This window comes from Murinocardiopsis flavida (assembly GCF_003014485.1).
Lineage (GTDB): Bacteria > Actinomycetota > Actinomycetes > Streptosporangiales > Streptosporangiaceae > Murinocardiopsis > Murinocardiopsis flavida.
In genome coordinates, this window is the sequence record NZ_PYGA01000001.1 from 511,294 (window position 1) to 625,442 (window position 114,149).

At 72.2% G+C, this 114,149-nt stretch carries 97 protein-coding genes and 2 pseudogenes (1 of these 99 running past the window's edge); 41 read left to right on the plus strand and 58 right to left on the minus strand.

Annotated elements, in window-relative coordinates; genetic code table 11:
• A protein-coding gene (hflX, locus tag CLV63_RS02245) for a GTPase HflX (RefSeq protein WP_106581132.1) crosses the window boundary here: on the minus strand, window positions 1–842 show its 5' portion. The gene continues 676 nt to the left of window position 1, outside the view; the window shows 842 of its 1,518 coding nt (coding positions 1–842); the start codon lies at window positions 840–842; the stop codon falls past the left edge of the window.
• Window positions 843–1,125: 283 nt separating this feature from the next.
• On the opposite strand from hflX, the gene aceB reads away from it, so the two are divergent.
• The 4 genes from aceB (at window position 1,126) to CLV63_RS02265 (ending at window position 7,076) form a co-directional block, all read left to right on the plus strand.
• Window positions 1,126–2,730, plus strand: coding sequence for a malate synthase A (gene aceB / locus CLV63_RS02250; protein WP_106581133.1), 1,605 nt, complete (start codon window positions 1,126–1,128; stop codon window positions 2,728–2,730).
• 140 nt (window positions 2,731–2,870) lie between these two features.
• Window positions 2,871–4,340, plus strand: a complete 1,470-nt coding sequence (locus CLV63_RS02255; protein ID WP_106581134.1) for an FAD-linked oxidase C-terminal domain-containing protein — start codon at window positions 2,871–2,873, stop codon at window positions 4,338–4,340.
• Entirely contained in the window at window positions 4,341–5,585 is a 1,245-nt protein-coding gene (locus CLV63_RS02260) for an FAD-binding oxidoreductase (protein ID WP_106581135.1), read from the plus strand.
• 84 nt (window positions 5,586–5,669) lie between these two features.
• Window positions 5,670–7,076, plus strand: coding sequence for a (Fe-S)-binding protein (locus tag CLV63_RS02265; protein WP_106581136.1), 1,407 nt, complete (start codon window positions 5,670–5,672; stop codon window positions 7,074–7,076).
• A 20-nt stretch (window positions 7,077–7,096) separates the two neighbouring features.
• On the opposite strand, the gene CLV63_RS02270 is transcribed toward CLV63_RS02265, so the two are convergent.
• The 3 genes from CLV63_RS02270 to dapF form a co-directional block, all read right to left on the minus strand.
• Entirely contained in the window at window positions 7,097–8,878 is a 1,782-nt protein-coding gene (locus CLV63_RS02270; RefSeq protein ID WP_106581137.1) for an ABC transporter family substrate-binding protein, read from the minus strand.
• 80 nt (window positions 8,879–8,958) lie between these two features.
• Window positions 8,959–9,939: an ABC transporter permease gene (locus CLV63_RS02275; protein WP_106581138.1), complete on the minus strand. Its 981-nt coding sequence runs from the start codon at window positions 9,937–9,939 to the stop codon at window positions 8,959–8,961.
• Between the two features lie 176 nt (window positions 9,940–10,115).
• Window positions 10,116–10,931 (minus strand): diaminopimelate epimerase, encoded by an 816-nt coding sequence (dapF, locus tag CLV63_RS02280; RefSeq protein ID WP_106581263.1) that lies wholly within the window; start codon window positions 10,929–10,931, stop codon window positions 10,116–10,118.
• Between the two features lie 80 nt (window positions 10,932–11,011).
• On the opposite strand from dapF, the gene miaA reads away from it, so the two are divergent.
• The gene (gene miaA / locus CLV63_RS02285; protein WP_106581139.1) at window positions 11,012–11,944 is read left to right on the plus strand and encodes a tRNA (adenosine(37)-N6)-dimethylallyltransferase MiaA; all 933 of its coding nucleotides are present in this window, start codon (window positions 11,012–11,014) and stop codon (window positions 11,942–11,944) included.
• Here miaA and CLV63_RS02290 read toward each other — a convergent pair.
• A complete protein-coding gene (locus CLV63_RS02290) occupies window positions 11,884–12,600 on the minus strand; it encodes a class III extradiol dioxygenase subunit B-like domain-containing protein (protein WP_106581140.1) in 717 nt (238 codons plus the stop codon). The genes miaA and CLV63_RS02290 overlap by 61 nt on opposite strands.
• Window positions 12,601–12,787: 187 nt before the next feature.
• On the opposite strand from CLV63_RS02290, the gene CLV63_RS34935 reads away from it, so the two are divergent.
• Window positions 12,788–13,558: a TetR/AcrR family transcriptional regulator gene (locus tag CLV63_RS34935; protein WP_211301100.1), complete on the plus strand. Its 771-nt coding sequence runs from the start codon at window positions 12,788–12,790 to the stop codon at window positions 13,556–13,558.
• Window positions 13,559–13,589: 31 nt separating this feature from the next.
• On the plus strand, window positions 13,590–14,870 hold the full coding sequence (locus tag CLV63_RS02300; RefSeq protein ID WP_106581141.1) for a cytochrome P450 family protein: 1,281 nt from the start codon (window positions 13,590–13,592) through the stop codon (window positions 14,868–14,870).
• Between the two features lie 33 nt (window positions 14,871–14,903).
• On the opposite strand, the gene miaB is transcribed toward CLV63_RS02300, so the two are convergent.
• The gene (gene miaB / locus CLV63_RS02305) at window positions 14,904–16,364 is read right to left on the minus strand and encodes a tRNA (N6-isopentenyl adenosine(37)-C2)-methylthiotransferase MiaB (protein ID WP_106581142.1); all 1,461 of its coding nucleotides are present in this window, start codon (window positions 16,362–16,364) and stop codon (window positions 14,904–14,906) included.
• Between the two features lie 257 nt (window positions 16,365–16,621).
• Here miaB and CLV63_RS02310 point away from each other — a divergent pair, with 257 nt between their 5' ends.
• From CLV63_RS02310 to CLV63_RS02330, 5 genes are all read left to right on the plus strand, one after another.
• Window positions 16,622–17,365 carry an amino acid ABC transporter ATP-binding protein gene (locus CLV63_RS02310; RefSeq protein ID WP_106581143.1) on the plus strand — a complete coding sequence of 248 codons (744 nt, stop codon included), beginning with the start codon at window positions 16,622–16,624 and terminating at the stop codon, window positions 17,363–17,365.
• Window positions 17,366–17,428: 63 nt separating this feature from the next.
• Window positions 17,429–18,268 carry a glutamate ABC transporter substrate-binding protein gene (locus CLV63_RS02315; protein WP_106581144.1) on the plus strand — a complete coding sequence of 280 codons (840 nt, stop codon included), beginning with the start codon at window positions 17,429–17,431 and terminating at the stop codon, window positions 18,266–18,268.
• A 173-nt stretch (window positions 18,269–18,441) separates the two neighbouring features.
• On the plus strand, window positions 18,442–19,116 hold the full coding sequence (locus tag CLV63_RS02320; RefSeq protein WP_106581145.1) for an amino acid ABC transporter permease: 675 nt from the start codon (window positions 18,442–18,444) through the stop codon (window positions 19,114–19,116).
• Window positions 19,113–20,228: an amino acid ABC transporter permease gene (locus CLV63_RS02325; RefSeq protein WP_106581146.1), complete on the plus strand. Its 1,116-nt coding sequence runs from the start codon at window positions 19,113–19,115 to the stop codon at window positions 20,226–20,228. Before CLV63_RS02320 ends, CLV63_RS02325 begins: the two co-directional genes overlap by 4 nt.
• 160 nt (window positions 20,229–20,388) lie before the next feature.
• On the plus strand, window positions 20,389–22,362 hold the full coding sequence (locus tag CLV63_RS02330; protein ID WP_106581147.1) for a S9 family peptidase: 1,974 nt from the start codon (window positions 20,389–20,391) through the stop codon (window positions 22,360–22,362).
• On the opposite strand, the gene CLV63_RS02335 is transcribed toward CLV63_RS02330, so the two are convergent.
• From CLV63_RS02335 to CLV63_RS02360, 7 genes and pseudogenes are all read right to left on the minus strand, one after another.
• Window positions 22,349–22,780 (minus strand): type II toxin-antitoxin system VapC family toxin, encoded by a 432-nt coding sequence (locus CLV63_RS02335; protein ID WP_106581148.1) that lies wholly within the window; start codon window positions 22,778–22,780, stop codon window positions 22,349–22,351. The genes CLV63_RS02330 and CLV63_RS02335 overlap by 14 nt on opposite strands.
• Complete coding sequence (locus tag CLV63_RS02340; RefSeq protein ID WP_106581149.1) at window positions 22,777–23,022, minus strand: hypothetical protein; 246 nt, start codon at window positions 23,020–23,022, stop codon at window positions 22,777–22,779. Before CLV63_RS02340 ends, CLV63_RS02335 begins: the two co-directional genes overlap by 4 nt.
• A 64-nt stretch (window positions 23,023–23,086) precedes the next feature.
• Entirely contained in the window at window positions 23,087–24,601 is a 1,515-nt protein-coding gene (gene rny / locus CLV63_RS02345) for a ribonuclease Y (RefSeq protein WP_106581150.1), read from the minus strand.
• A gap of 443 nt (window positions 24,602–25,044) precedes the next feature.
• Window positions 25,045–25,602 carry a regulatory protein RecX gene (locus tag CLV63_RS02350; RefSeq protein WP_211301101.1) on the minus strand — a complete coding sequence of 186 codons (558 nt, stop codon included), beginning with the start codon at window positions 25,600–25,602 and terminating at the stop codon, window positions 25,045–25,047.
• Between the two features lie 49 nt (window positions 25,603–25,651).
• Window positions 25,652–26,620: pseudogene (gene recA, locus CLV63_RS35205) on the minus strand (recombinase RecA); the annotation flags it as partial.
• Between the two features lie 51 nt (window positions 26,621–26,671).
• Window positions 26,672–28,126 (minus strand): annotated as a pseudogene (locus tag CLV63_RS35210) (LAGLIDADG family homing endonuclease); the annotation flags it as partial.
• Between the two features lie 225 nt (window positions 28,127–28,351).
• Entirely contained in the window at window positions 28,352–28,546 is a 195-nt protein-coding gene (locus tag CLV63_RS02360; RefSeq protein WP_106581152.1) for a DUF3046 domain-containing protein, read from the minus strand.
• An 84-nt stretch (window positions 28,547–28,630) separates the two neighbouring features.
• Here CLV63_RS02360 and CLV63_RS02365 point away from each other — a divergent pair, with 84 nt between their 5' ends.
• A complete protein-coding gene (locus tag CLV63_RS02365; RefSeq protein WP_106581266.1) occupies window positions 28,631–33,253 on the plus strand; it encodes an ATP-dependent helicase in 4,623 nt (1,540 codons plus the stop codon).
• 17 nt (window positions 33,254–33,270) lie between these two features.
• On the opposite strand, the gene CLV63_RS02370 is transcribed toward CLV63_RS02365, so the two are convergent.
• Window positions 33,271–36,360 carry a serine/threonine-protein kinase gene (locus CLV63_RS02370; RefSeq protein ID WP_106581153.1) on the minus strand — a complete coding sequence of 1,030 codons (3,090 nt, stop codon included), beginning with the start codon at window positions 36,358–36,360 and terminating at the stop codon, window positions 33,271–33,273.
• A gap of 135 nt (window positions 36,361–36,495) precedes the next feature.
• Window positions 36,496–37,740, minus strand: a complete 1,245-nt coding sequence (locus CLV63_RS02375; protein WP_106581154.1) for an ROK family transcriptional regulator — start codon at window positions 37,738–37,740, stop codon at window positions 36,496–36,498.
• Window positions 37,741–38,001: 261 nt separating this feature from the next.
• On the opposite strand from CLV63_RS02375, the gene CLV63_RS02380 reads away from it, so the two are divergent.
• The 5 genes from CLV63_RS02380 to CLV63_RS02400 all read left to right on the plus strand — a co-directional run bounded on the left by CLV63_RS02380 (window position 38,002) and on the right by CLV63_RS02400 (window position 43,492).
• Complete coding sequence (locus tag CLV63_RS02380; RefSeq protein WP_106581155.1) at window positions 38,002–39,291, plus strand: extracellular solute-binding protein; 1,290 nt, start codon at window positions 38,002–38,004, stop codon at window positions 39,289–39,291.
• 96 nt (window positions 39,292–39,387) lie between these two features.
• Entirely contained in the window at window positions 39,388–40,404 is a 1,017-nt protein-coding gene (locus tag CLV63_RS02385) for a carbohydrate ABC transporter permease (protein ID WP_106581156.1), read from the plus strand.
• Complete coding sequence (locus tag CLV63_RS02390) at window positions 40,401–41,327, plus strand: carbohydrate ABC transporter permease (protein ID WP_106581157.1); 927 nt, start codon at window positions 40,401–40,403, stop codon at window positions 41,325–41,327. Before CLV63_RS02385 ends, CLV63_RS02390 begins: the two co-directional genes overlap by 4 nt.
• Window positions 41,328–41,421: 94 nt before the next feature.
• The gene (locus CLV63_RS02395; protein ID WP_106581158.1) at window positions 41,422–42,873 is read left to right on the plus strand and encodes a glycoside hydrolase family 3 protein; all 1,452 of its coding nucleotides are present in this window, start codon (window positions 41,422–41,424) and stop codon (window positions 42,871–42,873) included.
• Window positions 42,874–43,039: 166 nt separating this feature from the next.
• Window positions 43,040–43,492, plus strand: coding sequence for an RrF2 family transcriptional regulator (locus CLV63_RS02400; RefSeq protein WP_106581159.1), 453 nt, complete (start codon window positions 43,040–43,042; stop codon window positions 43,490–43,492).
• A 92-nt stretch (window positions 43,493–43,584) separates the two neighbouring features.
• Here CLV63_RS02400 and CLV63_RS02405 read toward each other — a convergent pair whose 3' ends face one another.
• The 9 genes from CLV63_RS02405 to CLV63_RS02445 form a co-directional block, all read right to left on the minus strand.
• On the minus strand, window positions 43,585–44,052 hold the full coding sequence (locus tag CLV63_RS02405; RefSeq protein ID WP_106581160.1) for a Dps family protein: 468 nt from the start codon (window positions 44,050–44,052) through the stop codon (window positions 43,585–43,587).
• Between the two features lie 130 nt (window positions 44,053–44,182).
• Window positions 44,183–44,542, minus strand: a complete 360-nt coding sequence (locus CLV63_RS02410) for a helix-turn-helix domain-containing protein (protein ID WP_106581161.1) — start codon at window positions 44,540–44,542, stop codon at window positions 44,183–44,185.
• A gap of 158 nt (window positions 44,543–44,700) precedes the next feature.
• Window positions 44,701–45,234, minus strand: a complete 534-nt coding sequence (locus tag CLV63_RS02415; RefSeq protein ID WP_394339731.1) for a CinA family protein — start codon at window positions 45,232–45,234, stop codon at window positions 44,701–44,703.
• Window positions 45,218–45,814, minus strand: coding sequence for a CDP-diacylglycerol--glycerol-3-phosphate 3-phosphatidyltransferase (gene pgsA, locus CLV63_RS02420; protein ID WP_106581162.1), 597 nt, complete (start codon window positions 45,812–45,814; stop codon window positions 45,218–45,220). Before pgsA ends, CLV63_RS02415 begins: the two co-directional genes overlap by 17 nt.
• The gene (gene rimO / locus CLV63_RS02425) at window positions 45,811–47,241 is read right to left on the minus strand and encodes a 30S ribosomal protein S12 methylthiotransferase RimO (protein ID WP_106581163.1); all 1,431 of its coding nucleotides are present in this window, start codon (window positions 47,239–47,241) and stop codon (window positions 45,811–45,813) included. Before rimO ends, pgsA begins: the two co-directional genes overlap by 4 nt.
• Window positions 47,242–47,367: 126 nt before the next feature.
• Entirely contained in the window at window positions 47,368–48,186 is an 819-nt protein-coding gene (locus CLV63_RS02430; RefSeq protein WP_170134122.1) for a helix-turn-helix domain-containing protein, read from the minus strand.
• A 221-nt stretch (window positions 48,187–48,407) separates the two neighbouring features.
• Window positions 48,408–50,888 (minus strand): FtsK/SpoIIIE family DNA translocase, encoded by a 2,481-nt coding sequence (locus CLV63_RS02435; protein ID WP_106581165.1) that lies wholly within the window; start codon window positions 50,886–50,888, stop codon window positions 48,408–48,410.
• A gap of 154 nt (window positions 50,889–51,042) precedes the next feature.
• Window positions 51,043–51,828, minus strand: coding sequence for a phosphodiesterase (locus CLV63_RS02440; RefSeq protein ID WP_106581166.1), 786 nt, complete (start codon window positions 51,826–51,828; stop codon window positions 51,043–51,045).
• 156 nt (window positions 51,829–51,984) lie between these two features.
• Window positions 51,985–52,563, minus strand: coding sequence for a Uma2 family endonuclease (locus CLV63_RS02445; protein ID WP_106581167.1), 579 nt, complete (start codon window positions 52,561–52,563; stop codon window positions 51,985–51,987).
• Between the two features lie 201 nt (window positions 52,564–52,764).
• Here CLV63_RS02445 and CLV63_RS02450 point away from each other — a divergent pair, with 201 nt between their 5' ends.
• Window positions 52,765–53,166 (plus strand): TetR/AcrR family transcriptional regulator C-terminal domain-containing protein, encoded by a 402-nt coding sequence (locus CLV63_RS02450; protein ID WP_106581168.1) that lies wholly within the window; start codon window positions 52,765–52,767, stop codon window positions 53,164–53,166.
• A gap of 106 nt (window positions 53,167–53,272) precedes the next feature.
• Here the strand turns inward: CLV63_RS02450 and CLV63_RS02455 are convergent, their stop codons facing one another.
• The 4 genes from CLV63_RS02455 to CLV63_RS02465 all read right to left on the minus strand — a co-directional run bounded on the left by CLV63_RS02455 (window position 53,273) and on the right by CLV63_RS02465 (window position 55,722).
• Window positions 53,273–53,638 carry a hypothetical protein gene (locus CLV63_RS02455; RefSeq protein ID WP_106581169.1) on the minus strand — a complete coding sequence of 122 codons (366 nt, stop codon included), beginning with the start codon at window positions 53,636–53,638 and terminating at the stop codon, window positions 53,273–53,275.
• Window positions 53,639–53,835: 197 nt separating this feature from the next.
• Window positions 53,836–54,822 (minus strand): peptidoglycan-binding protein, encoded by a 987-nt coding sequence (locus CLV63_RS02460; protein ID WP_106581170.1) that lies wholly within the window; start codon window positions 54,820–54,822, stop codon window positions 53,836–53,838.
• Window positions 54,822–54,998: a hypothetical protein gene (locus tag CLV63_RS33415; protein WP_170134123.1), complete on the minus strand. Its 177-nt coding sequence runs from the start codon at window positions 54,996–54,998 to the stop codon at window positions 54,822–54,824. The genes CLV63_RS02460 and CLV63_RS33415 overlap by 1 nt, the downstream gene beginning before the upstream one ends.
• Window positions 54,999–55,341: 343 nt before the next feature.
• A complete protein-coding gene (locus CLV63_RS02465) occupies window positions 55,342–55,722 on the minus strand; it encodes a winged helix-turn-helix transcriptional regulator (RefSeq protein ID WP_106581171.1) in 381 nt (126 codons plus the stop codon).
• A 126-nt stretch (window positions 55,723–55,848) separates the two neighbouring features.
• On the opposite strand from CLV63_RS02465, the gene CLV63_RS02470 reads away from it, so the two are divergent.
• Complete coding sequence (locus CLV63_RS02470; RefSeq protein WP_106581172.1) at window positions 55,849–56,745, plus strand: NAD(P)-dependent oxidoreductase; 897 nt, start codon at window positions 55,849–55,851, stop codon at window positions 56,743–56,745.
• A 75-nt stretch (window positions 56,746–56,820) separates the two neighbouring features.
• On the opposite strand, the gene cas6e is transcribed toward CLV63_RS02470, so the two are convergent.
• Together cas6e and cas3 are read right to left on the minus strand one after the other, a co-directional pair.
• Window positions 56,821–57,507 carry a type I-E CRISPR-associated protein Cas6/Cse3/CasE gene (cas6e, locus tag CLV63_RS02475; RefSeq protein WP_106581173.1) on the minus strand — a complete coding sequence of 229 codons (687 nt, stop codon included), beginning with the start codon at window positions 57,505–57,507 and terminating at the stop codon, window positions 56,821–56,823.
• Window positions 57,508–57,534: 27 nt separating this feature from the next.
• Entirely contained in the window at window positions 57,535–60,441 is a 2,907-nt protein-coding gene (gene cas3, locus CLV63_RS02480; protein ID WP_170134124.1) for a CRISPR-associated helicase Cas3', read from the minus strand.
• A gap of 330 nt (window positions 60,442–60,771) precedes the next feature.
• Between cas3 and CLV63_RS02485 the strand changes: the two genes are divergently transcribed.
• Entirely contained in the window at window positions 60,772–62,133 is a 1,362-nt protein-coding gene (locus tag CLV63_RS02485; protein WP_106581174.1) for an AAA family ATPase, read from the plus strand.
• Window positions 62,134–62,192: 59 nt separating this feature from the next.
• Window positions 62,193–62,618 (plus strand): RloB family protein, encoded by a 426-nt coding sequence (locus tag CLV63_RS02490; protein ID WP_170134125.1) that lies wholly within the window; start codon window positions 62,193–62,195, stop codon window positions 62,616–62,618.
• A 697-nt stretch (window positions 62,619–63,315) separates the two neighbouring features.
• Here CLV63_RS02490 and CLV63_RS02495 read toward each other — a convergent pair.
• A complete protein-coding gene (locus tag CLV63_RS02495; protein WP_342751351.1) occupies window positions 63,316–64,353 on the minus strand; it encodes a hypothetical protein in 1,038 nt (345 codons plus the stop codon).
• Between the two features lie 538 nt (window positions 64,354–64,891).
• Here CLV63_RS02495 and CLV63_RS02500 point away from each other — a divergent pair.
• The gene (locus CLV63_RS02500; RefSeq protein WP_245928527.1) at window positions 64,892–65,491 is read left to right on the plus strand and encodes a class I SAM-dependent methyltransferase; all 600 of its coding nucleotides are present in this window, start codon (window positions 64,892–64,894) and stop codon (window positions 65,489–65,491) included.
• Window positions 65,492–65,551: 60 nt separating this feature from the next.
• Here CLV63_RS02500 and CLV63_RS02505 read toward each other — a convergent pair whose 3' ends face one another.
• A complete protein-coding gene (locus CLV63_RS02505; protein WP_245928528.1) occupies window positions 65,552–65,989 on the minus strand; it encodes a DUF6463 family protein in 438 nt (145 codons plus the stop codon).
• A 141-nt stretch (window positions 65,990–66,130) separates the two neighbouring features.
• Between CLV63_RS02505 and CLV63_RS02510 the strand changes: the two genes are divergently transcribed.
• Entirely contained in the window at window positions 66,131–67,039 is a 909-nt protein-coding gene (locus CLV63_RS02510; protein ID WP_106581178.1) for a DUF2797 domain-containing protein, read from the plus strand.
• Window positions 67,040–67,055: 16 nt separating this feature from the next.
• On the opposite strand, the gene CLV63_RS02515 is transcribed toward CLV63_RS02510, so the two are convergent.
• Window positions 67,056–67,571 (minus strand): GNAT family N-acetyltransferase, encoded by a 516-nt coding sequence (locus CLV63_RS02515; RefSeq protein ID WP_106581179.1) that lies wholly within the window; start codon window positions 67,569–67,571, stop codon window positions 67,056–67,058.
• 219 nt (window positions 67,572–67,790) lie between these two features.
• Window positions 67,791–68,330 carry a MarR family winged helix-turn-helix transcriptional regulator gene (locus tag CLV63_RS02520; protein WP_211301102.1) on the minus strand — a complete coding sequence of 180 codons (540 nt, stop codon included), beginning with the start codon at window positions 68,328–68,330 and terminating at the stop codon, window positions 67,791–67,793.
• Window positions 68,331–68,601: 271 nt separating this feature from the next.
• Here CLV63_RS02520 and CLV63_RS02525 point away from each other — a divergent pair, with 271 nt between their 5' ends.
• On the plus strand, window positions 68,602–69,231 hold the full coding sequence (locus tag CLV63_RS02525; protein ID WP_106581180.1) for a DUF4352 domain-containing protein: 630 nt from the start codon (window positions 68,602–68,604) through the stop codon (window positions 69,229–69,231).
• Between the two features lie 109 nt (window positions 69,232–69,340).
• Here CLV63_RS02525 and CLV63_RS02530 read toward each other — a convergent pair whose 3' ends face one another.
• Entirely contained in the window at window positions 69,341–70,516 is a 1,176-nt protein-coding gene (locus CLV63_RS02530) for a hypothetical protein (protein ID WP_106581181.1), read from the minus strand.
• A gap of 418 nt (window positions 70,517–70,934) precedes the next feature.
• On the opposite strand from CLV63_RS02530, the gene CLV63_RS33980 reads away from it, so the two are divergent.
• Entirely contained in the window at window positions 70,935–72,281 is a 1,347-nt protein-coding gene (locus CLV63_RS33980; RefSeq protein WP_211301103.1) for a serine/threonine-protein kinase, read from the plus strand.
• Between the two features lie 71 nt (window positions 72,282–72,352).
• On the opposite strand, the gene CLV63_RS02540 is transcribed toward CLV63_RS33980, so the two are convergent.
• A complete protein-coding gene (locus CLV63_RS02540) occupies window positions 72,353–72,787 on the minus strand; it encodes a hypothetical protein (protein WP_106581182.1) in 435 nt (144 codons plus the stop codon).
• 419 nt (window positions 72,788–73,206) lie between these two features.
• Complete coding sequence (locus CLV63_RS02545; protein ID WP_106581271.1) at window positions 73,207–73,863, minus strand: response regulator; 657 nt, start codon at window positions 73,861–73,863, stop codon at window positions 73,207–73,209.
• Between the two features lie 139 nt (window positions 73,864–74,002).
• Between CLV63_RS02545 and CLV63_RS02550 the strand changes: the two genes are divergently transcribed.
• Window positions 74,003–75,532 (plus strand): serine hydrolase domain-containing protein, encoded by a 1,530-nt coding sequence (locus CLV63_RS02550; protein WP_170134126.1) that lies wholly within the window; start codon window positions 74,003–74,005, stop codon window positions 75,530–75,532.
• A 68-nt stretch (window positions 75,533–75,600) separates the two neighbouring features.
• On the opposite strand, the gene CLV63_RS02555 is transcribed toward CLV63_RS02550, so the two are convergent.
• From CLV63_RS02555 to CLV63_RS33985, 6 genes are all read right to left on the minus strand, one after another.
• The gene (locus CLV63_RS02555) at window positions 75,601–76,854 is read right to left on the minus strand and encodes a sensor histidine kinase (RefSeq protein WP_170134127.1); all 1,254 of its coding nucleotides are present in this window, start codon (window positions 76,852–76,854) and stop codon (window positions 75,601–75,603) included.
• A gap of 202 nt (window positions 76,855–77,056) precedes the next feature.
• Window positions 77,057–78,211: an epoxide hydrolase family protein gene (locus tag CLV63_RS02560; protein WP_106581185.1), complete on the minus strand. Its 1,155-nt coding sequence runs from the start codon at window positions 78,209–78,211 to the stop codon at window positions 77,057–77,059.
• Between the two features lie 74 nt (window positions 78,212–78,285).
• Window positions 78,286–79,998, minus strand: coding sequence for an ABC-F family ATP-binding cassette domain-containing protein (locus CLV63_RS02565; protein ID WP_106581186.1), 1,713 nt, complete (start codon window positions 79,996–79,998; stop codon window positions 78,286–78,288).
• 339 nt (window positions 79,999–80,337) lie between these two features.
• A complete protein-coding gene (locus CLV63_RS02570) occupies window positions 80,338–82,023 on the minus strand; it encodes a ribonuclease J (RefSeq protein WP_106581187.1) in 1,686 nt (561 codons plus the stop codon).
• The gene (gene dapA / locus CLV63_RS02575; protein ID WP_106581188.1) at window positions 82,020–82,997 is read right to left on the minus strand and encodes a 4-hydroxy-tetrahydrodipicolinate synthase; all 978 of its coding nucleotides are present in this window, start codon (window positions 82,995–82,997) and stop codon (window positions 82,020–82,022) included. The genes CLV63_RS02570 and dapA overlap by 4 nt, the downstream gene beginning before the upstream one ends.
• Window positions 82,998–83,144: 147 nt before the next feature.
• The gene (locus tag CLV63_RS33985; RefSeq protein ID WP_211301104.1) at window positions 83,145–83,525 is read right to left on the minus strand and encodes a phage holin family protein; all 381 of its coding nucleotides are present in this window, start codon (window positions 83,523–83,525) and stop codon (window positions 83,145–83,147) included.
• A gap of 275 nt (window positions 83,526–83,800) precedes the next feature.
• Between CLV63_RS33985 and CLV63_RS02585 the strand changes: the two genes are divergently transcribed.
• From CLV63_RS02585 to CLV63_RS02600, 4 genes are all read left to right on the plus strand, one after another.
• A complete protein-coding gene (locus CLV63_RS02585; RefSeq protein ID WP_106581272.1) occupies window positions 83,801–84,343 on the plus strand; it encodes a GNAT family N-acetyltransferase in 543 nt (180 codons plus the stop codon).
• Between the two features lie 93 nt (window positions 84,344–84,436).
• Window positions 84,437–85,306 (plus strand): 1,4-dihydroxy-2-naphthoate polyprenyltransferase, encoded by an 870-nt coding sequence (locus tag CLV63_RS02590; RefSeq protein WP_106581273.1) that lies wholly within the window; start codon window positions 84,437–84,439, stop codon window positions 85,304–85,306.
• A 68-nt stretch (window positions 85,307–85,374) separates the two neighbouring features.
• Entirely contained in the window at window positions 85,375–85,944 is a 570-nt protein-coding gene (locus CLV63_RS02595) for a hypothetical protein (RefSeq protein ID WP_245928529.1), read from the plus strand.
• Window positions 85,928–86,515 (plus strand): OmpA family protein, encoded by a 588-nt coding sequence (locus CLV63_RS02600; protein ID WP_106581191.1) that lies wholly within the window; start codon window positions 85,928–85,930, stop codon window positions 86,513–86,515. Before CLV63_RS02595 ends, CLV63_RS02600 begins: the two co-directional genes overlap by 17 nt.
• Before the next feature lie 66 nt (window positions 86,516–86,581).
• Here the strand turns inward: CLV63_RS02600 and dapB are convergent, their stop codons facing one another.
• Window positions 86,582–87,325, minus strand: a complete 744-nt coding sequence (dapB, locus tag CLV63_RS02605) for a 4-hydroxy-tetrahydrodipicolinate reductase (RefSeq protein WP_211301105.1) — start codon at window positions 87,323–87,325, stop codon at window positions 86,582–86,584.
• 117 nt (window positions 87,326–87,442) lie between these two features.
• Here dapB and CLV63_RS33120 point away from each other — a divergent pair, with 117 nt between their 5' ends.
• A complete protein-coding gene (locus CLV63_RS33120; RefSeq protein WP_146165504.1) occupies window positions 87,443–88,099 on the plus strand; it encodes a Clp protease N-terminal domain-containing protein in 657 nt (218 codons plus the stop codon).
• A gap of 98 nt (window positions 88,100–88,197) precedes the next feature.
• Here CLV63_RS33120 and murQ read toward each other — a convergent pair whose 3' ends face one another.
• The 12 genes from murQ to rimP form a co-directional block, all read right to left on the minus strand.
• Window positions 88,198–89,133 carry an N-acetylmuramic acid 6-phosphate etherase gene (murQ, locus tag CLV63_RS02615; RefSeq protein WP_106581193.1) on the minus strand — a complete coding sequence of 312 codons (936 nt, stop codon included), beginning with the start codon at window positions 89,131–89,133 and terminating at the stop codon, window positions 88,198–88,200.
• Between the two features lie 230 nt (window positions 89,134–89,363).
• Window positions 89,364–90,698, minus strand: a complete 1,335-nt coding sequence (locus tag CLV63_RS02620; protein ID WP_106581194.1) for a M16 family metallopeptidase — start codon at window positions 90,696–90,698, stop codon at window positions 89,364–89,366.
• 88 nt (window positions 90,699–90,786) lie between these two features.
• Window positions 90,787–93,093, minus strand: a complete 2,307-nt coding sequence (locus tag CLV63_RS02625) for a polyribonucleotide nucleotidyltransferase (protein WP_106581195.1) — start codon at window positions 93,091–93,093, stop codon at window positions 90,787–90,789.
• Between the two features lie 388 nt (window positions 93,094–93,481).
• Complete coding sequence (gene rpsO, locus CLV63_RS02630) at window positions 93,482–93,751, minus strand: 30S ribosomal protein S15 (protein WP_106581196.1); 270 nt, start codon at window positions 93,749–93,751, stop codon at window positions 93,482–93,484.
• A gap of 252 nt (window positions 93,752–94,003) precedes the next feature.
• Window positions 94,004–94,969: a bifunctional riboflavin kinase/FAD synthetase gene (locus CLV63_RS02635; protein WP_106581197.1), complete on the minus strand. Its 966-nt coding sequence runs from the start codon at window positions 94,967–94,969 to the stop codon at window positions 94,004–94,006.
• Window positions 94,970–94,996: 27 nt separating this feature from the next.
• Complete coding sequence (gene truB / locus CLV63_RS02640; RefSeq protein WP_106581198.1) at window positions 94,997–95,872, minus strand: tRNA pseudouridine(55) synthase TruB; 876 nt, start codon at window positions 95,870–95,872, stop codon at window positions 94,997–94,999.
• 8 nt (window positions 95,873–95,880) lie between these two features.
• Window positions 95,881–96,318, minus strand: coding sequence for a 30S ribosome-binding factor RbfA (gene rbfA, locus CLV63_RS02645; RefSeq protein ID WP_106581199.1), 438 nt, complete (start codon window positions 96,316–96,318; stop codon window positions 95,881–95,883).
• Between the two features lie 9 nt (window positions 96,319–96,327).
• Entirely contained in the window at window positions 96,328–96,624 is a 297-nt protein-coding gene (locus CLV63_RS02650) for a DUF503 domain-containing protein (protein ID WP_106581200.1), read from the minus strand.
• Window positions 96,625–96,723: 99 nt separating this feature from the next.
• Window positions 96,724–99,894, minus strand: a complete 3,171-nt coding sequence (gene infB, locus CLV63_RS02655; protein WP_106581201.1) for a translation initiation factor IF-2 — start codon at window positions 99,892–99,894, stop codon at window positions 96,724–96,726.
• Window positions 99,895–100,114: 220 nt separating this feature from the next.
• Window positions 100,115–100,429 carry a DUF448 domain-containing protein gene (locus tag CLV63_RS02660; protein WP_106581202.1) on the minus strand — a complete coding sequence of 105 codons (315 nt, stop codon included), beginning with the start codon at window positions 100,427–100,429 and terminating at the stop codon, window positions 100,115–100,117.
• Window positions 100,413–101,432, minus strand: a complete 1,020-nt coding sequence (gene nusA, locus CLV63_RS02665; protein WP_106581203.1) for a transcription termination factor NusA — start codon at window positions 101,430–101,432, stop codon at window positions 100,413–100,415. Before nusA ends, CLV63_RS02660 begins: the two co-directional genes overlap by 17 nt.
• Before the next feature lie 23 nt (window positions 101,433–101,455).
• The gene (rimP, locus tag CLV63_RS02670; protein WP_106581204.1) at window positions 101,456–101,947 is read right to left on the minus strand and encodes a ribosome maturation factor RimP; all 492 of its coding nucleotides are present in this window, start codon (window positions 101,945–101,947) and stop codon (window positions 101,456–101,458) included.
• A gap of 373 nt (window positions 101,948–102,320) precedes the next feature.
• Here rimP and CLV63_RS02675 point away from each other — a divergent pair, with 373 nt between their 5' ends.
• Complete coding sequence (locus tag CLV63_RS02675; RefSeq protein WP_211301106.1) at window positions 102,321–102,830, plus strand: hypothetical protein; 510 nt, start codon at window positions 102,321–102,323, stop codon at window positions 102,828–102,830.
• A gap of 49 nt (window positions 102,831–102,879) precedes the next feature.
• On the plus strand, window positions 102,880–103,335 hold the full coding sequence (locus tag CLV63_RS02680; RefSeq protein WP_106581205.1) for a ferritin-like domain-containing protein: 456 nt from the start codon (window positions 102,880–102,882) through the stop codon (window positions 103,333–103,335).
• A gap of 111 nt (window positions 103,336–103,446) precedes the next feature.
• Here the strand turns inward: CLV63_RS02680 and CLV63_RS02685 are convergent, their stop codons facing one another.
• Complete coding sequence (locus CLV63_RS02685) at window positions 103,447–105,198, minus strand: proline--tRNA ligase (RefSeq protein ID WP_211301107.1); 1,752 nt, start codon at window positions 105,196–105,198, stop codon at window positions 103,447–103,449.
• 240 nt (window positions 105,199–105,438) lie between these two features.
• Here CLV63_RS02685 and CLV63_RS02690 point away from each other — a divergent pair, with 240 nt between their 5' ends.
• Window positions 105,439–106,281, plus strand: coding sequence for a spermidine synthase (locus tag CLV63_RS02690; RefSeq protein WP_106581206.1), 843 nt, complete (start codon window positions 105,439–105,441; stop codon window positions 106,279–106,281).
• A gap of 248 nt (window positions 106,282–106,529) precedes the next feature.
• On the opposite strand, the gene CLV63_RS02695 is transcribed toward CLV63_RS02690, so the two are convergent.
• Window positions 106,530–107,216 carry a hypothetical protein gene (locus CLV63_RS02695; RefSeq protein ID WP_106581207.1) on the minus strand — a complete coding sequence of 229 codons (687 nt, stop codon included), beginning with the start codon at window positions 107,214–107,216 and terminating at the stop codon, window positions 106,530–106,532.
• A gap of 718 nt (window positions 107,217–107,934) precedes the next feature.
• On the opposite strand from CLV63_RS02695, the gene CLV63_RS02700 reads away from it, so the two are divergent.
• From CLV63_RS02700 to CLV63_RS02725, 6 genes are all read left to right on the plus strand, one after another.
• Window positions 107,935–108,825, plus strand: a complete 891-nt coding sequence (locus CLV63_RS02700) for a DMT family transporter (RefSeq protein WP_106581208.1) — start codon at window positions 107,935–107,937, stop codon at window positions 108,823–108,825.
• Between the two features lie 155 nt (window positions 108,826–108,980).
• Window positions 108,981–110,183: a sensor histidine kinase gene (locus CLV63_RS02705; RefSeq protein WP_106581209.1), complete on the plus strand. Its 1,203-nt coding sequence runs from the start codon at window positions 108,981–108,983 to the stop codon at window positions 110,181–110,183.
• Window positions 110,180–110,845, plus strand: coding sequence for a response regulator (locus tag CLV63_RS02710; protein ID WP_106581210.1), 666 nt, complete (start codon window positions 110,180–110,182; stop codon window positions 110,843–110,845). The genes CLV63_RS02705 and CLV63_RS02710 overlap by 4 nt, the downstream gene beginning before the upstream one ends.
• A gap of 220 nt (window positions 110,846–111,065) precedes the next feature.
• Window positions 111,066–112,307, plus strand: a complete 1,242-nt coding sequence (locus CLV63_RS02715) for a cytochrome ubiquinol oxidase subunit I (protein WP_106581211.1) — start codon at window positions 111,066–111,068, stop codon at window positions 112,305–112,307.
• 43 nt (window positions 112,308–112,350) lie between these two features.
• Window positions 112,351–113,361 carry a cytochrome d ubiquinol oxidase subunit II gene (locus CLV63_RS02720; protein WP_106581212.1) on the plus strand — a complete coding sequence of 337 codons (1,011 nt, stop codon included), beginning with the start codon at window positions 112,351–112,353 and terminating at the stop codon, window positions 113,359–113,361.
• A 334-nt stretch (window positions 113,362–113,695) separates the two neighbouring features.
• Window positions 113,696–114,058, plus strand: coding sequence for a hypothetical protein (locus CLV63_RS02725; RefSeq protein ID WP_106581213.1), 363 nt, complete (start codon window positions 113,696–113,698; stop codon window positions 114,056–114,058).
• Window positions 114,059–114,149: the final 91 nt, after the last annotated feature.

Consider the following 114,149-nt stretch of genomic DNA (forward strand, 5'->3'; position numbering starts at 1 on the left):
ACCTGGCGGGTGCGGCGGCGGTCGCGCTTGACGTCGCGCGCCGTCTCCATCTGGGCGAGGTGCCGGCGCAGTTTCGCCATGCGGCTGTTGATGCGGCGGCGGTCGGTCTCGATCTTGGTCTCACCGGGGCCGCGCAGGCCCACGCCGCCGTTGCCGCCGCCCCCGGCGCCGCCGCCCTGGCGGGACAGCGAGGCGCCCCAGCCGCGCAGCCGCGGCAGCAGGTAGGTGAGCTGGGCGAGTTCGACCTGCGCCTTGCCCTCCCTGCTGCGGGCGTGCTGGGCGAAGATGTCGAGGATGAGCGCCGTGCGGTCGATGACCTTGACCTTGACGACGTCTTCGAGCTGGCGGAGCTGGCCGGGGGTGAGTTCGCCGTCGCAGATAACGGTGTCGGCGCCGGTGCCGTCGACGATGTCGCGGAGTTCGGCCGCCTTGCCGCTGCCGACGTAGGTGGCGGGGTCGGGCTTGGAGCGGCGCTGGGTGGCGCCTTCGAGGACGACGGCCCCCGCGGTCTCGGCGAGCTGTTTGAGCTCGATCAGCGAGTTGTCGGCGTCGTCCTGGGTGCCCTTGGTCCAGACGCCGATGAGGACGACGCGTTCGAGCCGGAGCCGTCGGTACTCGACTTCGGTGACGTCGTCGAGTTCAGTGGAGAGCCCGGCGACGCGGCGCAGTGCGTGGCGTTCGGCGAGTTCGAGGTCGCCCTGATCGGGAAGGTCATCACCGAACCCGTCCTGCGAGGCGAGGTCGGGGTCGAGGCCGGAGTCGTCGACGACGATGGCGTCCTCTGACACCGCGGTGGCAGGAGCCGACTCGTCGGTGTACGGGTGATTGAAGGCTGTAGTCATATCCGTCCAGGGTCAACGCGGGATCCCCGCTGTTTGTTCCCTTCAGAGCCTGTCACGTGTCATCGCCGCGGTCACCCCATTTTGCCCCGGGGCCGCCGGGCCCGTGCGGGACTCAGGCCGCCGCGGCGGCGGTCCCGCCGCGAAACAACCGTACTTCTTCACACACGCGGAAGCTGGTCGGTGCTGTGCGACGTACACCGCGTTGACCAGGGCGCAGAGGACCGAGTAGCGTCTAATTCCGCATAACAGAAGCAATTATCGCATTGCGGAAGATTGGGATTCCATGGGCGCCACATCAGGGGTCGAGATCACCGGCCCCCTCCACGACCGGTACGACGAGATCCTGAGCGAGGAGGCCCTCACCCTCCTCGCCGATCTGCACCGACGATTCGAACCCCGCCGCAGGGAGCTGCTGGCCCTCCGCGAACGGCGCCAAGAGCAGATCTCCGCGGGAGCCGACCTCGACTTCCTCCCCGAGACCCGTGCGATCCGCGAGGACCCGTCGTGGACGGTCGCCCCGCCGGCCCCCGGCATCACCGACCGCCGGGTGGAGATCACCGGGCCGACCGACCGCAAGATGACCCTCAACGCGCTCAACTCCGGCGCGAAGGTGTGGCTCGCCGACTTCGAGGACGCCAACACCCCGCTGTGGGAGAACATGATCGGCGGCCAGCTCAACCTGCGCGACGCCCTCGACCGCACCATCGACTTCACCTCCCCCGAGGGCAAGGACTACGTCCTCAAGGACGACGCCGAACTCGCCACCATCGTGGTCCGCCCGCGCGGCTGGCACCTGGACGAGAAGCACATCCTCGTCGACGGCGAGCGCGTCTCCGGCGGCATCGTGGACTTCGCGCTGTACCTGTTCCACTGCGCCCGGCGCCAGCTCGACAAGGGCAAGGGCCCCTACTTCTACCTGCCGAAGGTGCAGGGCCACCTCGAGGCCCGCCTGTGGAACGACGTCTTCGTGCACGCCCAGGAGGCGGTGGGGATCCCGCGCGGCACCGTCCGCGCCACCGTGCTGATCGAGACGATCCCCGCGGCGTTCGAGATGGAGGAGATCCTCTACGAGCTGCGCGAGCACTCCGCCGGGCTGAACGCCGGCCGCTGGGACTACCTGTTCAGCATCATCAAGACGCACCGCACCCGCGGCCGCGGCTTCCTGCTGCCCGAGCGCAACGCCATCACCATGACCGCCCCGTTCATGCGCGCCTACACCGAACTGCTGGTCGCGACCTGCCACCGGCGCGGCGCCCACGCCATCGGCGGCATGGCGGCGTTCATCCCCAGCCGGCGCGACCCCGAGGTCAACACGACCGCGTTCGCCAAGGTGCGCGACGACAAGTCGCGCGAGTCCGGCGACGGCTTCGACGGGTCCTGGGTGGCGCACCCCGGCCTGGTCCCGGTCGCCATGGAGATCTTCGACGGGGTCCTCGGCGACCGGCCCAACCAGATCGACAAGCGGCGCGACGACGTCGACGTCACGGCGGCCGACCTGCTCGCCGTCGGCACCGCCCAGGGCGGCATCACCGAGACCGGCCTGCGCGCCAACGTCAACGTCGCCCTCCAGTACCTCGCCGCGTGGATCGGCGGCAACGGCGCCGTCGCCATCCACAACCTGATGGAGGACGCCGCAACGGCGGAGATCTCCCGCTCGCAGGTCTGGCAGTGGCTGCACAACGACGTCGTCCTCGACGACGGCCCGAAGGTCACCGCCGACCTGGTCGACCGCATCATCGAGGAGGAGCTGGCGAAGATCCGCGCCGCCGCGGGGGACGCGTTCGACACCGAGCTGTACACGCGGGCCGTCGAACTGTTCCGGGCCGTCGCCCTCGCCGACGACTACGCCGAGTTCCTGACCATCCCCGCCTACGAGCAGATGCCCTGACCCCGCCGCCCCTGTGCCGGACCGCCACCGGTCCGGCACAGGGGCCGCCGCGCGGCCGTTAGCACCGGCCGCGCCCGGGGAAGAACGCTCCCACACCCGAGCGTCGGCCGTGCACCAGCAACGGGGAAGGCGAAGCCCCAATGTCGCAGTCGGACACCCTCCACGCGCTGGTCCCCGACCTGCGCGCCATCTGCGGCGACGACGGCGTCCTCACCGACACCGCGCAGCGCCGCACCTACGAGAGCGACGGCATCACCTACCACGCCGAACTGCCCGGCGTCGTGGTGCTGCCCACCACGCCCGAGCAGGTGGCCGGCGTGGTCCGGCTGTGCGCGGAGCACGGTGTGCCGTTCGTACCCCGCGGCTCCGGCACCGGCCTGTCGGCGGGCGCGCTGCCGCGCGCCGACGGCGTCCTCATCGTCACCTCGCGCATGCGCCGCATCATCGAGATCGACATCCCCAACGAACGGGCCGTCGTCGAACCCGGCGTCTTCAACCTGGACGTCACCCGCGCCGCTGCGCCCCACGGCTACTACTACGCGCCCGACCCCTCAAGCCAGCAGGTGTGCTCGGTGGGCGGGAACATCGCCGAGAACTCCGGCGGCGCCCACTGCCTCAAGTACGGGTTCACCGTCAACCACGTCACCGGCTTGCAGATCGTCACCCCCCAGGGCGAGCTCGTGGAGCTCGGCGGCAAGGCCGCCGACGCGCCCGGCTACGACCTCATCGGCGCGTTCATCGGCTCCGAGGGCACCCTGGGGATCGCCACCCGCATCACGGTGCGGCTGCTGCGCTCCCCCCAGAAGGTGCGGACCCTGCTCGCCGCGTTCGACGGCATGGACGCGGGGGGCCGGGCGGTGTCGGCGGTCATCGGCGCGGGGGTGCTGCCCGCCGCCATCGAGATGATGGACGCCCTCGCCATCGAGGCCGCCGAGGCAGCGGTCGCCTGCCGCTACCCCGAGGGCGCCGGGGCGGTGCTCATCGTGGAGCTCGACGGCCCGGCGGCCGAGGTCGACTCCCAGTTCGAGCAGGTCACCCGGTTGTGCCGGGACGAAGGGGCGTTCGAGCTGCGTTCGGCCGACGACCCCGCCGAACGCACCACCATCTGGAAGGGCCGCAAGTCGGCGTTCGCCGCCGTCGGCCGGATCAGCCCGGCCTACATCGTCCAGGACGGCGTCGTGCCGCGCACCGCACTCGGCGAGGTCCTCGGGCGCATCGCCGCGCTGTCCGCCGAGTCGGGCATCCGCGTCGCCAACGTCTTCCACGCCGGCGACGGCAACCTGCACCCGCTGGTGCTGTTCGACGACGCCGAGCCCGGCGCGGGCGACCGCGCCGAGGCGGTGTCCGCGGCAATCCTCGACCTGTGCATCGAGGCCGGGGGGTCCATCACCGGCGAGCACGGGGTCGGTGTCGACAAGGTGTGCCACATGCCCGACATGTTCGGGCCCGACGACCTCGCGGCGATGGACCGGTTCCGCCGCGCGTTCGACCCGCAGGGCATCGCCAACCCGGAGAAGCTGCTGCCGACGCCCCGGCTCTGCGGCGAACGCCCGGGCGCGCGCAAGGGCGTCCACCCACTGGTGGCATCGGGAGAAGCGGAGCTGTTCTAGATGGCGTACCCGTCCGAGTCGACCGAGCAGGCCGCCCTGGCGGCCCACGCCCCCGTGCGCGCGGCGACCGCGGCCGACACCGCGGCCGGCACCGCCGCCCGCCTCGTCGCGGCCCCGGCCGACGCCGCGGCGGCGTCGGCGCTGCTGGGCGAGGCCGCCCGGCTGCGACTGTCGGTGCTGCCGCGCGGCAACGGCACCAAGATCGACTGGGGTGCGCCGCCGCGGAGCTGCGACCTCATCATCGACACCGCCGCGTTGTCGGGCATCGACCACGCGGCCGGCGACCTGGTGGTGCGCGCCGGGGCCGGCACGCCGTTCGCCGAGCTGCGCCGGGTGCTGGCCGACGCCGGGCAGCGGCTGTCCGTCGACGAGGTGGTGCCCGGGTCGACGGTCGGCGGCGTGGTCGCCACGGGCGTGTCCGGTCCGCGCCGCATGCAGCACGGCCCGGTCCGCGACCTGGTCATCGGCATGACGGTGCTCGGCCACGACGGGGTGGCGGCGTCCTCGGGCGGCAGGGTCGTGAAGAACGTCGCGGGCTACGACCTCGCGAAGGTGCAGGCCGGGGCGCTGGGCACGCTGGGCCTCATCGCGTCGGTGACGTTCCGGCTGCACCCGGTCCCGCCCGCGCTGCGCGTGGTGCGCGCCGAGTCCGACGATCCGGGCGCCGTCGGCGCGTGGGCGGCGGCCCTCCGGCGGTCCCAGGTCATGCCGACGGCGGTCGAGCTCGACTGGCCCGGCGGCGGCCCGCTGTCGCTGCGGGTCCTCCTCGAAGGCACCGGTCAGGGCGTCGCCGAGCGCGCCGACGCCGTCGCCGCGGTCCTGGACGGCGCGAAGACCGAGGACGCCGTCCCCGCCGACTGGGCGCGGCCCCCCGGTGGCCCCGACGACACCCTGCTGGAGTTCGCGGTCCCCCTCGCCGAGGTGCTGCCGACCGCGGCGCGGCTGCACGATGCCGGTGCCGCAGCGGGGGCGTCCGTCGCGGTCAAGGGCTCCGCGGGCTGCGGCGTGCTGTACGCAGCCGTGCCGGCCGGCACGGCGCCCGACGCCGTGCAGCGCCTGCTCCTGCTGCTCCGCGACGGCATGGCGGCCGGGTCGGCGACGGTCCGCAGGGCACACCCCGACCTGCACGCCGCCGGCCTGGAGGTGTGGGGCGAGGTCCCCGGCCTTGCGCTCATGCGCGCGGTGAAGTCCGGCTGCGACCCCGACCACCGGTTGTCCCCCGGCCGCTTCGCGGGCGGGCTGTGAGCGGGCGCGGCCCGGCGGGCCCAGGGCCGGCCGGGCGCGGCAGCAGTGTCACCACGACCCCGACGCGTGAGGCGGAGTGAACCCATGGACCACCGGACCGACGCAACCGGGCGGCCCCACGACGGCGGCCTGGCCCATGTCGCCTCCGGGGAGGTCGGCACGCCGCTGCCTGCCCCGGGCGAGGGGGACGCCGAGGGCACCGCGCACCGCTCCTTCGACGACCTGCTGAACGACTGCGTGCACTGCGGCTTCTGCCTGCCCTCCTGCCCGACGTACGTGCTGTGGGGCGAGGAGATGGACTCCCCCCGCGGCCGGATCCACCTCATGGCGCAGCACGCCGACGAGGACGTGCTCAGCGCCGCGGCCGTCCAGCACTTCGACGCCTGCCTGGGCTGCCTGGCCTGCGTCACGTCGTGCCCGTCCGGCGTGCGCTACGACTCCCTCATCGAGACCACGCGCGCGCGGGTCGAACGGGAGAAGCCGCGCGGCCGCGGCGAGCGCGCGCTGCGCGCCGCGATCTTCGCGCTGTTCCCCTACCGGCGCCGCCTGGACCTGATGCGCGGCCCGCTGCGCGCCTACCAGCGCAGCGGCCTGTCGTCGCTGGTCCGCCGCTCGGGGGTGCTCGACCGGGTCGCGCCGTCGCTGGCGACGATGGAGCGCGTCGCTCCCCCGCTGCGCACGGCCGCCCCGCTCCCCGAGCGGGTCCCGGCCCGCGGCAGGCGGCGGGCCGTCGTCGGCATGCTCACCGGCTGCGTCCAAGGGGCGTTCTTCCCGCAGGTCAACAACGCCACCGCGCGAGTGCTGGCGAGCGAGGGGGCCGACGTCGTCATCCCCCCGTCCCAGGGCTGCTGCGGGGCGCTCTCCGCGCACGCCGGGCGCGCCCCCGAGGCGGCGCGCTTCGCCCGCGCGACCATCGAGACCTTCGAGCGCGCCGGGGTCGACGCCGTCGTCGTGAACTCCGCCGGGTGCGGCAGCACGATGAAGCAGTACGCGCAGGTCCTCGCCGAGGACGGTGCGGGGGCCGGGTGGCGGGCGCGCGCCGATGCGCTCGCCGCGGCGACGGTCGACCTCACGGAGTTCCTCACCGGGATCGGGCCGCGCGCCGAGCGCCACCCGCTGCCGCTGCGGGCCGCCTACCACGACGCCTGCCACCTGTCCCACGGCCAGGGGATCACCGCGCAGCCGCGAGACCTCCTCAAGGCCATCCCCGAACTGGACCTCGCCGACCTGCCCAACGCCGACATCTGCTGCGGGTCGGCGGGGGTCTACAACATCCTCCAGCCGCAGGCGGCACGGGAGTTGGGCGGCAGGAAGGCCGCCGACGTCGCGTCGACGGACGCCCGGCTGCTGGTCGCGGGCAACCCCGGGTGCTCATTGCAGATCGCCGCGGCCCTCGAACGCGAGGGCGGCTCCATCGCGGTCGCGCACACCGCGCAGGTCCTCGACGCGTCCATCCGCGGCCTGGGCCCGGCGGCGCTCCTGGAGGCGTAGCGGGGCAGGTGGCGGGGCGCTCAGCCGCCGCGCGGGTAGCCGATGGCGGCGTAGTCGATGTCGGCGAAGCCGGGCGCGCCGACGTTGGCGAGGCCGGTGCGGGTCGCGACGAGCTCGGGGCGCTGGTACAGCGGGAGCGTGTGCCCGGTGTCCCACAGCAGGCGGTCGGCGTCGTTGATGCTGGCGAGGGCGGCCTCGGGGTCGAGGCTGCCCAGCGCCTCGTCCATGGCCGCGTCGATCGCCGGCGAGCCGATGCGGCCGACGTTGGCGCGCCACTGCTCGTCGCCGTTCTCCGCCTTGAGAGGGGTCGACCACTGCTGGAGGAACTGCGAGACGGGGAACCCGGACCCGTTGCTGACCAGCGCCACCATGTCGTAGTCGCCGGGGAGGATGTGGTCGGCGAACAGGGCGTCGCGCGGCACGCTGTCGATCCGCACCGCCACCCCGATCTCGGCGAGCATCGACTGCACGAGCTCCGCCTCGGACTGCGCGGGCGCGAACCCCTGGGGGATCGTGAACCGCAGCCGCAGCTCCTTGCCGCCCTTGCGGCGCGGCTCGCCGTCGCCGGCGGCCCGCCACCCGGCGCCCTCCAGCACCTCGCGGGCCTTCTCGGGGTCGTAGGCGCCCCATTTCCCGCTGTTGTCGGTGTAGCCGTCCTGGCCGGGCAGCAGGAAGTGGTGGTCGGTGGGTTCGGGCCGCCAGTCGAGGCCGCTGAACGCCGACTCGGCGACGGCCCGGCGGTTCACCCCGAGGAACACCGCGTGCCGGACGTCGACGTCGGAGAGCAGGGGGCTCTCACCGTTCAGGGTGAGGTGCCGGAAGTCGGGGGCCCGGGCGGCGCGGACCTCGCCGTCGGCGGCCTTGTCGACGCGCTTCGCCGCCGCGGAGTCGACCGGCAGCGGGGCGAGGTCGACCCCGCCGTCGAGGAACGCGGCCTCCAGCGCTTCGGGCGCCATGGCGCGGAACACGATGCGGTCGAGGCGGGCCCGGTCGCCCCACCAGTCGGCGGAGCGCGCGACCGCGATGGACTTCGCGGTGCGGTCGAACTTCGCCGAGCCGAAGGGCCCGGCGGTCACGGGGATCCGGTCGAGGTAGCCGGAGTTGAAGCGCTCCGCGTCCTCGGTGTAGGCGGCGGGCAGCAGCAGCCGGAACAGCGACGCGTAGTCGGCGAAGGGCTTGGAGAAGGCGACGACGACCTCGAACCGGTCGCGGCCGGCGCGCACCGACGAGATCCGGTCGTAGCCGGTCTGGCCCGCGACCTGGAACTCGGGGTCGCGGCCGGACAGGGCCTCGGCCATGGCGGCGTAGTCGCGCCAGGTGATGGGGTCGCCGTTGGACCACCGGGCCTTGGGGTTGAGCCGGAGGGTGACGACCTGGCGGGGGTCGGTGCGGACGTCGACGTCCTCGACGTAGTCGGGGTCGGGTGCGCTGTCGGCGTCGCTGCCGGTGCGCCACGGGCTGGGCAGCAGCGCCCCCATGACCGTCTGCACAGTGGCGAGGTTGCCGTTGGCGTGGTGCGGGTTCCACTGGGCCGGCAGCTCGTTGATGCCCCAGCGCAGGGTGCCGCCGTCGGCGAGGGTGGCGGGGTCGACCTGGTTGACCGAGGCGGCCGGCAGCTTCTTGTCCTGCGCATTGCCGCTGGAGGACTGGCAGGCGGTGAGGACGACCGCGAGCAGCAGCGCCACCGCCGCGGTGCAGCGGAGACCCTGCCCTCCCGCGCGGCCGGCGCGGCGGCGGGAGCGGTGCTCCCTGCTTCGGCGCACCACCCGCCCTGTCACGGGTCGTCCCCCGAGTGTCGGCATGGCCCCAAGAGTAACGGGATCCTCCCTTTTCGACAGAAGAAAGGCAATGGGACATTTGGTGGCCATTTCCACCGCGCGGGTCAGGTCCGGACACGCGGGTCCAGCAGGCCGCGCGCCGTGTCCGCGAGGAGCCCCGCCACCGACACGCACAGCGCGCCGAAGGTGCACACGGCCGCCACGACGTTGACGTCCCCTTCCGCGATCGCGTCGATGAGCAGGCCGCCGACCCCGTGCCAGCCGAACACCTGCTCCACGAACACCGTCCCGGTGAACAGGGCGGCGAACGAGTAGCCGAACAGGGTGACCGACGGCCCCAGTGTGGTGCGCAGCGCGTGGCGGCGCAGCGCGGCGCGCAGCGTCAGCCCTTTGGCGCGGGCGGTCCGGACGAAGTCGGCGCCCGCCGCCTCGGCGATCAGCTCCCGCTGGTAGCGGCTGTGCACGGCGATCTGCGGCAGCGCCAGCGCCAGCGACGGCAGCAGCAGGTGCCGGGCGCGGTCGGCGGCGGAACCCCACATGCCCGCGTCGAGCCCCGGGGTGTACTCGCCGGTGGCGCGCAGCAGGTCGGCCCCTGCCGCGCTGTTCAGCCACAGCGCGCACGCCTGGAGGGCGGCGGCGAGCACGACGGTCGGCACCGAGATCACCGTGTACGACCACAGCGTCAGCAGCCGGTCGGCCCCCCGGCCGCGGCGCAGCCCCGCCCAGGCGCCCAGCGCGACGCCCGCCACGCTGCCCGCGACCAGGCCGATGGACATCAGCCGCAGGTTCACCCCCACACGCCGGGCCATCTCCGCGCCGACCTCCCGCCCGTCCCAGGTCCGGCCGAGGTCGCCGCACAGGACACCGGAGGCCCACACCGCGTAGCGCTGCGCCAGGGGGGCGTCGTCGTTCAGGTTGGACTCGGTGAGGACGGCGTCCACGACCTCCGGCGGCGGGGGCGGCTGCCGCCCCTCGTAGTTGCCTCGGGGGTCGAGCACCGCCGCGGCGAGCAGGTAGGCGAGGCTCGACGCGACCAGTACCAGGACGGCGTGCCCCGCCAGCCTGCGTACCAGGAACCGCGCCACCCGGAGCCCCCTCGCCCGTCCGTCGTCGTGGCCCGCCCGGCGACCGCGGATCGCGCGCCGGACGGGGCCGTCCGGAATCCCATCACCGAAGGGGGCCTTCGCGCGGCGATTCGCCGGATCCGGCCACACGAGCGCCGGGCCGTGTTCGGTGGATCATTCCGGACCCGCGTCCCCTCCTAGCGGGTCTCGCCTTCGGCGACGATCACCGCCGGGCCGCGCAGCAGCGCGCCGCCGCCGGGGTCGAGGGTGACCGCGCACGTGCCGCCGGGGACCCGCACCGTCCAGGCCGACCCTCCTCCCCCGGCGGCCGCCGCGGCCGCGGCCGCGGCGACGATGCCGGTGCCGCATGAGCGGGTCTCGCCGGACCCCCGCTCGTACACGCGCATCTCCAGCACGCCCGGTTCGACCTCGCGGAACAGCTCCAGGTTCGCGCCCTCGGGGTACTGCGCGGGGTCGAGCAGCGGGGCGTCTCGGAGGTCGAACTCCGCCACCGGGCGGTCCACCGCCACGGCGAGGTGCGGGTTGCCCACCGAGATGCGCGCGCCGCGGAGGTCCTCCCCTGCGAGTACGGCGCCGCCCTTGCCGAGGGTGCGGACCTCGCCCATGGCGACCGCGACGTCGCCGTCGGCCCCGACGGTGGCCCGGCGCGCCCCGGCGCGGGTGCCGATGTCGATCACGGGACCTTCGGCGAGCCCGGAGTCGATCAGGTAGCGGGCGAACACCCGCACGCCGTTGCCGCACATCTCGGCGACGCTGCCGTCGGCGTTGCGGTAGTCCATGAACCAGGCGCAGGCCGCCGCCGAGCGCGCGGACTCGGGGAGGGGCGCGCCGAGCGCCTCGGTGCGCACCACCCGCAGGACGCCGTCGCCGCCGATGCCCGCCCGGCGGTCGCACAACCACCGGACCAGCGCGGGGGTGAGGTCGAGCGCCCCATCGGGGTCGGGCAGGATCACGAAGTCGTTCTCGGTTCCGTGGCCCTTGGCGAATCGCATGACGCTCATCCTAGGACGTGTTCCGCCGGCGCGGTGGCCTGCACGGACCAGGTCCCCGCCGGCGCTGACACACTGGTGGGGTGAGTGGTGTCATCGCGGTCGTCGGAGCGACCGCCTCGGGAAAGTCCGACCTCGGCGTGGAACTCGCGCTGCGCCTCGGCGGCGAGGTCGTCAACGCCGACTCCATGCAGCTGTACCGGGGCATGGACATCGGAACGGCCAAGATCACCGCCGCGGAGCGGCGGGGGGTGCCGCACCACCTGCTCGACGTCCTCGACGTCACCGAGCCCGCCAACGCCGCCGGCTACCAGCGCGACGCGCGTGCGCACATCGACCGCCTGCTGGCGGCGGGACGCGCGCCGATCCTGGTCGGCGGGTCGGGGCTATACATCCGGGCGGCGATCGACCATCTGGAGTTCCCCGGCACCGACCCCGAGGTGCGCGCCCGACTGGAGGCCGAACTGCCCGTGGTGGGCGCCGCCGGGCTGCACGCCCGGCTGGCCCGGTCCGACCCCGCCGCGGCGGCGGCGATCCTGCCGGGCAACGCGCGGCGGGTCGTGCGCGCCCTGGAGGTCATCGAGATCACCGGGCGCCCGTTCACCGCAACCCTACCGGGCCACGAGTCCCACTACCCGGGCGTGCAGATCGGGCTCGGCGTACCCCGCCCCGAACTCGACGACCGCATCGCCGCGCGGGTCGACCGCATGTGGCGCGACGGGTTCGTCGCCGAGGTGCGCGCGCTGGCGGAGCGGGGGCTGCGCGAGGGCCGCACCGCCTCGCGCGCGCTCGGCTACGCCCAGGTGCTGCGGTTCCTCGCCGGGGAGTACGACGAGGACACCGCGAAGGACGAGACCGTGCGGGCCACCCGCCGCTTCGCCCGCCGCCAGGAGTCGTGGTTCCGCCGCGACCCCCGCGTGCACTGGCTCGCCTACGACGCGCCCGACCTCGCCGGTCAGGCCGAGCGGCTCGCCCGTTCCGGCGCGGAGTCAGCGGACCACAGCGCGACGAAGTAGCCCACGCCGTAGGGCGCCTCGGCGGCGAGCAGCCGCCCGGTCGGCGCGGCGTCCTTCGCCGCTCCGGCGAGGACCTGCCACGCGGCGCGCCCGCCGACCAGCAGGGCGTCGGCGAGGTCGGGGCGCAGCGCAGCCAGCGCCGACACGTCGGCCGTACCGAGCGCGTCGGCGACCGCGGCGTCGTAGCCCGCGGCGCGCTCGTCGAAGCGCCCCGGTGACGACTCGTCGCGCCGGGCGCTGCCGTCGCCCATGACCAGCGCGGCGACCCTGGGGGCCGAGGCGGCGAGCGCGGCGCCGCTGCGCAGGCACTCCTCGGGTGCGGCGTCGGCGGCGATCTCGGTGAACCCGGCCGGGGCGGCGCCGGACCGCTCGGCCAGCCACCGCCCCAGGGTCAAGGAGAGCGGGAGGACGGCGGGGCCCGGGCCGACGGAGAGGTCGACGCCGTAGGCGGCGAGGCTGCCGGCCGCCGCGGCCGGGTGGTCCGCGGTGCGCGGACCCGCGCCGATGACGACGACGATGTCGGGCCGCGCCGCGACCAGGCGGCCGACCGCCTCGTCGCAGGCGGCGCGCAGCGGGTCGAGTTCGGCGGCCGCGGCCCCGGCGACCTGCGGGACGAGGATCGGCGGTTGCGGGCACACGGCAGCGGCGATCAGCACACGCCGATGCTACCGGCCGGTCATGACGCCTTATTGACGCGCGATCCCCTTGTCCGGCGCGCCGCACTGGCCTAAGCTTGACCTCGTGACCAGATTTGAAATTCGGTCACACAGTCAGACCGCAGTCGAGCCGGGCGGCCGCACGATCCGGCGGCCGCGCCCCCGGCGAACCGGACGAGGAGCACCCGTGACCCTGCCCACGACCACCCCCGAGGAGACCGCCGACACCGAGCGCGCCGAACGCGCCCGGCGCATCCTCGACGCCGCGGCGGAGCTCCTGGTGGCCTGGGGCTACCGCAGGGTCACCATCGACGAGGTGGCGCGCCGCGCCGGTGTCGGCAAGGGCACCGTCTACCTGCACTGGAAGACCAAGGAGGCGCTGTTCCTCGTCGTCCTGCTGCGCGCGAAGTCCTCCTCGTTCGCGACCTACGTGCGGCGCATGCGCGCCGACCCGCGCGAGGTCCTGCCCAGCCGGATGCTGCGCTCCATGTACCTCGAACTCGGCGCCGACCCCGTCGCACGGGCCATGTACCTGGGCGACAGCGAGACCCTGGGCCGCCTCGGCGAGGTCAGCGCCCGCGAACTCCGCTCCTTCAGCGAGGAGGGCGCGCGCGGGCTGGAGGAGCACTTCCGGCTCCTGCGCGACGCCGGCGCCCTGCGCACCGACCTGCCGCTGCGCACGCAGACCTACAGCTACCTCGCCACCGCGCTCGGCTTCGTGACCATGCACACGCTGGACACCCCCCTCGCCCCCGAACCCGGCGCCGGCGACCCCTCCCCGCTCGACCCCCCGGCGGCCCCCGGCGTCCTCGCCGGCGCCGACGCGCTCGCCCACACCGTGCGCGCCGCGCTGGAGACCGGCTCCGGTGCCGAGTCGACCGCGCCCGCCGTCATCGCCGTGTACGAGCGCCTTGAGGCGCTGTGCCAAGAGGAGATCACCCGCCAGCTCCGCCGGTAGCGCCCGGCGTCCCACCAAAGGAAGGCCAGCGATGACCCAGTCCGCCACCCCGCTCCAGCAGCACGTCGGCGAGCACCCCGACGAGCCCAACATCGCCGACCCCGCACTGGCCGCCGACCCGTTCACCGGCTACGGGCGCATCCGCGAACAGGGGCGCGCCGTCCGCGGCCGGTACCTCGACGGCAGCCCGCTGTGGATCGTCACCCGCTTCGACGACGTCCGCGCCGTGCTCGGCGACACCCGGTTCGTCAACCACGCCGCGTCTGTCCCCGGTATCGACACCGACAACTCCCGCGACAGGCTGTTCGAGATGCTGGGCGTCGCGCCCGAGCTCGCCGCGTACTTCGCGGGCACCATCCTCGACACCGACCCGCCCGACCACACCCGACTGCGCAAGCTCGTCTCGCGCACGTTCACCGTCCGCCGAATCGCCGAGCTGCGGCCGCGGGTCGAGCAGATCACCGCGGACCTCCTCGACGCGCTGCCCGACCACGCCGAGGACGGCGCGGTGGACCTCATCGAGCACTTCACCTACCCGCTGCCCATCGCCGTCATCTGCGAACTCGTCGGCATCCCCGAGGCCGACCGCCCGCAGTGGCGCGAATGGGGCCGGGAGCTGGTGGCGCTGCACCCCGGGCGGTTCGGCACGACACTGCGGGACATGGTCGACCACATCCACGACCTCATCCGGCGCCGGCGCGCCGATCCCACCGACGACCTGCTGTCGGGGCTCATCCGCACCCATGACGACGACGGCGACCGGCTCACCGACACCGAACTGGTGTCCATGATCCTCACCCTGGTCGTCGCCGGACACGAGACCACCGCGCACCTCATCGGCAACGGCACCGAGGCACTGCTCACGCACCCCGACCAGCGCGCGCTGCTGCGCGGCGACCCCGGGCTGCTGCCCCAGGCGGTCCACGAGCTGATGCGCTGGTGCGGGCCGGTGCAGATCACCCGGGTGCGCTACGCGGCCGAGGACCTCGACCTCGACGGAATGCCCTTCGCCAAGGGCGACGCGGTGCAGACCGTGCTCGTCGCCGCCAACCGCGACCCCCGGCAGTTCCCCGACCCCGACCGGCTCGACCTCACCCGCACCCCCGCCGGGCGCGGCGAACCCCACGTCGGGTTCAGCCACGGCGCCCACTACTGCCTCGGCGCCGCGCTAGCGCGCCAGGAGGCCGAGGTGGCGTTCGGCGCGCTGCTGCGGCGCTTCCCCGACCTGCGCCTCGCGGTCGCGCCGGAGGAGCTGCGGCGCGCCGCGCTCCCGGGATCATGGCGGCTCGAAGCGCTGCCCGTGAGGCTCTGACAGCGGACGGCGGCGGGCCCGCGCACGTTCGGGTCAGGCGCCGCAGCCGCCGGCCGCGCCCGCGGGCTGCGGCGCGGGGGCGCCTACCGTGGGCATGCCCAGCAGTACGCCCGGCGGCTCGGGGGCGGCGCCGTTGCGGGCCGCCCACGCGTCGCCCGCGCGGGTGCGGCGGACACCGAGCACACCGGAGTCGGCGACCAGGTGGTGCGGTGCGGCGTAGGTGATCCCGACCCGGGCGAGGTCGCCCGGGCGCAGCCCTTCGGCGCCCTCGACGTCGAAGTGCACGAGCCGGTTGTCGGGTGCGCGGCCCGAGAGGCGGCGCCGCGCTTCGTCCTTGCGGCCCTCGCCCTCGGCGACCAGCACCTCGACCTCGGTGCCGACGAGCGCGGTGTTCTCGGCCCACGACACGGAGTCCTGTAGTTCCACGAGGCGCTCGTAGCGCTCCTGGACCACCTCCTTGGGAAGCTGGCCGTCCATGTCGGCGGCCGGTGTGCCGGGGCGCTTGGAGTACTGGAAGGTGAACGCCTGGGCGAACCGCGCCTCGCGCACCACCTTCAGGGTCTCCTCGAAGTCCGCCTCGGACTCGCCGGGGAAGCCGACGATGATGTCGGTCGTGATGGCGGCGTCGGGCATCGCCGCGCGCACCTTCTCGACGATGCCGAGGAACCGCTCCTGGCGGTAGGAGCGGCGCATGGCCTTGAGGACCCGGCTCGACCCCGATTGCAGCGGCATGTGCAGCTGCGGCATGACGTTGGGGGTCTCGGCCATGGCGGCGATGACGTCGTCGGTGAAGTCGCGCGGATGCGGCGACGTGAACCGCACCCGCTCCAGGCCCTCGACCTCGCCGCAGGCGCGCAGCAGCTTGGAGAACGCCCGGCGGTCGCCGAACTCGCTGCCGTAGGCGTTGACGTTCTGCCCGAGCAGGGTGACCTCGATGGCGCCCTCGGCGACCAGCGCGCGCACCTCGCCGAGGATGTCGCCCGGCCTGCGGTCCTTCTCCTTGCCGCGCAGCGCGGGGACGATGCAGAACGTGCAGGTGTTGTTGCAGCCGACCGAGATCGCGACCCACGCCGCGTAGGCGGACTCGCGCCGCGTGGGCAGGGTCGAGGGGAAGGTCGCCAGCGACTCCTCGATCTCGACCTGCGCCTCGTCGTGCACCCTGGCGCGCTCCAGCAGGGCGGGCAGCGTGTGGATGTTGTGGGTGCCGAACACGACGTCGACCCACGGTGCGCGGCGCACGATCTCGCCGCGGTCCTTCTGCGCCAGGCAGCCGCCCACGGCGATCCGCATGCCGGGGTTGGCGTCCTTCACCGGGCGCAGGCGGCCGAGGTTGCCGTAGAGGCGGTTGTCGGCGTTCTCGCGCACGGCGCAGGTGTTGAAGACGACGACGTCGGGCGTTGCGTCCTCGGCTGCCCGGTGGTACCCCGCGTCCTCCAGCAGGCCCGACAGGCGCTCGGAGTCGTGGACGTTCATCTGGCAGCCGTAGGTCCGCACTTCGTAGCTGGGACTGTGGCTCACCGCTCCATGCTAGGGGCTGGCCGCGCCCCACCCGAACGGGAGCCGCGCCGACCGCCCGGAGCTGGCAAAAGGTCCCACATTAGGGCCTGCGCACATCACTGCGCAAAACAGCGCCCTAATCTTCGCATTCCATAACGTTTGTACCGATTCAGCCGTAACAAGTCAGCCACTCCCTGGCCGGACACCGCCAACTGTGGTGACAAGCACGCACCGTTAAGGCTAGTTTCCGGCACATGACCGCAACTCCTCTTGTCGTACTTGAGGACGTGAACAAGCACTTTGGCCAGCTTCACGTGCTCAAGGACATCCAACTCTCCGTGCAGAGCGGCGAGGTCGTCGTCGTGATCGGCCCGTCGGGGTCCGGCAAGTCGACGCTGTGCCGCACGATCAACCGGCTGGAGACCATCGACAACGGCCGCATCATGCTGGACGGCAAGGAGCTGCCCGCCGAGGGGCGCGGTCTCGCCAAGCTGCGCAGCGACGTCGGCATGGTGTTCCAGTCCTTCAACCTCTTCTCGCACAAGACCGTGCTCCAGAACGTCACCCTCGGCCCCATCAAGGTCCTCAAGAAGGGCAGGGCCGAGGCCGAGAAGCGCGGCATGGAACTGCTCGACCGCGTTCAAATCGCCGACCAGGCGAACAAGTACCCCGCCCAACTGTCCGGCGGGCAGCAGCAGCGGGTCGCCATCGCCCGCGCACTGGCGATGAACCCCAAAGTGCTCATGTTCGACGAGCCCACCTCCGCCCTCGACCCCGAGATGGTGCAAGAGGTCCTCGACGTCATGATCGACCTCGCCACCGAGGGCATGACCATGGTCGTGGTCACCCACGAAATGGGGTTCGCGCGGCGCGCGGCGCACCGCGTCGTGTTCATGGCCGACGGCGAGATCGTCGAGGAGGCCACCCCCGACGAGTTCTTCACCAACCCGCAGAAGCAGCGCGCAAAGGACTTCCTCTCGAAGATCCTGAGCCACTGACCCACCCCGCAGCACTCTCTTGACCCCCGGCACCCGACGCAACAAGAAGAAGAGGTAACCGACATGCGAGCTCATCGCATTGGATCCGCCCTCGCCGGAGCAGCCGCGTTGGCGCTTGCGGTGACCGCCTGCGGCGCACCCGCCGGGAGCGGAGGCGACTCAGGCGGCGGTGGCGGCGACGGAGACAAGCTCGTCATCGGCACCAAGTACGACCAGCCCGGCCTCGGCCTCGAAAAAGAGGGCAAGCCCGAGGGCTTCGACGTCGACGTCGCCAAATACGTCGCCAAGGAGCTCGGCTACGAGGAGAACCAGATCGAGTGGAAGGAGACCATCTCGGACAACCGCGAGGGCTTCCTCCAGCAGAAGACCGTCGACATGGTCCTCGCCACCTACTCGATCACCGACGAGCGCAAGCAGGTCGTCTCCTTCGCCGGGCCCTACTACGTCGCCCAGCAGGACATCCTCGTCCCCGCCGAGGACAAGGACAGCAAGAAGCCCGAGGACATGAAGGGCAAGACCCTCTGCGCCGCGGCCGGGTCCCGCTCCGCCGACACCATCACCGAGACCCTCAAGATCGACGCGCAGACCCGCAAGGCCGGCAACTACTCCGAGTGCATGCAGCTCCTCGACGACGGCACCATCGACGCCGTCACCACCGACAACACCATCCTCGCCGGGTTCTCCGCCCAGCAGGAGGGCAAGTTCCGGCTGCTGAACAACCCGTTCCAGGAGGAGCGCTACGGCGTCGGCCTGCCGAAGAACAGCGACAAGTGCGAGAAGATCGACGAGGCCATCACCAAGATGTGGGAGAGCGGCGAAGCCGAGAAGATGCTGGAGAAGCACTTCGGCCCGGCCGGTCTGGAGTACGACAAGAAGCAGCCCGAACTCGACGGCTGCGAGTAAGCGGTAGTCGCGTCGCCGGCGGCGGGCCGCCCGCCCGCCGCCGGCGGGCTCGGCCGCGCCGCCAGGACCCCGACGGCCCGGCGTCCCCGCCGCGCGCCCCGCGGCGCAGGCACCCCGACGCCGCCCGCTGACCCCGACGCAGCCGAGAAACACTCCCCGACCGGCTAGGTGCCATGGAAGCCTTCTTCGCCAACTTCGATCTCGTCATCAACGGTTTCTCCTGGACCGTGCGCCTCACCCTGCTCAGCGCCCTGGGCTCGTTCCTGCTCGGCCTGGTCCTCACCGCGATGCGGGTCTCCCCCGTACCGCTGATGCGGGGGATCGCGACCACCTACGTCGAGACCGTCCGCAACACTCCCCTCACCCTCGTCCTGCTGTTCTGCGGCCTCGGCCTCAGCAGCGCGCTGGGCTTCACGTTCACCGAGAACGTCGAGTGGGACGTCTTCTGGTTCGCGGTCATCGGACTGTCGGCCTACACCGCGTGCTTCGTGTCCGAGTCGCTGCGCTCCGGCATCAACACCATCCCGCTCGGCCAGATCGAGGCGGCACGCTCCATCGGCCTGACGTTCGGCCAGAACCTCCAGCTCATCCTGCTGCCGCAGGCGCTGCGCGCCGTCATCGGCCCGCTCGGCAGCGTCCTCATCGCCCTCACCAAGAACACGACCATCGCATCCGCGGCCGGTCTCGGCGTCATCGAGGCGTCCGCCCAGATGAAGCAGATGTTCGACAAGGGCATCGCACCGGTCATCCCGACGTTCATCGGATTCGCCATCGGATTCCTCGTCCTCACCCTGCCCATGGGCTTCTTCTTCAGTTGGCTGGCCCGGCGAATGGCGGTGGCACGATGAGCGCAGGTCAGGCGCAGATGCTCCTGTTCGACGTGCCCGGGCCCCGCGCCCGCGCGCGGCACCGCGTCTACACCGTGGTGACCCTGCTGGTCCTGGTGGCGCTACTCGGCTACGTCGGCTACGTCCTCAACGGCTCCACCATGCGGCCGTTCAACCCCGAGGGCGAGTGGACCGCGCAGAAGTGGACCCCGCTGTTCACCGCCGCCTCATGGCAGCACTACATCATCCCCGGCCTGATCAACACCCTCATGGCCGCCGGGCAGGCCGCGGTCGCCGCCGTCGTGTTCGGCATGCTGTTCGGTGTCGGCCGGATGTCGGACCACAAGTGGATCAGCTGGCCGTGCGCCGTCGTGGTGGAGTTCTTCCGCGGCATCCCGCTCCTCATGCTGATCTTCTTCACCGTGGCGTTCCCCCTGGTCCTCGCCCAGCTCGCCGAGGCGGTCCCCGCCCTGGCGGCCATCGGCCTCGCCGACGTCGACATCACCGTCGACACGCTGACCGCCGTCGTGGTCGGACTCACCCTCTACAACGGCTCCGTACTCGCCGAGGTGTTCCGCGCCGGGATCCAGGCCGTACCGAAGGGGCAGTCGGAGGCCGCCTACTCCCTGGGCATGGGAAAAACGCAGGTCATGACGTTGATCCTGCTCCCGCAGGCGGTCGCCAGCATGATGCCGGCCATCGTCGCCCAGCTCGTGGTGCTGCTGAAGGACACCGCGCTCGGCTACATCGTGGCCTACCCGGAGCTGCTGCGGAACTTCCGGTTCATCAGCACCGAACACAACAACATCATCCCGGCGGCGATCGTCTGCGCCGCCATCTACATCGCCATCAACATGGCGCTGAGCCGGTTCGCCATCTGGCTCGAACGCCGCAACGCGCGGCGCGGCAAGGCGTCGGCCACGGTCGTCGGCGCCCCCGGGATGGACCCCGCCTCCGTCGGCGCCCTGGGCGCCGCCGGCGAGCCCGGCGCGGCCCCCGCCGCGACCGCTGCTCCGGCAGGGACCACACCGGAACCCACGCTGCGCGGCGAACCGGACGACGGACCCGGCGAACCCGGCGACGGAGCCGAGGGCCCGGACGAGCCGGGCACCGGCCCCGCCGACCGCGGCTGAGGCCCGCGCACCGGGCCGGTCTCGCGCACGTACGCGCGAGACCGGCCCGGCGTGTTGTCACAACATCGCCACGGCCGCCTCCCACCCTCGTAACAAGGGCGCGAATCCTACTAAGGTCGACCGTGCCCCCTCGACGCCCACACCCGCCAAGGCTCCCCTCATGACCGATTCCCGCACCGCACCCCACGGCGCCTGGCCGTCGCCGATCCGGGCGGCCGAGGTCGCAGGCGGCGAACGCCGGCTCGGCTTCCCCGCCGCCATCGGGGGCGAGGTGTGGTGGCAGGAGGCCCGCCCCGGTGAGGACGGCCGCACCACGGTCATGCGCCGCGACCCCGACGGCACCACCGCCGAACTCCTCCCCGCCCCGTGGGACGCCCGCACCCGCGTCCACGAATACGGCGGGCGCTCCTACCTGCCCGTCCCCCGGCGCGACGACAAGGCCATCGCCCGCAACGGCATCGTCTTCACCGACTTCGCCGATCAACGGCTCTACCTGCTCGAACGCTCATCCGCGGAGCCGCGGCCCCTCACACCGGAACCCGCGGCCCCCGGCGCGCTTCGCTACGCCGACCCCGTGCTCTCCCCCGACACCAAGCACGTCATCTGCGTCCGCGAAAGCCACGACGGCGACGGCGGCGTCGGCCGCGCCATCGTCTCCGTCCCCCTCTCGGGGCGCGCCGCCGAGAACCCCGAGGCGGTACGCGAACTCGTCACCGGCGCCGACTTCTACGCGTCCCCCGCCCCCTCGCCCGACGGCGGCCGCCTCGCCTGGGTCTCCTGGAACCACCCGCGCATGCCCTGGGACGGCACCGAACTCCGCGTCGGCACCCTTACCGACGCCGGGCCCGTCGAGTCGGCCTACACCCTCAAGGGCGGCGCCACCGAGTCCGTCCTCACCCCCGCCTGGCGCGACACCGACGCCCTCTACTTCGTCTCCGACTGGCCCGGCTGGTGGAACCTGTACGAGATCGGGCTCACCGGCCCCGCCATGGCGCTCTACCCCGCCGAAGAGGAGTTCAGCGACGGCGGCGGCACCCTCGGCAGCCGCTCCTACTGCGTCCTCGCCGACGGCGCCGTCGCCGCGCTGCACGGCCACGCCGACCGCGCGCTGTCCCGCTACGACCCGCGCACCGCGGAACTCACCCCCCTCGGCCCCGCCGCCGCCACCTGGGAGACCATCACCACCGACGGCGAGCACGTCATCGGCGTCGCCGCCGCGGCCGACACCCCGCAGCGCCTGCTCCGCGTCCACCCCGGCACCGGCCGCACCGAGATCCTCCGCGAGGCGGCCGACACCCCGCCGCCGCCCGGCTACCTGCCCGAACCGCGTACCGTCACACTGCCCGGGCGGTTCGGCGGCACCGTCCCCGCGATCGTCCACCCGCCGACCCACCCCGACGCCGACCCCGGCGGCCCGGCGCCCTACGTGGTGTGGGTCCACGGCGGCCCCGTCAGCCGCGCGACGACAGCGCTGCACCTCGAACGCGCCTACTTCACCAGCCGCGGAATCGGCGTCCTCGACGTCAACTACGGCGGGTCCACCGGCTACGGGCGCTCCCACCGCGAACGCCTCCACCGGCAGTGGGGCGTCATCGACGTCGAGGACGTCACGGCCGCCGCCCGCGCCCTCATCGACGACGGCACCGCCGACCCCCGCCGCATCGCCGTCCGCGGCGGCAGCGCCGGCGGCCTGACCACCCTCCTCGCCCTCACCGGCGACACCTTCGCCTGCGGCGTGTCCCTGTGCGGGGTCACCGACCTGCTCGCGCTCGCCGAGGCCAGCCACGACTACGAGTCGCACGTCCTCGACACGCTCATCGGCACCCTGCCGGGGTACCGCGCCGCCTACCGCGAACGCTCCCCCGTCGTGCGCGCCGCCGACATCACGGCCCCCGTCCTGGTGCTCCAGGGCGCCGACGACCCCGTCGTCCCCCCGAGCCAGGCCACCGCCCTGGTCGACGAACTCAAACAGCGCGGCACCCCGCACGCCTACATCGAGTTCCCCGGCGAAGGCCACGGCCTCCGCTCGGCCGAGGCCCGCCGCCGCGCCCTCGAAGCCGAACTCGCGTTCTACGCCGAGACCTTCGGCTTCACCCCCGCCGACGACCTCGGCGAGACCGTCACGCTCCGATGAGCCCCTTAACCCCGGCGTCATCAGGGAACACGTGGGCGACATCGGTGCAGGTGGAGAACGCCCGGTCAGCGGAGACCAGTGCCGCTGCGCCGTTCGAGCGCGCGGCAGCGGCGAGCACCGAGTCGAACGAGCCCAAGCGTTCATGCCCGGCGAAAACACTCAGCCCGGCGCGGAGCACACCCTCCTCCACCATGAGGAGCGGTGAGAGCATGTCGAGATAGTTGGCGGCATGTACCGCAGCATCTGCGCGAGATCGGCGCTTCGACCGGATGTGCGCGAACTCCTGGATGACCTCGACCGTCGTGGTCGCTTCGATGCGGTCGTTCATGACGGCTTCGATCAGTCGGCGGCACGGCGAGCGCAGAGGATGCTCGGTCCCTACAGCGAAGACGAGCACGGTGGTGTCGAGGACGATCACGCCCAGCGCCCCCTCGACCGGTCCAACTCTTCGAGCAGCTCATCGACGCTACCTACCGGCATCGGCTCAGCCGCGAGAATGGCCTCGGCCGCTGCCCTCCGCCGGGACGCCGAGGCGGGCAGACCGCGGTCGATCGCCTCGCGAACAATGTCGTCAACGGTGACGTGACGCTCGTTCGCGAGAGTGACCACACGCTCGTAGCGCTCAGCTCCGAGCACATCCTCAAGATGGTCTTGTTGCATGGAAACACGCTAGCGCGGCGTCACCGTCGTCGCCGTGAAAAACCGGAAGAATCAGCAGGGTCCCCTACCTCGCGGTCTCCGTCGCCCTCGACTCGCGGATGACCGTGATACGGATCCGCCCAGGGTAGGTCAGCTCCTCCTCGACCCGCTTGGCGATGTCGCGCGCGATGACCTGCGCCTGCACGTCGTCCACAGTGTCGGGTTCCACCATCACCCGCACCTCCCGGCCCGCCTGCATGGCGAACACCTTGCGGACGCCCCGGTGGTCCAGGGCGATCCGCTCAAGGCGCTGCAAGCGCTCGACGTAGGCGTCCAACGACTCCCGCCGCGCGCCCGGCCGCCCCCCGCTGATGGCATCGGCGGCCTGGGTGAGGACCGCCTCGACCGTGCGGACCTCCACCTCGTTGTGGTGCGCCTCGATGGCGTGCACCACGTCGTCGGACTCCCCGTAGCGCCGGGCGATCTCCGCGCCGATCAGCGCGTGGCTGCCCGCCACCTCATGGGTCAGCGCCTTCCCGATGTCGTGCAGCAGCGCGCAGCGCTTCACCAGCCCCGGTTCCACGCCCAGCTCACTGGCCATCATCCCGGCCAGGTGCGCCGACTCCACCAGGTGCGCGAGCACGTTCTGGCCATAGGACGTACGGAACCGCAACCGGCCGAGCAGCGTCAGCAGCTCCGGGTGCATGTCGGTGACACCGGTCTCGACCAGGGCGTCCTCGCCCGCGCGCACGCACGTCCGGTCGACCTCCGCCCGGGCGGACTCGTGGAACTCCTCGATGCGCTGCGGCTGGATCCGGCCGTCGAGCACCAGCTTCTCCAGGGCGATCCGGCCGACCTCGCGGCGCACCGGATCAAAACACGACAGCAGCACCGCCCCCGGTGTGTCATCGACGATCAGGTCGACGCCCGTGGCCATCTCGAACGCCCGGATGTTGCGGCCCTCGCGGCCGATGATGCGGCCCTTCATCTCGTCGTTCGGCAGCTGCACCACCGACACCACCGACTCCGAGGTCTGCGCGCTCGCCAACCGCTGGACGGCGAGCGTGATGATGCGGCGGGCCCGCTCCTCACCCTCGGCGCGGGCCTCGCGCTCCAGGTCGCGGACGAGCAGCGCCGCCTCGCGCTTGGCCTGCTCCTCGACCGCGGCGACCAGCTCGCGGCGGGCGTCCGCCGCCGTCAACGACGCCGCCGACTCCAGCACCGCCCGCCGCTCGTCCGCCACGCCCGAAAGGCGCGCCTCCCACTCGGCGAGCTCCGCGCTCCGGGAGTCGGCCCGCGCACGCTCCGCCTCCGAACGGCGGGCGTCGGCGTCGAGCCGCCGCTCGCGCTCGGCGACCCGCGCCTCGCGGCGCTCCACCTCGTCGTCGCGCGCGGCGAGCCGCCGCTCGGCGTCGCGCAGGGTCCGCGACGCGTGCTCCTCGGCCGCGGACCGGATGCGCTCGGCGTCGCGGCGGGCCGCCTCGGCGCCGCGCTCCGACGCGGCCGCGGACCGGCGCCACGCCAACACCGCCGCCGCACCTGCCACCGCGCATACCGCGAGCGCCAGAATGAGCGCCGCGACCAGGCCGAGCTCGTTCATGGCCTCTTCCCCCCGAACCCGCGATCGCCGCCCGCCGGGTGGCACGCGCCGACCGCGCCGGGCGTCCGGGCGACGAACCTGCGTGCCGCGGGGACCCACCGGCCTGCGCACACCAATGCGTGCCGCTCCGCTTGTGGTAGGGCTACCCTCCGCGTGACGAATTGATGCCTCGCGGGCACCCGCCGCCTTCCCCTCGCGGCGGCACGGCCGGAGCCCGGTTCGGACGCGGGCGGCCCGGCCCGCGCATGGGGGTCCGCCCGAAGCGGCGAGCGGTGGGTGCCGCCGGTGGATCCGCGCACGCCGTCGTCGCGCGGCGGCCGCGCAGACCTACCGGGGCACGAGGGGCAGGGCCGCCGCCGCACAACAGTGGACCGTCGCGCACCTGTGCCGCGTGGCCCGGCCGGAGGCCGGGGCACGGCCACTCGGCCGACGGCCTCGGGACGCTACTCGGGGTCGGGCGCCGGGATCTCGATGTCGAGCCCCTCGGCCTCGATCTCCTCGCGCACCAGGCGGTGCGCCAACCCGGCGGAGTACCCCTTGCGCGCGAGCACGCCCATGGCCCGCCGGATCCGGGTCGCGGGCTCCTTGCCGCGGGTGGCGTCGAGCTTGCGGCGCGCCAGCCGCCGGGCGGTGGCCTCCTCCTGCTCCGGGCCGAGCTCCTCGACGGCGTCGCGGACGGTGTCCTCGGCGACGCCGCGCCGACGCAGCTCGGCGGCGAGCGCCCGCCGCCCCAGCCCGCGCCCGGCGTGCCGGGAGTCGACCCACGCCGCGGCGAAGGCGGCGTCGTCGATGATGCCGGCCTCGCTGAACCGGCCCAGTACGGACTCGGCGACCTCGGGGGCGATGTCGCGCTTGTCCAGCGCCTGCGCCAGCTGCGCCCGCGTGCGCGGGGCCATGGTGAGCAGCCGCAGGCAGATTCCGCGCGCCTTGGCCTCGGGGTCGTCCCCCGACCGCCCTTGGGCGGCCGGAGGACCGGCGTCGATCGGTTCGCCGTCCGACATGGGGTCCATCCTCACGGGGTGCGGGCCCCGCACGGGGCCCGCACCGCGATCACTTCTCGGGCGCGGACTCCGGTGCGGGCGCCGCCGCGGCCTGCGGCGCCGGCGCGGGCTCATCGGGCGCGGGTGCCGCGGCCGCAGCCGCCGCCCTGCCCTTGGCGCTCTTCTTGGTCGGAGTCGGCTTCGCCATGGGAGTGCCGGACCCGGCGGTGGAGCCCGCGGAGTCGTCGCCCTTCATGGGCACGCCCATCTTCTCCTTGATCTTCTTCTCGATCTCGTTGGAGAGGTCGACGTTCTCCCGCAGGAAGGTCCGGGCGTTCTCCTTGCCCTGCCCGAGCTGGGTGCCCTCGTAGGTGTACCAGGCGCCGGACTTGCGCACGATGCCCTGCTCCACCCCGATGTCGATCAGCCCGCCCTCGCGGCTGATGCCGACCCCGTAGACAATGTCGAACTCCGCCTGCTTGAACGGCGGCGCCACCTTGTTCTTGACCACCTTCACCCGCGTGCGGTTGGCGACGGCGTCGGTGCCGTCCTTCAGCGTCTCGATCCGCCGGACGTCCAGCCGCACCGACGAATAGAACTTCAACGCCTTCCCGCCGGTCGTCGTTTCTGGTGATCCGAACATGACGCCGACCTTCTCGCGGAGCTGGTTGATGAAGACCGCGGTGGTGCCGGTGGTGTGGAGGGCGCCCGCGATCTTGCGGAGGGCCTGGGACATCAGGCGGGCCTGGAGGCCGACGTGGCTGTCGCCCATCTCGCCCTCGATCTCGGCGCGCGGCACGAGGGCGGCCACGGAGTCGATGACGATGATGGAGACCGCACCCGAGCGGATGAGCATGTCGGTGATCTCCAGGGCCTGCTCACCGGTATCGGGTTGGGAGAGCAGCAGGTCGTCGGTGTTCACCCCGATCTTCCCCGCGTAGACGGGGTCGAGCGCGTGCTCGGCGTCGACGAACGCCGCGATCCCCCCGGCCGCCTGCGCACTGGCCACCGCATGCAGCGCGACGGTGGTGTTGTGCGAGAGGACGCCGTTGGCGATGAAGCTGTGGGTTTCGGGGACCATGATGTCGAAGGTCGGCTGAAGCCCGGCGTCCTCGATATCGGTGATCTCTTCATAGGTGAACTGCTCCGCTGCCAGGCCCTTGAGGTGGCCGAGGATGGACTGCGCCGAGCGGGAGATGGCGTGCTGCCGGTTCTCGGCCCACTCGATGATGCGGTGCAGCCGGTCCCTGCTGCACGCCAGCGTGACGTCGCTGCGGAGGAGATCGCCCGCGATGTCGTCGAAGGCGCGGTCGGCGCCGATGGCGTCGCGGAGGTCGCGGATCTGGCCGGAGATGTGCGGAATGTTCTCGAACTGGGAGCTGCGCACGGAGAGCCGGAAGTTCGCCTCGACCTGCGCGGCGCGCCGCTGTGAACGGAACCCGACCTCGTTGAGGAACCGGTGTGCCACCGAGGGGTTGACGATGACGCTCCAGTAGTGCCGCTCGTACTCCGCGTTGTACTTGCGGTAGACGGAGGCGGGGATGCCGAGGCCGTAGAGCAGCAACTGGACGTCGCGGGCGAGCCGCTCGGAGGCGGTGCCGAGGCCGACGCTGGAGCTGGTGTCGATCCAGCCGTCGCCCTCGAAGAGCGCGGAGAGGAACGCCCGCTGCATCTTGTCGCCTGCGGTGCGGACGCAGCGCGGAACGCGCTTCTGAGCCGATTTCACATAGTCCAGACCGAACTGTTCTTGGATCGACTTTCGAAGCTTAGTGTCATACACAAGGTAGTCAGAACCACCCTTTTTATCCTTAACGCGGACCTCAGAATCAAAAAGGGATGAGACGATTGCAGAAAATTCCGCACCGACTTCAGGGTTGCCGTTTGTAAAGCAAATTCCACCCTTGAATCCAAGGCTTCCTTCGGCAGTTAGATACCCCAAGAAGACAGCTTCATCCTCACTGATCCCGCCCCCTGAGGCTGCTTCGGTCGCCCCAAACCGAGCGGAGACCAGGTAGTCACCCGTCTCCAGCTCTCCCGCATCCCGCCAGACGATATGACCGCCTGAACTCATTACACGAAGCGGATGGTTCAGGGTAGTCGAGATCGAACGCCCAGAACGAAGCGCAATCCTATTTACCATTCGTAGACCATTTTTAGTGAGCGCGTCCACGCGCTCCAAGTCTCCGTTTTCGTTGACTACACGAATACCCAGTGGACGAATGTCCACCACGTCCTGATCGCCGTCAAGGTCAACGTTGGCTCGCTCAAAAACCTCGGCGACCGTTTCGAGACCATAGTCGGTCCAGATATTCGTGTCGGCCACGACGCACTTTCCAGAAGACTCTGGGCCGTAGATCTCTACGATGCGGCCGCGGGGGATGCCGCCGATGCCGAGGGCGGCGTCGAGGGAGATCGCGCCGGTGGGGATGGATTCGATCGGGGGGCGGTCTTCATCGCCGAGGCGCATGACGGACCCCTTCCCGAACTGGCGCTCGATCTGCGCGAGCGCGGTTTCGAGAGCCTTGTCTCGGTCGGCAGCAGCCACGGGGAACCCCTGTTGGGTCGGTGTCTTCTTCTTCATCTCGGAGGTGACGCTACGCGGACGCGGTGACATTTCGCGACGTCCTTCGCGCACCCTGTGGACGACCGGACCGGCCGGTTCGCCCTGGTGGGGACGGCTTAGCGGATCAGGCCGTCCAGCATACGGGCGTCAGCCTACCCGAACTTCTGTTCGACTGTTCGATGTCGGGCGCAGCCGGGTGTGTCGGTTTCACCGCGACTTCGCCGGGATGCCGAAGGTGTCGCAGACCGCGGCCCACACCTCTTTCACGGCGACGCCGTCGGCGAGGGCCTGCTGGACCGTGCGGGAGCCCAATTGCTCGATCACGTAGTCGCGCGCAAGGCTCTCGGCGTACGCCTCGCCGAAGTGGGCGGCCATGTTCTGCCAGAAGTACGAGAGTCTCATCGCGTCCAGTATGGACCGGTCCGGCGCGCGGCGTCGGCCGGCCGCTCCCCGGAATCGTCGTCGTCCTTGGGCACACTGGACGGCATGGCTTCTGTTCCGGACGGCGGGCCCGCCACCGCGCGCTTCTCCGCCGCCACCCGCGCCTGGTTCGCGTCGGCGTTCCCCGGTGGCGCCACTCCCGCGCAGGCCGGCGCGTGGGAGTCCATCGCCGCCGGGGAGAACACCCTGGTGGTGGCGCCCACCGGGTCGGGCAAGACGCTCGCCGCGTTCCTGTGGGCGCTCGACCGGCTGACCGCAGCCCCGGTGCCGGCCGAGCGCACCCGGCGCTGCCGGGTGCTGTACGTGTCGCCGCTGAAGGCGCTGGCCGCCGACATCGAGCGCAACCTGCGTGCCCCGTTGGCGGGGATCGAGGCGGCCGCCGCGGACTCCGGCGCCGAGGTCCCCGCGCTCACGGTCGGCATGCGCACCGGCGACACCCCTGCCGGGCAGCGGCGGTCCTTCGCGGTGCGGCCGCCCGACATCCTCATCACCACGCCCGAGTCGCTGTTCCTCGTGCTGACCTCCAACGCCAGGGCGGGGCTGGCGGGTGTCGAGACGGTCATCGTGGACGAGGTCCACTCCGTTGCGGGCACGAAGCGGGGCGCGCACCTCGCGGTGAGCCTGGAGCGGTTGGACGCCCTGCTGGAGCGTCCGGCGCAGCGCATCGGGCTGTCTGCGACGGTGCGGCCCGTGGCGGAGGTCGCCGCGTTCCTGGGCGGCCCGCGCCCGGCGCGGGTGGTCCACCCGCCCGGCACCCCGGCGCTCGACTTGGCCGTGCGGGTGCCGGTGGAGGACATGGCGCGGTTCGGCGCCGGTATGACGCCGGAGCGCACCGACGACCGTTCCGCAGTAGCGCGCCGCTCCATCTGGCCGCATGTGGAGGAGAAGGTGCTCGACCTGGTCGAGCGGCACGCGTCATCGATCGTGTTCGCCAATTCGCGGCGGCTCGCCGAGCGGTTGTGCGCGCGGTTGAACGAGTTGGCGGCGCAGCGCGCAGGGCAGGTGCTCGACACCGACTCCGTTCCGGCGGAGTTGATGGGCCAGGCCGATCGGGGCATGGGCGCGGGGCGGGTGGTCGCGCGGGCGCACCACGGTTCGGTGTCGAAGGGCGAGCGTGCGGCGATCGAGGCCGACCTGAAGGCGGGCCGGCTGCGGTGCGTCGTGGCGACCTCCAGCCTGGAGCTCGGCATCGACATGGGCGCCGTCGATCTGGTGGTGCAGGTGGAGTCGCCGCCGTCGGTGGCGGGCGGACTCCAGCGCGTGGGCCGGGCAGGGCACCACGTGGGCGAGGTGTCGCGGGGGGAGTTCTTCCCGAAGTTCCGCGGCGACCTGCTGGCGACGACCGTTGTGGTGGAGCGCATGCGCGCGGGCGCCATCGAGGAGCTGCGGGGGCCGCGCAACCCGCTCGATGTGCTGGCGCAGCAGATCGTGGCGATGGTGGCGGTCGAGGAGTGGTCGGTGCCCGGGCTGGCGGCGCTGGTGCGCCGCGCGGCGCCGTTCGCGTCGCTGCCGGACGCCGTGCTGGCGTCGGTGCTGGACATGCTGTCGGGCCGGTACCCGTCGGACGAGTTCGCCGAGCTGCGGCCGCGGGTGGTGTGGGACCGGGAGGCACAGTCGCTGACGGGTCGGCCGGGTGCGCAGCGGCTGGCGGTGACCAGCGGGGGCACCATCCCCGATCGGGGCACGTATGCGGTGCACCTGCCAGGGGGCGCGGGGCCGTCGCGGGTGGGCGAGCTCGACGAGGAGATGGTGTACGAGTCGCGGGTGGGCGACGTCTTCGTGCTGGGGTCGAGTTCGTGGCGGATCGATGAGATCACGGCCGACCGCGTGCTGGTGTCGCCCGCGCCGGGGCGGCCGGGCCGGTTGCCGTTCTGGAAGGCCGACCCGGTGGGGCGCCCCATGGAGCTGGGCCGCGCTATCGGCGCGCTCACCAGGGAGTTGTCGGCTCTGCCGCGGCCCGATGCGGTGCGCCGCGCGGCCGGTGCCGGTCTCGACGCGTGGGCGGCCGACAATCTGCTGGACTATCTGGCGGAGCAGCGCGAGGCCACGGGGCAGGCGCCCGATGACCGCACGGTGGTGGTCGAGCGGTTCCGCGACGAGTTGGGCGACTGGCGGGTGGTGCTGCATTCGCCGCTGGGCGGGCGGGTGCACGCGCCGTGGGCCATGGTCATCGGGGCGCGGCTGCGGGCGCGGTTCGGCATGGACGCGCAGGTGGTGCATGGCGACGACGGGATCGTGCTGCGGCTGCCCGACGCGGGCGACGAGGACGGCCCGGCGTCCCTCGCCGAGTTGTTCGCCATCGACCCCGATGAGGTCGAGCGGGCGGTCACGGAGCAGGTCGGCGGTTCCGCGCTGTTCGCGGCGCGGTTCCGCGAGTGCGCGGCGCGTGCGCTGCTGCTGCCGCGCCGCCGGCCCGACCGCCGGATGCCGTTGTGGCAGCAGCGGCAGCGTTCGGCGCAGCTGCTGGCGGTGGCGGGCCGGTTCGGGTCGTTCCCGATCACGCTCGAAGCGGTGCGGGAGTGCCTGCGCGACGTGTTCGACGTGCCGGGGCTGCGGTCGCTCATGGCCGATGTCGAGGCGCGCCGGGTGCGGTTCGTCGAGGTGCGCACGGAGCGGGCGTCGGCGTTCGCGCAGTCGCTGATGATGGGGTACACGGCGGCGTTCCTGTACGAGGACGACGTCCCGTTGGCCGAGGCGCGCGCCCAGGCCCTCACGCTCGATTCGGCGCTGCTCGCCGAACTGCTGGGCGAGACCGATGTGCGCGACCTGCTCGACCCCGGTGTGGTCGCCGAGGAGGAGGCCCGGTTGCAGCGGCTCGCCCCCGGCACGGGAGTCCGCCCGGATCACGGGGTGGAGGACACCGCCGACCTGCTGCGCGAGCTGGGCCCGTTGTCGGTGGAGGAGGCGGGGCTGCGGGGGGCGCGGCCGGAGTGGTTGGCGGAGTTGGGGCGGCGGCGGCGCGCGGTGGAGGTGGTCGTCGGGGGCGGGTCGCGGTGGGCGGCGGCGGCCGACGCCGCGCGGTTGCGCGACGCGCTGGGTGCGGCACTGCCGGACTGGCTGGGCGCCGGGGGCGGTTCCGGTGCCGGGGACGGATCCGGAACCGGGTTCGCTTCGGCCGCCGAGGCGTTCGCCGCTCCGGTGGACGACCCGTTGGGCGATCTGCTGTCGCGGTTCGCGCGGACGCACGGCCCGTTCGGTACCGGCGACGCCGCGGCGCGGTTCGGTTTGGGCCCCGCGGTGGTGGCCGGGGTGTTGGGCCGGTTCGCCGCGCAGGGCCGGCTGGTGCGGTTGGGGTCGGGCGACGACGTGTCGGGGGCGTGGTGCGACGCCGAGGTGCTGCGGGTGCTGCGCAGGCGGTCCATCAGCCGGTTGCGCAAGGAGGTCGAGCCGGTCGCGCAGGAGGCGCTGGCGCGGTTCGTCCCGGCGTGGCAGCAGGCGGGCGGCGAGCCGCTGCGGGGGCCCGATGCGGTGTTCGCCGCGGTGGAGTCGCTGCGGGGGGCTCCTGTTCCGGCGTCGGCGCTGGAGCCGCTGGTGCTGGGGGCGCGGGTCGCCGATTACGAACCGGCGCTGCTCGACGCGCTGACCACGTCGGGCGAGGTGGTGTGGGCGGGGGCCGGGACCCTGGCGGGCAACGACGGCTGGGTGTGCCTGGCGCCGGCCGGCGAGGCCGCGCTGGTGCTGCCCGAGCCGTCGCCGGTGCCGGATTCTCCGGCGCATCGGGCGGTGCTCGATGCTTTGGACGACGGCGGCGCGCTGTTCTTCCGCGGTGTCGCCGACCGGGTGGCACGCGCCGTGGGGGCGGGGGCTGCGTCGGACCAGGAGGTCGTGGCGGTCCTGTGGGACCTGGTGTGGGCCGGCCTGGTCGGCAACGACTCGCTGGCGCCGCTGCGCGCGCTGCTGGGTGCGGGGGGCACGGCGCACCGGTCGCGCCGCCGCGGTCCGGTGCTGCCGTCGCGCACGGGACCGCCGACCGGGGGCGGCCGGTGGTGGCGGCTGCCCGAGCGCGATGCCGACCCGACGCGCAGGGCGCACGCGGGGGTCGCCGCCCTGCTGGACCGCTATGGGGTGGTGACGCGGGGCCCGGTGGCGGCGGAGCAGGACCGGGTCCGGTCCGGGCGCGATTCCGCGAAGGGCGCCGGGCGCGGCGGGGGCCCGCAGGGCGGGTTCAGCGCGGTCTACCCGGTGCTGCGCGCGTTCGAGGAGTCGGGGCGGGCCCGGCGCGGCTATTTCGTGGAGGGCTTGGGCGCGGCGCAGTTCGCGCTGCCGGGCGCGGTCGACCGCTTGCGCGCCGTGCGCCGCGCCGACCCCGGTCCGGTGGTGCTGGCGGCGGCCGACCCCGCCAACGTGTACGGCGCGGCGCTCGCGTGGCCGCCGTCCGCCGCGGGGCTGCGTCCGGGCCGCAAGGCGGGCGCGCTGGTGGTGCTCGACGAGGGTGCGCTGGTGCTGTACGTGGAGCGCGGCGGCAGGTCGGTGCTGACGTTCGGCGCGTCGGCGGAGTCGCTGGCCCGCTCGGTGACCGCGCTGGCGGAGCGGGTGCGCGCGGGTGCGGTGGGCGCGTTGGCGGTGGAGCGCTGCGACGGCGCGCCGGTGTTCGGCGGCGCTTTGGCGGACGCGCTGCTCGCGTCGGGCTTCCACCCCACCCCGAAGGCGCTGCGCCTGCGCAGGTAAAGGGCTGCCCCGGTCTTTCAGGCGCCGGGGTCGGGGCCGAGCCGGGTTTCGGCGATGGTCCCCTCCGAACGGTCGCCGCGGGGCTCGACACGGGTCGGCGGCGGTCCGCCGGGTGCGGGCCGCGGTGCGGCGGGGCCGGTGTGCGGCTGCGGGCGGCCCGGGGAGGGGTGGCCGGGCGCCGGGTGGCCGTAGGGCGTTCCCTGCGGTCCGGGGGGCGGAGCCGGGTGCGCCGTACCGGGGTTGGGCCAGGACGGGTGCGCCGTACCGGGGTTGGGCCAGGACGGGTGGGCGGTGCCAGGGTAGGGCGGCGGGTGGGGTACCGGGTACCGGTGGCCGGGGGCCGCCAGCGGTGGTGCGGGGGGCGCGTGTGCGGGCATGGGCGACGGGTGGCCCGGGCCGGGGAACCGGTAGCCGGGTGCCGGGGGCACGTAGCCGGGCTGCGGGTACCCCGCCGGGGCTTTCGGCGGAGGGCGGCGGTAGCGCAGGCGTTCGCTCAGCCACACGCCGAGGCCGTAGCAGCCGGGCAGGACCAGCACCGCCGCGAACATGACCGCCGCCTCGGAGTGGTCGCGCACGAAGTCCGCGCCCGGGCCGCCGAGCGCGGCGAAGTCCTTCGGCGCGACCCTGTCGAGCACGCCGGAGAGGAACACCACCTGGATGACGACGGCGAGGTAGAGGGCGTGCCCGCCGATGCGGCGCCACAGCAAATAGGCGAGCGCGCCCATTGCCAGCGAGATGGGGAGCATGACCCCGATGAAGACCCCGAAGCCCTCGGCGATCTCCGCCCGGCTCAGGACGGTGTCGGCCTCGGGGCCGAGGGTCGTGACCAGCAGCAGCCAGGCGAGGAAGGGCAGCCAGATGACGATGCCGAGCAGTGCGATCGCGACGACGGCCCGTGCCACGGCGCTGCTCTCGGGCAGCAGCGGCGGGGCGCACCGGTAGGGGGCCGGGTCGCGCGGGAGGGAGCTCATCAGCCAGATGAAGCAGATCGGTGCGGCGATGCCCGCGACCAGCGCGGGCGCCCAGCCCGAGTCGCCCATGGCGCTGACGGCGTCGACGATCGGGGTGCGGAGCAGTGCGGGGGCGGGGACCGGGCCGAGTGGCGCCAGGTTCGCCAGCCAGCCGTACAGCAGCGCGAGCAGCGAGCCGTACAGGACGGCACCCGCCCTGCGCCGGGCCGGGAGGACGGCCAGGCCGAGCGCCATGAGCAGGAAGAGCGGCCACAGGTCGACCTGCGCGGCGATCATGGTGCCGTAGCGGCTCGCGTCCGGGTGGCCGGGGTGCTGATCGGCGGGGAGGCCCCCTGCCGTGAGCATCCCGGACCAGGCCAGCGCCGCGGTACACCACAGGACCAGGGCGAGCACGAACACGCGGGGCGCGCCCTGCCCGACCCAGGTGCTCGGGCGGGCCAGCCGCCGCCAGGCGTGCGGCGCCGCGGCGCGCGCGTAGGGTGCGGCGAGCCGGGCGAGGACGAGGTCGCTGCGGCCGGGCCCGGTGGCGGGGCCGGCGCGCAGGGCGCGCCCCGCGACGGGGCGCCACCATGGCACGGGAAGCGCCGACCAGGCGCTCAGCACGGCCCGCAGCGCGTCGTTGCGGGTGGACTCGTCGATGGTCTCGACGGTGATGGCGACCGCGCGGTCGCGTTCGGTGGGGGCCGGGCGGAGCCCGATGCGCCCGGCGGCGGTCAGGGCGGCGTCGACCACCGAGCGGGTCTGCGTGCCGACGCGTTCGAGGCGGGCGCAGCGGCGGGTGCAGCCGGGGTGTCCGCACTGGTGGGACGCTGCGATGAGGGGGATCTCGTTGAGGACTGCCTCGCTGAGGAGCTGGTGCTCTTGGGGGGTGCCCGCGGCGAGGCGGCGCAGCCCCTCGATGCCGACCTCGCTGCCGCGGTAGACGGGCCGGGACGCGGGGAGGTAGCGGGTGGTGAACGCGGTGATGGCGACGGCGGCCTGCTCGACCGATGCGATGCGGCCGAGGTAGTCGCGGTCGTAGGCGGTGTCGCCGATGTCGTCGAGCCAGTCGCGGAGTTTCGCGGCGCCGTCGCCGATGAGCCAGCTCTCGGCGCGCCGGTCGTGTTCGCGGAGCAGTTCGGCGAGTTCGGCGGGCTGGTGGACGCTGGCGCCCGCGAAGGTGATGGGGCGCCGGGCGGTGGTGGCGCGCAGGGGTTCGGCGGGGAAGTCGGCGCTGGCGTCGTCGACGGCGACGGTCCAGTTGGCGTCGATCATGCGGGTAGCGACCCGGGTGAGGTGGTCGTTGGCCGCCGCGCCGGTGTCGGGCACGCTCTCGCCGGTGATGGCGGCGAACGCCTCGGCCGCGGTGGGGCGGCGCTCGGGTTCGCGGTCGAGTGCGCGCCGGACGACGTCGTGCAGCGCGTCGGGGAGTTCCTCGGCCGCGGTGTCGGGGTCCTCGTTGACGGTGCGGTAGCGCAGCACCTCGACGGGGCCGGTGCCGTAGGGCTGGCGCCCGCTGGCGGCACTGGCGACGAGCCCGCCCCAGCAGAACATGTCGGAGGCGGGGCCGGCGCGGTGGCCGTCGTAGCGTTCGGGGCTGATCCAGCCCGGTGTGCCCACGACCATGTCGGCGCGGGTCATGGACACTTCGTCGAGGGCTTGGGCGATGCCGAAGTCGAGGACCTTGGGGCCCTCGGGCGAGAGGATGACGTTCTCGGGTTTGAGGTCGCGGTGCACGATGCCTTCGCAGTGCACGACGGCGAGGGCCTCGGCCATTCCGGTGGCGAACGCGGTGAGGTCGGTGCCGCGCAGCGGCCCGTGCTCGGCGAGGTAGGAGCGGAGGGTGGGGCCGGGGACGTAGGCCGCGGCGAGCCAGGGGCGGTCGTCGTCGGGCCCGGCGGCGAGCAGCGGGGCGATGCAGCGGCCGTGGACGCGGCGCGCGAGGTCGACCTCGCGTGCGAAGCGCGACCGGTACCCGGGGTCGGAGGCGTATTCGGCGCGGACCATCTTGATCGCCGCCGGGTATCCGGAGGTGTCGCGGCCGAAGTAGACGACGCCCATGCCGCCCGACCCGAGGCGGCCGATGAGCCGGAACGCGCCGATCTCCGTTGGGTCGTCCAGGGCCAGGGGGGCCAGGCGGGCGCCGTCGGTTTCCATCGGGGGGTCTCCACCGCGTGATCAGGGGATGCCGGGGACCCGGGGCGGCCGGCCCCGCATCACCGTTGTGCGTCTGTCACCGCCCACCGTAGTCTTTCCCGGGTCCGGGCGTGGGCGCCCGGACCCGCGGGGCGGCTAGTCGACGGTCGAGGCGAACACGTCGTCGCGGGCGCGTTTCAGGGCCGCGAGGACGGCGCCCCGCAGGACGGGGTTGCCGTCGACGCTGCTGACCTCCACTTCGGGTGCGTTGGGGCCGATGCTGCGGGTGGCGTCGGCGACCCGTTGGGAGAGGTCGGTGCCGCCGGCGCGGGGCACGAGCCCGCCGAGGACGACGACGCCTGGGTCGAGGACCACGCACACCGCTGCGACGCCGCGCGCGATGCGCTCGGCGAGCTCGTCGAGGAACGCCGTGCCGCGCTCGCCGGCGGACCGGGCCGCGGTGACCATGCCGGCGGCCCGTGCCGCGGTGAGCATGTCGGGGGCGTCGGTGCCGTTGAGGCCGTGCCGGATCCCCAGTGCCACGATCTCCTTGGCGCCCACCAGCGCCTGGAAGCCGTGGGCGAGCCTGGGGATGCCGTGTGCGCTGCGCAGGGACTGGTAGCCGCCGTGCAGTCCGACGTCGCCGGGCAGTGGTGCGCCGGGCACGGGGAGGTAGCCGATCTCGCCGGCGCCTCCGGAGCGTCCGCGGTGGATGCGGTCGCCGAGCATGACGGCCATGCCGACGCCGCCGCCTTCGCCGAACCACAGCAGCGCGAAGTCGGGGGTGCCCTTTGCGGCGCCTTCGGCGTGTTCGGCGACGGCCGCCAGGTTGACGTCGTTCTCGATGATGACGGCCCGCCGCAGGTCGGTGCGGAGCGCGCCGAGGACGCCTTCGTGCCAGGAGTCGAAGTCGAAGGAGAACCGGACGTCGCCGGTGCGGGGGTCCACGACGCCGGGTGTGCCGATGACGCACGCTTCGAGCCGGTCGAGGGGGACGGCGGCGCGTTCGACCAGGCTCATGACGGTCTTGTGGACGACGGCCACCGGGTCGGGCGACGCCATGGGGTCGAAGCTGACCTCGGCGACGATCTCGCCCGTGATGTCGGCGATGACGGCGGTGACGACGGCGATGCTGATGTCGAGCGCCGCGACGTAGGCGCTGGACGGAACGACGGCGTACAGCGCGGCGTTGGGCCCCCGCCCGCCCGCCTGGGTCCCGACGACGTGCACGAACTCGCGTTCTTCCAGCCGGGCCAGCAGTTGCGAGGCCGTCACCTTGGACAGCCCCGTCGCCTCCCCGATCTGGGTGCGTGTCAGCGGGCCCGACGTGACGAGCAGGTCCAGGGCCGCACGGTCGTTGAGTTGGCGGAGCAGCCGAGGAGTCCCCGGACGTCGAGACATAACCGTGACACCCCTTCTCTATTTGATAGGAAAGTTTCCTGTTAGTTTATCGACCAACCGCAGAGTGGTCACTCCCCGGGTCGCAAAACCGCACCACAGAACCTCCCGGGGCCGAGCCACACCACACATCGAGTGCTATCCCAGCACACCCCGCACCGACGACGAAGCCCGCACAGCGTCTGAGCGCGTCCCGATGCAGTCGGGGGTCGCCATCTCGGATCCGCTCCAGCGCGCGAGGCGACGCGTGAAGGGAGAAATCTGATGAGATTCGCGAAGGTCGCAGCCGCGTCGGCGGCGGTGCTGCTGCTCGCAGGCGCATGCGGCGGAGGCGGCGAGGAGTCCGGCTCCGGTGACGTGCCCAAGGAGCTCACGGTCTGGGTGATGGGCGACTCCCAACCCAAGCTGGTCGACTACTTCAAGGAGGTCGACGCGGCCTGGAAGGAGAAGCACCCGGAGAGCAGCGTCAAGGCCGAGTTCATCCCCTGGGCCGACGTGCAGAAGACGCTGACCACCGCGCTCGCCGGCGGCGACGCCCCCGACGTCCTCGAGGTCGGCAACGACCAGGTATCCAACTGGGCCTCCCAGGGCGCCCTCCTCGACATCACCAAGCCCACCGAGGAGTGGGGCGACGCCAAGGACATGGACCAGGCCGCGCTGGAGTACGGCCGGTTCGACGGCGTCCAGTACGGCGTCCCGTGGTTCTCCGGTGTGCGCACGCTCTACTACCGCGCCGACTGGCTGAAGGACCTCGGCCTCGAAGCGCCCACCGACTGGAAGAGCCTGGTCGACGTCGCCAAGAAGATCCAGGACGAGAAGGACGTCCCCGGCTTCTGCGCGCCGACCGACTTCACCAACGGCATCGCCAGCTTCATCTGGAGCAACGGCGGCGAGATCGCGGTGCAGGACGGCGACAAGTGGGAGGGCCGCCTCACCGACGCCAAGACCAAGGAGGCCATCGAGTTCTACGCGGGCCTCAACAGCAAGGAGAAGGTCTCCCCCAAGGGCGCGATGAACGCGAACGAGCTGGACGCGTGCCTGCCCGAGATGGCCAACGGCAAGCTCGGCATGTACATCGACGGGAGCTGGGCCCGCGGGGCGATGGAGGAGACCGCCGAGGACAAGAAGGTCGTCGACGAGATCGCGACCGTGCCGATGCCCGGCGCCGACGGGATCGCGCCGGCCATGGCCGGCGGCTCCGACCTGGCGGTGTTCGCCGACGGCGAGTCCACCGAGGCCGCGACCGAGCTGATGCTGCTGCTCGGCAACAAGGAGTGGGGCGACAAGTACGCCGAGGCCGCCGGCTTCTTCCCGGCCTACCCGGAGATGCTGGACGACGAGAAGTACACCAAGACCGGTGACGCCAAGGCGAGCGCCGAGCAGGCCAAGAACACCAAGTTCTTCCCTGCCACGCCGAAGTGGAACAAGGCCGACCTGGACCAGAAGATCCTGCCCAAGGCCGTGCTGTCCATCGCCAAGGGGGAGGACGCCGACAAGGTCCTCAAGGACGCCAACGACGAGCTGACCAAGACGCTCAACGAGAAGGTCGAGTAGTCGGCCGAGGACACCCCGACGAATCGCGTCCTCAACCCGGGCGGGCCGGTGCGACCGCCGGCCCGCCCGGGGGCTCGACCGGATTGAGACACACCTATGGCATCCACCACCGAGGCGGCCACGAACCGGCCGCCGGCACCGGACGGGGCGGAACCCCGCCGCCCCCGCCGACCGGGAAGCGCCCCGATCGGCCGCAGGCTGCTCCGGAGCCTGCCGCCCTACGCGCTCATCGCACCCGCACTGCTGCTGCTCGCGGGGATCCTGCTGTGGCCGATCGTGCAAATGGTGTGGAACTCGCTGCACACCTACACGATCCGGCACCTCAGCCCCAACGGGCCCCAGCCCGAGTGGAACGACTTCGAGCACTACCGCACCCTGCTCGGCGACCCGTACTTCTGGTCGGTCTTCGGCAAGACCGTCCTCGTCTGCGCGCTCATGGTCGGGCTGACCCTGGTCCTGGGCACGCTGGTCGGGCAGCTGCTGCACAAGCTCCCCCGCGCGTTCTCCACCGTCGTCGCGTTCGGCATGATGCTGGCCTGGGCCACCCCCGCCATCAGTGCGTCGCTGGTGTTCCGCTGGCTGTTCACCGCCGAGCGCGGCTACGCCAACGTGCTGCTCGACCGGCTGCCCGACTGGCTGGTGGGCTCGGGCTGGCGCGAGTTCGACTGGTTCCTCGAACCGTTCCCCATCTTCACGCTGCTCATCGTCATCATCGTGTGGCAGGGCTTCCCGTTCGTCGCCATGTCGGTCCTCGCCGGGCTGAAGAGCATCCCGCACGAACTGTACGAGGCGGCGCGGGTCGACGGCGCGGGCGCGTGGCGCTCCTTCCGGGCGGTGACCTTCCCGATGCTGCGCCCGCTGTTCTCGCTGCTGGTGGTCCTCCAGGTCATCTGGGACCTGCGGGTGTTCACCCAGCTCTACGTGCTCAGCGGCAGCAGCTTCGCCAACGAGAACGCCTACCTGCTCTCGTACTACATCTACCAGCAGGGGTTCAGCGCCAGCCCGGCGAACTTCGGCATGGGATCGGCGATCGCCGTGGTCATGACCGTGCTCGTGCTGGTCATCACCGTGTACTACCTGCGCATCATGATCCGTCAGGGGGAGACCCGATGAGCGTCGCCGCACCCGCCAGGACGACCAAGGCGGCGCCCGCCGGGTGGAACGGGCCGCGGGCCGCCAGGCGGCTCGGCCGCGCGGGCCTCTACCTGGCCGGGGTCGCGGTCTTCCTGTTCTCGGTGTTCCCCGTGTACTGGATGATCGCGACCTCGCTGAAACCGCGCAGTGAGCAGTTCACCTCCGACCCCACCTTCCTGCCGCAGGACCCGACCCTCGGCAACTTCGACCAGGTCGTCAACGGCAACGTCGTGCCCGGGGTGAGCTTCTGGACGTTCCTCACCAACAGCCTGCTGGTGACGCTCGGCGCGGTGTCGGCCGGCGCGGTGCTGGCGCTGCTCGCAGCGGTGGCGGTGGCGCGGTTCCGGTTCCGGCTGCGCACCGCGTTCATCGTGACCCTCATGGTCATCCAGATGGTCCCGGTCGAGGCGCTCATCATCTCGATCTTCATCAACTTCCGGAAGATCCAGGACGGCACCGGGATCGAGATGCTCGGCTCCCTCAGCGGGATCCTCGTCGCCTACACCGCGGTGTCGCTGCCCATCACCATCATGATGCTGCGCGGTTTCGTCCAGGCCGTGCCCAAGGAACTGGAGGAGGCCGCCGCCATCGACGGCGCCGGCCACATGACCGTCTTCTGGCGGATCCTGATGCCGCTGGTCGCCCCCGGCCTGGTGGCGGCGAGCATCTTCGCGTTCATCACCGCCTGGAACGAGTTCATCATCGCCCTGACGTTCCTGGGCCGCAGCAGCGAGAACTTCACCCTGCCGCTCACGCTGTCGTACTACTTCGGCCGCTTCGGCACCGAGTGGGGTGCCATCATGGCGGCGTCCACCCTGCTCACGGTCCCGGTGATGATCTTCTTCCTGTTCGTGCAGCGGCGCATGGTCTCCGGCCTCACCATGGGGGCCGTCAAGGGCTGACACCCCGCTCCCCCGCACCACCAGTGGCGCGCACCCGCACGCCCCCGCCTCACCCATGCCCGCAAGGGCGCCGCAAACACGATCGGAGCCCGCGATGCCCGCGGATCGGAGCCTGGAACGCCTCGCAAACTCCACCCTGCTGGTCCCCTTCGAGTCGCACACCGCACCGCGGTGGGTACTCGACGGCCTCGGCGAGGGCCTGGCCGGAGTGTGCCTGTTCCACAACAACATCAGCGGCGCCGAGCAGGTCACCGCGTTGAACCGCAGGCTGGCGGAGGCGGCCGACCACCCACTGGTGTCGCTGGACGAAGAGGGCGGCGACGTCACCCGCATCGGGCAGGCCGCCGGCAGCGAGTACCCCGGCAACGCGGCACTGGGCGCCATCGACGACCCCGCGCTGACCCGCGAGGTGCACCGGGCGCTGGGCGCCGAGCTGCGCGGCCTGGGCTTCACCCTCGACCTCGCCCCGTCGGTGGACGTCAACACCGCCGCCGACAACCCGGTCATCGGCACCCGCTCCTTCGGCGCGGACCCCGCACTGGTGGTCCGGCACGCGGCCGCGGCCGTCACAGGGCTCCAGCAGGGCGGGGTCGCGGCCTGCGCCAAGCACTTCCCCGGCCACGGCTCCACCCACCAGGACTCCCACCACGAGCTCCCGGTCATCGACGCAGACGTCGACCTCCTCGAACGCCGCGAACTGCGCCCCTTCCGAGCGGCCGTCGCCGCGGGGGTCAAGAGCGTGCTGACCGCCCACATCCAGCTCCCGGCCCTGGGCCTGACCGCCCCGGCCACGCTGACGCCCGAGATCATCACCGGGCTGCTGCGCGGCCGGCTCGGGTTCGACGGGGTCGTCGTCACCGACGCGCTCGACATGCAGGGCGTGAGCGGCGAGATCGGCATCCCCGAGGCGGCGGTCCGCGCCCTCGCGGCAGGCTGCGACCTGCTCTGCCTGGGCCGCTTCGTCTACGCCGACCAGGTCGCGCAGATCCGCGCGGCGATCGTCGAGGCGGCCCGCACCGGCCGCCTCAGCGCCGACCGGCTGGAGCAGGCCGCCGAGCGCATCACGGCGCTGCGCTCCTGGACCGCCGAGCCCACGGGGGAGCCGCCGCGCGCCTACGTGGGACTCGACGCCGCCCGCCGGGCGGTGCGCGTGAGCGGCACCCTGCCGCCGATGGCGGACCCCGTTGTCGTGGAGCTCGACGCGCCGCTCGGTATCGCCGTGGGCGAGGTCCCGTGGGGGCTGGCGCCCTGGTACCCGGGCGCGCTGCGGGTCGACCCCGAGCACACCACGGCGGCCGAGGTGCTGCGCGGCGCCGAGGGGCGGACCCTGGTCGTGGTCGTGCGCGACGCGCACCGGTACCCGCGCACCCGCGCAGTTGTCGAGGAGCTGTGCCGGCAGCGCGACGACGTCGTCGTCGTCGAGATGGGCCTGCCCATGTGGCGGCCCGACAGCCGCGCGTTCGTCACCACGCATGGCGCGGCGCGCGTCAACGGGCAGAGCGCCGCCGAGGTGCTGGGCTCACCGGCCCCCGCGTCGATACGCTGAAGGCGGTGCGGGCCGCTCCGGCGCGTCCCGCGCCGCCGTTCACCCGTTCCGCGACACCCGGCCTGACCGGTAGGAGAAGTCGAAATGCGCGTCACCAGCAAGCCCACTCCGCCATGCGGCCGCCCGATTGACCCGAACCGCCCGATCTTCACGGCATAATCGCAGCATGCGCCTTTCTGCCCGGGTCGATTACGCGTTGCGCGCCGCGGCCGAACTCGCTGCCGCCAGTGGCGGTCCGGTGACGGCCGAACAACTCGCGCGCGCCCAGGCCATCCCCGGTAAATTCCTGGAGAACATCCTCACCCAGCTGCGCCGCGCCGGCCTGGTGCGCAGCCAGCGGGGTCCGGTGGGCGGCTACTGGCTGGCCCGCCCGGCCGGGGAGATCTCCCTGGCCGACATCATCCGCGCGGTCGACGGACCGCTCGCCAACGTCCGCGGTGAACGCCCCGAACACGTCGACTACGACGGTGCGGCGCGCAGCCTCCAGCAGGTGTGGATCGCGCTGCGCGCCAGCGAGCGCGCCATCCTGGAGACCGTCACACTCAACGACGTCGCAACGGGCAGCCTGCCGGAGTCGGTGCGCACACTCGCTGAGGACCCCGGCGCCTGGGCGAGCTAGCGCCGCGGGCCCGCACACGTGCGAAGGGCCGGTGGCGGCCCCCTGAGAGGGCCGCCACCGGCCCTGTGCGTGCCATGCGCGCCGTGCGCGGGTCAGCGCATCGCCTCGAACATCCAGTGCTGCTGCTCCAGGTCCTGCGACGCGGCGATGACGAGGTCCTGGCTGACCGGGTCGGCCTCCTCGGTGGCGGCGATCCGGTCGCGGAACCGCTTCACGACCACGCTCAGCGAGTCGACGATGAGGCCGATGACCTTGTCGTCGGAGAGCAGGCCCGATTCGGGCTGGACGAGCTTGGTGTCGCGGGAGACGGTCGTGGACCGCCCGTCGGGCGACACCCCGATGGCGACCGAGCGCTCGGCGAGGACGTCGGTGTGCTCGCGTGCCGCTTCGACGAGGGCGTCGAGCTGGAGGTGCACGGAGCGGAAGTTCCGCCCGATGACGTTCCAGTGCGCCTGCTTCGCCAGCAGTGAAAGGTCGATGAGGTCCACAACACAGCCCTGAAGGGCCTCGCCGGTGACGGACTTCGCATCATCGGACAGTGAACCGTGGATCTTCGGCATGCCGGATCATCCCCCCTGGTCTCCTACTGTTGCCGAGGCAACCCGACCACTGCCCGGGGAGTTCCGGGCAAAACTACGTCGGCCGCCGCGCTGCGACCGACTAGGGGATGGGCATGGACTGGGGCGGCCCCTAGACGCCGACCATGTCGACCACATCGGGGACGCGGTCGGGCACCGAGTCGATGCCCAGGGAACGGGGAGAGCCGACGGAATCGGACTGCACGGAACCGCCGAGCAGCGCCGCCTCCTGGAGTTCGGCGAGCGCCAACTGGTCGGCGACGTCGCGGAGTACCTGCGACAGCGGGACACCGAGGGCGCCGCAGATGGAGGAGAGGAGCTCCGACGACGCCTCTTTCTGCCCCCGCTCGACCTCCGAGAGGTAGCCGAGCGAAACCCTGGCGTCGGCCGAGACCTCGCGGAGGGTCCGGCCCTGCCGCTGGCGCATCTGCCGTAGCACGTCACCCAGTAGGTGACGAAGCAGGACCATCATTCGTGCTCCCTCCCACCGGTAGCGACCTTCATACAAAACACCGTACCTGCCCGAAGCCTGATCGTCGCACCTCACGGCCATCTGTTCGCTGGAGGGGTAACACGATCCTGATGCCGGTTTGTTCCCGCGTTTGCCCGGCTTGAACAGGGGGGAGCCCGTTATTTCGGCTTGATCTCGGCCACCATCGCCGCGACCAGCTCCAAACCGTGCAGAACCGTGTCGTTCCTGATGAGCGCCCGGTCTCCGCTGAGAGCGAACTCAGCGCTCCGGACGCTCCCGCCGGGGCCGGCGACGGCGGCGAAAACGGTGCCGGGCGGCCGGCCGTCCTGGGGGTCGGGCCCGGCGACCCCGGTGACGGCGAGGCCGAATGTGGCCGGGACGAGCCGGCGCACCCCCAGCGCCATGGCGGTCGCCACCTCGGGGTGCACGGCGCCGCACCGTTCCAGCAGGTCGGCGGGAACGCCGAGCACGCCGGTCTTCACCTGGTTGTCGTAGCTGATGACCCCGCCCAGGTAGCTGGCCGAGACGCCCGGCACGGCGGTGATGGTCGCGCCGATGAGGCCGCCGGTCAGGGACTCGGCGGCGGCGAGGGTCAGGCCCCGCTCGACCAGCATCCGGTGCAGCCGGGCGGCGGCGCCGCGCGGCCCCTCGCCGGGCTGATCCGGACGGGGCCGCTCAGGAACCGGCGCCACGGGCCTTCGCCGAATGCCGCAGCTTCAGCGCCTTGACGACGTAGTCGCCGCCGGTCCACAGGGTGACCAGCAGGGCGGCGCCCATGATGATGTGCGCGACGAAGTGGAGCGGTTCGGGCAGGGGGCAGACGTAGACGCTGATGGCGACGATCTGCAACACCGTCTTGAGCTTCCCGCCCGGGCTCGCCGCGATGACGCCGTACCGGATGACGACGAAGCGCAGCGCGGTGACGCCCAGCTCGCGCACCAGGATGCAGATGGTCACCCACCACCACAGCTCGCCCAGCATCGACAGCACCACGAGGGCGCCGCCGGTGAGCGCCTTGTCGGCGATGGGGTCGGCGATCTTGCCGAAATCGGTGACGAGGTTGCGCCGCCGGGCGATCTCGCCGTCGATGTGGTCGGTGATGGCGGCGAGCACGAACACCACGAACGCCGCATAGCGCCAGCCGGGGTGATCGAGGAACATGAACACGACGAACAGCGGCACCATGACCAGGCGAATGACGGTCAAGGCGTTGGCGATGTTGACCACCGGCGCCTGGGGCGCCGACGCCGCTGCGGAATCGTGGCTGTTCATCGTGCATCCACCGGGTCGTCGGTCTCGGCGATGAGGTCGGCCCCCGCGGCCTGGAGAACGGTTGCGCTCACGATCGAACCGATCTCCAGTCCGTCGCCGTACACAATGGTACTGCCGTCGACCTCGGGCGCCTGGTGGTCGGAGCGGCCCTCGTAGACGCCGTCGTCCAGTTGCGCCTCGATGAGCACCCGCACCTCGGAGCCGATGCGCTCCTCGGCCCGCTGCGCCATGAGCTCCTCGGCGAGCCGGTTGAGGCGGTCGACGCGCTCGGCGATGACGTCGTCGTCGAGTTTGGCGTCGTGCCCGGCGGCCTCGGTGCCGTCCTCGTCGGAGTACCCGAACACCCCGATGGCGTCGAGCCGCGCCTCTTCGAGGAAGGAGTACAGCTCGGCGAACTCTTCCTCTGTCTCGCCGGGGAAGCCGACGATGAAGTTGGAGCGGGCGCCGGCCTCGGGGGCGTTCTTGCGGGCGGTCGCGAGCAGGTCGAGGAAACGCTCCCGGTCGCCGAACCGGCGCATGCGCCGCAGCAGGGTGCCGCTGGCGTGCTGGAAGGACAGGTCGAAGTAGGGGACGACACCGGGGGTCGAGGTGAGGACGTCGATCAGGCCGGGGCGCACCTCGGCGGGCTGGAGGTAGGAGACCCTGACCCGCTCGATCCCGTCGACCGCGGCGAGGCGCGGGAGCAGTGTCTCGAGCGCGCGGAGGTCGCCGAGGTCCTTCCCGTAGGACGTGGAGTTCTCGCTGACCAGGAAGAGTTCGCGGACGCCCTCGCCGGCCAGCCATTCGGCCTCGCGGACGACGTCGTCGGGGGTGCGGGAGATGTAGGCGCCGCGGAACGCGGGGATGGCGCAGAACGTGCAGCGGCGGTCGCAGCCCGACGCGATCTTCAGGTTGGCGACCGGGCCGCCCGTGAGGCGGCGCCGCGGGATGTAGGGGCCCGAGGCCGGCGCGACGCCGTCGGGCAAGGGGTCGAGCCCGGTGTGCCCGGGGACGTAGGCGTCGTGCGCGCCGCGCTCCACCGGCGAAATGGGAAGCAGGGTGCGGCGATCGCGCGGACTGTGCGGCGCCAGGGGCCGCCCGGCGACGACGTCGTCCAGGCGGTCGCCGATCTGCGCGTAGTCGTCGAAGCCGATGACCTGCGCCTCGGGCAGGGCCTCGGCGAGCTCCGAGCCGTAGCGCTCGGCCATGCAGCCGGCAGCGACCACCTTGGTGCCGTCTTCGGCGGCGTTCAGCAGGGCGTCGATTGAGTCCTGCTTGGCGGCGTCGATGAAGCCGCAGGTGTTGACGACGACGACGTCGGCGTCCTGCCCTTCGGCGTCGACAAGGTCCCAGCCGCCGGCGGACAGCCGCCCGGCGAGTTCTTCGGAGTCGACCTCATTGCGCGCGCACCCGAGGGTGACGAGCGAGACCGTGCGGCGCGATGACATAGCTTCCAAGGGTACGGGAGTCCGGTGGGGGCGGCGCTGCTGCCGCGTCCTCCAGGGTAGGCCGTCCGCGACCGCGCTCACGCACGCGCCGGTCCGACCCCCAGCCCCGAAGCCCGGAACCGCAGGTCAGGACGTCGGACCGTCGGGGCCGACGGTGACCCGGGTCACCTTGCCCTTGGGGCCGGCCGGCCCGTGGTCCGCGCCGTTGACCGTGAGGCGCACCCCGCCCGCGTTGCCGAGGCTGAGCCGCAGCAGCTTCTCGCCGCGCACGTCCCGGCTCTGCCCCGGCGTGAGCGTGCCGGTGAACAGGTCCTCGCCGTCGGCGGAGTCGACCCGCACCCAGGTCCGCTGGTCGGCGCTGAGCCTGAGAGTGATCTGCTCCGCGGCGCGCTGCGCCTTCTCGCGTTCCCGTTGCGCCTCCTCCCGCCGCTGCTGCGCGGCGCGCTCCTGCTCGCGGCGCTCCGCTGCGCCGGTGCCGCCGGGGGGCTGCGGCCGCTCGTCGGCGCTGCCGGAGACGCCGCGCGCCACGGCCTCGGACCCGGCGTGCTCCTCCTGGCCGCCCTTCGGCCAGGCGTGCGCCGCGGCGAGGATCCCCGCCGTGGCGAGGGCGGCCGCGACGAAGATCGGCCACTTGCGGCGCTGCGCCTGCTCGAAGCCGGGCTGCGGCGCGGCGGCGAACAGCTCCTCCGGGCTGGCGGCCGTCTCGGGGCGGCCGGCGTGCTCGCGGTCGAAACGCTCGATGAGGGGGGCGGCGTCGACGCCGAGTTCGCGGCACAGCGAGCGGATGTGGCCGCGGGCGTAGAAGTCGCCGCCGCAGGGCGCGAAGTCGTCCGCCTCCATGGCTTCGAGGACCTGCTCGCGGATGCAGGTGCGTCCGCTCAACCCGGCGACCGTGTATCCGGCCTGTTCTCGGATCGCCGCAAGGGTCCGGCCGATCGTGCTCAAATGTCCGCTCCCTCCCCTGGTCCCCGGGTGCGAGCGCCCGGAGAGCCCCACTGGAGCCGACCCGCTGCGGAGTGGGGGTTGCGCACCCCCTGCGGCCTCCCCCGGCACCCCCGCGCGAACCGCTACTACGTCACTACCCACTGTGAGACGAACGGTGCGCGCGGAGACGCTGACACGCCCGGTGCCGGAGTCAAGAAACGGTCATGGGGTGACGCACGGCATCAATCCCCCCGCAGCAGGGCGAGTGTGCCCGGAAGGTCATCGGGCTGGACGAGGACGTCGCGCGCCTTGGACCCCTCGCTGGGCCCCACGATGTCCCTGCTCTCCATCAGGTCCATGAGCCGCCCGGCCTTCGCGAAGCCGACCCGCAGCTTGCGCTGGAGCATCGACGTCGAGCCGAACTGGGTGGTCACGACGAGCTCCACGGCCTGGACCAGCAGGTCGAGGTCGTCGCCGACCTCCTCGTCGATCTCCTTCTTCTGGGCCTCGGCGGCGCCGACGTCCTCGCGGTAGCTGGGTTCGGCCTGCTTCTTGCAGTGGTCGACGATCGCCCGGATCTCCTTCTCCGACACCCAGGCGTTCTGCAAGCGGATGGGCTTGGAGGAGCCCATGGGCAGGAACAGCGCGTCGCCCTTGCCGACGAGCTTCTCGGCGCCCGGCTGGTCGAGGATGACCCGGCTGTCCGAGAGGCTGGACGTGGCGAAGGCCAGCCGCGAGGGGACGTTCGCCTTGATGAGGCCGGTCACGACGTCGACGCTGGGCCGCTGGGTGGCGAGCACCAGGTGGATGCCCGCGGCGCGGGCGAGCTGGGTGATGCGCACGACGGAGTCCTCGACGTCGCGCGGGGCGACCATCATCAGGTCGGCCAGCTCGTCCACGATCACCAGCATGTAGGGGTAGGGCCGGTACTCGCGCTCGCTCCCCGGCGGGGCGACCAGTTCGCCCTTGCGCACGGCGGCGTTGAAGTCGTCGACGTGGCGGTACCCCGACGCGGCGAGGTCGTCGTAGCGGCGGTCCATCTCCCCCACGACCCACTGCAACGCGTCGGCGGCCTTCTTGGGGCTGGTGATGATGGGCGTGATGAGGTGCGGGATGCCCTCGTACATGGTGAGTTCGACCCGCTTGGGGTCGACCAGGATGAGCCGCACCTCGTCGGGCGTCGCCCGCATCATGATCGAGGTGATGAGCCCGTTGATGCAGGTGGACTTGCCGGCACCGGTGGCGCCCGCGACCAGGACGTGCGGCATCTTCGCCAGGTTCGCCACCACGTTGGCCCCCTCGACGTCCTTGCCGAGCCCCACCAGCATCGGGTGGTCGTCGGAGGTGGCGGCAGTGGAGGTCATGACGTCGCCGAGGCTGACGATGTCCTTGTCGGTGTTGGGGATCTCCACGCCGATGGCGGACTTGCCGGGGATGGGCGAGAGGATCCGCACGTCGGCGCTCTTGACCGACAGCGAGATGTTGCGGGTGAGCGCGGTGACCTTCTCCACCTTCACGGCGGGGCCGAGCTCGATCTCGTAGCGGGTCACCGTCGGGCCGCGGGTGAAGCCGGTGACCTCGGCGTCGATGTTGAACTGCTCCATGACCCCGGTGAGGGCCTCCACGACGACGTCGTTCGCCTTGGTGCGGGCCTTCACCGGGCTGCCCGGCTTGAGCAGCATCGGGGCAGGCAGCTCGTAGTCGCCGTCGACCACCCGGGAGGGGATCGACAGCTGCTCCACCGCCGCGGGCGGCGGCGAGGGCTCCGGTGCGGGGCGCGGCTTGGGTTTGGTCTCGGGCGCCGTGTCGACGACGGGTGTGTCGTAGGGGCGCTCGTTGTCGCCGGCGACCGTCTCGACCTCGTCGGCGGGCGCGGCCCGCTTCTTCTTCGCGCGGGGGCGGGGCGGCGACTCCCCGTCGAGGATCCCCACCCCGGAGTCGGGCGAGTCGTCGCGCGCCATCATGGGGCCGAAGAGGTCGCGCAGGCGGTCGGGAATGCGGTAGATGGGGGTCGCCGTGACCACCAGCAGCCCGAACAGCATCAGCATCACGAGCAGGATCCCGGTCACCCACGGGGTGAGGACCTGCGAGAGCGGGCCGGACGCCGCGAACCCGATCATGCCGCCCGCGCGGCGGATGGCGAGCTGGCCGTCGGACGGCCACGGGATGCCCTGCCCGATGTGGATGAGCCCGAGGAGGCCCACCAGCAGCGCGGTGGCGCCGATGAACAGCCGCCCGACGTCGGTCTCGCCGGTGCCGGGGGTGCGCATGAGCCGCCACGCGAACGGCAGGAACAGCAGCGGGAGCACCGGGGAGAACGTCCCGAAGGCGCCCACCACGACCATGCGGGTCACTTCGAGGAGTTCGCCGTCGGTCTCCCACCACACGGCGGCGGCGATGAGCAGGCCCAGGGCGAGCAGCACCAGGCCCGCGCCGTCGCGGCGGAGGTCGGGATCGAGGTCGCGCGCGCTGCGGCCCACAGCGCGCGCCAGGCCGCCCACGGTGTGCGCGAGCAGTTTCCACAGCAGCAGCAGGCACTTGCCGAACCACAGGAAGAGGAACGCGACCGGGCCGTCCGAGGCGTTGGGGACGGGCTTCTTCGGCGGCGCCTTGCGCGTGCGTGCCGAGGAGCCCTGGGTTCGGCGCGGGGCGGTGGAGCTCTTCTTGCCCGCCCCTCCGCCGCCACCTGATCGCTGAGGGGTCTTGGGCGCACGGGTGGCCATGATGGGCACCCTACTAAGGACCGGCCCGCCGAATCAGCGACCGCGCCCGGCGTGTCGCGGACCCGGCGGGCCGGGGACCCGGTGTGGGGGACCTGAGGTTGGGGATCTGGTGTCGGGGTCCTGAGGGCCGGGTCCTGAGGTCGGGGCCCCGGTGTCAGAACCCGCCGAGCAGCCCCCCGGCGTGGCTGACCGGCACTGTGTGGGTGACGCAGCCGGAGCCGGTCAGGACGTGCAGCAGGAACGCCGTCGGCTCCGCCAGGTAGCCCACCATCTGGTCGGGGCGCATGCGCAGTTCGCTCTGCCGGTAGGTGCTCGGCGCGAGCGCGAGGGTGCTCCCCGCGAACGCCGCGGTGATGGGCCGGTGGATGTGCCCGCCCAGGACGCGGGCGACGTGCGGGTGGCGGGCGACCACCTCGCCCAGTGCGTCGCCGTCGATGAGCCGCATCCCGTCGAGGAAGGGGATCCCCACGGGGATCGGCGGGTGGTGCAGGCACACGAACGCCGGGACGTCGGGGCGGCCCGCCAGGGCCTTGTCGAGGAAGTCGAGCTGGTCGGCGCCGAGCCGCCCCGAGCCCTCGCCCGGGATCAGGGAGTCGAGCACGACGACCGTCGCCTCGGGGTGCTCGACCGCGTAGTGCGCCTCGCCGCCGCCGCCGAGGCGGTCGGTGCCGCCGAAGGCGTCCAGCAGGGCGCCGCGGTCGTCGTGGTTGCCGGTGACCAGGTGCAGCGGGAGGGGGAACCCGTCGGTCAACTCGGCGAGCTGCGCGTACTCGTCGGGGCGGCCGTGGTCGGCCAGGTCGCCGGTGATGACGACGCAGTCGGGGAGGGGGTCCAGCGCGAGGACCCTGGCGAGCGCGCGGCCCAGTCCCGAGGCCGGCCCGGCGGCGAGCGCGCCGGTGGTGAGGTGCGGATCGCTGATGTGGGCGATGGAGGCGGTCATGCGGACAGCCTGGACGCACCGGGGGCCGCGCACAAGCGCGTACTGCTGACAGCGAAACCGGCCACCCGCAGCACGGTCACCGCCGCCGCGCACGCCAGCCCTTGCGGTGGTCGCCGCGCGCCCCACCGACACGTCTGTGCTCCGGGGGCTCGGTCGTCACATGTCGCCGACAGCGGTCAGGTCGACATCGATCGCGAAGGGGACACCGACCGTCAACCGGTCGTGGTGAATACCTGTGAGTCCGAACGACCGCGTTGCCTCGTCCAATTCGTAGACATAAACGACCGGCCGCTGCTCTTTCAGCTCGACCCGCCAGAAGTGCTCGATCCCCGCGTGCGCGTAAAGCTGAGGCTTGCGCTCCCGGTCCCGCTTCTCCGACTCGGGCGAGACGACTTCGACTGCCAGAGTCACCGTTTCAACCGGGTAGGCCGTACGGCTGCCTTGTGTCTCGGCTCCATCGCGGACGACGATCACGTCGGGCTCAGGGCGCTGCCACTCGTCGAGAACCACCGAAATCTCCCGCCGGACGCGGTAACCGGGTACGAGGTGCGCCCTGAGTGCGGCGACCAGGAGGTCGATCACCAGTGAGTGCAGGACGCTCTGCGGACTCACGAGGATGAGGCTCCCGTCGATGAGTTCGGTATGCGGAGGCAGTTCGGAAAGGCGATCAAGATCAGCGGGTCGGAACCCCTCTGGCGGCGGGACCATCCAATCAGGAACGGGCTGAGCGCCCATCTCGCCCTCCAATGCCTGTCAGTACGGAACCGTCCCCGTGTTCGAAGAGATACGCACGAAGACAACACAAATATTACAGACAACAGGGAGACCGCCCCGCGTGCGCGGAGCGGCGGGTCTACACGAGCACGCACGGCGGTGTGATCCCGGGACCGCCCGCGTGCGCGGAGAGGCGGGGCCAGTTGGACGAGTGGTCGGCCCCTGCTTTGTGGACCGCCCGCGTGCGCGGAGAGGCGGGCCTCGTGGACCACCCACCGCAGCGCCGCGAGGAGACCGCCCCGCGGCCCGCACCGGCTCGCCCACGTCGACACAACGGTGCGCATCCTGCTCGACGCCGGCTTCACCGAGCGTGAGGCTGCGGGGGTCTCCCGGCTACTGGCGGCCCACGTCCTCTCCTCGGTCGAGGAGCACACCGCCGTCCGGCCTGCCGACGACACCGCCCCCGACGCCGCACCGCCGTTCCACGATGAACACCTCGCCGGCCATGAGCACCTGCGGCGCGTGGCGCCCTACTACGCGGGGCTCGGCGGGGACGACATCTTCGAACTGGGCATCGAGGTCATCCTCGACGGCCTCGCCCACCGGCACCTCCCGCGGAGTTGACCGGAGGACCCGCCCGGGCGCGGCCGACCCCGGGGCGGGCCGCCGGGGCGGGTCACCGGGGCAGGCCAGTCCGGCGAGGGCCGGAGCGTGCCCCCAGGACCTCCCCTCAGGACTTCGCCCCCTTGGGCTTCGCTTTGGTCTTCGTCCTGACCTGCGGCGTGATCTGCTGGCGCGCGATCAGGGTCAGGACGGCCAGGACCATGGCGTTCACCGCGGCGACCTGCTCGCCCGTGAACTCCAGGCCGTATCCGGCGAGGAGCGCGGCGACGGCGGTGATGAGACCGGTGAACGCTGCGGGGGCGATCGGGCGGGTGGTGAAGGCCGTGGCGACCGCGAATACCGCGGTCACGACGGCCACGATCAGTGGGGCGGTGGCGTCGGTGACGCCGGGGACACCGAACACGACGAGCAGCGACAGACTGGCCGAAACGACGGCGATGATCAGGGCGGGCTCGTGCCCGAAGATCTTCACGGTGGGCTCCTGACAGTGTGCTCCTGGATGGCGGCGGGAACGCAGGCGCCCTGCGCTCCCGCGGGCGGATGGGCGGCCGCAGCCCCCTTGCGGCCGGTTACCTCGAGAACTCGGATCGTCGGAATGGGGGTGCTCTCGCGGCCGGCGCGGCGGCCCGGGAACGGGGGGTCTCGGTATGGCGGGCGGTGCCCGCGTCCTCAACCCACGACCTTCTTCAGCGCGGCAGCCGACTCGGCGTCGTACTCGCCGTCGGCGACCAGGTCGGCCGCCCTCTGGAAGGCTTTCAATGCGCTGACGGTCTCGGCGCCCATCTCCCCGTCGGCGCCGAAGCGCGGCAGCCGGTGCCCCGCCTTCATCAGCGCCCGCTGGAGGCGCGCGACCCGCGTCCCCACCGAGCCCAGGCGCAGCGCCGGGGACCCCGACGGCGCCTTGACCTTCGCGGCGATGTGCATCTGGTGCTTGGCGTTGCCCTTGAGGTACTCGGTGAACGCGGACTCCGTCTTCGCCCCCCACTGGCCGTCGACCTCGGTCTTCACGGTGCCCTGCACCCACCTGACGCCCCTCAGCGTCTCGGGGCCGCCCTCGCCGTCCTCGGCGACGTGGCCGCTGACCGGCAGGTCCGACAGCCAGCGGAGGTAGTTCACGGCCTGCTGCTGCGAGCGCACCGAACGGACCGTCGTCAGGCCGCCCCACGCCTGCGCACCGCCCCCGCCGGTGGAACCGCCGCCGCCCGCGTAGTTCGGGCGGCCGTAGCCGACGATCGTGGCGGCGGACCGGGTGCGGCGCGCGCACCGGTCGGACGTGTTGCCCTCGATGGTGTAGACGACACCGTTGGCGACCTTGGTGACGATGCCGATGTGGTCGATGGCCGCGACGCGGTTGGACCCGTTCCAGTCGAAGAACACGATGTCGCCGCGGCGGACGCCCCTGACGTCGGCGGTCCACCGGCCGGCCCGCTTGAACCGCTCGGCGTGCCACACGGTGTACGCGTAGTCGGTCGAGAAGCAGACGGCCTTGTGGTTTCCCGAGCGCCGCGCCCATTCGGTGATGGCCATGTTGCACCAGGGCTGCCGCCGGAAGCCGGAACCGTTCCGGGCGGCGTAATCCTTGGTGATGTCATTCGGGCGGCCGTGAATGCCGAGTGACTTCTCGGCCTCGTGGATCATCGCCTTGACGCCGGGCATCAGGGCTCACCCTTTACGGCACCGAAGACGCCATTGGCGTCGGGCGGTCCGAACTCCTCGCGGAGCAGCAATTCCTCGTTGGGATCGGTACTGCCGTTCCCGGTTTCACGCAGCAACTCCAGCTGCTCGTCCTGCGGGGCGTCTCCCCCTGTGGACGGCGAACGATCAGGCCCCATGACTCCTCCAGGCTGTGGCCACAAAAATACTCCCGCACCGCGCGGGTGACCAGACCGGAAAACCCCCGGATAAAAGCAATTCCCGGCGCCCACAGCAGACTCCGGACAGCACACTCACCGGCACCATCCGCATACAGAATCCCACTGAAAGAATCCGCCGAAGACGATTCCACGACCGCAGGATAAGAACCCTGTATTTCACGCCGCCGCCGACCGAGATGGCGGTGGGCGGACAATCAGCGAAGCCCCGAGAGGAATCCCGTCACCCCCTCCAGCGCCCCCGACCGCCCCGCCACACCAGGCGAAGAACCGCGCCCCGGCCCCCGCGGAGCACCCGCGCCGTTCACGGCCGGGGCAGCGGCTCCGCGTCGCTCTTCTCGACCAGCTCCGAGCGCTCCCGCACGATCCGCTCGCACCCCCAGTCACCGAGGGGCACGAGGGCGCGGTTGAGGGTCCGACCGTGCTCGGTGAGGGAGTACTCCACACGCGGCGGCACCTCGGCGTAGACCCGGCGGTGCACGAGCGTGTCGACTTCGAGTTCCCGCAGGTGCTGGGTGAGCATCTTCTCGCTTACGCCGGGCAGGGCGCGGCGCAGCTCGGAGAACCGCCGGATGCCGTGCTCAGCCAACTCCCTGAGGATGAGCCCTTTCCATTTGCCGCTCACCACGTCGAGCGCGGCGTCGATACCGCAGACGTAGGGGCCGTTGCGCGGCGCCTTGGCCATTGCGCTCCTCCCGGTCACTTACTCGAAGGTATGTACCGCAGTAATTAGTGGGTTCTTCCCTAACCGTATGTGCCGTGGCGACGATAGAGGCCGCAGAACATCATCTGGGTGGAGGGACTCCGCTTCATGAAGGACACGTCCGTCAAGCCGGTCGCCGTACTCGGACTCGGGTCGATGGGGTCGGCGCTGGCCCGGGCATTCGCGGCCGCCGGTCATCCGACAACGGTGTGGAACCGCACGGCCGCCAAGACCGGGCCGCTGGTCGCCGCGGGTGCCCACGCCGCCGATTCGGTGGCGGAGGCGGTCGCGGCCGGACCGTTGGTCGTCACCTGCCTGACCGGCTTCGACGAGACCCGCGCCGCCCTCGAACCCGCGGGATCCGCACTCGTCGGCAAGGACCTGGTCACCCTCAACTCCGGCGCACCCATCGGCGCACGGGAGACCGCGACCTGGGCGGTAGGACACGGGGCCCGGTTCCTGGCCGGCTCGGTCAAAGACGTCCCCGACGCCATCGGCGGCCCCGAGACGCACCTGTGCTACAGCGGCGACCGCGAGGTCTTCGACGAGCACGTCCGCACCCTTCGCGTCCTCGGTGGCGACACCGTGCACCTCGGTGACGAACCGGACCTGGCGGCGTTCTACGAGATGGCGGTCGGCGGACTGATGCTGCCCGCGCTGCTGGGCTTCTTCCAGGGCGCAGCCGCGATCCAGAGCCGCGGGTACACAGCGGCCGGCATCGTGCCGCACGCCGAGAAAGGGCTCGACATGATCAAGGCTGGCCTCCCGGGGTTCGCCGACCAGATCGACCGCCGCGACTACCGCGAACCATCCAGCACGATCGACCTCTTCCGCACCCTCGAACAGGCCGAACACGACCTCGGCCAGGAGTCCGGGGTCGACGTCACCTGGCAGAAACCCATCTGGGACCGCCTACGCCAAGCCTCCGACCAGGGTTACGGCGACCAGGAAATCTCCGCTGTCACCGAAATCCTCCGCGGACCCCCCAACCAGGGCACCCAGTAGGCCCCACGCAAGACCCCCAACCCCCCATTCCAGCCGCACACGCGCGGGGAGCAGCCCTCCTGCGGTGGGCACCGCTCACTCCACCGGGGCGAGGGTCATCAGGCCGCAGCCGTACGCCTTGGCCCGGCCGAGTCCTGCGGTGAGGGTACGGCGCAGCGCCGCGGGGTCGGTGACCTCCAACCGTCCATCGAACGTTGCGGTGACCAGGGTGACCCGGTTCTTGCGGCCGCGGGCCCCGCCGGTCTCGGCCGTCCGGGCGGACCCGTCGGGCCTGTCGCTCCCCTCGCTCCCGTCGGACCTGTCGGCCTTGTCGGTCTTCTCGAAGGCGCGGTCGCGCCGGTCGCGAACGATCAGCTCCAGGTCGTCGCCATCGGGCAGCCGCCGCTGCCCGTGCGGCTTCTCCACGATCCTGAAGCCCGCGGCGTCCTGCCGCTGGAGCAGCCACCCCATCTGGTGGCGGGGGGTGATGTGGGCGGTGACCTTCGTGGGCTCGCCGTCCTTGCGCCGGATGCTGTGCACCGGGTTCGCCGTGAGCCGGAACCCCCAGACATCGCCTTTCGCCAACTTCGACAGGAAGGTGTCGTACTCGAAGGTGCGCCACGTCGGCGTGGTCGGCCACCCCGCCTGCTCCTCCAGGTGGGTCAGGTCGGGGGCCGCCGGGCTGACCAGGTAGAGGAAGACCTCGGACTTGGCGTTGTCGTCCACCCGCCACAGCACCCGCTGCGCGTCGCCGCCGGGGAGCAGTTCGGCGAACGAGCTCAGGAGGGCACCGGGATTGCGGAAGGGGGGTCATTCGGCATTGTGTACCTTCAGTCCGTCGGACCGGGTGTAGTGGACGTCGAAACCCGCCAGGCGGGTGCGGCAGTCCTCGTCGAGCACGAGGACGAGCTGCCCCGCGAGCCAGGGCGACTCCTTGGTCTGCCATGCGTCGAAGCACTCGGCTTCGAGTTCCTTGATGACCGTGTCGAGCACGGCGGGGTTGTAGGTGAGCTGCGGGGGAAGCCGCAGCCCCGATGACGCGACGATGGTCGCGAGCCGGTTCGGCGGCGCGGCCTCCGTCGGCAGCTCCAACCCGCCGCGCTCCTCGCTGAGGTCCGGCATGGTGGTCACGGCCCCGTCGGCGCGCCGCTGCACGACCAGGACTTCCAGGCTCTCCCTGGTGTCGCGGACCTGGGCGCTGCCGCCGCGGGTCTCGTCGGCGTCGCCGACCCCGGCGTCGACCCAGCCGATGAGCGCGCGGCCGTCGCGCGCCGTCTTCCCGAGGAGGAACGCCTCGGCCTTCTCCCGGGACTCCGCCTGCTCCTTCTCATGGGCGCGGGCGGCCGCCGCCATGGCGTCCCGCCAGGTGTCCGGACCCACCGGGACGTCGCCGTACGCGGTCTGCACCAGCGGGCTGATGGCGTCGGGCAGCAGCACCGCGGTCCCGGACTCGGCCGTGCCGTCGAAGTGGGGGGCGAGCACCGCCGCGCTGCGCAAGAGGGCGTGCGGCCGGTAGACGAGCTGCGATCCTTTCACCGGCGTTGGGGGCACCGTGTCCCAGTCGGCCCCGGTGATCAGGCAGCGGGCGGCGCGCAGCCGCTCAGGGCGGTCGGACTGGCCGTCGCCGCGCGCGTGGCGGTGCAGCCGGCCCATCCGCTGGAGCAGCAGGTCGATGGGTGCGAGGTCGGTCACCAGCAGGTCGAAGTCGACGTCCAGGGACTGCTCGACGACCTGGCCGGCCACCACCACCCGGCGGCGCGGACGCTGCCCGTGGGGAACCTTCTCGGGCGGGCCGAACGCCCTCAGCAGGGCGGCGTCGTTGTCGGCGCGGTCGAGGTCGAGGAAGCGGGCGTGGGCGACCGTCACGGCGTCGCCGCCCAAGCGCCCGCGGAGGTACTGGGCGGTCTCGTGGACGCGGCGCACGGTGTTGCGGACCACCAGGGCGCAGCCGCCGTCGGCAAGGTCCTCCGCCAGCCGGTCGGCGAGTGCGCCGAGGTCGTCGTCGAAACGCTCGACCTGGACGCTCGCGCCGCGTCCGGAAGCAGCGGGGAAGGCCGTCCGCGGCGCCTCGTCCGTGGCAGCGGCGGTGATCACGGGGTAGCCGCGGGCGGCCGCCACCGCGGCCGACTGCTCCGACTCCCCCGCGTAGGCGTCGACCAGTTCGCGCCGCCGCTCCGCGGGCAGGGTCGCGGAGAGGACCACAACGGGCACGCCGTAGCGCCCGAGCCAGGTCAGCACCCGGTCGAGGTAGGAGTTCATGTAGGTGTCGTAGGCATGCGCCTCGTCGATGACCACGACCTTGCCCGCTATGGCGAGGTGGCGCATCGCGAGGTGGCGGCTCTTCAGCCCGGCGAACAGGAGCTGGTCGATGGTGCCCGCTGCGAAGGACGCCAGCATCCCCTTCTTCCGGCCCCGCAGCCACTGGTGGGCGACCAGCGTGGTGGCGGTGGCCCGCTCGTCCGCGCGGTGATCGGCGGCGCGGTCCGGGCCGTCCCGGTCGACGTCGGCCGCCGTAGCCCGCCCTGCCCGCTTGAGTCCGGCGAAGTCCTTGTTCAGGGCGGCCTTGGAGTGGGCGAGGAACACGGAGTGCGCGCCGGAGCCTTCGGGCGCGTCGGTCAGGTGCCGGAGCCATTCGAGCAGGCGGGGGAACATCGCGTTGCCGGTGGCCATGGTGGGGAGCGCGACGTAGCAGCCGCCCGCTCCGGACCGGGCCGCGTAGATCTCGGCGACCGCAAGGGCCGCCTCGGTCTTGCCCTCTCCCATGGGGGCTTCGATGATCATCAGTCCCGGGCGTGCCATGTCCCTGGCGACGGCCACCGCGTCGCGCTGGACCGGGCGCACGCGGGCGCCCTCGGGGAGGTCGAACCGGGCCGCGAAGACGTCGTCGGGCCCCTCTTCCGGTTCCACCGCGACCCACGGCGGGGGCAGGTCGAGGCCGCGCCATGCCGCATCGATCCGCTCGCGGTCCCCGCTCGGCCCGCCGGGGAAGTACGGGAACAGGTCGGGGTTGCTGGCGATCCAGTCGGCGACGATCACCAGGCCGGTGAGGAGGACTTGAACAGGTTGCGGCAGTTTCACCCGCGACCAGGCGTCGAACCGCTCCGACGCCGCGCAGAGGTGGGCCGCCCGGTCGAGCAGCTCGGTCTGCACCGCCCGCCACCGCTCCTTGCAGTCGCGGCTCGCCAGCAGGGCCCGGTGGTCAACCAGGGCCTTGATCCCCGACTGGCTGGGCGGGACACCGTGGTGTCCGCCGGCGATGATCGCGAACTGCGTCGTCGCCGGCCGCGGCCAGCCGTGCCGGCCCATCAGCCACTGCTGGATCAGCTCCTGCCCGGCCAACGCATGGGGGGCGAGGGAGCGGTCGGCCATGCGGGGCTTCGACGCCATGCCGAGCCCTTCGGCGCGCATCGCGTCGGCCAGGCTGTCGACCTGGCACGCGAAGGCCGGAGTCGCCTTGCCGATGTCGTGCGTGGCCGCCGCCCAGACGGCGAGCCGCCGAGCGTCCTCGGCGCCGCCGGGCAGCGCGTCGGCGATGAGCGTCCGCACCTGCGCGGGCAGCCACTCGTCCCAGAGCTTCCCGGCGACGGCGGCACTGTCGCCCATGTGCCGCCACAGCGGCAACCACCCGTCCGCGTCGAAGTCCGACTTCGCCCACACGGCCCGCGCGGCACCGGAAAGCCCGTCACCCCAAACGGTTCGCCCACCGTTACCTGTCATGCGGTGAGTCAAGCCCACGCGCCCGTTGAAGCGATGCCAAACCGTGGAACTTCCGCTGACCTCAAGCGGCCACTACAAAAGCGGCTTTCCAAGTAAACCCGACACCCCGCACGGAGACTTGCGTGCCCCAGATTCGGCGTCCGGAAGCACCCAGGTTGCGCATGGAACGGTGGGAAGCGGAGTGGAGCCCCACGCGACACGCTGAAGCCCATGCGTGAGCCGGCTTACGCTAGTCGTGGCGACTCGTACGTAACTGAACGCTACATGTAGTTTCATTGCCTACTGTGTCGAAAGTAGACACAGTTCGGCTTGGAGCCGCATGATGGTGTCATGTACATCTTGCGCTTCAGGTTCGAGAACCACATGAGCTTCGGCGCTGAGGTTGACCTAACGATGGTGCTGCCGTCGATGCGCACCAACCATCCAACCAACGGATCCTGGATCGACTGGACGACCAGGGTGGCTGCGATCTATGGACCGAACGCCTCGGGCAAGTCGGGCATCGTGGACGCACTGCGCTACATGAAGGCGTGCGTTGCGTCGTCGCCGACCTGGGCGAAGAGGGGAAGGTTTCCGCGCACCCATTTCGCCCTGGACGAGAATTCAAGGGACCGCCCATCTAGCTTCGCCTTGGATTTCGTACTGAATTCCGTTCGACACGAATATGGATTCTCCATTTCATCGACCCGCGTCGAAGAAGAATGGCTCTATACATTCCCGACAGGCCGAAAGAGAGTTGTATTCGAGAGGGAACCCGGCGCTAACGGGATGAGTTTCGGTCGAGAACTGGGCGGCGGCGGATCCGATTTGCGCAGAACGACCACCGAAAGAGAGCTCCTACTGTCGCGAGCAGCTCTGACTCGACATCATTTCCTTGAGCCAATTCATGACTGCATTGTAAATGGAATTGACATTGCACAGTTCGGTGAATCGGACCGAAAGAATCGCCTCCGTTCAGTAATTCAAGATGTTAGTGATGGATCACTGTCTCTGGATGACTTGCGAACGATGCTGCGGGTTGCGGACATAGGAATAATCGGGGCCGAAGTCGCAGAAGGCGAGACGGATCCAAGAGTTCTTAGACTGTTCCGAGCCCTATTAGAAGTCGAGCTGGATGTTGGCGATGAGGAAGTCGATGACAATGATATCCCGTCAGACGAACAGGTCGAGGAGATATTCACGACACTGGCGAGGAGCCTAAAATTCAAGCACGTAGGAAAGAATGACCAAATCTACTCCCTTGCTTCCTCAGCTCAGAGCACTGGAACGCTCACGTGGCTATCTTTGGCGGCACCTGCGATAGGAACGATCCGCCGCGGCGGCGTGCTGGCGGTAGACGAACTCGACGCCAGCCTACATCCGCAGCTTGCGCAGGTCATGATTCAAATGTTCCGTGATGACTCGGTCAACACGACCGGGGCACAACTGATCTTCACGACGCACGACACCTACTTCATATCGCCCTCCTCTAATTCCCGACTCTCGCCAGAAGAGGTCTGGTTCGTTGAAAAAGAGAGAAATGGAATCAGTGACTTGTATCGGCTATCTGATTTCCAGACGCGGAAGGACCAGAACCTTTCACGACGGTACTTGCAGGGTAGGTACGGCGCAGTTCCTTCGGTCGCACCTTCGTTTCTGGCCGCGCTTGCCAGTTCCAATAATTCCAATGAACAAGATCGCGAACTAGTCTGATGGTGAAGCGTGCGCAAGGCTTCAATTCGAGACGTCGACCACGTGTAGAACGAAGTCGCATGCTCATCGTCACAGAAGGACTTAAGACCGAGGTCCAATACTTCGAAGGACTTGTGCAATTCCTGCGCGCTTCTGGGACGGCAATACGCGGCGTAAGATCAAAAGGCATCGGAAAAGATCCAATGCGGGTTCTTAAGGCCGCAATTGATTTCAACAGCAGAGATACAGATGGATATGATGAAGTCTGGGTTGTCGTGGACGTGGACGACCACGCTACTTTGGACGAGGCTCTTCAGAAGGGGCGCCAGGCCGATATTCCGATCGTGGTGTCCAATCCATGCTTCGAGATCTGGCTGATCTGGCACTACGAGGATTGCAGGGCACACCAAACCACCAGCGCAGCGATCGAGTGTCTTACTAAGCACAGACACACAGAGAAGCAGATTCCCAACACGTTTCCATACGGTGCCTACGAAGAAGCGTAGCGTCGTGCAGGGGACGCAGCACGCCTGTGGGAGCGCGGACGCAACCCATCTACCGCGATGCCCCGGCTCGTGGCGACACTGCATCGCCGCCCGTGATCCAGTTCACGCCGCCCGAAGCAGACCCGGACCAGCGACCGGCCGCTCGCGCAGATCAAGTCCGAGAAGTTCCTGAGCAAGCGAGCCCATAGCGCGGTCCATCCCGCGCGCGGGGACAGCGGCTGTACCTCGGTGTGCTCCTCCTCCCTGGCGCAACGCCGTCGAGCCGAGGAACGCACCACGTCCCACATCCCTTTCCACCTCCGCACACGAATCCCCGTGCACCCCGAAGACAGCCAAGGCGGGAACACCCCCACAGGCGGCATTCCCGGGGAGAGAGCGTCCTCGCTCCAAGGTGCCCGGGCCAGGCTGCCGGGCAGTCTGGCCCAGATCCGCTGCGGAACAGGGCGATGGGGAGCACAAACCGCGGCGCACGCGGGGTCGGTCGGAGACGGGTCCATCCCCGCGCGGGCGGGGAGCACTCTTGATGACCAGCGACGATATCGCGCCAAAGTCCCGATTTCGACAACTTCTCGAAATTCGGACGTCCAGACATCAAATGCACGGAACCCCTTTTTGTGCGGGTTGCGTGCAGATTGCCGTCCCCGGGCCCGCCGGGGTGGAGGGCGGGCCCGGGGACGGCGGCCGGGCGGCTACCGGGTCAGCAGTCGCCCCGGTCGGCGGTGGTGTCGCAGACGCCTGGGCCGTCGTTCCAGGTGAGGGAGTCGCGGGCGTTGCCGCCGAAGGGGCGGGAGACGGTCACGTGGGTACCGGCCCCGGAGTCCTCGGCGAGCCAGCTCCGCACCTCGTGGGTGGTGCCGCCCACGTCGCGTGTGAACACGTAGAACGGCTTGGGGACGGGCGACCGGCCGCCGCCCGGGTCGGCCCACCAGTTCTCTCCTTGGGCCTTCGCGGTGTCGACGTGCAGGCACTCGTACTCGGCGCCTTCGAAGGTGCAGGTGCGGACTTCGGCGCCGCCGTAGCGGCCCACGCCGTCATCGGCCTGGACACCCTCCAATGCGCGGAGGTAGGTGTCCTCGCACGCGCCTTCGTCGCAGGCGTGCCAGTCGGTCCAGGACGTGGCGCGCGCGGCGGCCGGCGCGGCGCCGCCGTTCACCGCGTCGCAGAACTTGCCGACGATGTACGGGGCGACCATCCCCGCCGCGTCCTGGGCGTCGATGGCGCCGTCCGCCCCGTTGTTCGCGCCGAGCCCGGCGGAGTCGAGCTGCCAGAGGCCCACACCCGGGTTGAAGAACAGGCCTTCGCGGCCTTGGGGGTCGTACAGGCCCTGCTGGTTGTCGTAGCGGGACAGGGTCATCGGCGAAGGCGCTTCCGGTGAGCCGGACGCCACCTCGGGCCAGGTGGGCGCCAAGGTGAGGGCCGTCGCGTCGGCCGCCGAGATCGCGCATGCGGCGTCGGAGGCGGCGGCGCCCGCGGCGTCCTGCACGGCCTTGAGCGGTTCGGCGCCGAAGGCCAGCGGACCGGCGTCCACCGGCGCGTTCTCGATCTTCTGCTGGACGACAGCGGGGTCCGTGCCGTCCTTCGCGGGGGACGGGCTTCCGCCACCGGTGTCCGCGCCGGCCTGCGGTGCCGTCACGACGAGCGCGGCTGAGGCGAGGACGGCGCACAGCGCGCTCAACGGTGTCGGGAGTCTTCGGTGGGTGCGGCGCGGTGCCGCGCCGGTGTTCATCGTTTCCATCTCTGTGTGCCTCTCTCTGAGCGGGTTCGAGAGGACGGCCGGCGCCACCCGGGGGCGGCGCGCGGCCGGCGGTTCGCCATCGGCGAGCGCAGGCGGAGAGAGGAGCGGACCGGTCGGTCCGACCTCGCAACCATGCGGGCCGATCTCGGCTTCACCGGGAGATCGGCGCTGCACTCGCGATTTCGGACGTCGGCAGGGGGACACCGCTGCGTTTCCCTGCGCAAAGGTCCATGTCAGGTGCTGACGGGGGGCGGTTCGGGCTGGCCCTTTCCTCCAGGTCGAATTCCTACAACGGGCATGGTGAAGTGGAAGAAAAAATACATAGTCGCCTTTCGGCACACAACCCCCGAACGCGACCTTTCGGAAACCAGGCGCCCCCGCACCGCGCGCCCCAGCGCGGGGCGGCGGCGCCCCGCCGCAACCCGACACCCGGCCGCTCCGCAACCGTGCCGACCGCGCGACGTGCCGCTGAACTGCGGCGGCGGCGATACGCGGGGGGTGAACGGCCCGCGCTGAAACGCCGACTTACCTTTGGCCCATGACGAAATACGCGTGGATGTACCGTCTCGGCGTCACGCCGTGGGAGCGCTATGGCGCCGCGGGTGGGGCGCAACTCGGTACCCTGCTCGACCGCGTCGCGGAAGGGCGCCCGACCGGCGCCGGGCGGGCGTTGGACGTCGGGTGCGGGCGCGGGCAGTTCACCCCCGAACTGGCCCGGCGCGGGTGGAAGGCGGTGGGCGTCGACATCGTGCCTGCGGCGGTCGAGGCCGCCCGGCGCAACGGGCCGACAGAGATCACCTACACCGTGGGCGACGTGACCGACCTTGAGTCGGCCGGCCTGGGCACCTTCGACCTCTTCGTCGACATCGGCTGCTTCCAGGGGCTCGACACGGATCAGCGGGCAGCAGAGGGGCGGGGTGTGACGGCGCTCGCCGAGCCGGACGCCACACTGCTGATGCTCGCCTTCGGGCCGTCGCGGTACCAGCGGCTGGTCGAGGGCGTCTCCCAGGCGGAGGTCGAGGCCGCGTTTCCGGACTGGCGGCTCGCCGCGGTCGAGGACGCGGTCACCACCGGCCTGGGATGGCCGATGAACCGGTCCTCACCGAAGTGGTACCGGTTCCACCGCACCACCGAGTGACGCGGGTCCGCCGCGTGCCGGTGCACCTCGAACCTTTGGAAATCGCGCAAGGCCGGCGGCTCAGCGCCGCGGCACCGCGGCACGCTCCGGCTCCGCTGCCGGCCCGGTCGCGGTCCGCCCGTCCCCCCTGAAGCGCGCCAGCAGGTCCTCGGCGACGAGCAGCACGGCGGGGACGAATCCCAGCAGGAAGCCGCTGGGCCCGATGAGCAGCGCGCATGCCGCCGCCCAGCCGCCCACGGCCCAGCCGACGTACGCGGGCGCGCGCTCGCCCCGCCACCCCATCCGCGCCACCAGCAGCCCGAGCAGAACGAGGGGGACGACGAAGCCCCCGGGAAGCGCCCAGAACACCGTCAGCGACTCCTCGCCGCCCGTTCCCGAGCGCAGCCCTCCCGTGAGCCACTCGCCCCAGTAGGGGTGCGGCAGGAACGCCGCCGTGTGCAGGACGCCGATCGCCGCCAGCGAGCAGCCGGCGCCGACTGTCGATCGTTTCTTGATCATGCTGCAAGCCTCCGGCACCGCCCCCGGTCCGCACCTCCCTCCGGAGAGCGACCCTCTCCCCCGCACGAGGGAGCCGGCGGGGCCCGGGGCGACCCCGCCCCGGGCCCCGAACTGTCGGCCCCGCCGTCTTGACTGTTGCCCATGACGACAACGGACCCGCCCCCTGCCGGGTGGACGCTCATCGGGCTGTCCTGGGACGGCGGCGGCCCCGCGCTCGTCGCGACCCGCGGGGGCGACGAGCGCAGCCTTGACCTGGCCCCGGGCACGGACCTGCGGATCCGGCTGAGCGGCCCGCGCGGCTGCGTCGGCGTGTGGGACCCCGCGAGCGACCGCCGCGTCGCCTGTCCCGCATCGGTGGCCCCTGAGGGCACCGACGCGCAGTGCGCCCGCTGCGCCGCGCGCGACCTCGGGCGCGCGCTGGCCCGCGACGCCCACACCGACGACCGCGACTACGTCCTCTACCTCGCCTACTTCGGCCCCGGCCTGTTCAAGGTCGGGCTCACCGCGGCCGCGCGCGGTGTGCTGCGCCTCCTGGAGCAGGGCGCGCTGACCTACACCCTGCTCGCCCGCGGTCCGCTGTCCGTCATCCGCGCGGCGGAGCGGGCGGTCGCCGCGGGCGGTTTCGCAAAGGAGCGGCTGCGCCTCCCCACCAAGACCGCGGCCTGGTGGCGGCTCGACCCCGCCGAAGAGCGCAGGTCAGCGGTGCGCGAGTTGCGGCGGTCCATCGAGGACGCGGGGCTGCTCGCCAACGCCGAGGTCCTCGACCGCCAGGTCCACGACAACGTCGCGCGGTTCGCGCTCGACCGCCCGGTTCCCGATTCCTACGACGTCCTCACCGGCCTGGACGACCCCGCCGACCTCGCGGTGCGGATCCGCGCTGTGCCGGGCCGGGTCCTGCTCGCCGACGACGCGGAGCGCGGATCGGGGCTGCTCATCGACGTCCGGCTGCTGGCCGGGTGGCTCGTCGCCCCGGCGGAAGGGCCGACCGGCGGGCTCGGTGTGCGGCCCCGCTCGCGGCCGCGGGGCGACGGCCAGATCGGGCTCTTCTGACCGCCGGCACCGGGTGTCACGGTTCGTCGGGGCGCTCGTTGACGCGGGTGCGGAAGGGACGGAACCCACGGCTTCGGTAGTTCGGCAGCGCGTTGGGATGGTCGAGGGAGGAGGTGTGCAGCCAGACCCGCCGGACCTGCTCGGCGCCCGCGGGTGCGGCAGCCCACGCCGCCCGGACGGCGAGGGTCAGCGCGTGGCCGCCCAGGCCCCGGCCGACGTACTCGGGGACGAGCCCGAACGTGGTGATCTCGACCCCGCCGTCAGCGTCGAACTCGAAGTCGACGAACCCGGCGGGCTCACCCTGGTAGGTGATGAGCAGGAAGCGGCGCAGCGGCCGCGCGAGCACCGCCGCCCATTCGGCGTCGGTCCGCCGCGCGCTCGGCCAGGCGTACGGCGTGCCGATGCGCTCCTGCATGGATTTGATCAGCGGCGATTCGGGGGTAAGGGGTTCGAGCGCGACTTCGGCCACGACCCGGCCGGGGCGCAGTTCGTCGAAGGCGGACATCTCCAGATACGTAATCGTCTCCCGCACACGCTTACGCTACCTGCGCCGGGCGCCGCGCCTTCGCGTGTCCGGTCGCGTCCCCACCGCACCCACCGCCCGCGGGACCGACCGGCAGAGCAGCGGACTTTTGATCCGCGGGTTCAGGGTTCGCTGCCACGCCTGCCGCGTCCGTAACCCGGTGTGGTTGGAGCGTTGGAACCCGCCCGCGGTCATGCGATGACCAAGCGGAGTTCCACCGCACGGGGGTCAGCTCGGCTGGTCGGGGGCTTCCACGGTCTCGTTGTGGGCGGTGATCAGCTTTCCGGCGATCCGCGTGACGTGGTCGACGTCCGCGTCGTCGAGGTGGCGGGAGAAGTGGTCGCGGACGGCGCGCAGGAACGCGGGCGCGCAGTTGTGGAGGGTCTCCGTGCCCTCCGGGGTCAGGACGGCGTAGGTCACCCGCAGGTTGCCGGGGTCGCCCTGGCGCTCGACCAGCCCGCTCTTCGAGAGCTGGGTGACGAGTTGGCTGATGCCGCTCTTGCTGACGAAGCACCGGCGCGCCAGCTCCTGGATCCGCATGCGCCGCCCGGGTGCTGCGGCGAGCCGGGAGAGCACTTCGCAGGAGGCCAGGGATGGCGCGCCGACCCGTTTCAGGGCGCGCTCCAGCTCGCGAGCGACGATGGCCTGCGATTTCCACATGCCGAGCCACGCGTCGAAGCCCTCGTCGTCGAGCGCGTGGACGTCCTCCCCCGCTGCCGCACTCACGATGCCGTAGCCAACGGACGCGCTTTCCCCTGGTCGGTTCACGGTTCACAGCTTAACCGGCACCGACCGACACTGTTCAAGGTTGGACGGTTCCGGCACGAACTGTCGTTCGGTTGCACTGTTCGGATACAAGCCGTCGTTCACCGGCGAGCCCGCCGACCGGGTACCCCGCCCCGCCGGAGCTTTCCTGCATTCGCCCACTCTCACACAGAGTGAAATTTCATCTGAAGAACCCGCCGAACCGTCACCCTCCGGGCATAACATCAGCATCCCTGGCCGCCCCGCTCACGGTCCCCTCACACGAAGGGCTGCCATGTACCAGAATCCCACCGGTGGCTACGGGTTCCCGCCGCCGCCACCGCCTCCCCAGCGGAAGAACCGCGCTTGGCTCTACGGATGCCTCGGGTGCGGTGGAGCGGCCGCGTTCGTCCTCGTCCTCGGCGCCGGATGCGTCGCCTTCCTCGGCTCCGGCACCGACACCCCGCCTCCCGCGGAGTCCCCCGTCGCCGAGGCGCCCGCTGCGGGGGACGACGAGAAGCCCGCGGCGAAGATCGGCGACAGTGTCGAGTCGGGCGCGTTCGCCTTCACGGTCACCGATGTCGAGACCGGCGTCGCATCCGTCCAGGACGACACCGGGTACATCACCACAAAGGCCGACGGCTCCTACGTCGTCGTGTCTGTGACCGTGGAGAACGTCGGCGACGAGTCCGGCATCTTCGACTCCACCGCGCAGAAGCTCCACGACGCCGACGGAAAGGAGTACTCCACCGACGCCGAGGCCCAGCTCACCGAGGGCGCCGATTCGTGGGTCAACGACATCAACCCCGGCAACAAGGTCGACGGGAAGCTGATCTTCGACGTGCCCGAAGGGGTGCAACCCGACTCCGTCGAGTTGCACGACTTCCTGTCCCTGGACGGCGGGGCGGTCGTCGACCTGACGTAGCGCCCCGCGCGCGGGCGCTTCGGCCGCAGGCAGGCGGTCGCAGCGGCGAGCGGTGGGGCCGTGCGGGAATCAGCGGCCGGGGATCACCGGCCGGACGCCGGGCCGCCGGTCACATCTCCTCGCCGCAGCTGCGGACCCAGCGTTCGCCGTTGCCGAGGTGGTTGGTGTTGACGAAGTCGACGCCGGCCTTCTGCTGGGCCTTCCAGGCGTCCTTGCGGGCCGCCTTCTCGCATTCCTGCCGACCGGGCGCCGCCCAGCCCTGGCACGGGACGAAGTGGCCGTCGCCGACCTCCGAGCGGTACTGCTCGTCGGGGCCGCCCCAGAAGCGGACCTTGACGCCGGAGCGGTGTGCCTGGTCGACCAGCCGGTCGAGTTCGGCCTGCTCCTCGTCGCTGATCTTGTTGTCGCCGTCCGGGTCACCGCACTTGCCCTTGCCCCACTCGCCGTTGAGCGTGCTGAAGCTCTTGGCGTACTCCGGGTCGTACTTCGGGCTGTCGATGTTGATCTTGTCCGGGAGCTGGCAGCCCTCGTCGGGGGCCTTGTCGAACGTGACGTTCTCCGGGTGGTTGCCGACGGTGTACTCGTCCTTGGGGCGCCCTCCGCTGATGACGAGTTCCACGTCCTCGGGCAGGTCCTTGGTCTGCTCCAGGATCTGGTCGTATGCCTCCCGCCGCTCCTCCTCGCTGCCTTTGCCCTTGTTCTCGACCACGAGCTGGAACTTCTCGTCGCGGCCCGGGTAGATCTTGCCGCCGTTCTTCTCGGCCCGCTCCTTCAGCGGCTCGACGTACTCGCTCCGCAGGCTGCCGCTCGGCGGGCTCACGTAGTCGATGTGGGTGTTGCGGAGGTGACCGGTGTCCGGGTCGTACTTGACATCGGTCTCCACGCCGGTCGCGCCGTGCTTCAGCGCGTCGTCGAGCGGGTCGCCGTTCTGGTAGTCGTTGTGGGCGTGCAGCCCCTCCGCCCATGCGATGTCGGCGTCGGGGTCGGCGCAGGCCGGCGGGGTGATCGGCGGCCGGACCGGCTTCGGGCGCTCGCTCTTGTCGGGGTCGCGGTCGTAGTCCGGCGGGTAGACCTTGGGCGCCACGGCGGGGCCGGCCTTGGCGCAGTCCGTACCGCCGGTGAGACGGCAGAGGGCGTCCTGGCAGGCTCGCGCCACGTTGCCGGGGATGTCCGTTGCGGCGAGGCCGCCGAGGATCACGGCGGCGAGGACGACGGCGGCGCCGTACTCGGTGACGGAGGCGCCCCTCTCGGCCCTGCGCCCGCTGCTTCGCGATCGTCTCGCCATGTGCACTCACCTCAGGGAACGGTCGGGCGGTGACACGACCCGTGTCACCGCCGCGGCGATCTGCGTTCACGTCCGGTGTCGCGGGCGGGGTGCTGCAACGGCGGATCCGAGGTCCGCGATCGGGGTTGCCGGACCGAGGGAAGTATTCCGGTCTTTACATCGGACAAGAAGGGACTAGTGCCTCATATCGGGGCTCAGAAAGAGACCGAGATCCCGATGCCCAGTCGTCCCACCTTCCGACGGGAGACCGATGCCCGGCCCCCGGCGGCCCCCGGTACCGCGCCGGCGGCCGCCCGGGGGATGCGACCGCCCCGCCACGACCACCGGCGCAGGGACACGATCGGGAATTCCCGCCCATGCGGGATTCTGGGATCATCTGAGGCGATCGGGCGAACAACCTCCGGGCGGAAGCGGTGCCATGCCAGACTCCTTACGCGAGGGCGACCCCACCCAGGTCGGCACCTACCGGCTGCACGGACGGATCGGCTCTGGCGGAATGGGCCGCGTGTACCTCGGCCACTCGCGCGGCGGCCACACGGTCGCGGTGAAGGTCGTCCGCCCCGAACTCGCGGACGACGCGCACTTCCGGCGCCGTTTCGCCGCCGAGGTCGCCGCCGCGCGCACGGTGGGCGGGATCTTCGCCGCCCAGGTCGTGGACGCCGACCCCGGCGGCGACCCGCCGTGGCTGGCCACCGCCTACATCCCCGGGCCCAGCCTGCACGCCGCCGTGGCCGAGCACGGCCCGCTGCCACCGGCGTCGGTGGCGGCGCTCGGGGCCGGGCTGGCCGAAGGGCTTGCGGCGGTCCACGGGTGCGGAGTGGTCCACCGCGACCTCAAGCCCGCCAACGTCCTCCTCGCCGACGACGGCCCACGGCTGATCGACTTCGGCATCGCCCGCGCCATGGACGCGACCTCCTACACCCAGACCTCCACCGTGCTGGGAACCGCGGCGTTCATGTCGCCCGAACAGGCCGCCGGGAGCGCGGTCGGGTACCCCGGCGACGTGTTCTCACTGGGCTGCGTCCTGGCCTTCGCCGCAACCGGCCGCAGCCCGTTCGGGGAGGGCCCCGGCCACGCGGTGGCCTACCGGGTCGTCCACGCCGACCCCGACCTGACCGGCCTCCCCGCCCCCTTCGCCGACCTTGTGGCGGACTGCCTGGCCAAGGACCCCGCTGCTCGGCCGGCACCGGAGCAGGTCCTCGAACGGCTCGCCGGGTCGGCGGTCCCCGGCAACGGCCACGCTCAGGGGCGGTGGCTGCCCGATGCCGTCACCGAAGTCATCACGATGTACAAGACACGCGTGTCGACGCTGGTCACGCCGCCCGTTCGTCCGGCGGCCCCGGACCGTCCGGCGACGAAGAGCACACCCGGACGGGTCGTGGCCCGCCCCATTCCCCGGCCAGGGGAGAAGAAGGGGCGATGGCTCCGGGCGGGCCTCGCGCTCCTGGTCGCCGCCACCGCCGTCCTCATGCTGTACGCCGGTCACCCCCCGTTCGCCTCCTGGGCGGACCGATGGCTGATCGGCGGCACGGCAAACCTCGAACTGCGCGACTGCGCCGCGGAGATCGACGGCTCACTGACCGAGGTGTCCTGCGGAGACCCCGAAGCCGAGTACGGGGTCTTCGCCGAGCACCATTGGAACTCGGACGCACCGCGGCCGGGCGATGAGCGTGCCACCTGCGCGGAGGTGGACGGTTGGGATCCCGAAACCGGCCGCGCGGTCCAGGCCTGGAACCACATCGCCTGTTTGGAGGAGCTTCCCTGATCGCGAGCCGCAGGGGGGCGCACGCCGGTGGCAGGAACCCGTACCGACCCCGGCGATCGATGGATCGGCGACTACCCGGTTCCCTTTGGGCCGCGCGGTGGTTCGCCGGTGTTCTGCTCCCCCGCGCCGCCGTGGCGCGGGTCGGTGTCCGGCAGCGGGTCGGCACCGCGGATCGACTTCAGCGCCTCGGTCTCGATGCGGACACGCTCGACGGTCTCGGCCAACTCGGCGTCGGACCGCGTCGCCTCCTCTTGGGCAAGGTGGGCGCGGACGCCGATGAAGGTCGCAGAAAGGGTGTCGACGCGGGTGCGCAAGGAGGCCAGCGCCTCAGGCTCATGGAGCGCCCCGAGCCGGTCGATGGAACCGAGCTGCGCATCGATCCGGTCGGCGTGGCGTGCGAGTTCGGCCACCTGCTGCCGGAGTTCGCCGATAGGGGTGTCGGCGGCGTCGGCGCGCTCCACCGCCTCCCGGGTGAGCGCGGTCTGGCGGCGCAAGTCCTGGCGCATAAGTCCGATCGGCCCCGCATCGGCCACCCCTTGGGCTCCGGCACCCTCTCGTCCGTCCGGCACCCTGCCCTCCCGCGTTGCGCGCTGGGCTGCGTTGACCACCGTGAAAATGATCAGACCGAGGAGCACCACGGCAAATACCGAAAGAACGAGCAGTACCGGACTGATAGTCGCCACCTCCAGCGGTTACGGGATTCTATCCGGGGACGCCCCCGCACCCGGTCCGGAACGACCCGGCCGGAACCCGCGCGGCCGCGGCCCGGCGGCCGAGACCGCGCCTGCGGCCCCGGCCCATGGGTCGGCCTTGCGCACAGTCGGCGGTCCCGCGGTCCGGGACCACGAAGTCCGCCTCGCAGACACGCGTGCACGCGTGCGGCCACGCCGCACCGACCGGCTTCACGGCACCCCCGGGCGAGACGTCACCGGCCGCCGGAGACGATGCCCGCCTCGTGGGCGAGGAGGGCCGCCCGCACCCGGTTGGGCACGCCCAGCCGCGTATGCACCCCGGAGACGTGCGTCTTGACCGTGCTTTCCGCCAGCCCCAACCGGTCGGCGATCTCCCTGTTGGTCAGGCCCTCGGCGAGCAGCGTGAGGACGTCGCGCTCGCGGCGGCTCAGCGACGCGACCGCATCCCGGGCGGCGGCGTGTCCTGCCGCAACACCGCTGTACCGGTCGACGAGGCGCCGCGCCACCCGCGGCGACAGGAACGCCCCGCCCGTGGCGGCGGCGTGCACCCCCAGGAGCAGTTCGCCGGGGGCGCCGGTCTTGAGCAGGAACCCGCTCACGCCGTCGTCGAGCGCCGACGCGACATAGGCGTCCTCGTCGAACATCGTGAGCATGACCACCGCGGTCGCCGGGAAATCGCGGCGGAGGATCGCGGCCGCGGCGAGCCCGTCGCAGCGCGGCATCCGGACGTCGAGCAGGACGACGTCAGGGCGGTGCTCCGCCACCAGCGCGACCGCCTCGCTGCCGTCAGCGGCCTCACCGACCACGTCGACACCGCCGCGAGCGGTGACGATGGCGCGAACGCCGGCCCGAACGACGGCCTCGTCGTCGGCCAGAACGAGTCGGATCATCTGTCGCGGCCCCCGTTTCCGTGCGCTCCCGCCACGACGCTATCGCGCGCGCAGTGCCCCTGACCGGTCCGAAAGTCGGGTTCCGGGCACCGCGATCGGCCGATGCCCCGTCGCCGCCGCAGCCCGTAGCGTCCTCGCCATGATGCGATGGGTACTCAGAGCGGGCGCCGGCCTGCTCACTGCGTCCGTGCTGGTGAGCGCCGCGGTGGGGGTGGGACCGGCCGCCTCGGCCGATACCGGGGACCGTCCCGTGGACACGGCGCGGATCGACCGCTTCGTCGCGGACACCGTCGAGGCGCAAGGGCTCGCCGGGGTGTCGGTCGCGCTAGTCCGCGACGGCCGGATCCTGCACACGCGGGGGTACGGGCGCGGCCCCGGCGGCGGCCCGGTCACCGCGGAGACGCCCATGATGATCGCCTCACTGTCCAAGTCGATGACGGCGATGGCGGTCATGCGCCTCGTGGAGGCGGGCGAGGTCGAACTCGACACCCCGGTCCGGGACTATGTGCCGGAGTTCGACCCCGCCGACCCGCGCGCCGAGCGGATCACAGTCCGCCAGCTCCTCGACCACACATCGGGGCTCTCCTCGGGGCTGCTCAGCCCAGACCGGCGGGCGAAGGGGTCGCTGCGGGAAGCCGTGGCGATCCTGTCGTCCATGGCCACGACCGCCGAGCCCGGGACGCGACACGCGTACTTCAACGGCAACTACTGGCTGCTGGCGCGGATGGTCGAAAAGGTCTCCGGCGCGCCGTTCCGCACGTACCTCGACAAGGCCGTCTTCGCCCCGCTCGGCATGGACGCCAGCGCGGCGTTCGAGGACCCTGGGGCGGCGATCGCGGCGGCCTCGGGCACGGCAGGGGGTCACACATCGGCGTACGGGACCTCTGTCGCGCGGCGGGAACCCCCGGACTTCGCAACGGGCTCCGGCGGCGTCGTCTCGACGGCCGCCGACATGGCCCGCTGGCTCGCGCCCTACACCTCCGGCGGGCGCACCGCCGATGGGGAACCGTTCGTCTCGGCCGCGACGGTCGACGCGATGCTCACCCCCTCCGATCCCGCAGGCGAATACGCGCTGGGATGGCGCGACGGCACGCCGGAAGGCGACGCCAGGCCCCGGATGTCCCATGACGGAAACGCGCTGACCTCAAGCGCCTACCAGGGGATCTACCGCGAGAGCGGCTACGCGGTGGCCGTGTTGAGCAACACGTTCACGCTGCCGTTGGAGACCGCGTACCCCATCGCGGAAGGGGTCATCGACATCGCCGAGGGTGCGGGGACGGATGAGGGTGCGGGTCCGGAGGTCCCCGTCGCCGTCAACGCCATTTGCGACTACGTGCTCGCGGCGCTGACCGCGCTCACCGCCGCGCTCGGCGTCCGCAGGATCGTACGCGCCCCCGCGTGGGCCGAGCGCCTCGGCGGCCGGTCCACCCCGCGCCTCGCGGCGCGGCTGTCCCCCCGGCTGCTGCCCTTCGCCCTCGGCTGCGGGTTCGTCGCGCTGGTCGTTGCGAGCGGGGCGGACGCGAGATTCCTCGGGCTGTGGTTCGTGTGGCCCGCGCTGGGCGTCTGGGCGCTTGCGGCGGTGGTGTCGAACCTGGCGACGGTCGCCGTGCGCGTCCGCGCCCTGCGGCGGCTCCGACCGCGGCGGGCGGCGCCGCCTCACCACGCATAGACCGCAGTGAGGACGGCCGCGGCCACCCCGCACGCCGCCAAGGTGCCGAGAGTGCGGGCGGCGCCGCCTCACCACCCGTAAACCGCGAGGAGAGCGGCCGCCGCCATGCCGCACGCCGCCAACGTGACGAGAGTGCGGGCGGCGTCTCGGCGCAGCCGACGCCGCTCCTCCCCCGCGAGGTGCGGCGGCAACGGATCGTCGCAGACCGGCGCGGCGGCCTCTATGGGCCGCCGGTCCCCTGGTTCGTGCGGCAGCCGGGCGGCGACCTCGAAGGCGCCGCCCCGCGGCGCGGCCGAGAACGTCCCCCCGGCCAGGCGGACCCGCTCCCGCAGCGCGACCAGCCCCAGGCCGCCGCCGGGGCGTTCCGGCCGCCCGGATCCGGACGGCCCGGCACTGACGACGGTCACGGCCGTGTCGGCGGCCGAGTGCAGGATCCGGATCTCTACCGGCCTCCCCGGGGCGTGCTTGGCGGCGTTGGTCAACGACTCCTGGACGACGCGGCGGACGGTCCGCTCGACCACGTCCGGCACCGCGGCGTCCGCTCCGGTGCGCCGGAGCGCCACCGCCATACCGGCGTCCGTCGCACGCTCAACGAGCCGGGACACGCTCGCGACGGCAGCGGAGTCCGCCTCGTGCGGCTCCGGCCGCAGTACGCAGACGACCTCCCGCAGCCGGTCGGCGGCTGCCGCGGCGCCGGCGCGCAGCTCCCCCGCTGCCTCGCGCACCGCGCGCTCCTCCAGGCGCGGCGCCACCTCCAGCGCACCGGCGCGGAGGGCGATGAGCCCGATCTCGTGGCCAAGCGAGTCGTGGATGTCCTGGGTGATGCGTTCGCGTTCGCGCCGCCGCTCCCGTTCCAGGAGCCCGTTCCGCTCCCGCACCCGGAGCTCCCCCGCCCGCCGCCGGTAGTGGCCGACGGCCCATGGCAGCGCGACGGACAGTGCAGTGAACAGGATCGAATCGGGTGACACCGTCGACACGCCCCAGGAGAGGGCGAACCCCGCACCGCCCAGCAGCGCCCCGGCCGCGACCGGCAGCGGACAGGCCCGGACCCCGCGCTGCCCGGCACGGAACCCGAGCAGCGCGACGATGAGCTGCGCCCCGGGGCTCCACACAGCGAACGCGCACGCCACGAGGACGGCGGCCCGCGGGTACCGCCGGCCGGCCACCACGACGAGGACCAGGACCGGCACCGCCCCGGCCGGCAGCCACCACGGGGTGTCCGCCACCCGGTTGAGCACAGCGAGCGGCGCGAGCACAACGGCAGCGACCAGGTCGACTCGGAAAGCCCCGATCACCGTCCCGCCGCCACGCCCCGTCCCCATAACGGGACAGTACGACCACCCCCAGCCGGCCCCCACCAGCACCCCCACCAGTCGGGCCGCCCCCGGCACCCACCACAGCGAGTGCGGGAGAGCGGTGGCCGTCCCCGGCGGCAGCGGATCGCGGCACTCGCGCGCGGCAGGTCCGAACCGCCGACGCCCGCCGGCGGGCACGACCGGTCCGCCCACCCTGACCGGGCGGCCCTCACCCGATGGGACCGAGCTCCCGCCCGAACGCGCGGACATCCTCGATGAGCAGGTCCGGTGCCTGGAGCGATGCAAAGTGGCCGCCGCGGTCGTACTCCGTCCACCGGACCACATTGTGCTGCCGTTCCGCGATCGTGCGGATCGTGCCGTCACCGGGGAACACGGCGACGGCGGTGGGGACGGCGCTCCACGGCCCGCCGGAGAACGCCTCGCCCGCCTCCTTGTAGAGCCGCGCCGCCGACCCCGCTGTGCGGGTGAGCCAGTAGATCGTGACGTTGGTCAGGACGGCGTCGCGGTCGACGGGGGTCTGCACGGTGCGCGCGGGGTCATAGTCGACGAACCACTCCAGATTCCAGGCGAGCAGGCCGAGCGGCGAGTCGGTCACGGCGTAGGCGAGGGTCTGCGGCCGGGTGGACTGGACGGTGGCGTATCCGGCGCGCTCCTCCCAGTCCGCACCGGCCGCCTGGAGCGCGGCGACTTCCTTCTCCGACAGGCCCGCCAGCGGATCCGCGCTGGTCCAGTCGACCATGGAACCGCTGACCATCGCGTTGAGGTGCACCCCCACGACGTGTTCGGGATCGGTGCGGGCGAGCTCCGACGACACCAGCGACCCGAAGTCCCCGCCCTGGGCCACGTAGCGGCCGTATCCGAGTCGGCGCATGAGTTCGGCCCACGCCCGCGCCGTCCGCTCGATGCCCCACCCCCGCTCGCGGGTCGGCCCCGAGAACGCGAACCCCGGGAGTGACGGCACGACGACGTCGAACGCCGGTGCTCCCGCGGCGCCGTGGCCCGCCGGGTCGGTCAAGGGCCCGATCAGCCCGGCCAGGTCGGCCGGTGTACTCGGCCAGCCGTGCGTCAGCAGCAGCGGAGTGGCGCCCGGCTGGGGCGACCGCGCATGGACGAAGTGCACGGTCTGCCCGTCGATCTCAGTTGTGAACTGCGGAAACGCGTTGAGCCGCCGCTCGTGCGCACGCCAGTCGTAACCGGTGCGCCAGTATTCGGCCAGCGCCGCGAGGTAGTCGGATGCGACGCCGTAGTCCCACCCGGCCGAAGGCAGTTCGTCGGGCCACCTGGCGGCATCCAGCCGGCGGGCCAGGTCGGCCAGGTCCGACTCCGCGACATCAATGGAGAAAGGCGTGATCTCAGAACTCATGGGCCACACGCTAGGGTCCATCTAGGTCAATCACTGTCCTACTACCCCTACGGCACGCGGCCCCGCCCCCAGGTTCACCCCGCGTGCGCGGGGCACTGGAGTACGCGGCCTGGCACTCCAGTGCTCGTCGACGCGGACCGAGCAAGGGACCCGGTTTCCAGCGCGAGCCGGTCCCAGGGTTCGATGTCGCGCCGGAGCTGCCGGTCGTGGGTGGCGAGCACCACTGCCGCGTCGGTGGCGTCGAGCCCTTCGGTCAGCTCGTCCACGAGCGCGATCGAGAGGTGGTTGGTCGGCTCGTCGAGCAACAGGACGTGCGGGCGCGACGCGAGCGCCATTGCGAGGTCGAGCCGGCGTTGCTGCCCCATGGACAGCTCGTGCATCGGCTTGTTGACGTCCGCTGAGGAGAGCAGCCCGAGGGAGGCGAGGGAGACCGCTTCGCCCTCCGTGAGGACACCGGCCCTGATGAGCCTGTTCTGGTGCGCGAGGAACACGTCGCGGGCGCGCTGCGGGCCCGCCTGCGGCGACTCCTGCGTCAGCACCTGCACCCGGACGGTGCGCGCGGTGCGCACAGCGCCGCTGCTCGGCTCGATCCGGCCGGCGAGCACCGCCAGCAGCGTCGACTTGCCCGACCCGTTGACACCGGTGACCGCGAGCCGCGACCCGGAATCGAGGGCGACCGAGACCGGCCGGTCCAGGCGTCCGGCAACGGTGACCTCCTCCGCACTGAGCAGGCTCGCCCCGGCCCGCGCGGGCAGCTCCGGCATGCGGAACCGAAGCGGCGGCGAAGGCATGGAGACCGCGTGCGCCTCCAGGTCGTCGCGCCGTCGGTGGACGGAACGGACGAGTCCGGGCGCCCGGGTCGCCCGCTGGTGCTTGCCGGTGCCCTTGTCCGGACGCCACCCTGTGACCAGCCGGTTCTGCGCCTCGGAGAGGCCCTGGGTGAGTCGCGCGTGTTCGGCCTGCTGCTGCTCGTACTCGGCGGCCCAGCGTTCCCGCTCGGCGCGCCGCCCCTCCTGGTAGCCCGCGAACCCGCCACCGTAGACGCGGGGCCTGCCGTCGCGGCTCGGATCGAGGTCGAGCATCGTCGTGGCCACGTCCGACAGCAGCGCCCGGTCGTGGCTGACGAGCACCACCCCCTGCCCACGGCTGCGCAGATGGGTGGTCAGGTAGTCGAGCCCGGCGGCGTCGAGGTGGTTCGTGGGCTCGTCCAGCAGGAGGAAGTCGTGCGAGGCGCCCAGCAGGCAGGCGAGCCTGACCCGGTAGCGCTGCCCGACCGACAGCTCCGCCAGCGGGCGCGACCGGTCGGTGACGGCGCCCAGGTTCTCCAGCGCGAGATCGACGCGCCGGTCGGCGTCCCATGCGTCCAGTGTTTCGGCGGCGTCCAGGGCCGCCGCGTACGCCTCGGCCGCTCCGGGTGCCGAATGGGCGAGGCCCGCGGCGCTTTCGTCGAACGCGGCCAAGGCCGTGCGCTCGGCGGCGAGCTCGATGTCGATCAGGTCGCCGACGGTGCGGCCGTCGGTCGCCCGCATCTCCTGCTCCGCGACGCCGATCGTGCCGATGCGCCGCACGGTCCCGGCGTCCGGTTCGAGCAGGCCGGCGAGGATGTGCAGCAGCGTGGACTTGCCGCGGCCGTTCTCGCCCACGATCCCCAACCGAGATCGCGGCGCGACCGTGATGTCGACGTCAGAGAGGACCGTTCGGCCGCCGCGGTCGATGTGGATTCCTGCGGCGGTCAGTTGTGCCCGCTCCCCAGCAGGCAGCCCGAATGACGGGCTGAGGGTAGCCATTCTTCCTCCGAACAGAGCTCCGCCCGGCGCCATGGCAGCGAAGGGGATGGGAGCTCACCGAGCTGACGGAAGGCCCAGAGCGGGCCGGTGCAGACGTCAGGTACCCGCGGCCACGCTGTACGTGGAGGCGGGCGCTCGGGTTCGGATCAGAGGAAATAGAGATGCACGGGAAGAATGGTAACAGACTGGTCTCTGAAATCGGACATGGTGTCAGATTCCACCCACGGTTTCCCCCGCCGTGCGCTGGAGGTCGGTGGACATGGACGCCCGGGCGCTGGGTGGGCATGGGAGCGCCCCGGGCGGGGTTCCGGCCGGGGCGCGCTGCGGGTGGTGACGGGGTCAGACTTCGACGACGACCGGGACGATCATCGGGCGGCGGCGGTAGGTGTCGTTGACCCACCGGCCGAGGTTGCGCCGCACGAGCTGGCGGAGCTGCGACGGGTCGGTGATGCCGTCGGCCGCGGCCTTCTCCAGTGAGTCCTGGATCTTGGGGATGACCTCGTCGTAGGCCTCGACGTCGATCCCGGAGCCCCGGGTGTGGATCTGGGGCTCGCCGACCAGCTTGCCGGACTGGGAGTCGACCGCGATCACCACCGAGATGAACCCCTCGTCGCCGAGGATGCGGCGGTCCTTCAGCGCCGACTCGGTGACGTCGCCCACCGAGGTGCCGTCGACGTAGACGTAGCCGGCCGGGACCGCGCCCACGATGCGCGCCTTGCCCTTGTGCAGGTCGACCACCACGCCGTCCTCGGCGATGACGATGCCCTGCTCGGGCACGCCGGTGAGCGCGGCGAGCTTGGCGTGCGCGCGCAGGTGCCGCCACTCGCCGTGCACCGGCATGAAGTTGCGCGGCTTCACCATGTTCAGGACGTACATCAGCTCGCCCGCGGAGGAGTGCCCGGACACGTGCACCAGGGCGTTGCCCTTGTGGACGACGTTGGCGCCCCAGCGGGTGAGCCCGTTGATGTTGCGGTTGACCGCGTTCTCGTTGCCGGGGATGAGCGAGGACGCGAGCACCACGGTGTCGCCCCGCTCGATGCGGATCTGGTGGTCGCGGTTTGCCATACGACTCAGCGCCGCCATGGGCTCGCCCTGGGAGCCGGTGCAGACCAGCAGCACCTGCTCGGGCCGCAGGTCCTCCAACTCCTTGACGTCGACCAGCAGCCCGGCCGGGATGGTGAGGTAGCCGAGGTCGCGCGCGATGTTCATGTTGCGGACCATGGACCGGCCGACAAACGCGACCTTGCGGCCGTGGGCCTCGGCGGAGTCGAGGACCTGCTGCACCCGGTGGATGTGCGACGCGAAGCACGCCAGGATGATGCGCTTGTCGGCCTTGTCGAAGACGTTGTCGATGACCCCGGCGATGTCGCGCTCGCTGGTGACGAACCCCGGCACCTCGGCGTTGGTGGAGTCGGACAGCAGCAGGTCGACGCCCTCGGCACCGAACCGGGCGAACCCGGCGAGGTCGGTGAGCCGGCCGTCGAGCGGCAGCTGGTCCATCTTGAAGTCGCCGGTGTGCAGCAGCGACCCGGCGGGCGTGCGGATGCCGACGGCGAGCGCGTCGGGGATGGAGTGGTTGACCGAGAAGAACTCCAGGTCGAACGCTCCGAACGAGCGGCGCTCGCCCTCGGCGACCTGCACCACCTCGGGCTTGATGCGGTGCTCGCCCAGCTTCGCCGAGATGAACGCGAGGGTGAGCCGGGAGCCCACCAGCGGGATGTCGGCCCGCTCGCGCAACAGGAACGGCACCGCCCCGATGTGGTCCTCGTGGCCATGGGTGAGGACGATCGCGACGACGTCGTCGAGGCGGCCGCGGATGTAGTCGAAGTCCGGCAGGATCAGGTCGACGCCCGGCTGCTCCTCCTCGGGGAACAGCACACCGCAGTCGACGATCAGCAGCTTGCCGCCGTACTCGAAGACGGTCATGTTCCGGCCGATCTCGCCCAGCCCGCCGAGGGGTACGACCCTCAGCGTCTGCTTGGCGAGCGGCGGAGGCGGCCCGAGTTCGGGATGCGGGTGGCTCATGCAGATCCTTCCGTCAAGCGTTCCACTCCCACGGCACTGGCGGGCACGGCCTGGTGCGGGGCGAGCCCGATGGGCCCCTTGACCCCTGCCGCCGCGAGGTCCTCGCGCAGCAGTGCCTGCAATTCGACCGACGCGTCGGCCAGCGGGGTGCGCACCACGCCGCCCGGCAGGCCGAACATGTTCAGCACCGCCTTGGTCGTGATGACCCCCTGGGTGCGGAACAGCCCGGTGTAGACGGGGGTGAGCCGCCGGTGGATGGCAAGGGCCCGGACGACGTCGCCGTCGAAGAAGGCGTCGATCATGTCGTGCAGGTCGGCGCCGACGATGTGGCCGACGACGCTGACGAAGCCCGAGGCGCCGATGGACAGCTGCGGCAGGTTGAGCATGTCGGAGCCGCAGTAGTACGGGAGGTCGGTGCGGGCCATGACCCAGGTGCTCGCGCCGAGGTCGTCCTTTGCGTCCTTGTTGGCGACGATGCGCGGGTGCTCGGCCAGCCGGACGAGCGACTCCGAGGCGATCGGGACGCCGGTGCGGCCGGGGATGTCGTAGAGCATCATGGGCAGCCCGGAGGCGTCGGCGATGGCCGTGAAGTGCCGGATGATGCCTTCCTGCGGCGGCTTGTTGTAGTAAGGCGCCACCGCGAGGACCCCGTGCGCCCCCGCCGCCTCGGCCGCCTTGGCGCGCTCGATGCTGCACCGGGTGTCGTTGGTGCCCACGCCGGCCACGATGGAGGCGCGATCGCCGACGGCTTCGAGGACGGCACGGAGCAGCCGGTCTTTCTCGTCGTCGTCCGTCGTGGGCGACTCGCCGGTGGTACCGCTGATGATCAAGCCGTCGTTTCGCTGCTCTTCGACCAGATATGTGGCCAGACGTGCGGCGCCGTCGTAGTCGACGGAGCCGTCGGCGTGCATCGGAGTGACCATCGCGGTCAACATCCGGCCGAAGGGCGCGTGCGGCGTAGTGCTGCCTACCATAGGGAAAACGGTATCGCGAGTAGGAGCCGACCGGCGCCATGCCACCCGGACGACATGGATTATTCCGGCATCTGCGCCGATGCCGCCCAGAGAGCGGGGGCGTCCCGCTGCGCGCGGACCGCCCCCGGATCATGGGCCCTGTACCGCCTACCGCTCGTCGCGGTCGGGCAGGAACACGCTCAACGCCCAGCTCACAACCGCGACGACGATCGCGCCGAAGAACGCGGATGTGAAACCGTCGACCGTGAACGGCAGGTTGAACAAGCCGCCCAGCCACTCGGTGAGCAGCAGCAGGAACGCGTTCACGATCAGGGCGATGAGGCCCAGCGTCAGGATGTAGAACGCGCAGCCCACCGTCTTGACGATGGGTTTGATGACCGCGTTGACCACACCGAAGATGGCACCCACCGCGAGGTAGGTGGCGATCTGGCTGCCGGTGTCCTGGGCGCCGACGGCGATTCCGGGGACCAGCAGCACCGCCGCCCACAGGGCGAGTGCGTTCACGATGATTCTAATGATGATGCTCACGTCTCCGATGCTGCCACGCCGATCGGCGGATATGCATGCACGGGCGCGGAGTTGGGGGAAAAGCCGGGGTCGTCCCCCACCCCCGCCTCCGTAACCGGACCGCCCACCCGCGTCTCGGCGACCGGACCCGCACTCCCGCGCCTCGGCGACCGGGCCGCCCTCCCGCGCCTCCGCAACAGGACCGCGCGGCCGGGCGGGTCCGGTTGTGCGCGCCGGTACCCGGCCTGGGAGCATTCCGGAAGCACCCCGCCCCTACCCAGATGAGGTCGCCGACCGTGTCCACTCAAGACTTCGTCCGCGCAGCGCGGGTCGCCGACATCGACACCGTCGTCGAGGTGCAGGTCGCGGCGTGGCGGACGATGTACGGCCCGCTGCTGCCCGAACCGGTCCTCGCCGAGCTCACCGGGGCGGAGGCCGCGTCGGCGTTCGCCGAGCAGTGGCGCGCCGCCGTGCGGAACCCGCCGACGTCCAAGCACCGCCTCCTGGTGGGCACGCACGACCGCGAGGTGGTGGGGTTCGTCTCGGTCGCGCCCTCGGAGGACCCGGACCGCTGGCCGGGCACCGACGGCGAAATCCTCGCGCTGCACGTCGACCCGGCGGCGACCGGCCAGGGCCACGGCAGCCGGCTGCTGAACGCCGCGGTGGACCACCTCATCGAGGACGGCATTCGCGCGGTGTACGCGTGGACCCTTGAGGCCGCCAACCCGCTGCGGTCGTTCCTGGAGGCGAGCAACTGGCAGCCCGACGGCGCCCGCAGGGAGATCGACATGGGCGTCCTCGTGCCCATGGTCCGGCTGCACGCCGCGATCGGGCCCTGACCCCGCCGCGCCGCGGGCGGCGCTAACGTTGTGCGGACGCCGGTGCACGCCTCCGGCGCCGCTGTCGATTCGAGCGAGAAGAGGGACCAGCGCGTGGCCTCGGTGAGCGAATGGGTGGCGGGCGCGCGCCCGCGCACCTTGCCGAATTCGATCGTGCCCGTCGCGGTGGGCACCGGCGCCGCGTTCGCGGCCGACGGCTTCGTGTGGTGGAAGGCGCTGCTGGCCCTGATCGTCTCGCTGGCGCTCCAGGTCGGGGTGAACTACGCCAACGACTACAGCGACGGCATCCGCGGCACCGACGCCGACCGGGTGGGCCCGCTGCGGCTGACGGCCACCCGCCTCGCCGAACCCGCGCAGGTCCGCACCGCCGCGATGCTCTCTTTCGCGATCGCGGCCGTCGCCGGGCTGGTCCTGGCCGCGACGTCGTCGTGGTGGCTGCTGCTGGTCGGGGCCGCGGCGATCGTGGCGGCCTGGTTCTACACGGGCGGCAGCACCCCCTACGGGTACCACGCGCTCGGCGAGGTGTCGGTGTTCGTGTTCTTCGGCCTGGTGGCCGTGGTCGGCACCGTGTTCGTGCAGGTCGGATCGGTGCCGTGGTACGCGTGGGCCGCGGCGGTGCCCGTCGGGCTGCTGTCGTGCTCGGTGCTGGTGGTCAACAACCTCCGCGACATCCCCACCGACACCGCCACCGGCAAGCGGACGCTGGCCGTGGTGCTGGGCGACGCCGGGACCCGGCGGCTCTACCTCGGCTGCATCGCCGTCGCGTTCGCAACGGCGCTCGCTGTGGCGGCGGTGAGCTGGTGGGTGCTGCTGGTGCTCGTCGCGGCGCCGTTCGCCGTCCCGCCGGGACGCAGGGTCGCGTCCGGGCAGGTCGGCACCGACCTGGTCCTCGCGCTGGGCGAGACGGGGCGGCTGCAACTGGTGTTCGGGGCGCTGTTCGCCCTCACGCTCCTGACCGCGTGAACGGCGCACGGCCCGCCGGCCGCACCCTCTCGGGATGGAAGCCCAGCTCATGCCCTAGGCTTCGGCGCATGAAATCGCCCATGAGATACCTCCTGGCCTGCGGAGCCATTGCGGCCCTCACCCTCACCGGGTGCGGCGTACTGAGCGGCGGCGGCGAGTCGTCCCCCGAGGGGGCCGGCGGCGATCCCGTCAACGGCGGCAAGGTCGAGGCGGGCAAGTCCAAGCCCCGCAAGACGATCGCCAGCCAGGACGTCACCGTGCAGGGCGCCGACCTGCACTTCGCGGTCCACGACCTCGCCCGGCGCGGCAAGACCGTCGAGCTGACCTTCTCCGTCAGCAACACCGGCAAGAAGGAGATCGAACTCGGCACCGCCTTCATCGACGGCAACGTCCTCAGCGACGACCGCGGCACGATCGCCGGAGTGAAGCTCATCGACCCGGGCAACGGCAAGGTCCACCTGGTCGCGCGCGATTCCCAGAAGCGGTGCGTGTGCACCGGCCCCAAGTACGGGGAGCCCCTCGAAGGCGGCGACAGCATCCTCATGAGCGGCACCTACGGCGCCCCGCCGAAGGACGTCGAGGAGATGAACGTCAGCATCCCCAAGGCGGGAACCCTGAACGATGTCCCGCTCAGCTGACGTCGTGGGCCTGGCCGCGGCGGCGGCAGCGGTCCTGCTGCTCGCGCCCGTCCCCGCTGCGGCCGATGCCGAACCCGGCCCGGTGGCGGAGGCCCCGATCCTCGACCTCTCCCTACCGGTGAACGGCATCAGCGCGCCCGTTGAGGACCTCACCTACGCCACCGAGAACGAGGACGGCTCTCTCACCGACGCGGAGAACGCCAAAGAGCGCACCGTCACACTCGCCGCCGACGTCCTGTTCGACTTCGACAAGGCCACCCTCAGCGGCAAGGCCGAGACGGCGCTGGCGGAGGCCGCCGGGATCCTCGAGGAGCACGCCGGCGGGAAGACCGTCGACATCGTCGGCTACACCGACGCCAAGGGCGACGACGCCTACAACACCAAGCTCTCCGAGGACCGCGCCGAGACCGTCCGGGCGGAGCTGGAGCCGCTCGTCAGCGGCACGGAGGTGAAGTTCCGCACAGCGGGCAAGGGCTCGGCCGACCCGGTCGCCCCCAACGAGGTCGACGGCGAGGACAACCCCAAGGGGCGGGAGAAGAACCGCCGGGTGGAGATCCGCTTCCCGCGCTGACCGGTGCGCACCGGGCGGAGGGGGCCGCGCTCCACCGCCCCGGGCCTCCTCGGGCGCTCCGGGGACTCAGCCGAGGTCGAGCAGCGGCTCCAGGCCGACGGTGAGCTGGTCGGGCAGGCCCGCGACGCTGCGCACGCCGAGGAGCACGCCCGGCATGAAGGACTCGCGGTTCATGGAGTCGTGCCGGATGGTGAGGGTCTCGCCGTCGGTGCCGAGGACGACCTCCTGGTGCGCGATGAGCCCCTGGATGCGCAGCGCGTGCACGCGCACCCCCTCGATGTCGGCCCCGCGGGCGCCCGGCACTTCGGCGGTGGTGGCGTCGGGCATGGGCGCGGCACCGGCGTTGTCGCGCGCCCGCGCGATGAGCTCGGCGGTGTGCTGCGCGGTGCCGCTGGGAGCGTCGGCCTTCTTGGTGTGGTGCAGCTCGATGATCTCGGCGGAGTCGAAGTAGGGCGCGGCCTTCGCCGCGAAGTGCATCATCAGCACCGCGGCGATGCCGAAGTTGGGCGCGACGAGCGCGTTGGCGCCGGGGTGCTCGGCGAGCACGCCGCGCAGCTCGGCGAGCCGGGCGTCGTCGAACCCGCTGGTGCCGACGACAGCGTGGATGCCGTTCGCCGCGAGCCAGCGGAGGTTGTCCATGACGGCGTCGGGGTGGGTGAAGTCGACGACGACGTCGGCCCCGAGGACCCGGTCGCGCTCCCCCGCGGTGTCGATCCCCGCCACCAGTTCGGTGTCGGCGGCGCCGCCGACGGCCTTGACGACTTCTGACCCCATGCGCCCATCGGCGCCGAATACTCCTACCTTGATCACGGGCCTCACCGTACCGGAGGCGGCGACCCGCCGGTGGTCTTGACCGGCGCGCCGGGTGGGTAAGTGCCCAGCGAGGCACCCCGCCCCATCCCCCGATCCGCACACAGAGGAGCGGACATGTTCGAGCGGTTCAGCCGGCGCGCCCGGCAGGTGATCGTCTTCGCCCAGGAGGAGGCGCGCGCCCTCGACCACGCCTACATCGGCACCGAGCACCTGGTGCTGGGGCTGGTCCGCGAGGAGGACGGGTCCGCGATGGCGGTGCTGGGGGTGCTGGGCATCAGCCCCGGCGCCATCCGCGAGCGGGTGCTCGCCCAGGTCGAACCCGGCGAGCAGGCACCCGAGGGCAACATCCCGTTCACGCGGCGCGCCAAGAAGGTGCTCGAACACTCGCTGCGCGAGGCCATCGCCATGCGGCACTACGACATCAGCACCGCGCACCTGCTGCTCGGCCTGCTGCGCGAGGGCGGCGGCATCGGCGCGCGGGCGCTGGAGGGCGCGGGAGTGCAAACGCAGGCGGTGCGCGACGCCAGCCGCCAGTTCCTTTCCGGTCCTCCAGGTGCCGAGATTCGAGACCGCCGGAAACGGCGCCCCGTCGGGGGCTTCGGCGGCGAAGCGGCCGGCGGGCCGTTCGGGCAGCCCACTGAGACCGCCCAGCAGCTCGCCCGGATCGAGACCCTGCTCCACGGCCTCGCCGACCGCGTCAAGGACGTCGAGCAGCGCCTCGCCGCCCTCGACGGCGGCGCCGCCGACACCAAGGAAGCCACCGAAGACTAGCGCCAATGTCGTTGAACCAACGGGTGCGAGGGTGTTCTCACGGCTCTGCTGGCCTCGGGCGAGGGGGTGGGCTGCCGTCGGCCGCGGTCGTCGTTGGGTCAGGCGGGTGTGGGGGGCAGGGTGGTGTCGAGGGCGGCGCGGAGGTGGCCGTCGGTGTCGGTGAGCATCCGAGCGGCGGCGTCGGGGCCCACCCCGGCGAGGATCATCAGGATCGCGTTCTTCACCTCGCCGCCCGCCGACGCGAGCGCCTCCTCGATCCGCAGGTCTGAGGCTCCCGTCGCGAGGGCGACGATCCGCCGGGAGCGGGCCCGCAGCTTCGCGTTCGTGCTGCGCAGGTCGACCATGAGGTTCCCGTAGGTCTTGCCGAGGCGGATCATCGTGATCGTGGAGATCATGTTGAGGACCAGTTTCTGCACCGTCCCCGCCTTGAGGCGGGTGGACCCGGTGACGAGCTCGGGCCCCGCCACGACCTCCAGCGCGTGCTCGGCGGCGCCGCCCAGCGGGGACCCGCTGTTGCACGCCAGCCCCACGGTCAGCGCCCCGGCGGCGCGGGCGTGGACGACCGCCGTCACGGCGTAGGGCGTGCGGCCGGACGCGGAGATCCCGACCACGACGTCGGCGGGGCCGATGCCGAGCGCGTCCAGGTCGGCGCCTGCCCGACCCCGGTCGTCCTCGGCGCCCTCGACGGCGGAGCGGATCGCCGCCTCGCCCCCGGCGATCAACCCGACGACCTGGCCCGGCGCCGTGTTGAACGTGGGAGGGCACTCGCTGGCGTCGAGCACGCCCATGCGCCCGGCGGTGCCGGCCCCCGCGTAGATCAGCCGGCCGCCGCCCCGCATCCTGGCGGCGATGGCGTCGATGGCGGCGGCGATGGCAGGGAGCTGCGCGGCGATGGCCGCGGGGACCCCGGCGTCGGCGGTGTTCATCGCCCGTGCGAGCTCGACGGTGGGCAGCCGGTCGATGTCGGCGTGCTCGGGCCGGTTGGCCTCGGTCGCCAGCGTCTCCAACTGTGCGCGCAATTCGTCGTGGGGCATCCCGTGGTGTTCCTCTGCGGTGGTCGTGGCGCGAGGCGACGACGCTCCCCGGCGCAAAGCACCCGGGAACGTGCGGGATTTTCCTACCTCGACTTCTTGCACTACGTAGATTATTGACGAATGGGTGCGGTTTCCACCGCGCACGGCGCCGATCGGCTCCCCGGGCACGACGCGGCCCCCGGCGCACCGAGCCGTCGGTGCACCGGGGGCCGCGCGAACGGCGCTCCGGGTCAGAACTCGCGGCCCTCCTCGTAGGGGCCGATGACGGCGAGCGTCTGCTCCCCGTTGAGGATGTCGGCCGCCACGGCGCGGACGTCGTCGGCGGTGACCGCGTCGAACAGGGCGAGGTCGTCCTCCACCGAGTAGTGGCGGGGGAACGCCAGCTCGTGCTGCGTGAGACGGCCCATGCGGGAGTTCGTCCCCTCGGTGCCCAGCACCCACGACCCGCGGATCTGGCCCTTGGCGCGCACCAGCTCGTCGTCGGTGAGCCCGTCGGCGGCCGCGCGCGCCAGCTCCGCCCGGCACACCGACAGCACTTCGTCGATCTTGCCGGGCAGGCAGCCCACATACACCTGGAAGCTGCCGCAGTCGGCGTAGGACGCGGTGTAGGCGTGCACCGCGTACGCCAGCCCGCGCCGCTCCCGCACCTCCTGGAACAGCCGGGAGCTCATCCCGCCGCCCAGCTCCGCGCTGAGCACCTTCAGCGCGTACCAGCGCGGGTCCGTGCGGGCGACGCCGTCCACACCGAGGATCACGTGGGCCTGCTCGGTCTCGCGCGAGAGCAGGGTCTGCCCCGCGTGCACCGGCACCCGCGGGCCGCCGATGCGCGGGGCGGCCGGGCGGGCGTCGCCCGCCGCCGCCGACTGCGCCGCGAACGCCTCGGCGACCTGGGCGACGACCGCCTCGTGTTCGAGGTTGCCGGCCGCCGCCACGACCAGCCGCGAGGGGACGTAGCTCTCGCGGTACTGCTCGAAGATGCGGTCGCGCGACAGCCCCGCGATGGTGTCGTTGGTGCCCAGCACCGGCCGCCCGAGCGGCGAGTCGGCGTGGAAGTACTCGGCGAACACGTCGTCCACCAGGTCGCTCGGCTCGTCCTCGTACATCGCGATCTCTTCGAGGATGACCCCCCGCTCGGTCTCGACCTCGCGGGGGTCCAGGACCGAGTTCGCGACCATGTCGCTCACCACGTCGATCGCGAGCGGCAGGTCCCGGTCGAGCACCTTGGCGTAGTAGCTGGTCTGCTCCTTGGTGGTGTAGGCGTTGTGGTCGGCGCCCACACCGTCGAGCAGCGCGGAGATCTCCAGGGGCGATCGGGTCCCGGTGCCTTTGAACAGCAGGTGTTCGAGGAAGTGCGCCGACCCGGCGTGCGCGGCGTCCTCGTCGCGCGAACCGGTGGTCGCGGTGATGCCGAACGCCGCCGACCGCACACCCGGCATGGCCTCGGTGACGACGCGCAGCCCGCCCGGTAGCACCGTCCGCCGCACCAGGCCCGAGCCCTCGCCCGGCTCCTGCAAGGTGACCGTTGTGTCGGGCCGCTGCTCGGCGGCGATGGGGTGAGAGCTCATGAGTCCTTCTCGAATACGCGGCTGCTGCGGATACCGCAGGGGCGGCCGCACCCGTGGTGCGGCCGCCCCTGCCCGACTATTGCGCTGATCAGGTGTTCTCGCCGCGCCCGCCGCGGGTGCGGCGGCGACGGCGGTCGCCGTCCTCACCCGCGGACTCGCCCTTCTCGGGCTTGTCGGCGGACTCCTCGGCCGCGGCCGGCTCGGCCGCCGGCTTGGCGACGGCCTCGGCCTCGACCACCTCGACCGGGATCAGCGAGAGCTTGCCGCGGTCGTCGATCTCGCGGATCTCGACCTGGATCTTCTCGCCGATGCTGATGACGTCGTCGAGGTTCTCGATCCGTTTGCCGCCGTGCAGCTTGCGGATCTGCGACACGTGCAGCAGGCCGTCCTTGCCGGGCAGCAGGGAGACGAACGCGCCGAAGGCGGTGGTCTTGACGACCGTGCCCAGGTAGCGGTCGCCGACCTCCGGCATGGTCGGGTTGGCGATGCTGTTGATGGTGTCGCGCGCCGCCTCGGCGGACGGGCCGTCGGTGGCACCGATGTAGATGGTGCCGTCGTCCTCGATGGTGATCTCGGCGCCGGTGTCGTCCTGGATCGAGTTGATCATCTTGCCCTTGGGGCCGATGACCTCGCCGATCTTGTCGACGGGCACCTTCACCGTGAGGATGCGCGGCGCGTGCGGGCTCATCTCGGCCGGACGCTCGATGGCCTCGGACATGACGTCGAGGATGGCGAGCCGCGCCCCCCGGGCCTGCTGGAGCGCCTGGGCGAGCTGCGAGGCGGGGATGCCGTCGAGCTTGGTGTCGAGCTGGAGCGCGGTGATGAGCTCCCGGGTGCCGGCGACCTTGAAGTCCATGTCGCCGAACGCGTCCTCGGCGCCGAGGATGTCGGTCAGCGTGACGTACTGGTCGCCCTCGCTGATCAGGCCCATGGCGATGCCGGCCACCATCTCCTTCAGCGGCACACCGGCCGACATGAGGGACATCGTGGACGCGCACACCGACCCCATGGACGTGGAGCCGTTGGAGCCCAGCGCCTCCGACACCTGGCGGATGGCGTAGGGGAACTCCTCGCGGGTCGGCAGGACCGGGACGAGGGCCCGCTCGGCGAGCGCGCCGTGCCCGATCTCGCGCCGCTTGGGCGAGCCCACGCGGCCGGTCTCGCCGGTGGAGTACGGCGGGAAGTTGTAGTTGTGCATGTAGCGCTTGGTCCGCTCGGGGTTGAGCGTGTCGACCATCTGCTCCATGCGCAGCATGTTCAGCGTGCTGACACCCAGGATCTGGGTCTCGCCGCGCTCGAACAGCGCCGAGCCGTGCACCCGCGGGATCACGCCGACCTCGGCGGAGAGCTGGCGGATGTCCTTGGGGCCGCGGCCGTCGATGCGGACCTTCTCGTTGAGGACCCGCTCGCGCATGAGCTGCTTGGTGAGCGACTTGAACGCCGCGCCGACCTCCTTCTCGCGCCCCTCGAAGTCCTCGGCGAGCTTCTCGGTGGCGAGCGCCTTGACCCGGTCGAGCTCGGCCTCGCGGTCCTGCTTGTCGGCGATGGTCAGCGCCTGCGCGAGTTCGGTGCGCACGGCGCCCTCGACGGCGGCGTAGGCGTCGTCCTCGTAGTCGAGGAAGATCGGGAACTCGCCGGTCTCCTTGGACGCCTGCTCGGCGAGCGCCGACTGCGCCTTGCAGAGCACCTTGATGAACGGCTTGGACGCCTCGAGGCCCTCGGCGACGGTCTGCTCGTTGGGGCCGACCGCACCGCCGGCGACCAGGTTCAGGGTGCGCGGCGTGGACTCGGCCTCGACCATCATGATGGCGACGTCGCCGTCGGCCAGCACCCGGCCGGCGACGACCATGTCGAACGTCGCGTTCTCCAGCTCCGAGTGGGTCGGGAACGCCACCCACTGGCCCTCGATGAGAGCGACGCGCACCCCGCCGATGGGGCCGGAGAACGGCAGCCCGGCGATCTGGGTGGACATCGACGCGGCGTTGATGGCGACCACGTCGTAGAGGTGGTCGGGGTTCAGCGCCATGATGGTCTCGACGACCTGGATCTCGTTGCGCAGGCCCTTGGTGAACGAGGGGCGCAGCGGCCGGTCGATGAGCCGGCAGGTGAGGATGGCGTCCTCGGACGGGCGGCCCTCGCGCCGGAAGAACGAGCCGGGGATCCGGCCCGCGGCGTACATGCGCTCCTCGACGTCCACGGTCAGCGGGAAGAAGTCGAGGTTGTCCTTCGGCCGCTTCGACGCGGTGGTCGCGGACAGGACCATGGTCTCGTCGTCCAGATAGGCGACGGCGGACCCGGCGGCCTGCCGGGCGACCCGGCCGGTCTCGAAGCGGATCTTGCGGGTGCCGAAACGACCGTTGTCGATCTCGGCTACTGCGGAATACGCGCCCTCCATGGGCGTCCTCCTACACGGTCTCGGGATATGGGTCGATCCCGCATGCTCGTGCCCGGAGATGGAGCCGTCGAGTCGTCGCCACTGGGACACCGGGCAGTGCCGCGCATACGCGGGCGGCGCTGCGACCGGGGTCATTCTGGCGGCCGGCCTTCGATCGAAGCCCTCGGCGCGACCCCGTGGGGGCGAGCCGAAGACCACTACCGAGGACCGGCCTCGACGCGGCGACCGGGACATCGGGCCGCGGGAAGATCGTCATTCGATTATCGGTGCCATGCCGGTACCTGGCAAGGTCACAACGCCACCACCGCGGCGGTGGCGCCGCACACCACACTACTAAGAAAGGGAGCGGCCGGGGCCGCTCCCTGGACGGTATCGGCCTACGCCGTGCTCAGCGGCGCAGCCCGAGGCGCTTGATCAGCGCGCGGTACCGGTTGATGTCCTTCTTCTCGATGTACTGAAGGAGGCGGCGGCGGCGGCCGACCATCAGCAGCAGGCCGCGCCGGCTGTGGTGGTCGTGCTTGTGGGACTTCAGGTGCTCGGTGAGCTCGGTGATGCGGTGCGTGAGCAGCGCGACCTGCACGTCGGGGGAACCGGTGTCGCCCTCGACGGTGGCGTAGTCGGCGATGATCTTGTTCTTCGTGGCGGTGTCGATCGACACGGCGCTCCTTCTTGATTCATGGCACGCGGGTGGTTGAGCGTTCCCGCGCCCCGCCGTGCGACGGCGGCGCGCAGGCCGGCGACCATGCGAGCCCACAGTCTCCGGATGGTTGTCGTCCCGCGCCGCGATGCGGACCTGTGCGGTCGAACGCAGCGGACGCTGTGCCCACGAATACTCCTGGGCACGACCGACCTACCGATCCTATGCCATGCCGCGATGTCCTCGGACACCTCGCGCGGCGGGGCCGCCCCGTCAGCCCGGGGACCCGCCCGCCAGCATCCGCCGGGCGGTCGCGACGTCGCGGTCCATGGCGGTGATCAGCTCCTCGACGCTGTCGAACCGCTCCTGCCCGCGGATGCGGCGGACGAAGTCGACCGCCATCGGCGCCCCGTACAGCTCCAGGTCGTCGCGGTCGAGCGCGTACGCCTCGACGGTCCGGTCGGGGCCGTCGAACGTGGGGTTGGTCCCAACGGAGATCGCGCACGGCCACTGGTCCTCCGCGCCGGGGGCGGGGCCGGTGTGCAGCAGCCGCCCCGCGTAGACGCCGTCGGCCGGGACGGCGAGGCCCGGCGGCAGGTCGAGGTTCGCGGTGGGGAAGCCGAGGAGGTCGCGGCCGCGCGCGAAGCCCCGCACGACCACGCCGCCGACCCGGTGCGGGCGCCCGAGCAGCGCGGCGGCGGCCTCGACGTCGCCGGCCGCGACCCGCTCGCGGATGAGGGTGGCGGAGACGGCGGTGGCGGCGGGGCCGTCGGCGACGAGCGGGACGGCGTCGACGGCCAACCCCGCCTTGTCGCCGAGCGTGCGCAGCAGGCCGACGTCGCCGGCCGCTGCCGCGCCGAAGCGGAAGTCCGCGCCGACCACGGCGGCCTCGGCGTGCAGCAGGTCGACCAGCACCTGCCGGACGAAGTCCTCGGCTGGCGTCGCGGCGAACCCCGGCGTGAAGTCCAGCACGCACACCGCGTCGGCGCCGTGCGCGGCGAGCAGGGCGTCGCGCCGCTCCGGCGGGGTCAGCACCGCGGGCGCCGCCCCGCGGAGCACGGCATCGGGGTGCGGATCGAACGCGACGACCACCATGGGCAGTCCCTCGGCGGCGGCACGCCCCGCAGCCGCGGCGAGGACGGCCTGGTGGCCGCGGTGGACGCCGTCGAAGACCCCGACGGCGACAACGGAACGGCCCCAGTCGGCCGGAACGTCGTCCGGCCCGCGCCAGTGCAGCACCTCGGCTCCCTCCTGCCGCGCAGCGGCCTACGCGGGTTCGAACACCACGATCGGCTTGGTGTGCCCGGGCCGCTCCTCGGCGAGGGCGACGACCTCGCCGCCCGGCGCGAACAGGCCGATGGGCCCCGGCCCCAGGGTGCCGGGCGCGATGCGGTTGCCGTGCGAGATGCGGGCGGCCTCCTCGGCGCTGAGCACCCGGACCGGGAACGACGCGGCGACCGCCTGCGCCAGCGGCACCGTGGTGAACTCCGCGGCGAGGGCGTCGAGGGTGTGCGCCTGCTCGGCGGTGTAGGGGCCGACCCGGGTCCGGCGCAGCGCGGTCAGGTGCCCGCCGACACCGAGGGAGTCGCCGAGGTCGCGGGCGAGGGAGCGGATGTAGGTGCCGCTGGAGCAGCGGACACGGGCGTCGACGTCGACGAACCCGCCGGTGCGCCGGACCTCTTCGACGGAGAACTCCGACACGGTCACCGGCCGCGCCTTGAGCGCGACCTCGGTGCCGGACCGGGCGAGCTTGTACGCGCGCTGGCCGTTCACCTTGATCGCGCTGACCTGCGGCGGGATCTGCTCGATGGGGCCGGTGAGCGCGGCGACCCCGGTGTGCACCGCGTCGTCGGCGACGCCGGAGGCGTCCGCCTCGGCCGTCACCTCGCCCTCGGCGTCGTCGGTGCTGGTGCTGCGGCCCAGCCGGATGGTCGCCGCGTACACCTTCTCGGTCAGTGTGAGGTGTCCGAGCAGCTTGGTGCCCTTGTCGATACCGAGCACCAGGACCCCGGTCGCCATGGGGTCGAGCGTCCCGGCGTGGCCGACCCGGCGCGTGCCGGCGAGCCGGCGCACCCGGGCGACGACGTCGTGCGACGTCCAGTCGGCGGGCTTGTCGACGATCACTACCCCGCTGGTTGCCATGGCCGCGGCTACTCGTCCTCGTCGGGTTCGCGCGGGGCCTTGTACGGGTCGGCGTCGCCGGCCGGCGACGCCCCCGAGGCGGCGCGTGCGACCTCGGCGTCGGCCTGCCTGGCCTTCGCGAGCAGGTCCTCGATGTGCGCGGCGTTCTCCTGCACACCGTCCAGCTCGAACGCGAGGCTCGGGGTGTGGCGCAGCCCGGTCTGGCGGCCGACCTCGGTGCGGATGACGCCCTTGGCGCTGTCGAGCGCCACGGCGGTGCCCGCCTTCTCCTCATCGGTGCCGAACACGGTGTAGAACACCGTGGCGTCGCGGAGGTCGTTGGTGAGCCGCGCGTCGGTCACCGTGACGAACCCCAGACGCGGGTCCTTGATCCGGCGCTCCAGCATCTCCGCCACGATCCGCTGGATCCGGTCGGCGAGCTTGCGCGCACGTGCGGCGTCAACCATGGTCCTTGCTCAGTCTTCCTCTTGGTTGAAGAGCCGCTGCCGCGCGGACAGCAGCTCGATCTCGGGGTGCCCGGCGACCAGCCGCTCGCAGGCGGTGAGGACCTCGGCGCAGTGCGCCGCGGTCCCCGACACCACGGCGACGCCGATCTCGGCGCGCCGGTGCAGGTCCTGCTCGCCGGTCTCGGCGACCGACACCTCGAACTTGCGATTGATCTCCGCCACGATCGGGCGGACCACTGAGCGCTTCTGCTTCAGCGAATGGACGTCGCCCAGCAGCACGTCGAGTGTCAGAGCACCAACGAACACACACTCACCTCGGGGGTCGTCTTGTGGCGACGGACCCCGGGCCCCGGCACACGGCCGGGGCCCGGGGGACCGCCACGGGAGGGCCTGCGACTAATGCGACTAGTCGCGCGGCTTCTCCTTCATCTCGTACACCTCGATGGTGTCGCCTTCGCGCAGGTCGTTGTAGCCGACACCGATACCGCACTCGTAGCCCTCGCGGACCTCGGTGGCGTCGTCCTTGAACCGGCGCAGCGAGTCGACGTTGAGGTTGCTGGAGACGACCACGCCCTCGCGGATCAGGCGCGCCTTGGCGTTGCGCCTGATGATCCCGCTGCGGACGATCGAACCGGCGATGTTGCCGATCTTCGGCACCTTGAAGACCTCGCGGATCTCCGCCGAGCCCAGCGTGACCTCTTCGTAGATGGGCTTGAGCAGGCCCTTGACCGCGGCTTCCACTTCGTCGATCGCCTGGTAGATGACCGAGTAGTAGCGGATGTCGACGCCGAGGCGGTCGGCGAGCTCGCTGTTCTTGCCCTCGGGCCGGACGTTGAAGCCGATGATGATGGCGTCCGACGTCGAGGCCAGGTTGATGTCGTTCTGGGTGATGGCGCCGACGCCCCGCCCGATGACGCGGATGTCGACTTCGTCGCCGCCCGCGTCGATCTTGAGCAGCGACTCCTCCAGCGCCTCGACGGAGCCCGACATGTCGCCCTTGATGAGCAGCAGCAGTTCGCTGCGCGCACCCTCTTCGAGGGTCCGCTGCCAGTTCTCCAGGGTGACGCGGCGGCTCGCCTTCGCCTGCTGCGCGAAGCGCTCGCGCGCCTCGCGCTGGTTGGCGATCTGGCGGGCCACCCGGTCGTCCTTGACGACGAGGAAGTTGTCGCCGGCGCTCGGGACGTTGGTCAGCCCCAGCACCTGCACCGGGCGCGACGGGTCGGCCTCGGCGACCTGGGAGCCGTTCTCGTCGAGCATCGCCCTGACGCGCCCGTAGGCGTCGCCGCAGACGATGGAGTCGCCCACGTGCAGGGTGCCGCGCTGGACCAGGACGGTCGCCATGGAGCCGCGGCCGCGGTCGAGGTAGGCCTCGATGGCGATGCCCTGGGCCGACTGCTTGGGGTTGGCCCGCAGGTCCAACGCGGCGTCGGAGGTCAGCACCACCGATTCGAGCAGGCCGTCGATGTTGACGCCCTGCCGGGCGGAGATGTCGACGAACTGGACGTCGCCGCCGAACTCCTCCGCGACCAGGCCGTACTCGGTGAGCTGCGACCGCACCTTCTGCGGGTCGGCGCCCTCGACGTCGATCTTGTTGACCGCCACCACGATCGGCACATCAGCGGCCTTCGCGTGGTCGATGGCCTCGGCCGTCTGCGGCTTCACGCCGTCGTCGGCCGCCACCACGAGCACGGCGACGTCGGTGGCCTGCGCACCGCGGGCACGCATGGCGGTGAACGCCTCGTGGCCCGGGGTGTCGATGAAGGTGATCCTGCGCTCTTCACCGTCGACCTCGGTCGCGACCTGGTAGGCACCGATGTGCTGGGTGATGCCGCCGGCCTCGCCGCTCACCACGTTGGTGTTGCGGATGGCGTCGAGCAGGCGGGTCTTGCCGTGGTCGACGTGGCCCATGACCGTGACCACCGGGGGCCGCGCGACCAGCGCCTCTTCGCCGCCTTCGTCCTCACCGAACTCGATGGAGAACGATTCGAGCAGCTCGCGGTCTTCGTCCTCGGGCGACACGACCTCGATCGTGTAGTTGAGCTCCTCGCCCAGCAGTTGCAGGGTTTCGTCGGTCAGCGACTGGGTGGCCGTGACCATCTCGCCCAGGTGCATCATGACCTGCACCAGCGACGCCGGGTTGACCTCGATCTTGTCGCCGAAGTCCGACAGCGACGCGCCGCGGGACAGCCGGACGGACTGGCCGTTGCCGCGCGGGATCTTGACGCCGCCGAACGACGGTGCGCCGAGCTCGTTGAACTCCGCACGCCGCTGCTTCTTCGACTTGCGCTGGCGGCCGGGACGGCCACCGGGGCGCCCGAACGCGCCGGCCGTGCCGCCGCCGCGACCGCGGCCGCCGGCACCGGGACGGCCGCCGAAGCCGCCGGGGCGCGGACCGCCGCCGCCACCGCCGCTACCGGGGCGCGGACCGGCACCCGCGCCGGCACCGGGACGGCCACCGCCGCCGGGACGGCCGCCGCCACCGCCGCGGCCACCGGGGGCCCCGCGGCCACCGCCGCCGCCACCAGGGGCGGGACGGGAGGACGGCATGTTCATCGGGCTGGGGCGCGGACCACCGGGCGCACCGCCACCGGGGCGCGGACCGCCCGCACCGCCGGGACGCGGGCCGCCGGCACCGCCGGGACGCGGGGCACCTGCGCCGGGGCCGCCCGGACGGGGCGCCTGCGGGCGCGGGGGCCCACCGGCGCCGGGACGCGGCGCACCGCCGCGCTCGCTGCCGCCGCGCTCACCGGCACCGCCGGGGCGCGGGGCGCCCTGGCCGCCCGCGGGGCCGCTGGGACGCGGGCCCGGGCGCGGCGCGGGCTTGGAGCCCATGCCGGTCGCGGTGGACGCGAACGGGTTGTTCCCCGGGCGCGGGGTGCCGGTACGGGGACCCGGACGCGGGCCCCTGCCGCCACCGCCTTCGGAACGGCCGCCGCCGCGCTCGCTGCCGCCGCGCTCAGGGCGCTCACCGCCGGGACGCGGACCGCGCTCGGGGCGCTCACCGCCGGGGCGGGGGCCCGGGCGGTCGCCGCCGGGGCGCGGGCCGCGCTCGGGGCGTGCCGCGGGCTGCTGCTCGGCGTCGGGGCGCTCTGCCGCCGGTTCGGCCGCAGTGGGCTGCTCGACCGCCGGCTGCTCGGGCGCCGCGGGCTGCTGCACCGGCGGCTGGAACGGCTGGTCGGTCGGCTTCGCGGGGCCGGGGCGGGGCCCCGGCTTCGCACCAGTGGCGGGCGCACCGGTAGCGGGCGCGCCGTTGTCGGTGCCGCCTGCGGCGGGCGCGCTGGGACGCGCACTCGGTTTCGGACCCGGCTTGGGCCCCGCGGGACGCGGGGACGCGGGCTGTGCCTCGCCGCTGGGGCGGGGCTTGGGCTCCGAGGGGCGCGCAGCGGGCTTGCCGCCGCCGCCCTTCTTCTCAGCGGAGCCGTTGTTGAACGCTTCCTTGAGCCGACGGACCACCGGCGCCTCTATCGTCGAGGACGCCGAACGGACGAATTCGCCCATCTCGGTGAGCTTGGCCAGGACGGCCTTGCTCTCGACTCCGAACTCTTTGGCGAGCTCGTATACCCGGACCTTTGCCACTGCTCTCCTCTACATCGGTCCGGGACATGAGCTCGTGCCGGACCGTCGCTAGCTTGACGTACTCATCGCTGCGTACTCATCGAGTGCTCATCGCAATCTCGACCCGCTTCCGAATCGTCGTTACACAACAATGGGGCGACCACGTGCGTCTCGTACGACATGACAAGAACCGCCGTCCGCCGCTTTTCGCTGCGGCGAAACCGACGTGGTCATGACAACCCTATCCGGATCCCGGACCGACTCCAACGCACGGGGCGTCGGCGAAGAGCGCACCGACACGCGAGGTGTCGATGGCGCCATCGGCCCGCAGGGCCCTTCGCCACACGCGCCGCCGCTCGGCCTGCGCCCAGCACCGCGGATCGCGGTGCAGGTAGGCGCCCCGGCCCGGCATCCGCCTGGCGGAATCGGGCAGGAGGACCCCGCCTTCGGCCACCAGGCGCAGCAGGTCGTCTTGTGCTGCGCGGGACCGGCAGCCCACGCACATCCGCACGGGGGCCGCTCGGTCGACCGCTTCCAGTCTATCGCGCCGAGGCATCGGCGGGGCCCGGCGGCTGCTCGCCTTCGGCCTCCGAGGCGCCCTCGGCCGGCTCGGCGTCGGACCGGATGTCGATCCGCCACCCGGTCAGGCGCGCGGCCAGGCGGGCGTTCTGCCCCTCCTTGCCGATGGCGAGCGACTGCTGGTAGTCGGGGACGGTCACCCGCGCCACCCGCGCAACGGGGTCGAGGACCTCTACCAGCGAAACGCGGGCCGGGGAGAGCGCATTCCCGACGAACTCGCCGGGGTCCTCGGAGTAGTCGACGATGTCGATCTTCTCGCCGTGCAGCTCGGCCATGACGTTGCGCACCCGGCTGCCGAGCGGGCCGATGCAGGCGCCCTTGGCGTTGACACCGGACTTGTTCGACTTCACGGCCATCTTGGTGCGGTGGCCCGCCTCGCGCGCGATTGCGGCGATCTCAACGGTGCCGTCGGCGATCTCGGGGACCTCCAACTGGAACAGCTTGCGCACCAGGTTGGGGTGGGTCCGCGACAGCGTGACGGAGGGGCCGCGGTGGCCCTTGCGCACCTGGACCACGTAGGCGCGCAGCCGCTCGCCGTGGACGTACTCCTCGCCGGGCACCTGCTCCTGCGGGGGCAGGATCGCCTCGATCTTGCCGAGGTCGACCAGCACGTTCCGCGGGTCCTTGCCCTGCTGGATGATGCCGGACACGACCTCGGACTCGCGCCCCGCGAACTCGCCCAGCGTGAGCTCGTCCTCGGCGTCGCGCAGCCGCTGCAAGATGACCTGCTTGGCCGTCGAGGTGGCGATCCGCCCGAAACCCGAGGGGGTGGCGTCGTACTCGCCGACAGCGGAACCGTCGGCATCGGCTTCGACCGCCCACACGGTCACGTGCCCGGTGGAGCGGTTCAGCTCGACCCGGGCGTCGATGTCGGTCCCCTCCTGCCGGTGGTAGGCGATCAGCAGCGCGTCCTCGATCGCCTTGACGACGAGGTCCACCGAGATGTCCTTCTCGCGCTCAAGGCTGCGAAGGACACTCATATCGATATCCACGACTCCCCCTACTAGTCCGCCGCGTCGGTGTCGGCGTCCGCGTCATCACGGCGGAATTCCACTTGGACCTTGCCGCGAACCAGGTCGTCGTGGCCGAAGGAGCGGCTGCCGCCGTCGGTCTCCAGGGTGACCCCGGAGTCGTCGGCGTCCAGCACGCGCCCTTCGACCTCGCCGCCCTCAGCGAGGAGGGCGCGCACCAGCCGCCCTTTCGCGCGGCGCCAGTGCCGGGGTTCGGTGAGCGGCCGGTCCACGCCTGGGGAGGTCACCTCGAGGACGTAGGGCGCCTTGCCCATGGCCTCGGAGGTGTCGAGCGTGTCGGAGATGACCTGGCTGACGTCTCCGACGGCGTCGAGGTCGACACCGTTGTCGGAGTCGACGACGATCCGCAGCAGGCGGCGCTTGCCCGCGGGGGTGACCTCGATCGTCTCCAGATCGAGCCCCACCTCGGCCAGGACGGGCTCCAGCAGCTCAGTGAGCCTCTCCTGGCGAGCCTGCGCGCCCATAAATCCGATGCCCTCCTCGGCGAATTCCGCCCGCGGCCCTGAGGGCGACGGGGCGGTCCAGCTCTGCACATGCGTGATCCGCGCGTCGCGACCGACGGCGGTTTGCACCAAGAGTATCCGCAGTGCGCCTCTGTCCAGCACTTCCCGGGCCGGGGCCGCGCGGTCCGGGCGGGCGCGGCGCGCGGCGCCGCGCGATGCCCGCCAGTCGGTCCGTCGGCGCGCCGCAGGGCCCCGCGGCGTGAAAAGATGGGGTATCCAGTCGCAGGGTTATGCCCGCTTGGTTTCACCGCCCGGTGTGCCGCGCGTACCGGGGGTCAACAGAAGAGCCGTCCGGCGCGCGTGCCCGCCGGCGGCCGAGAGGAAGAGGTGGCGCGTGCGCCGTTCGACCGGGTCGGGCGTGAGCCGCCGCGCGCTGCTCGCCGGCGGGGCGGCGGCGGTGTCCGCCGCCGTGCTCGCCGGATGCCAGGGGGCGGGGTGGTACCCCGCCGAGATCAGCCCCGACGAGTACGTGCTGCGCGGTGCCATCACCGAGAAGCAGCGGCTGATCGCCCGATACGAGGCCGCCATCGAGGGCGGCGACGCGCCCGGCGACCTGCTCGCCAAGCTGCTCGGCCACCACGAGGAGCACCTCAAGGCGCTGCGCGACCGGCTTCCCGAGGACAGCGGCGGGCGCGACCCCGCGCCCACCTCGACCACCGGGCCCAGTCCCGAACCGGTCTCCGACGACCCGCTGTCCGTCGCGGCGCTCCAGGTCGCCGAGGAGACGGCGGCCGGCATGCGCGGGCGCGACGCGGCGAAGGTCGCCGACCGCTCCCTCGCGCAGCTGCTCGTCAGCGTGGGCGCGTGCGAAGTGGGCCACGCGCACCTGCTCTCCCAGGCGTGACCCCGGCGACGTCCGCCGGGCAGTGGGGCCCGGCGCAGGAAGGACCACTGTGAGCAGTACGAACGAAGCGTCGGAGGCCCCGGAGCCGGGCAGCGACACCGCGGCGTTGCAGAAGGCGCTGCGCGCCGAGCACGCCGCGGTCTACGGCTACGGCTTCATCGGCGCCAAGACCACCGGCGCGACGCGCGAACGGTGCCGCGCCTTCCTCGACGACCACCGCAACCACCGCGAGACGCTGCGCACCGAACTGATCAACCGGGGGGCCGAACCGGCCGTGTCGAAGGCGGCGTACGCCATCCCCGACGACACGTCCGAGCAGGGCCTCGCCGACTACGCCGGTTCGCTGGAGGAGACGGCCGCGCAGGCGTACCTGCAACTCGCCGGGGCGTCGGACCGCGCCCTGCGCGAACTCGCCGGGCGGTCGCTCCAGATGACCGTCGTCCGGGCCCTCGAATGGGGCGCCGACCTCGCTGCGTTCCCCGGGTTCCCCGGCGGGCGGCTCTGACCCTCTGCCGCCCGCGGGCGGCGGGGCCTTTCGGCCGTCCGCGACGGGGGCGGCCCCGCCGCGCGCCGGAGGCCCGGGGCGCGCGGTCCGACCGGGCCCTCGGCGCGCTGCTCAGGCGTCCTTGACGAGCGCCGCCACCGTCGCGACCGTGGCGTCCAGGGCGATCTCGCTGTGCCCGCCCCCGGCCCGGTCGCGCAGTTCGACCAGGCCCTCGGCGAGCTTCTTGCCGACGACGACCGTGGTGGGGATGCCGAGCAGTTCGGAGTCGGTGAACTTCACCCCCGGCGAGACCCCCTTGCGGTCGTCCACGAGCACCCGCACGCCCTGGGCGGCGAGCTCCTCGGCGAGGCGCACCGCGACCTCGATCTGCTCGCCCTTGCCGGTGCCGACCACGTGGACGTCTGCGGGCGCGACGGAGCGCGGCCAGACGATGCCCTTGTCGTCGTGCGACTGCTCGACTACCGCCGCGACCAGGCGCGACACCCCGATGCCGTAGGAGCCCATGGTGACGCGCTTGGGCTTGCCGTCGGGGCCGAGGGCGTCGAGCCCGAAGGTGTCGGTGAACTTGCGGCCGAGCTGGAAGATGTGGCCGATCTCGATGCCGCGGGCGGTGTAGAGGGTGCCGGTGCCGTCGGGCGACGGGTCGCCCTCGCGGACCTCGGCGGCCTCGATGGTGCCGTCGGGGGTGAAGTCGCGCCCGCACACCAGGTCCACGACGTGGTGGTCGTGCTGGTCGGCGCCCGTGGTCCACACGGTGCCCTCGACGATGCGGGGGTCGACGAGGTAGCGCAGCTTGTTGGCGAGCAGCGCGTTGGGGCCCACGTAGCCCTTGACGAGATAGGGGTGCGCGGCGAAGTCGGCCTCGTCGAGCAGCGCGACCTCGGCCGGGTACACCGCGGCCTCCAGGCGCTTCATGTCGACCTCGCGGTCGCCGGGCAGGCCGATGCCGAGGATCTCCCACGCGGCCTCGCCCGGGCGGCGGGTCTTCACGAGGACGTTCTTCAGGGTGTCGGCGGCGGTGAACTCCCGGCCGAGGGCGGCGCCGTTGAGGAAGTCGACCAGGGTCTGGATGGTGGGGGTGTCGGGCGTGTGGTGCACGACCGCCTCGGGCAGCCCCTCGACGGGCAGGTGCGGCGGTGCGGGGGTCCGCACGGCCTCGACGTTCGCCGCGTAGTCCGAACCGGTGCTGCGGACGAAGGTGTCCTCGCCGTACTCGGTCTCGGCGAGGAACTCCTCGGAGGCGGAGCCGCCCATGGAGCCCGACATCGCCGAGACGATCACGTACTTCAGGCCGAGCCGGTCGAAGATGCGGACATAGGCGCCGCGGTGCAGGTCGTAGGAGCGTTGCAGGCCGGCGTCGTCGATGTCGAAGGAGTAGGCGTCCTTCATGTGGAACTCGCGGCCGCGCAGGATGCCCGCGCGGGGCCGCGCCTCGTCGCGGAACTTCTCCTGGATCTGGTACAGCACCACGGGGAAGTCCTTGTAGGAGGTGAACTCCCCCTTGACCAGGAGGGTGAACAGCTCCTCGTGGGTGGGGCCGAGCATGTAGTCGGCGCCTTTGCGGTCCTGGAGGCGGAACACGGTATCGCCGTACTCGGTCCAGCGGTTGCTGGCCTCGTAGTACTCGCGGGGCAGCAGGGCCGGCAGCAGCACCTCCTGGCCGCCGATGCCGTTCATCTCTTCGCGGACGAGGTCGGCGATGTTGTCGAGCACGAGCTTGCCCAGGGGCAGCCAGGTGTAGACGCCGGGAGCGGCGCGCCGCACGAACCCGCCGCGCACGAGCAGTTTGTGGCTCGGCACCTCAGCGTCCGCCGGGTCCTCACGCAGGGTGCGCAGGAACAGGGTCGACATCCGCAGCAGCACGGCCACTCCCAGGAGAGATCATCGGGAACACAGGACACGGATCCGAGGGGTTCTGCACCGGATTCGCGGGGGCTCCCAGGCTAGCGGCCCTCATGGGCATCCGCAGCAGCCCACAAGGGAAGGCCCCACGCAGCCCCCCAGACCCCCGCATCACGCCCCATGACCCCGGCGACGTCGAAGGCTGCCGTCGCGGGGGGCCGTACCGTGGAGCGGTCGGATCGGCAACGGACGAGGGAGACCATGGGCGCGCGCGACCGAGAGGCCACCGAACCCGGCGCACCGCGCACCGAGTTACTGCGCGACGCCGACCGGCCGGGGTCCTGGCTGCTCATGGTGGACGGCACCCCGCAGTCGCACGTCGACCTCGACGACCCCGCGCACCTCGACTTCGAGTACGTGCGGCGGCTCGGGCACGTCGCCGACCTCGCAGCCCCGCAGGGGCGGCCGGTCGACGCCCTGCACCTTGGCGCCGGTGCGCTCACCCTCGCGCGCTACATCGCCGCGACCCGGCCCGGCTCCCGTCAGCGCGCCGTCGACGTCGACGCCGAGCTGATCGACCTGGTGCGCCGGGAACTGCCGTGGGACAAGCGCGCGGCGATCAGGGTCGGCACCGGCGACGCCCGTGCGTGGCTCGCCGAGCGCCACGACGCATCAGCCGACCTGGTGGTGTGCGACGTCTTCGCGGGCGCGCGCACGCCCGCGCACCTGACGTCCGCCGAGTTCATGGCCGACGCCGCCCGCGTCCTGCGGCCGGGCGGGACCTTCGCCGCGAACATCGGCGATGGCCACGCACTGCGGCACGCCCGCCGCCAGGTGGCGACGGCGCGCTCGGTGTTCGCGCACGTGGCGTTGATCGCCGAGCCGTCGGTGCTGCGCGGGCGCCGGTTCGGCAACCTGGTGCTCGCGGCCTCGGACGCGGCCCTGCCGACCGACGAACTGTCCCGCCGGGCCCACCGCGACCCCGACATGGCACGGCTGCTCGAAGGGTCGGCGCTGACGCGGTTCTGCGCCACTGCGGCACCGGTCGGCGACGCCGACGCCGAGGACTCCCCCGCCCCGGCCCGCGACCTGTTCGCGCGGTAGGCCGCCAGGCGCCCCGGACATCCACGCGGCGCCGCGAGGGCCGCCGGGACGCGAGGACCGCGTCGGACCGGTCCGGCTTTCGGCCATCAGGGTGTACTTCGGCGGTCGCTGCTGCGCAGCAGCGACCGCCGAAGCGCGCCCCGCAACCGATCCGCCGGGCCGGAACACCCGTGCGGTCGAGGACCGGAGCGCACCAGGTGTCGGAGCCGGCGGGCCTCACGGGACGGGACCGGCGGGCCGGGCGCCGGTCAGTCGGGGAGTTCGTGGTCCAGCAGGAACGAGAACTCGGTGGACTGGGCGATCTCGACGCTGCCGCCCTGGCCGACCCGGGTGCCCATGGCGCGCACCGAGCCGTCCCGCCACCAGATGAGGTGGTCGGTGAGCGGCGGTGCGTCGGCGGCGAGGGACTGGAAGGTCTGGAAGATGAAGGGGATGATCGGCAGGGAACGCTTGCTGCGCAGGACCGCGAACATCATGGTGTTGCTGTTGGGCAGCATGACCACCGCCCCGAACGGCGCCGGGCCGTGGATGAGGTCGACGAGCCGCATCACGTGCGCGGTCCCCGGCCAGGTCATTCCGTGCACGACGGTGACCTCGGTATCGGCCGTGGTCTGGAACACCTGGGGCTCGAACGACTCGTAGCGCATGTTCGCGAGCGCCGTGAACCACAGGTCCTGCTTGCTGAGGCCCCACACCTGGGTGAACGCGGCGTCCAGGACGACGGCGTCGTAGGTGTGCGGGTTCGGCCGGTAGCAGAGGACGGCGGAGAGCTCCTTGCTGATCGAGTACGCGAGCGGCGACGGCCCGAGGCCCGCGGAGTTCGGCAGGACGAGCACCCGCAGGAACGGCGCCGCGGCGTGGAAGGGTTCGCCCAGCAGTCGGATGCGGATGTCGGGGCCGGGCCCGCCGGGGGGCCCGAACTGTGGGGCGTGCATTGGTACGGCGCTACTCCTTGACGGCGTGCGCACCACGGCCGGTGTCCCCCGTTGGGGCGCGCACGCCTTCGACGTATCTCCCCATGATGGCGTTCCGACACCGCCGCGCGCACCGCGGAGCGGGCCGCGGCACCGGCGCACCGGTGCGCGCGGCGGTGTCGGACCAGGTGACGCCCCTTGCGCGCACGGCACCGGGCCGGGCGGTGCCCGGCCGACGCCCACCGGACCGGACCCGGTGATGCCCCGCCGCGGCACCGGACCGGACACGGTGGGGCCCTCGTGCGCGCACCCGCTCGGACCGGCTGATGTCGTCGCGCGCACACCTGGCCGGACCGGGTGGGGTCCCGCCGCGTGCACTGGATCGGACCGGGTAGCCTCGCCCGCATGGACCACACACACGGGACGTTCGCGACACCCCCTCCGAACTCCTGATCGGGGCGTCGGCCGGCAGTGCCGGCCACCACTGAGACGAACGCATTCCGCGGTCGGACCCGCCCACGGGCCGACCCGCCGGTGCGGCGCGCCTGCGCGTCCGCGGCACCGGTGATCCGGGACCCGTGATCGTGGCCGCCGCGCGCCGCGCGGCCCCTGCCACCGCACCGGCCTCCGTCCGTCCTGGGAAAACGCCCCGCGCCGACGCCGCTCGCCCGCCCGCCGTCGCTGGAGTCCTTCCGTGTCACGTTCCACCCCGCGGTCCTGTGCAGCCTCGCCCGACCCCGTGCCCGCGTCCGCCCACCGGGGTTTCGTCCTGCTTCTCACCGCCGGCCTTCTTTGGGGCACCGGCGGCATCTCGGGGCACCTGCTCCAGGCGGACGCCGGGCTGGCGCCGCTGTCGGTCGCCGCCTACCGGCTCCTCCTCGGCGGCGGCCTCATCACCGTCCTGCTCGTCGCGACGGGGCGGCTGCGGGGGCGTCCCCCGGTGCGCGCGCTGCTCGTCAACGGCGTCCTGCACGCCGTGTTCCAGGGCCTGTACTTCGGTTCGCTGGCGCTCGTCCCCGTCGGTTTCGCGACGCTGGTGAAGATCGGCAGCGTCCCGGTGTTCGTCACTGCGGGGCTGTGCCTGGCGGCCCGCCGGGCGCCGGCGCCGCGCCTGGCGGCGGCGGTGCTGATCGCCGTCGCCGGACTCGTGCTCCTCACGGGGTTCCCCGGGCCCGACGGCGGCGGTTGGCGGCTGGCCGGCGGCGTGGCGTGCGCCTTGGGTGCGGGTCTGGTGTTCTCGGTGATGACCCTGCTCAACCGCGGGCCGGGGGCGGGGATCGACCCGCTGGTCAACATCGGGGTGGGCGGCCTCATCGGCGGCGTGCTGCTGCTCCCCGCAGGGCTGTGGGCGGGGATGGCGGTGCCCGCCGACGCGGAGAGCATCGGGCTGCTGGCGTTCCTCGCGCTCGTGCCGACGGCGATCGCCTACGTCGCCTATTTCGCCGGGCTGCGCACGGCCTCCGACTCCGCGGTGGCGATGGCGACGGTCACCGAGCCGCTCACCGCGGCGGTGCTGTCCATGGTGCTGCTCGGCGAGGAGATGACCGTGTTGGGCATGCTGGGCGGTGTCCTGCTGCTCGTCGCGATGGCGGCGGACTACCTGCTGCCGGGGCGGCGGCGCGCGACCTGACCGAGGCGCCCCCGCACCGGCCTGACCAAGGCGCCGATGCCCGGCCCGACCGGGGCGGGGCGCGCTACGCCCCCGGGAGTAGCCGCGGCCCGCGGCAGTGCCTCCCCAAGGGGGACGCGGGGAGGCCCCTCCTTGCGGCTACTGTCATTCTCACCATGCGCGACTTCCTCCGCCGCCTCGAACAGGACGACCTCACCGTCGTCCTGCTGCTGACCGGGATCGTCCTCGCGAGCAGCTTCTTCGCCGACCCCGGCGCCCGCGCGGTGGTGCCGTGGGGCCTGGTGCTGATCCTGATCGCCTGCGGCAGCCTGTACTGGCGGCGCCGGTTCCCGGTGACGGTCCTGGCGGTCGCCTCCTCGACGGCCATGCTCTACTACGTCAACGCGTTCCCCGACGGCCTGGTGATCCTGCCCGCGATGCTCGCGCTGGTGAGCGTGGTCGTCCGGGGGATGCGCTGGCAGGCGTGGGCGTTCGGGCTGGGGTTCTACTCCGCGTTCCACGGCATCGAGGTCTTCTTCCTGGACCAGCCGTTCGCGGCGCACGCGCTCGGCAACCTGTCGTGGGTGCTGCTGTTCCTGATCAGCGGCGAGGTGGTCCGCAAGCAGAACGAGGCCACGGACGCGCGCAAGGAGCAGGCCGCCGAGGCGCAGCGGGTCCACGAGGAGGCGCTGCGCCGGTCCGCCTCCGATGAGCGGCTGCGGTTGGCGCGCGAGGTGCATGACGTCGTCGCGCACAACATCTCCCTGATCAACGTGCAGGCGGGGACCGCCCTGTATCTCATCGACGCCGAGCCGGGACGTGCGCGCGAGGCGCTGTCCACGATCAAATCGACCAGCCGCGACACCCTGAAGGAGCTGCGGGCGACGCTCGGCGTGCTGCGCGCGGTCGACGAGGAGGCGCCGCGCGCGCCGACCCCCGACCTGGCCGACCTGCCGGAGCTGCTGGAGCGCAGCCGCACGTCGGGGATCGCGATCGGCTTCGACACCGAGGGCGACACGTCCGTCCTGCCCGCGAACGTGCGCGCCGCGGCCTACCGGATCGTGCAGGAGTCGGTGACCAACGCCGTCCGGCATTCCCGTGCCGGGCGCATCGATGTGCGCGTCGCCTTCGACGGCGACGACCTGACCGTGGGTGTGTCCGACGACGGGCGCGGCGCCCCCCAAGGCTTCGCCGCGGGCAACGGCATCCGCGGGATGCGGGAGCGGGCGGCCGCCCTCGGCGGCGCGCTCGACGCGGGGCCCGGCGACGGCGGCGGCTTCCGCGTCCACGCCCGGCTGCCCCGCTCAGTGCCCTACGCCGCCGGCGGCAGGGACGCGGCGGCAGCGGACGGCAGCGAGCAGAGGAGGAACCTCGGGTGATCCGGGTCATGCTGGTCGACGACCAAGGGCTGGTCCGTGCGGGGTTTCGCGCCCTGCTCAACAGCGCCCCCGATATCAGCGTCGTCGCGGAGGCGGCCGACGGCGCCGAGGCGGTGCGGCTGGCTGCGGCCGAGCGGCCCGATGTCGTCCTGATGGACATCCGCATGCCCGGGATGGACGGCCTGGCCGCCACCGAGCGCATCCTCGCCGACGGGGCCGACGACACGCTCCGCATCGTCATCCTCACGACGTTCGACCTGGACGAGTACATCTTCGAGGCGCTGCGCATGGGCGCCAGCGGCTTCCTGGTGAAGGACACCGAACCCGAGGAGCTGATCCAGGGGGTCAGGGTGGTCGCCAGGGGCGACGCCCTGCTGTCGCCCACGGTCACCCGGCGGCTCATCGCCGACTACGCCGCGCGCCCCCGGCCCTCCGCGCCGGGCCACGACCTCGCGCAGCTCACCGAACGCGAGCGCGAGGTGGTGGCGCTGGTCGGCGGGGGGTTGACCAACGACGAGATCGCCGCGCAGCTGGTGGTCAGCCCGGCGACGTCGAAGACCCATGTCAGCCGCGCCATGATCAAACTGCGGGTGCGCGACCGCGCGCAGCTCGTCGTCGTGGCCTACGAGAGCGGACTGATCACGCCCGGCGGGAGCCGCTGACCCCGGTGTCCCGGGCACCCGCGTCAGGGCGGTCTCAGGGTCATTCCGTACCCCCGGCGCTGTAGGGGGTCCGACGACGCACTCCCGTGGTGGTAGGCCGAAGTGCCTCCCGGCGGCCGATGCCCGCACACCCCCGCGGAGCGGATTATTGCACTGCTTCCGCGCCCTGCTCGGCGCGGCGCCAGTGCACCGAGATCCGTTCCGCCCCGAGGAGTGCCCCGTGTTCGACGACCCCCTGATGTGGGCGCGGTTGCAGTTCGCCTTGACCGCGGGGACCCACTACCTGTTCGTGGCGTTCACCCTGGGCATGGCGCCCGTCATCCTGTTCGCCCAACTCAACGCCGCGCGCAGGCGCGACGAGGCGCGGATGCGGGCGGTCCGGTTCTGGGGCGGCCTCTACCTGGTGAACTACGGGATGGGCATCCTGTCGGGGCTGGTGATGGAGCTCCAGCTCGCGTTGAACTGGAGCGGGCTGAACGAGATGTTCGGCTACGCGTTCGCCGCTCCGCTGGCCGTGGAGACGATGGTCGCCTTCTTCATCGAGTCGACGTTCCTGGGCCTGTGGATCTTCGGCTGGGACCGCATGGGTCGCTGGGCGCACTGGTCCTGCTTCCTGGTGGTCACCCTCACCGCCTACCTCTCGGCGTACTGGGTGCTGGTCGCCAACGGCTTCATGCGGTTCCCCGTCGGCTTCGAGATCCGCGACGGCGTGGCCGTCCTGACCGACATCGGGGCGCTGGCCGCCAACCCCTCGACGCTCCTCGCCTTCGCGCACATCATCGCCGGTTCGCTGCTGGTCGGCGGCCTGATCGTGGCTGCGGTCAGCGCCTACCACCTGGTGCGCGGGTACGACCCCGACGGGATGTTCGGCCGCGGTATCCGCACGGGCGCCCTGCTCACCGCCATCGGGGCGTTCCCGACGGTCACCTTCGGCGGCATGCAGTACATGGTCCGCGGCATGGAGAACCCCACCAAGGGGATGACGCTCAGCGCCGCGGAGATCGAGGCGGTGGAGCGGAGCCGGGGCGCAGGCACGGAAGTCGTGGCCGGTCTCGGATCCGCGGTCATGACGTTCGCGTGGCTGTTCATCTCCGTGCTGGCGGTGCTGATGCTGCTGGCGTGGCTGGTCCGCCGCATCGACCGGTGGCGCTGGCTGCACTGGGTGCTGGTGTTCGCCCCGTTCCTGCCGTTCGGCGCCACGATCGGCGGGTGGGTCGAGCGCGAGGTCGGCCGCCAGCCGTGGGCCGTGCAGTACCACCTGACCACCGCCGACGCGGTGACGCCGATGACGAACGGGCAGGCGGCCCTCTCCTTCGTGCTGTTCACCGTGTCGTTCGCGGTCCTGGCGACGGTCACGTGGTTCCTGATCGTCCGTTTCGCCCGGCGCGGCCCCGACGGCTCGCCGCTCGCCCCGCAGCAGGTTCCCGCGGCCGAACCGCCCGCACCCGTGCACCGCTTCTAGCCGCCGGCCCCCGACGCCTTGTCTGTCCGTTGAGGAGAACCCCGTGGAACTCATCGCCGCACTCATCCTGGTCGGCCTATTGGTGGGCTACCTCGTGCTCGCCGGCTGCGATATCGGCCTGGGCATGCTCATGCCCTACCTGACCCGCGGCCCGCAGGACCGCCGGCGGGCGACCGCCGCCATCGCCCCCTACTTCCTCGGCACCGAGGTGTGGCTGGTCGCGGCCGTCGGCCTGACCGCCGGCGTGTTCCCCGAGCTGAAGACCGCCGTCCTCAACCCGCTGTGGGGGGTGTTCCTCGCGATCCTCGCCGGGTGGCTGTGGCGCGACGCCGGGCTGTGGTTCCGGGCGCGGGTCGACACCGACTGGTGGCGGCGGGCCTGCGACACCGCGATCGTCGGCGGCAGTTGGACGCTCGCCGTGGGCTGGGGGCTGGCGATCGGCGGCACCCTCGCGGGCGGCACGCTGCAAAGCCCGTTCGCCCTGGCGTGCGCGGCGACGGTCGTGCTGCTGTTCGCCCTGCGGGGCGCGGCGTTCGGCGCCGAGCGGCTCGTGCCCGTCCACGAATCGGTCCAGGACGCCCCCGCCGCCGTCCCGGCCGGTGGCGGCGGCGCGGTGCGGGTCGCCGCGCCCGCGCCGAGCGCGCCGGCCCTCGCGGAGAGCGCCGATGTCGCCGGGCGGGCGACCCGGCTGCTGTCGCGGTCCGCGCTCGCCGGTGTGGTGGTCACCCTGGCGGCGCTCCCCCTCCCGGGCGGCCCGGCACTGGACCGGATCGTCCCCGCGGCGGTCGTGGCGGTGGTGCTGGCGGCGGCGCTGACGGCGACGGTGGGGCTGTCGGGGCCGCGCTGGTCGCGGCACACCTCGGCGCTGGCGATCGCGGCGCCGGTCCTCCTCGTCGCCACGGCCGTCGAGCTGCCGCTGGGCACGCCGCCGGGGCCGACGCTGACCCTGGTCCTGGTGATGCTGCTGCCCGCGGTTCCGGTCGCGCTCCTCGGGCAGATCTGGCTGTACAGAATGGTGCGCACGCCTACGGCTGCGACCGGCTTCTTCGCCTGAGGTCCGGATCGGCGGGCCGCCGATTCCCGCCGCGCGGGGAACGATTGGTGATCTTGCGGACGGGGCATTTCCGGAGAGGACCAGCGCGGGTCGTTCCACGCCCCCCGGGGCGACCCGCGCGTCCCCCACCGGCGCTCCGCACGGCGGCGGGCGCCCGGACCCCTTCCCGCGGCGTCCCGCCGCCCTCTCGTCCGCGCGCCGCGCCTGCCCGCCTCCTGCGGCATCGGCGCGTCCCCCGTGGCGTACCCCGCACATCTCACAACACTCTGTAACATTGCATCACTGAGAGTGATGCGGTCGGGGCGGCCACTCCGGCCAGGGGGGAAGTGCCACCATGCCCATCGACATGTCCGCGCCGGCGCCACGGCAACTGAACAACCACCAGCGGCTCATACTCTTCGTCGAAGGCGTCCGCGAGCGCGCGGCCCAAGCCGTGCCATGGGGGCCCGACACCGTCGGGATCCCGGCCCAAGCGACCGACGACGCGCTCCTGCACATCAACGACGTCGCGTTCTACGCCAACGCCCGCACCGAGGTCGCCGTGTTCGCCGACCTCTGCCTGAACCTGATCACCCTGCACCGCCCGCGCGACAGCGGCGGCGTCGGCTCGGGCGCCGCGGGCGTCCACCGCTGCAACTGCTGCATGCTGCGCTGGCCGTGCCCGACCATCAGCGAGATCTCGACACTGCTGCACTAGATCGTTGATGGGTTATTGCGGAGCCCGGTCTAGACACGGCGAAGGGCGCCCATGATCGAGGTGTGAACAAGAACCTGGACGCCCTTCTCAC

Coding starts and splice junctions, on each gene's coding strand:
- CLV63_RS02705 (WP_106581209.1), top strand. CDS start 108,981: ATGCGCGACTTCCTCCGCCGCCTCGAACAGGACGACCTCACCGTCGTC.
- CLV63_RS02260 (WP_106581135.1), top strand. CDS start 4,341: ATGGCGTACCCGTCCGAGTCGACCGAGCAGGCCGCCCTGGCGGCCCAC.
- CLV63_RS02560 (WP_106581185.1), bottom strand. CDS start 78,211: ATGAGTTCTGAGATCACGCCTTTCTCCATTGATGTCGCGGAGTCGGAC.
- CLV63_RS02530 (WP_106581181.1), bottom strand. CDS start 70,516: ATGGCGAGACGATCGCGAAGCAGCGGGCGCAGGGCCGAGAGGGGCGCC.
- CLV63_RS02725 (WP_106581213.1), top strand. CDS start 113,696: ATGCCCATCGACATGTCCGCGCCGGCGCCACGGCAACTGAACAACCAC.
- CLV63_RS02465 (WP_106581171.1), bottom strand. CDS start 55,722: ATGGCCAAGGCGCCGCGCAACGGCCCCTACGTCTGCGGTATCGACGCC.
- CLV63_RS02320 (WP_106581145.1), top strand. CDS start 18,442: ATGGAAGCCTTCTTCGCCAACTTCGATCTCGTCATCAACGGTTTCTCC.
- CLV63_RS33980 (WP_211301103.1), top strand. CDS start 70,935: ATGCCAGACTCCTTACGCGAGGGCGACCCCACCCAGGTCGGCACCTAC.
- CLV63_RS02385 (WP_106581156.1), top strand. CDS start 39,388: ATGGCATCCACCACCGAGGCGGCCACGAACCGGCCGCCGGCACCGGAC.
- CLV63_RS02390 (WP_106581157.1), top strand. CDS start 40,401: ATGAGCGTCGCCGCACCCGCCAGGACGACCAAGGCGGCGCCCGCCGGG.
- CLV63_RS02380 (WP_106581155.1), top strand. CDS start 38,002: ATGAGATTCGCGAAGGTCGCAGCCGCGTCGGCGGCGGTGCTGCTGCTC.
- CLV63_RS02375 (WP_106581154.1), bottom strand. CDS start 37,740: ATGTCTCGACGTCCGGGGACTCCTCGGCTGCTCCGCCAACTCAACGAC.
- CLV63_RS02695 (WP_106581207.1), bottom strand. CDS start 107,216: ATGCACGCCCCACAGTTCGGGCCCCCCGGCGGGCCCGGCCCCGACATC.
- CLV63_RS02510 (WP_106581178.1), top strand. CDS start 66,131: ATGACGACAACGGACCCGCCCCCTGCCGGGTGGACGCTCATCGGGCTG.
- CLV63_RS02490 (WP_170134125.1), top strand. CDS start 62,193: ATGCTCATCGTCACAGAAGGACTTAAGACCGAGGTCCAATACTTCGAA.
- dapA (WP_106581188.1), bottom strand. CDS start 82,997: ATGGTAGGCAGCACTACGCCGCACGCGCCCTTCGGCCGGATGTTGACC.
- CLV63_RS02495 (WP_342751351.1), bottom strand. CDS start 64,353: ATGGAAACGATGAACACCGGCGCGGCACCGCGCCGCACCCACCGAAGA.
- CLV63_RS02660 (WP_106581202.1), bottom strand. CDS start 100,429: ATGCCTCGGCGCGATAGACTGGAAGCGGTCGACCGAGCGGCCCCCGTG.
- CLV63_RS02365 (WP_106581266.1), top strand. CDS start 28,631: ATGGCTTCTGTTCCGGACGGCGGGCCCGCCACCGCGCGCTTCTCCGCC.
- CLV63_RS02440 (WP_106581166.1), bottom strand. CDS start 51,828: ATGACCGCCTCCATCGCCCACATCAGCGATCCGCACCTCACCACCGGC.
- CLV63_RS02270 (WP_106581137.1), bottom strand. CDS start 8,878: ATGCCGACACTCGGGGGACGACCCGTGACAGGGCGGGTGGTGCGCCGA.
- CLV63_RS02505 (WP_245928528.1), bottom strand. CDS start 65,989: ATGATCAAGAAACGATCGACAGTCGGCGCCGGCTGCTCGCTGGCGGCG.
- CLV63_RS02435 (WP_106581165.1), bottom strand. CDS start 50,888: ATGGCCACCCGTGCGCCCAAGACCCCTCAGCGATCAGGTGGCGGCGGA.
- dapF (WP_106581263.1), bottom strand. CDS start 10,931: ATGCGATTCGCCAAGGGCCACGGAACCGAGAACGACTTCGTGATCCTG.
- CLV63_RS02370 (WP_106581153.1), bottom strand. CDS start 36,360: ATGGAAACCGACGGCGCCCGCCTGGCCCCCCTGGCCCTGGACGACCCA.
- CLV63_RS02405 (WP_106581160.1), bottom strand. CDS start 44,052: ATGCCGAAGATCCACGGTTCACTGTCCGATGATGCGAAGTCCGTCACC.
- CLV63_RS02360 (WP_106581152.1), bottom strand. CDS start 28,546: ATGAGACTCTCGTACTTCTGGCAGAACATGGCCGCCCACTTCGGCGAG.
- CLV63_RS02550 (WP_170134126.1), top strand. CDS start 74,003: ATGATGCGATGGGTACTCAGAGCGGGCGCCGGCCTGCTCACTGCGTCC.
- CLV63_RS02310 (WP_106581143.1), top strand. CDS start 16,622: ATGACCGCAACTCCTCTTGTCGTACTTGAGGACGTGAACAAGCACTTT.
- CLV63_RS02325 (WP_106581146.1), top strand. CDS start 19,113: ATGAGCGCAGGTCAGGCGCAGATGCTCCTGTTCGACGTGCCCGGGCCC.
- CLV63_RS02565 (WP_106581186.1), bottom strand. CDS start 79,998: ATGGCTACCCTCAGCCCGTCATTCGGGCTGCCTGCTGGGGAGCGGGCA.
- CLV63_RS02330 (WP_106581147.1), top strand. CDS start 20,389: ATGACCGATTCCCGCACCGCACCCCACGGCGCCTGGCCGTCGCCGATC.
- CLV63_RS02410 (WP_106581161.1), bottom strand. CDS start 44,542: ATGATGGTCCTGCTTCGTCACCTACTGGGTGACGTGCTACGGCAGATG.
- CLV63_RS02485 (WP_106581174.1), top strand. CDS start 60,772: ATGTACATCTTGCGCTTCAGGTTCGAGAACCACATGAGCTTCGGCGCT.
- CLV63_RS33120 (WP_146165504.1), top strand. CDS start 87,443: ATGTTCGAGCGGTTCAGCCGGCGCGCCCGGCAGGTGATCGTCTTCGCC.
- CLV63_RS02470 (WP_106581172.1), top strand. CDS start 55,849: ATGAAGGACACGTCCGTCAAGCCGGTCGCCGTACTCGGACTCGGGTCG.
- CLV63_RS02300 (WP_106581141.1), top strand. CDS start 13,590: ATGACCCAGTCCGCCACCCCGCTCCAGCAGCACGTCGGCGAGCACCCC.
- rny (WP_106581150.1), bottom strand. CDS start 24,601: ATGAACGAGCTCGGCCTGGTCGCGGCGCTCATTCTGGCGCTCGCGGTA.
- CLV63_RS02460 (WP_106581170.1), bottom strand. CDS start 54,822: ATGCCCGGCGTCAAGGCGATGATCCACGAGGCCGAGAAGTCACTCGGC.
- CLV63_RS02500 (WP_245928527.1), top strand. CDS start 64,892: ATGACGAAATACGCGTGGATGTACCGTCTCGGCGTCACGCCGTGGGAG.
- CLV63_RS02255 (WP_106581134.1), top strand. CDS start 2,871: ATGTCGCAGTCGGACACCCTCCACGCGCTGGTCCCCGACCTGCGCGCC.
- CLV63_RS02545 (WP_106581271.1), bottom strand. CDS start 73,863: ATGATCCGACTCGTTCTGGCCGACGACGAGGCCGTCGTTCGGGCCGGC.
- rimO (WP_106581163.1), bottom strand. CDS start 47,241: ATGTCATCGCGCCGCACGGTCTCGCTCGTCACCCTCGGGTGCGCGCGC.
- CLV63_RS02395 (WP_106581158.1), top strand. CDS start 41,422: ATGCCCGCGGATCGGAGCCTGGAACGCCTCGCAAACTCCACCCTGCTG.
- CLV63_RS02350 (WP_211301101.1), bottom strand. CDS start 25,602: ATGTCGGACGGCGAACCGATCGACGCCGGTCCTCCGGCCGCCCAAGGG.
- CLV63_RS02445 (WP_106581167.1), bottom strand. CDS start 52,563: ATGGGCGCTCAGCCCGTTCCTGATTGGATGGTCCCGCCGCCAGAGGGG.
- CLV63_RS02620 (WP_106581194.1), bottom strand. CDS start 90,698: ATGAGCTCTCACCCCATCGCCGCCGAGCAGCGGCCCGACACAACGGTC.
- CLV63_RS33415 (WP_170134123.1), bottom strand. CDS start 54,998: ATGGGGCCTGATCGTTCGCCGTCCACAGGGGGAGACGCCCCGCAGGAC.
- CLV63_RS02540 (WP_106581182.1), bottom strand. CDS start 72,787: ATGCGCCAGGACTTGCGCCGCCAGACCGCGCTCACCCGGGAGGCGGTG.
- CLV63_RS02265 (WP_106581136.1), top strand. CDS start 5,670: ATGGACCACCGGACCGACGCAACCGGGCGGCCCCACGACGGCGGCCTG.
- CLV63_RS02340 (WP_106581149.1), bottom strand. CDS start 23,022: ATGCAACAAGACCATCTTGAGGATGTGCTCGGAGCTGAGCGCTACGAG.
- CLV63_RS02555 (WP_170134127.1), bottom strand. CDS start 76,854: ATGGGGACGGGGCGTGGCGGCGGGACGGTGATCGGGGCTTTCCGAGTC.
- murQ (WP_106581193.1), bottom strand. CDS start 89,133: ATGCCCCACGACGAATTGCGCGCACAGTTGGAGACGCTGGCGACCGAG.
- cas3 (WP_170134124.1), bottom strand. CDS start 60,441: ATGACAGGTAACGGTGGGCGAACCGTTTGGGGTGACGGGCTTTCCGGT.
- pgsA (WP_106581162.1), bottom strand. CDS start 45,814: ATGAACAGCCACGATTCCGCAGCGGCGTCGGCGCCCCAGGCGCCGGTG.
- CLV63_RS02315 (WP_106581144.1), top strand. CDS start 17,429: ATGCGAGCTCATCGCATTGGATCCGCCCTCGCCGGAGCAGCCGCGTTG.
- CLV63_RS02595 (WP_245928529.1), top strand. CDS start 85,375: ATGAAATCGCCCATGAGATACCTCCTGGCCTGCGGAGCCATTGCGGCC.
- CLV63_RS02400 (WP_106581159.1), top strand. CDS start 43,040: ATGCGCCTTTCTGCCCGGGTCGATTACGCGTTGCGCGCCGCGGCCGAA.
- nusA (WP_106581203.1), bottom strand. CDS start 101,432: ATGAGTGTCCTTCGCAGCCTTGAGCGCGAGAAGGACATCTCGGTGGAC.
- rimP (WP_106581204.1), bottom strand. CDS start 101,947: ATGGGCGCGCAGGCTCGCCAGGAGAGGCTCACTGAGCTGCTGGAGCCC.
- rbfA (WP_106581199.1), bottom strand. CDS start 96,318: ATGGTTGACGCCGCACGTGCGCGCAAGCTCGCCGACCGGATCCAGCGG.
- aceB (WP_106581133.1), top strand. CDS start 1,126: ATGGGCGCCACATCAGGGGTCGAGATCACCGGCCCCCTCCACGACCGG.
- CLV63_RS02625 (WP_106581195.1), bottom strand. CDS start 93,093: ATGGAGGGCGCGTATTCCGCAGTAGCCGAGATCGACAACGGTCGTTTC.
- CLV63_RS02600 (WP_106581191.1), top strand. CDS start 85,928: ATGTCCCGCTCAGCTGACGTCGTGGGCCTGGCCGCGGCGGCGGCAGCG.
- CLV63_RS02570 (WP_106581187.1), bottom strand. CDS start 82,023: ATGAGCCACCCGCATCCCGAACTCGGGCCGCCTCCGCCGCTCGCCAAG.
- CLV63_RS02525 (WP_106581180.1), top strand. CDS start 68,602: ATGTACCAGAATCCCACCGGTGGCTACGGGTTCCCGCCGCCGCCACCG.
- CLV63_RS02690 (WP_106581206.1), top strand. CDS start 105,439: ATGGGCGCGCGCGACCGAGAGGCCACCGAACCCGGCGCACCGCGCACC.
- truB (WP_106581198.1), bottom strand. CDS start 95,872: ATGGCAACCAGCGGGGTAGTGATCGTCGACAAGCCCGCCGACTGGACG.